The following is a 115343-nucleotide window of genomic DNA, read 5'->3' as shown; positions in this document are numbered from 1 at the left end:
TATCACATGCTAACATCCAAGCTTTAAATAATTAGTCGTACTCGCGTTTTATGCAATTATCGTATTTGGCCGTCGTTGATATCTTTTTTCGTTTCGCAGCCGTCGGCATGACCGCGCTGTTGGTAACGTTTTACTTATGTCGTCGTGTCAATCTTCAAACAATGCTTGGTGCGAGTTTCTCCATTAGTTTAGTGGGTTTCATTCTGTTAACGGCTCCTATCGCAAATTCTCATTATGGTGCGTTAAGAGGCTTGTTTTTAACTCTCACCGAACTTTGCCCTTATTTTCTGTGGGCTTGGTCAATGTCGTTGCTTGACGACCACTTCAAACCGCAACAGTGGCCCAAGTGGCGATTTGCCTTGATAGCCACAGTTATCTTGTGGTTTTGTTATTTTTTCGGTGTAAACGAGGGGCGAGGCGTCCTGCATGACGTCAACCACGTCATAGAAGGGTTAGTATTGCTTCATATTCTGCTGGTGACATTAAAGGGATTCAATGATGATTTGGTTGATAGTAGGCGGACGACAAGAAAAATTTTCATCATTGGGGTAAATATCTATTTAATTTTTATCATTTCACTTGAATTAATCGATGCGCCATTGCGTGATTTCCCTATTTTCAGTGTTTCCCACGCACTATTGTTTGTCCTCTCTATTTGGGGGCTAAGTGTTTATCTCTTTCGCCATGCAGCTCAGCATATTAATGAGCTGGAAGTCTTCAATAGTGATGCACCGTTTTTAGATGCGGGGAATGTGGAGCGAGATAATAACGAACGGTTATTGTTAAAATCTGACACTAATAACAAACCAAATGGTATTCCCTTGGTGTTCGCTCCTGAGTACAAGAAGTTGCTTTCATTGATGGAGTCAGGTGGCTTTCAGGCAACTGGGTTAACGATAACGTCTTTGGCTGAACAGCTTGCCTTGCCAGAGCACCAATTGCGTATGTTGATTAATCGCCATATGGGATTTAGAAACTTTTCTGAATTTCTCAACAGCTATCGTATTCCGGCAGCTTGCCAGCAACTCGCTGACACCGAACAATTACGTAAGCCAATTTTAACGATTGCACTTGAACTAGGTTATGGTTCTGTTGGTCCTTTCAATCGTGCATTTAAGCAACAAATGGGTAAAACGCCGAAAGAATTTCGCCAACAATTTCAAAATTAGCGATGTTTTTTCAAAATCAACGAGAGATAACTTGGTGAATTAACTAATGTTTCATGCAAATTATTTGTAAAGGAATCATTAGATGTTTAAATATATCGCCTGTCTTGTCGTGCTACTAGTCACTTGGTTTTTGTGGCCAGTTTATGAGTTTTATGCCTATCGAGGAAAAGCAGAATTCTTACCTTTTTATCAATTTATCGATATTCCAACCGAAGGGCCAAAGTCACAATTCATTGGCGATGTATACTATCAAACTACTGGGGAAACCGTGCTTGAACTTGCATCAGCACATCAGCAAAAAATCAATGCGCCTGCGATATCAATCGCTGTTACTATGCATGGGGAGATAGTGTGGGCTGGCGCTTCAGGTTGGGCAGATATTGAAGCACAAATTCCCGTAACCCCAGATACTCAGTTTCGAATCGGTAGCACTTCAAAGGCCTTAACGAGTATCGGACTTGCGCGTATGGTTGATTTAAATCATTTCGATGTTGATGCCCCAATTAGCCGATATTTTAAAGAATTACCCAACCCTGAATGGGCGAACATGAGCGCACGTGACTTGGCATCACACACCTCAGGTTTACCTCATTACAGAGAAAATACTGATAAGCTCGGAATGTATCAAACATTGGCATTGTCGACACGATACGACAATGTAATAGATGCACTAACTGTATTTGATGACAGTGAATTATTATTCGCGCCCGGTTCGGACTACAGCTATTCCTCTTTTGGTACTGTTTTGCTCAGTGCTGTAATGCAAGAAGCGAGCAAAGTACCGTATCTAACTTGGATGAAACAGCAAGTTTTCTCACCATTGGGTATTAAAGCGACCACGGCAGAATTCGACAACACAACACCAGAATCACTTGCCACGTTTTATTGGAATGATCAGGGACGCAGTAAGCAAGTCCGACCGTGGCGTGATGTCGATTTGAGTCATCGTTTGGCTGGCGGGGGTTTTGTATCCACATCCTCTGACCTTGTTAGACTAGGCTCAGCGTTCTTAGATACTCAGTTTATTTCCACTGAGACACGAGAGTTATTTTGGCGTGCGCAAGCATTACCAAATGGGAAGATGCCGCCACACAACTATGCTGTAGGTTGGCGAACCATCTTGTTAGATCTTGGAGAAGCGATAGGTGAAGTACGTGCTGTAAACCACGGTGGTGTATCACGAGGCGCACAAAGTTGGCTAATGGTATTGCCAGAATATGACATGGCAGTTGCAGTTAATATTAATGCAAATACCGATGTTTTCGGCGATTTTTCACGTATTTCACGGGATATAGCTATGGTGTTTATACAAGCTAAACAGAGCAAAGAGCACATTGTATCAGTTCGAACGATGTTCAATGAATAACTAGCTTCACATTCATTTCACAATCTGGTCGTTAAAGTGTGTGTTATCGCTTATAAATGGAATCACGATATGCACAACTATATTGCGCTCGACAACCTTAGCCAGTCATTTGAAACGAGTGAGCAGCCTGTAACTTTGTTCAACAATATTAATTTGTCCATTAATCAGGGGCAAACGTATGCCATTACAGGACCCTCTGGTGTTGGCAAGTCCAGCTTGCTTATGTTGATGGCAGGGTTAGAGCAAGGGTCATCAGGACATGTTTGGTATGTTGAACAAGGCCGTCGACAGTCGATAGAGGCATTGAAGCCATACACAGGGTTTATTTTTCAGCAATTTCACTTATTACCTGAGCTAACGGCACTACATAATGTCGCTTTACCATTAAAGCTTAGAGGAGATAAGCAGGCGCTGGAAAAAGCAAAATTGTGGCTGGACAAAGTGCATTTATCACATAGAGCTAATCATAAACCCAGTCAACTCAGTGGTGGTGAGCAACAACGTGTCGCTATTGCGCGCGCATTAGTCTTCAGTCCTAAGTTCATTTTTGCCGATGAGCCTACGGGTAATCTCGATCAAAAAAATGCCAACGAAATTGCGGATCTGTTATTTGCTTGCTGTCAGGAAAACGATGCAGGTCTGATTATGGTAACGCACAGTGATTCGTTAGCCAGTCGTGCTGAGCATGTGTACGCGTTAAATGACCGCGAATTGATAGCCGAGCATAAGAGCGCTGGCATTACTACGGCGCGGGAGGCAATATGTTAGATGGCACGATGACGACTAAATTAGCGTTGACCTGGCAGTTTCTTAAGGAAGATTTTAATCTTCCGCATCAACGATTATTAAGGTGGACTCAAGGCGTATTATTGGTGTTTATTATGACGCTAAGCCTATCCAGTACTTCAATTCAACACTACTTGCGTGACAATCTACAAAATTTGTTGGGGGCCGATGCGGTATTAGTGACGCAACGCGCAGTTGAGCGAGCGCTAATAACTGAAATACTGCAAAGAGCAGACGATGTTGTTGTGACGCAACAATTTACGGCCACATTAACCGCCAATGATAAATGGCAATCTGCCAAACTTAAAGCGGTAGATCAAGACTATCCACTACAAGGGGAACTACTAACAGCAGAGTCTCAACACGCGGAAGGCAATGCAACTCTCGGCGGACCAAGTCAGGGGAGTATATGGCTAGATGCGCGCTTGCTCGCTAGTTTATCGTTGCAACTTGGTGACACCATCCAAGTGGCAAACCAAATGTTCACTATTTCACGCGTGTTAGTTCATGAGCCCGATCGCATAATGGAAGGGCACACTGTGGACATGCGGGGTATGCTCAATATTCGAGATATGGAACGATTGAAAATTGCGGAAGAACTAACGCAATTTCGTTATTTGATAGCGGCGTCAAACACCCAAATTTCTCAATTGATTGACTGGCAAAAGCAACAACTTCCGGCGGCGACGCTAATGCATAAGCAGGGTAATCACCCATTAGCATTATTTTGGCAACGTACAGAGAATGTGTTGGGCTTATCGTCGATAATTTTATTCTTCATGGCAGCTATTGCGATGAAGCAGTTGTCGCAAGTTCATCAAAAGAAAGATCAGTACTTCTCTGCTATTTGTATGAGCTTTGGGGCGAGTAAAAATGCCGGCATCCAGTTGTCACTCTTTAAGTGGTTAATGAACTACGTATTGCTGATACCTGTTGCTTTGGCCATTGCGCTATTTGGCCACTGGCTCATTATTCAATGGCTGGGCGAAACCTTTACTGATTTAAGCTGGCAATGGCATGGCAAAACCATAGCGACAACACTAGCGAGCATATCATTAATTTTTGTCTTATTTCATGCGCCTGTTTGGTTGAGCCTAAGACAAGTCTCTGTGGCGAAGTTGTTTGCGGGGTATTCACTGCGTGGCAAGCAAATGTTGTTTCATGTGTTTAATCTCGCGATTCTGTTTCTCGTTGCACTGCAATATACAGATAATGGCTTATTGACTTTCATGATGGTCTCGGCAATTGCGATAACCATTGGCTTTATCCTCGTATTGTGTTGGTTGTCTTTGGTGGTAGGAGAAAAACTAACGCAAGGATGGTCAGGCTTATTACCGTTTGTGCTGTTTATGATGCGCCAACGTATCGTAAGCAAAAGTACGCAAATTCTTGGTATTGGCTTGAGTACATTCCTATTGCTATTTACCTTAATGCTGATGAAAGATATCGGCGCCACCATGGAAAACTATCAACGTCAAAACGACGGAAATCTAGTCGTTTCTCAAGCAACAGCAACACAATTTGCAGCGGTTGAAGATTGGGTTACTAAGCATAATGCTTCTATACGACAGCAAAAATCTTATCTACATGCCAAGCTTGTTTCCATTAACGACGTGCCCGTGGACGAATTTGCTGAAAAACCCAGTGATAGTTTAGCAACCCTGTCAAAACAAATACGCTTACACTGGAATGACCAACTACCCGAAAACAACCGCATCGTTTCTGGTACATGGTGGCAGCCCAACGAAAGCAATTGGCAGCAAATATCTGTTGAAGATGAAGTATTGACAGATCTTGGGTTGAACTTGGGAGACACCTTAACTTTCCACATCAACAATCAACTGCATGCGTTTGAAATAACTGCGAGCCACGCATTTAAATCTGGTGGTGGTTCAATTACCTTCTGGATACAAATGCCAACAAGTGCATTGGCACAGATTGATGCGCGCCAATTTACTATGGCGACATTGGAAATAAACGAACAAGATTGGCCTGCGTTGTCTCAGCTTTGGCAACAATTTCCGACACTACGTATGATGTCTATCAAAGAAATGACCGAACGATTTGATCGTACTCTTTCTATGATTACGAGTGTCATTAGTGGTTTTTCTACCATGATCACGTTGCTTGCCATAATCGTTTTGTTGGCATCTGTGAAAGCGTTTGAACAACAAGACAATAAAAAGAACAGCGTAGTGTTAAGTTTTGGCTTATCACATAAGGTATGTTTAAAGCTCAATTTAATCGAATGGTTAACTACTGCGATTATCACTGCAGGTGGCGCAATTTTGGGTACCTATTTCGCAGGCCTACTTATTTACCAATCGCAATTTTCATTGGTATATCAACCTGACTTTATCTGGCTTATCGGTGTTTTTATGTTGGTTATTGTGTCAATCACCACATTGGGCGTTCTCGCTAGCAAGCAATCGTTAAAGTCATCGGTACGCCAGCTAATGGCAGAAACCTAAAAATGTGCGTATTGTGAACGGATTTGGGTTTTCACGTTTATTTCACAATACGCCTGTCATGCTAATACCAGTCGATTATACGGATTGGTATTAAACCATCTCAATAAGAAAGGATGTGAAAATGAACTCAATTAAACTAATGAAACAACTATCAAGTTTAGTCATCACGCTAGCACTGGTGGTGTTTACTTCAGTACACGCTGGCGCTACAGCGTTGAGCAAAAAAGTGCTCATGGTGGTGAGTAGCAATGGTGAAGCACAAGGTGAAGTGGCGCCTGGTTATGAATTTGAAGAATTTGCTAAAGCCTATTTGATATTTCAAAACAATGGCATCGCTGTGGATGTGGCTAGCCCAAAAGGCGGTAAAGTTGAGTCGGACGAATTTAACGCTGACAAACCTCACAACGCTAAGGTGCTGGCAGACAAAGCCATCATGTATAAGTTGGCTAACACGCTAAAAACAACCGATGTCGACGCCAACACATACAATGGAATTTTCATTGTGGGTGGTAAAGGGGCGATGTTTGACTTACCTAAAGACAAGGCATTGCAACAGGTGGTTGCCGATATCTATCAACAACACGGTAGTGTAGCGGCAGTGTGTCATGGCCCTGCTGCCTTAGTTGATGTAAAACTTAATGATGGTAGCTACTTAGTAGATGGCAAAGCAGTTAACAGTTTCACCAATGTAGAAGAAAAATTATTCGGTAAAAAATGGGTCAAGCATTTTGACTTCATGTTAGAAGATAAACTTATAGAACGCGGTGCAAAATTTCAGGCTAGTCCCATTATGCTTAACCACGTTGCGGTAGATGGTCGATTAATTACCGGGCAAAACCCAACGTCAACAGTAGGCGTCGCCAATGCGTTAGTCAAAAACTTGGGAATTAACCCTGTTGTGCAATCGTTGGATAGCGAAGATACTACCTTGAGTGTTGTGGCTGAGTTTCTGGCGGGTGATACAACGGCGCTGACTAAATTTTTAAACAATGCTGAGCAATATCAATTGCCATTGGCTAGCATGTATGGCTATTACTTCGTGATGGTTGCCCAAGACGATGAGCAAAAAGCACAGGCGCTATCGTTGATGAAAGTCGCGCAACAGTCGTTGAAAAATAAATCACTAGATTTGCAAATAGCAAAAACCCAGCAAAAACTTGGGCAAGTAAAAGACGCAAAACAAACGTTAAATCAAATCCTTGAACGTCATCCTGATTTCAAAGCGGCGCAAGACATGTTAAAAACACTTTAAGAAGAGTTCTTTTCAGCTTGGATACGAGAAACACACTGATGAAGCAAAGTAACAACGCGTTGCAAATATTATTGATTGAAGATCATATGAATATTGCGCAAAACATTGCAGATTACATGGAAGGTAAAGGCCATGTGCTTGACTTTGCTTCTCAAGGACAGCAGGGATTATCACTGGCATTAGATAATTACTATGATCTGCTAATTCTCGATCTCAATCTTCCGGTGATGGATGGTCTAGCGGTGTGCGAGAAATTACGTGCGCAATCCGATCGTCATATTCCTATCTTGATGCTGACAGCGCGCGATAGCATAGAAGATAAAGTGACAGGATTTACCGTTGGCGCGGATGATTATTTGACCAAGCCATTCTCATTAGAAGAATTAGAAGTACGTTGCTTAGCCTTATCGAGGCGTCATTTATTGCAAAGCACAGATGAAGTAACCATAGGTACGCTAGTGTTTGATCGTAAAAAACAGCGAGCGACCAGAGAAGGGCAAGTATTAGACTTACATGCGATGGGATATCGTATTTTGAACGTGTTAGTTGAATCTTATCCGCAAGTGGTGAGCCGCTCTCAATTGATTCAAAAGCTTTGGGGCGACAATCCTACAGAATCTGATGCGATGCGCTCACATATCTATCAACTCAGAAACGCATTGGATAAACCTTTTGGTTATCCAATGCTGCGCACTGTGCACGGTGTAGGCTTTGTCTTAGAGGTAGAAGATGACAAGTAATATCAAGTCGACCAGTGGAGCTAAATTTCATCGACTCAGTACTAGAATTGTCACGCGATTTTGTATTTTCACTATAGTGATGGCGGCGATTTACACTGGATTTAGTTTTTTACTGTTATATAACCTTGAAGATAATTTCATTAATCGCGATGTGTACAACGAAGCGCAGTATTTGCATTCCCAATATGAACTGACGGGCAAATGGCCAACATCCAGAAATCAATCAATGTCATTGTACTTTTCAGTAGATGAGTTGCCCTCAGACCTTAAAGAGCAACACATTGCAGAACCCAATCGGCCTGAGTTTTATGGTGATGATCAACGCCATTATCACTTGTATAAATTTCCTATCGAGGAATCAGTATTCTTGGTTGCTGAAGTCAGTGAAATGTTAATTGTGCGCCCGCTAAAAGGGGGCATTTTTAAGATGCTGCTGGTTTTAGGCGCTGTACTCATTGTTGTGGCATTTTTTATAGCGTGGCTTTTAGGGCGCCAAACCGCAAAGCCGTTAAAGCAATTAGCTGAACTCGTTGATGGTGCAGCACCAGAGAACATTCCTGATACTTTTGCACATCAATTTCCTCGTAATGAGATTGGTATTCTCGCTCAAACATTAGAAGATGCAATGGGGCGCATTAAGCAGGCATTGGCGCGGGAAAAATGCTTCACCCGCGATGTGAGTCATGAATTGCGTACGCCTGTTGCGATCGTTAAGAATGCCGTGGAAGTCTATCGAAGCACTCCTGCTTCTGGGCAAGAGAAAAGTGCTTATGACAGCATCTTTAATCGCATTGAACAAGCAAGCGTGCAAATGGAACAAACCGTGACGACATTGCTTGCTTTAGCACGAGAAGAACACACTAGTGCAGAAAAAATTGCCACGCCAATTATGCCGATGATCGAACAATCAATCATTGATAATAGCCGATTGTTACAAGGAAAAGACGTTGATGTTGTTGTGGAGGATAATTGTGCTGCGGTGGCAGAAGTGCAACCGGGCATGCTTAAAATTTTGCTCGATAACTTGCTCAGTAATGCCTTTCAGTACACAGAACAAGGCAAAGTAACGGCAAGCTTTCAATCAGGGCAATTAACTATTGCTGATACTGGAGACGGCATTGAGCCAGAAATTTCGTCGAAAATAACCGAACCTGCAGTGAAAGGCAGTCAAAGCACGGGATATGGTTTTGGCTTATCGATAGTAAAGCGCCTTTGTGAACACCAAGGATGGCAGTTAACTGTAAAAAGTGAACAGGGCACTGCCATATCTGTAAAATTCTAATCGATAGATAAATGTACCTACTTGGCCAGCATGATCCACTTGCCGTTGGTTAACAGGTTTAAGTCTTGTGGAGCAAGTTTAAATACTGAATTAGGTGTGCCAGCTGCTGCCCAAATGGTGTCGTGTTGCTGTAGCTCTGCATCTAATAGGGTAGTGACTTGTTCATTGTGAGCAACAGGTGGTACGCCACCAATCGCATAACCTACTTTATCGCGGACAAATGCCGCATCGGCTTTTTCTAATGTGATGCCAGTAGACGCTTTAACCTTATCCATGCACACCATATTGGTACCTGAAGCGACGATAAGTACGGCTTCCCCTGACGCTTGATTCTTAAATATTAATGACTTTGCTATTTGATCAACGGTGCAGCCAATAGCGTTGGCTGCATCTACAGCAGTGCGAGTTGAGTCTGGCATTTGCTGCACATTAAATTCCTGTCCATGTTGATTGAGAAACGCTTGGACTTTTTGTGATGAGGTTTTTAGATCATTAGACATTGTTAAGGTTCCTTCTTGTAGATTGCATTTGGCTTTAGCAAGCGCAGTAATTGAAACAGGTATTGCTAATTTTTGCTCATAGTAAATTGTAAGCAAATTTTGTTTGATGATAATAACGATGAACAGGACAATTGAAGCGTTGAGCCAATGATAATCATTGGCTCAACAATTGGGGAATATGTTTATCTAATGACGATAAACAGTGAACCGCCTCTGCGGTTAATTTGTAATAATACAGACGACTTGCTGCGAGATAGTGCCTTGTTAAATGACTCTATGTCATAAATTCGCTGTTTATTTGCACCCACAATGAGGTCACCAACGCGCAAGCCACTGTATGCGGCATTTGAGTTAGGGCGCAAACTAGTAACAGTAACTCCCTCGCCATCTGGTGCATTTTCAAAATGGGCACCATCGAGTAAATGATGGAGCTTGTCTGCACTCGCTTCAGATTCTTGTGGCTTGCCAATTTTCACGGTTAAGGTCTTATATTTGTTGTCGCGGTATAGGGTGACTTTGACCTTTTGGCCAATAGCATGTGTGCCAATAACACTGCGAAGTTGTCCGGTTGACCTTGTTGCCTGACCATTCACTTGCGTGATGATGTCGCCTGACTTAATGCCAGCTTTGTCTGCTGGTGAGTCTTCAACGACATTAGTAACTAACACGCCTACCATACCATTTTCAAGGTCGAATGCGTCTCTAAGATCAGGTGTAATATCTTGTATCCCAACACCGATTTGCCCGCGTTTTACTTCGCCGTGCGTGAGTATTTGTTCCATGCTGGATTTAGCCATATTGGAAGGTATAGCGAAACCAATACCGACGTTGCCGCCTGCGGGGGCGATTATTGCGGTGTTAATACCCACTAATTCACCAGCAAGGTTAACTAACGCACCACCTGAGTTACCCGGGTTGATAGAGGCATCTGTTTGAATAAAGTTTTCGTATCCCTCAATACCTAACCCGCTTCTGCCCAAAGCACTCACTACGCCAGTGGTAACGGTTTGTCCTAAGCCAAAAGGATTTCCTATGGCGACAACGAAATCACCTACTTCAACTTGGTTGGAATCAGACAGTTTTACTTCGGTTAATTCGTCGGCGTCAATTTCTAATATGGCGATGTCGAGATCGGGATCAGAGCCGATAATTTTTGCTTGATAGCTTCTACCGTCAACCAATGAAACGCGAATGTCATCAGCTTGCTTGATTACGTGATAATTCGTCATCACTATGCCATCTTCAGCGTCAACAATGACACCAGAACCGGCACTTTGCTGTCTGCGTTTGGGTAATGTGTCGTATTGTTTTGGTGCAGGCAAATTAAAAAATCGTCTAAAAAACGGATCATTGAGCAAAGGATTGTAGTTATTTCTTTGTTCGGAATATGTCGCAATATTAACAACTGCGGGATTTACCTGCTTGAGCATGGGCGCTAATGAAGGAAATGGTTTGCCCTGTGCATCGACTGCAGGGAGTGTAGCTTGTACTCCTTGAGAGGCACAGAGGGCCAGTAAGAGTACAGCAAAACAGTGGCGTAAAGCTTTCATAATAAACTCCCTAGGTTTAAAGATTATGCCATTGTGAATAGGTTGATTAATTAGGGCTGCGGATGTCCGCAGCCCAGTTCTTTATGCCGCTTTTTCGCGTTTGTCTGAAACGTCAGATGATGCGTCGTGTTCAAGCACATTGGAATTGTTATTGATTGCGATGGTTTTTGGTTTCATCGCTTCGGGTACTTCTTTCACAAGTCCAATAGACAACATACCATCCTTAAGTTCCGCTCCAGTTACTTCAACGTGATCAGCGAGGTTGAATTTGCGCTCAAATGCTCTGTTGGCAATGCCTTGATGAAGATACTTGCGTTTCTCTTCTTTGGCTTTTTTACCACTAACAATGAGCTGGTCTTTATCCACGGTAATATCGAGCTCTGATAGATCGAAACCAGCAACGGCTAGCGTGATGCTATAGCGGTTATCGTCTACCACCTCAATATTGTAGGGTGGATAACCTGGAGTAACAGCCTCTGGATTTAAGGCGCTATCGAGTAGCCTGCCTAATCCATCAAAGCCTATGCTGTTACGATATAGTGGGCTTAGGTCAAATGAGTTCATAATATATCCTCCATAAGAAGCAATACATAATAAAAACAATCTTCGTTTGAACGGCTCTAACACCAAGTAATTAAACTGTGGTGCTCAACGACACCGTTTCACTAATTTAATTAGGGATTAATTACTTTTTTCCAACCTCCTTTACAATAAAAATTTGTTCAAGATTGAAAACGTTTATTGTTTAAACATCACCTCCTTAATATGTTTCACCTAGAGATCTTCACGATGGCAAATATCGTATTGTAGGCATTGCCTTTACGAGAGCTGAAACTCTACGAGCTGCTGTTTTAACGTGGCAATACCGCGTTGTTCGATTTGACGTATACGCTCTTGTGACACACCATATTTTTCAGATAGTACCTTGTGTGGTGTTTTTTCGGGATTAAGCCAGCGCTGGGTCAAAATATCACGTGTACGTTCATCCATTTCGCGAATAATAGCGTGTATTCTTACCATGGCTTTCTCGGTGAAATCACTTTGCACCAACACGTCACAGTATGATTGCGATTTGTCTTCTAGCAATTTGGTTTCGTTAGGGTGACAAAATTCTTTGTCGGCGTCTTCGCACTGTGAATAGATGAAGTGATCCGCCTGATATAATTGCGATTCCATATCATCCACATCTTCAACGCTTACCGATAGCTCATCTGCAATGTGTTGTTTGTCAGATAACGACAGCCAGTCACTGTGTTTTTTCAAGCGCCTCAGGTTGAAGAATAATTTACGCTTCGCTTTTGTCGTTGTCGCTTTAACTAAGCGCCAGTTGCGAATCACGTATTCTTGTATTTCAGACTTGATGTAGTGCACAGCAAAGCTCGCTAAACGAACTCCTACGCTTAAATCGAACTTTTTCACTGACTTCATTAAGCCAATTGTCCCTTCTTGCACTAAATCTTCTATGGGTAATCCATAGCCTCTAAAGTGCCGGGCAGTATGGGCAACAAAACGCAAATGTGAAAGAATGATTTTTTGTGCTGCACTTAAGTCGTCATGCTCCTGATAACGTGAAAACAGCTCTTTTTCTTCGTTTTCGTCCAGCATAGGGATGCTATTGACGAACTGCAAATAGGCGTCAAAGCTTCCACATGCGTAGTGGCCAGGAATCAAAAGTTTAACAGTCATAACCACTCCTTAATCGTCTTTCTTTGTTGACATAGCAAGGCGTTGAATGGCTCTTTGGTCGAATGCCGGGTGTCCCGGCATAAGCGCATTAATTGAGTTTCTTAAGTCCTGTTCAAACCTTGATTTCGCTCTTGGAATGTCGGTCTTAGAAACCGCCTTGCTCTCTTGCTTAACATGATGAGGCAACGAATTAGCTTGGTTGCTGATACTCATTGCTGAGGTCATCAATGCGCAGGAAAGTATAATGAGTGTTGTTAATAAATAGCGTACAGGTTTGTGTATTGAAATCATCATATATCCTCGTTAAAGCAACATAAAACAAAATCAAAGTGTCGTGCTAATGCCACGACCACATATATAGCAATTGAAATTAATATTTGACCAATTCAGTTATTTATATAGGGATTGGAAAATAAATTCCAACCCCCATATCGACAAAAAATGGTCTATTTTTCACCTATTCTTCGCTTGTATTTGACGTATTGCTACTGTCATTAGTTCCCTCGCTTGACGACTTTTTTGACACCGTTTGTTCTGTTTTATCAGAATCAGCTGGTGCGTCTGTGTAAACTGTTTCTGGTGACAGTGACGCTAACTCTTCATATGTAGCCTTTGGCAAACTGAACCAGTAATCAATATCGCTGCGGTTTACCAGATATTGCGTTTCATGTTCGGCAAAGGCAAAAGTAAACAGTTGATCAGATCGTGTTTTTACAATGACATTTTCGACCTGCTCAGGGGTGAATTCAACACGCTTGTTCACCCTAATGTTCTCAAAACGCTTAACGAGTTGACTTATTTTGTCGCTGTTAAGCAATTTGCCTTCGGGTAGTTTGGCAGGTGTGAGCAGTTGCCATGTGTCATCTTGTTTGGTCACGCCAATATTCGCTTGGCTAATCTCTTTGATCTCGTCATTAACTGCAAGCAGTGACTTGTCAAACCAAGAATCCAAATCAGTTGCAAGCTGATAACTGCTAAACTCAATGCTAAACACGTCGTCGCTGTTAGCTTTACGCACATAAAGCTGTTTAAATCGTGGTGACGTGCCAAGATAAATAGTTTCTTGCTCGCCATTTTCTAGCTTAAAACTGACTTTCTTTTCGTAACTATCCTCTGCCACTTTGAATCGTTCGTGACTGGACGATGTTGTCGTAACAGGCCACGTTAGTTGAGCATTTGCCAAGGTAGTTGTGACTGCTGAGAGCCTGTCGCTTGCTAGCGGTAATGCAATATGGTCTTTTACGCGCCAGTCATCGTCTTTTATTAGCGTCAACGATTCGTCTGCGGTACTGATGGTAATTTCAGAAACATCAACCATATCGCTGGCAATAAGTGACTGCTCAGGGCGAGTATCACCCTGATTAACATTGGGTATGAATAACAGACCAGCAATAGTGAACTGTAAAATGAGTAAACCAGATAACCACGTCATTACTTTATTCATTTTGCTCCTCCTAATTTGCCAGCCATGTCATGAATTGACGTTGTTTTCGTTTGCGACGTTGATTCGCCCAGAAAGTAATTGCCGCTAATGTGAACAGGGCTAACACATAATTAGTGTATTCCCAGAATAGCTGGTCACTGTGTTCCATTGGCGGTAGTGTGCGGTTGAAATTACCACGAGAGCGAATACTCATTAATGCGCTGTCTTCAAGTGACCAGTCAATAGCATTCATCATTAGCTGAATCGAATTCAAATACTGATCCTGAGTTACACCGCCAGTGAGCTGTAATATCTGATCATTCAAGAAATCATTCGAGCTAAACAAGATAATACGGGCACTGTCGGTGGAGCGAGTTACCACGCTAGTAATATCGAATTCAGGTGCTTTATCGGCTTCATTCGCTTCATCTGTTGTGGATTCTGCATTTGTAGCAACGCCTGAATCGTTCGCTTTTTCAGTACCAGTGTCATCTGCAACATTTTTTTCAACACTAGCCACTAAAGATTCTGGTTTACTATTGAAATATGAAGTAAACCGACCTTGAGCGATAACACCGAGTATTTGTTCACCTGTTTCGCCCTCTGACAAGTAGCTAGTTTCACCAAGCTTATCTACTCGAGGCATGACATCAAGCGATTTAGATAACCATGCCTGATCAGAACTTTTCAAAAGCGGTGTGAATTGAATATCCTGATGTCTATCACTAACAGAGATAGGTGATGCCCAGTTCATGGTAAGCTGTGGTAACTCGGCAGTTACAAGATGCTCTTTATTTAAGCCAGTTCTTACGTCAATAAAATAAGGGTAATTTAACATGCGCATTTCGCGGATCTGGAAGCCGCCCACATTTCGAGTTACTGGAATTGGAAATGCAGAATTGTTTGGATCCATGACCAATGCATCTTCAACGGTTAAACCGTGATGCGTGAGCCAATCTTGCAAGCCACTATCAACTGGAGACATTGATAGACTTTGGTTCGACAAGTTTACGCTGTAAGGTGATGTAGCAGCGATAACCGTGCCGCCTTTCATCAGAAATTGGTCAACAGCAAACAGCTCTGCCTCAGTAAGCGATTTGGGTGATACAAGCATCAAAATATCTGTTTCACCGGAAACCAAGCCATCAGTTAAATCTTCACGTTTAACGTTGAGTTCCGCGCCTAACATTCGTTCTAACTGTGTAAACTGCGCACTTGGCATGCCATAGCCATATGGGGTGCTGGCTGGCATCACTAATGCGAGATTTTTTGTGAATCCAGTTGCAAAGCGTTTTATCGCTGCGTCTAGGTTGCGTTCAAATGTGCCTTTGGTCATATCATCAAGCGGAATTTGAACGATTTGCTCGCTACTTGCCAACGTAAGGTAGAAGTAAAACCTTTGATCAGAAAATAAATTGGCAGACATTGGCTGGAAGCCGTAATCTTCTGCAATTTTCTTAGCCACTTGGCCATCGTTGTCATCAGGATCAATGATTTCAACAGTTAATTTACCATTGGCTTTGCCTTGCACTTTTTTAAGTGCTTCAGTAACCACTTTCTTGAACGCTGAAAGCTGTTCCGGAAGTTTCTCGTCCTGAGATAAATAGCCTTTGAAAGTGAGTGGCTGTTTGACAGTATCAAACAAATTACCCGCGGTTTGGTAGTGTTGTAACACGGTTTTAATGGCACGCGTTATGTCGTGCTCCGGATTGCGCAACATGACATCTACGTCAGACTCAGCACGTGCTGATACTTCAATTAAGTCACGGAAGCCAAGTATCTGGTGTTCATCACCGTATTGAACTAACACATTAAAGTACGAGCTGACAATGGAGGACTGATAACGGTCAGCGACCTGAAATGGTAATGGTTTGATACCAAATTGATTATTGGCTTCTTTTTCCAACTCAGGTGATTGTTGTGGATCGATAAACTCGACGCGTACCTTACCGTTACCCGCAATGGCGTACTCTTCTAGTAAGTCTTTTACCTGAGGTACCAGAGGTGCCAGCAGAGGGTGGGTTTTCTGACTAAAGTAGCCTCTGATCAACATAGGTTCTTGCAATTGATTCAAGTAATTTTTCGTTGCGTCTGAAATTGAATATTGTTGGCCTTCAGTGGTATCCCAACGCAACTGCGGAAGTTGACCTAGCCATAAATTTGCCACGAGGGCGTTAGCCGCGAATAAGCCAACCAACATGCGCCAGTGCTTGTGATGGTTGTTGCCACGATTGGTTACCCAGCGTTCTTGCTCTAGGAAAAAGGTGTTAAGTGCCAGAAATACTAAGACGAGCGACAAGTAGTAGTATAAATCTCTAACATCGATTACTCCACGGGTGATATCTTCAAATCGTGCGCCTGTACCAAGTTGTCGAAGGAATTCTGCAGTTTGGTGACCAAAAAAATCGGTAATGGCTGGCGCGCCGATAAAATAAAACAACCCGCAAATCGCACAGGCGGTAATGAGGCTGACGATTTGATTATCACTCTTAGCTGATACCGCTAAGCCAATACTCAAATAGGCCGCTCCGAGTAGTAGTACGGCCAGATAGCCTGAAATTACGGGTCCCCAGTCTAAATCGCCCAAGATACTTACCGTAATTGGCAGCGGTAAAGTAACCGCCAACGCAATACAAAGTAAAGCAAGGCAGCCGACAAATTTTCCGAGTACAAAGTGCCATAGCGGTACAGAAAGTGTGTGAACAAATTCTATCGTGCCACTACGTCGTTCCTCACTCCATAATCGCATAGTGAGTGTAGAGCACAGAAATACAAGTAATATTGGCATCCATTCGAACATTGGGCGAACATCTGCAATATTTCGTGAGAAGAAAGCTTCACCCCAAAAGAAGATGAACAAAGTCACCGCAACGAACGCCCCTAAAAATAGATAGGCAACAGGTGATGAAAAGAACAGCGCGATTTCTTTTTGCGCAATTCTAAAGGTGTTGACGCTGGCTGATTGATTAAGCTGCATTTTCCACCTCCTTTTCTGTATCTAGTTGACTATTTAACTGGTTGAATAAGGTTTCCAAATCACGCTTTTCGGGATAAATACCAAATACATTGGCATTGTTACTAACCAGTATTTTAGTAATATCAGCGCTAATAGACTGACGAAACGCTTGCTTAGAAATGGTAACCAGCCAAAGATTGTTATTTTCGGCTATAACCTCTGTAACGCCTGATATTTTTTCTATGAGTGAAGCGTCTTGGCAGTCGGTTTCTACTACGATACGAGTACTGTTTTTCAAGGTTTCGAGTTTTTCATCAATGACCAGCTTACCTGCTTTTAGCATCAGCACACGGTCACAAATCGCATTCACTTCTTGCATAATATGTGTTGATAGAATGACGGTAGCGTCTTGAGCGATTTCCTTTATAAGCAGACGCATTTGTAGGGTTTGCTCTGGGTCTAAACCATTGGTTGGCTCGTCTAAAATTAATAGTTTAGGCTTGCCTAAAATAGCCTGTGCAACACCAACACGCTGCTTGTAGCCGCGAGACAACGTATGAATAGGTGCGAGCACTTTTGCACTAATATCCGTTGCCTTGATTGCGCGTTTTATTTCATTTTCTTTTTTCTTACCTGTTAATCCTTTTAAATCGGCTGAAAAGTCTAAATATTCAGCCACTGTCATTTCAGGATAAACGGGCAGGTTCTCAGGTAAATAACCTAAATGTTGTTGAAGTGCTTTAGGATCGTCGTTTAAGGAAATACCATCGAGCGACACAGTGCCGCTGTCAGCTTCAAGGTATCCTGTGATCATTTTCATTATTGTGGTTTTACCTGCGCCGTTATGGCCAAGTAAACCAATAATTTCGCCTTTTTTTATTGTAAAACTCGCGTTATCTACAGCGACAAAAGAGCCATAGCGGCGAGTTAAACCATTAACTGCAAGCATGGTAGCCCCCGCGATTTATTGAGTTTTTGTTGTAATTTTGTTGTTTTGCTTATTTAACGGCATTCGAGTGGCAGCCGGGTGAGTAATGCTATTCAAATAATACATTGCTAAATATCTCCATGGTTGCAGGGAACATCCCCAAACAAAGTATCTATACGAATCATTTTTTTGATGGGGATTAATTGAACGAGTTCAAGTGGGGTTTATGAAAAATTTTGGCAGAGGAGAATTCATGCATTAACTCTAATGTTTTTATTAGAGCAATAGTGGTTATCTAAAGTTGCGCTACTATTAAATTATGTATAACTCCATTTTTAGCAAAATGAAATTTCTAATATTGGCGCTAATGTTGTGTATTTTCACCGCTCATAGTGAGGAAGTGAATACTTACAAGGTGATTTTGTATCACAAAGCTAATCCGCCCTATAGCTTTTTTGACAATGACGCTAGGGCTGGCATTTTTTACGATATTTTTGCCGAAATTGGTGCGCTCACTGGCTTAAAATTCGAGTTTGTCACTTTATCAGTGGCACGCGGGAGAATTCAGTTTAATCAGGGGAAAGTGGATATTGAACCGGGTATTAACCCGATTTGGCGACGAGACGAACTGGTTCAAGGGCTATACAGCATTAGTTATGCGTACTCGAACGAAGTAATACTGGCAAAAAACGAGACATATACGACAGATGTCACTAAATTTTATGGTGAAGTCATTGGTAAAGTGCGTGGTTATGGCTACGGAGATTTTGAGCAACACTTTGGTGAAGGGAAGATTCTCATTTCTGACAATGTGTCAGAAAGTATGCTAATAGAACAACTGTATAATGACAGGTTCAAATACATCATGATTGGTGAAGTAACCGCTGCCTATTACGCTTATATCAATGATAAATATTCTGACTTTACGGTGGCTTATGAAGTTCAAAGGTTGCCGGTATCAATGCGCATACACCCAAAACACCCCAAGTTACTCGAACAAATAAATGACGCAATTAGAATCATGTTGGAGGAGGGTACAATAGAAGCAATTTACGGCAAATATGGTTTCAAAATTAGAGAGTCAGCACCAAGCCCGTCAATCAATGAATAACAAGGTCACCATTAGCCTTCGCCGCTTACATGGGTATTGGGTTTATACAGTTGGCAAAGCATGATCACCAATACCGCACAAAACATTAATGCTGAAAAAGGTACGGGTGTACCGGTAAAGGTAATCGCCAATACGGGCCCTGACAACGATCCAATGCCAAATCGTAACGTACCAATTGCAGCACTCGCTGTTCCACTATGCTCAGGGAATTTCATTAGGATCAGAGCATCTGAATTTACGCTGATGATAATGAGTGACGCCATTAGTACAACCGTCGTCACAACGGTGTAATAGATGCCAAAGTCAAATAAGTTAAACAAGAGCAGGCCAAACCCAGACAACATAGCAGTAATGGTGGCATAGGCGAGCATTTGTTTAGAGCCAAGTTTAACGACAAACCGTGTGTTAATGAAATTTGCGAAAAACAAACCAATCACATTGATTCCAAACAAAATACCAAAGAATTGTGCAGAAACACCAAAAACGTCCATGTACACGAATGGTATGGCGGTTAAGTAACTAAAAAAAGCAAATGAAGCACAAATACCTGCAATTAGATAAGGGCGAATGCCTGATGTTGAAAAGACGGTTTTGTAACTTGCGAAAAACAATACAGGCCATGAGGCGTCTTTTTCTCGTTTAGGAATTTCGGGTAAGCAAAAGACGGCTGCAGCAAGAATGATGGTGCCATATGCTGCCTGAAAACTAAAAATTGCCCGCCAGTCACTTAATTCGAGCAAAATTGAACCTAAGCTAGGTGCCACCATCGGCGCAACCATCATTATCATAGAAACATACGATAACCCTTTGGCCGCATGTTCCCCATAGATGTGTCTAATAATACCGGGGGCTACAATTGCCGCGGCGCCACCGGCAATGGCCTGGCATGTTCTCACAAACAAGAACCCTTCAATGGTGGTGACTTTCGACAACGCAAAACTGGCGAGTGAAAACCCAAGTAAACCAAATATCGCCATAGGCCGTCTACCGAGCACATCTGCGATAGGTCCGCAAAATAACATCGCAATAGCAAAACCAAGCAAGTAACTGCTGAGAGAGTTTTGCACGATAGCAATGTTGCTGTTTAAATCTGTTGCGATCGCCTGCATAGCCGGTAAATACATATCAATGGCCAGTGGCGTGATTGCGGAAATTGAGGCGAGTAATACTAATACGCATTTAGAGATAGTGAGTGTGCTCCGTGAAGATACATGTGTTGGCGCTTGGGGATTTGACATAGCTACTCGCTCAAGTGAAAAACGTGACAACTGATGTACATTTTAAGGAAGACAGTGTTATTAATAAAATGCATAATGCTGATAACTGGTATGCAAAAAGCGAATGGTTATGGGCCAACTGTCTGATCTAAATTTATTGCCTGCGTTACATATCTTGTTGCAGGAAAGGCACATTAGCCGCGCCGCACAACGAGCGGGACTAAGTCAACCTGCGATGAGCCGAGTATTAGGGAAATTGCGACAACAATTTCACGATGATTTGTTGGTGAGAACAGGTACCGAGTATCAGTTGACGCCAAAAGCAAGTCACCTTAAGCAACAATTAAACAGCTTAATCCCTGAACTGGAACAATTGCATCAATCGGAAGCTTTTTCGCCATGTAGTTCTGACAAAATGGTACGCATTGCCGGAACAGACATGGACGTACTAATGCTGACTGACAATATTCATCGTATTCAAACGCAAGCCCCTAAACTATCGCTGTCATTCAAGCAAACGAATATGCAGATTACCGATCAAGTGCTCAATGGTGATTTAGACTTTGCTATTACTGCGGCTAATGATGATCGCGCTGGGCTGCATCGAATTGTATTATGGCGACAGGCATATGCGGTAGTAGTTGACAAGAACAGCCCTCTTAGCGCTGACAACTTTACCTTAGACGATTACCTTGCGCATCGACATGGTGCATATAATCTGTCGGACGTACACAGGGGGCCAGTCGACTTTGCGTTGGCACAACTTAACTGCCAACGTAAAATTACGTTACGGCTACCTACCTTTATTCAAATCCCTGCGTTATTGGCAAAAAGTGACTTAATGTTTTCTGTACCTGATAAGTTTGCCGAATATTTAGCTAAACATCATTCGGTAAAAATATTACCGCTGCCCTTTGACGTACAGCCATTTAATATTTATCTGTATTGGCATCATCGATTACACAACAGCCAGTTACACAAGTGGCTGAGAGATGCACTAATACCAGATGATACGTAAGTCGTTGATTGCCAGTCAACATTATTGTTGATAAGCTCCTGACGATCCAAAACTGCTTAGTTATTTGGATTGGATATTTGCCACAGGGTAATTAACACCGAGATTGGCAATTTTTTAGGATCATTAAGTTTTAAGCGTCATGGATTAAGGAGCAGACGATGAAGAAACAAGTTAAACGATTATCACCACATCAAAATGGTAAAGTTTTTGGGGTATTAATGGCCGTGGCAACTTTGCCAATGTTCATTCCCATGATGCTAATGATGTCATTCGCTACGCCTAACGTAGGTGCGAGTGGCAACTCAACCGATTTGCCTGTGTTCATGTTTGTCGTATTCCCGTTTTTGTACCTGATCTTTGGCTACATCTCCACCGCAATCATTTGTTTTTTCTATAACGTCTTGCAGAAGTACATTGGTGGTTTTGAGTATGAAACCTGTGAATCAAGCTCAGAAAATTCTTAGCAATTTGGTGTTATAAATCCAAAGCAAGTGTTGGCCACACTATTAAGCTTGAGTTTGATAAGGCTTTAATACCAATCCGCATAATTTCTCGCTAAGAGAGCAATTTCTTATACGGATTGGTATAAATATTAATTTAAGAACATACAAAGGATGTAGTCGTACGACTAGTCTACGCTCATCAGGTTGATTTAGGATTAGGGGTATACGATGGAATCTATGGAAATGACGGCTAAAAAGGAGCCTTTAAGCATTGGAGGATGGTTAATCCTTGTTGCGATTGGAATTGTAATATCTCCAATAAGGCTAATTTACCACCTAGGGACCACATATCCTTCAATATTTGTTGACGGTACTTGGGAAGCGTTAACCACTAAAGGGAGTGAGTTCTACTCGCCAATTTGGGGGCCATTTCTAGTTGGGGAGATTGCAGTCAATATTATTTTGGTGTTGCTGGGAGCATATCTAATTTTTTTACTCTTCGCTAAGAGAGCTTCACTACCCAAGTGGTATTTGGGCTTAGCATTATTTTCTACTGTCTTTATCTTAATTGATGCATATATGGTTACGCTCGTTGTCCCTGACATGGAAGTTTTTGATGCAGAAACAATGAAAGAATTTGGCCGTAGCCTTTTTAGCTTGTTGATATGGTCGCCGTATTTATTCTATTCGCAAAGAGCAAAAGATACGTTTATTAATCTACGTACAAGCTAGGCTATTGGCTAGTATGTGAGTTTTATGTTTGTGTACAACAATCGTTAGGTGGAGCAGTGCTATGAAATTGATGGTTAAATATTTATTGTTACCTTTGTCTGTATTTGTAACAGTTTTAATCGTGTACATTTTATCTTCTTTACTGTTTTTCTCGGAAGTAGAGGTTGATAAGTACGGAATTTATAGTCAATGGAATATTCCCGTAACGTCGAGTTTTGTTATTAAGACACGCTTAGAGAAAGGACGATTTCAAGCGGACGGTAACAATGAAAATCTAAACTTTTTTGATGGACCTATTGTAACAAGTACGCAAAATGAGCAGTTATTAGTACAGTATTATTGTCATGGTCAAGTGCAAAGCACGCTGGTTGATGATTCGGCAAGTGTTGAATGTCAGGGGCAGAATTACGTATTTGATTTTAACGCTCCACAGCCACAAGATACATTCAGTTTCGACATGCCTAATGAACTTGTCGTCGTTGGAGATATTCATGGACGACTTGAAACTTTCCAATCGCTGCTGACACATAGCAAAGTAATTGATGAGCAAGGACAATGGCAGTTTGGTGAAGGGCATTTGTTACTCACGGGTGACGCCATTGATAGAGGGCGAGACAGTTTTCAAGTACTTTGGTTTATTTATCGTTTACAGCAACAAGCCAGCGCCGAGGGGGGAAAAGTACATTTTATTTTAGGTAATCATGAGCACATGGTTATGGCAAATGACTTGCGTTATGTTGAATCAGGTCATCGGTATGCGATTGAGCAAATGCTCCCATATGCTAAATCCTTGACGTCGGAAACCTTGCTTGGCAGATGGTTAAAAGAACAACCTCACGCAATTAAGCTGGGTGACATGTTGTTTACTCACGGTGGTATTAGTCCTAACGTGAGTGATCGATTTGCTGACCTAAACGAATTAAATCGTCAGTTTATTAAATGGACTGAAAATGGCGTTGACGATGTGAATTATCAGCAAGTAGCAAAAGACCCTTTAAGTCTAAGTTGGTATCGTGGATATTTTTCAGAGGCAAAAGTCTATCCGAAAATAACGGAAGAAGAATTGGATCAAGTACTTGCTCATTTCAACGTAAAAACATTAGTTGTTGGGCATACGCGTCAACAGCAAATAAGTGATTATTTCAATGGCAAAGTCATTGCGATTGATACCATGGATGTTAATCCACAATACTTGCGCGTGATCAATGGACAAGTAGACAAAGTGTCAATTAATAAGCCTGTTCAAGTACCTGAACAGGCGCGCACAGTAAGAGATTTTAGCTTATTCAATGCGACCGATCGTGCATTTTTAGCCAATATGTTTTTTGGTTAAGGTGTATGTGGAGTTGGATAATTTCTCAAGACTTCTATAATTGATTATGTGGCTTTTGAGCAAGTGATACTTGGATGATTCCTTTGGTGAACTTATGTGTTATAAGGTGAAATAGATCTATGAACATCGCTCACCAGTGGTTTGGTGTCTTGATAATCGTATTGATAATGCTGATACCGAAGAGCAGCATTGCTGCTGAGCCACTAACAGAAAAGAGAATCGAAGCGTTCGGTAAGCACCTTTGGCAACTGACTAAAGAATCACCTAGGCGTATTTATCCATATCTAGCTGACGACTTAGCAGTAGAATTGAATGTTGGCTCGAGTGCTCAAGGTCTAACCCTACATTACAATAAAGCCGACTATATTAGAGTGGTCGAAAAGTCATTGTTTGAATCAAGAATAAAATGGGAAGATTTCCAAGTGGATATGTTCGATTTTATTGTTCATTCACCTACCAGAGGACAATATACGGCCAGATCTTATTTTGAAGGAATTAACACGTTAGTGTGGGGTACTTATTACGTGGAAGTGCGAGAAAACAAAATGTACATCACTAAGATTGTTGAATCGTTGTAGTTGGCGGTTGGAACACGTGTATGTGGAGTTGATATAGCATAGTTAACTGTATGCCTTATCAACTCATTTATATTGATCGTTTTAGTCACTACTGGAACTTAATCACAATCCAACTCGAATTCTTCCTCTTCTACGGCAGTGTGTACACTAATGAGTACTGAGCCACCATTCCTAATAACCGTATACGTATAATTTGCTTTTATTCTAGAACCCGAAAAACAACCGATTGCACTCAAATATTCTTCAACATCATATCCTGATGCATCTTTAATCTTATCCCTACTCAAATGATAGTCGAGAGATTTTCCTGATGAAAATACGCTGTTGGATGTGTCCATTTTCTGTACGCCTGTGCTAGTACTATTTAGCTTAAACGCTATTTTCGCCCCATTTGGCAAATTGAAAATGACCGTATTGTGTTTTTGCGTATATTTAAGCCCAGCTTCAATGTTTTTTGCTGATGATTTAACTGAAATTTCTAAGTTTTGCGTCAGATCTTCCCAAAGCCCATATTGCTCGTTCAATACATCGACTCTAATTTTTTCAATATAGATATTTTGACATATTTCACTATTGTATACGTCGCCAGGATTACCACAATCCCTGTCATCTTGGCTACTATAGCCTGCACTAAACCCTGAAATACGTAGTTGGCTATATTTGTTATGGATTGCTCGATAATATGTCAGCGCATTTGTAATCTTTTGCTTCGTAGAGTTAGAAGGTGTTATTAATTCAGCATCAATATTTTGTTCTTCGACTTCGACAAGATAAAAGTAGGATTTATTTTTTATGGGATCTATTACTAGCACAAAATACTCAAACACTTCGCTGTCGTGTTCATTCTCAGTCTCAGTCTCTGAGTCATATATATCGGGATATTTGGGAACAATTGATTTCGCTTTTTGTATAGGTGTGCCGCAATTGTCGCATATACGAATATAGTCTAATCTATCAGTGGCGTTTGAGTTGAAAGGGGCCGTACATGCAGATAAAGCAAATGCACATAATGTGATAAATTTATATAGCATCTAAATAATTCCTTTTGTTAGCTTTTGGTTGATTAACAGCAGTTTCTCGCTGCGCACAAAATACTCTACGTAAAAAACAACTACACTCAATGCTTTATCATAAGAATAGAGAAAGAATAGATTTCAAGATAGGAAATAGATGTTCAAAATGCTGCGTCAAGTAACAGGTTAACTACCAAGTATTAATTTGTTTTACTGGTGAGAGTCTAATACGGAATTTTGTTGGAAAGTCTGTTTGAAAGGCAGGTTTATTGGTTTTTACTTTTACATCGTTATGCAGTTGACGATGTTCACATCTACTTCCACTAGAAAGCTTACGCTATTCGCATCGCTAGCTTGGGAATACCGTGAGATGGAACCCACCTTTTAAATTCAACAAACCCATGTTTTTCATATAATTTTATCGCAGGTGTGTTCGCAACGGCGGTTTCTACGACTGCATCCAGTGATTCATGCTTTTTCAGAATGTCAGTTAATAGCTTGTTGGCAATGCCTTTTCTAAAATGACTTGGTGAAACAGTAAAACTGTCAATTTCAACGCATTGATCACTTAGTGTTATTTCCGCTACGGCTGCAAGTTCTCCATGTTCGAAATAACCATAAAATTGTGATGTGGCGCATTGGATATCAGCCGCACTTCTTGCTAACGGCGGAAAATTTTCCACGCCAAGCAATACAGCTTCAACGCGATATGAACCTTGAAAAACGTCAAATATTTGCTGGGCTGTTTTCGCCTCTGAGTTATCTAATTGGTTGATCATATTTACTATTCCAAGCTATTAATTTTTGTTAATTAGCTGGGAAACTTTTTCCTTATACACGCGGCCTACTGGGATCACAATATCATGAATATGTAATTCATTTGCCTTAATTAACGTTAGCGCTTGGTGTGCAACAATGTAAGAGCGGTGTACCCTCGAAAACTGCGCAACGGGTAGAAGTTTTTCAAAGTCAGAAATCTTCATTTGGCTCAACAATTGTGACTCTTTGAGGTATACAGAAGTGTAGTTTCCGTTGGCCTTGATATATGAAATATCGTGCAAAGCCACTTGATGATGTTTTTTATCATCTTTAATGAATATATGCGCCTGACTAGCTGTGTTAGTCGAGTGTTGAATGTTACTGTTACTAGCCTGTAAAGCGAATTTGTCTATGGCTTTGTTTATTGCTTTATTGAAACGCTGGGCATTGAATGGCTTTAGTAAGTAGTCGGTGATCTCATATTCGTAACTCTCCAGTGCATATTCTTGATGTGCAGAAACCACTATTATTTGGGGAGGATTTTGCAACCCTTGCAGAAATTCAAAGCCAGTGATTTGCGGCATGTTGATATCGAGAAAAATTAGCGCGACAGAATTTTCAGCCAGCAGTGATTTTGCCTCAATTGCATTGTAACACTGACCGACTAGGTTAAGCGTTGAGTGGGCTTTGGCAAATCGTTCAATGAGCTTGTGTGCTACGGGTTCATCATCAATGATTAGGTAATTAATGGTTGTCATCACTATTTACTTTTAGGTTAAATCGATTGTTACCTTGGCAGTGTATAGGCCGTCGGTCACAGAACTACTATACTGATGCTTATCGGGAAACAATAGTGTTAATCGCCGCTGTAAATTCTCTACACCTAACCCACCCGAACCACGCTTGCGTTTGTTTTTTTCTAATATGTCTTTATCAAAATTATTGGTAATGCTAAACAACAGACACTTACTATTAATGGCAAGTTTGAAGTGAATGAACTGGCTTTGTGTGAGCGTATCAACGCCATGTTTAAACGCATTTTCAAGTAAATTGATAAACAACAAAGGTGGAATGCGTTGGTCTGAACTTTCAATTTCTTTGGCAAATTGTATGTCGAGTCGTTTGGAATGTCGCAATTGATTTAACTCGATAAAGTTCTCTAAATAATCGATTTCATCTTTCACAGATACCGTATGCTTACGTCCTTCGTAAATGGTAAAGCGCATCATTTGCGATAACCGGTAAATGATTTCTTCCGTTAAATCTGATTTCTCAACGGCAAGTCCATATAAATTATTTAAGGTATTAAAGAAGAAATGTGGATTAATTTGGCTCTTGAGTAAATTCAGCTCTGCTTTCAGTGTTTCTTGGTGCAGGTGATCAATATACTGCTTTTGCTTTGCACGATCGTTGATTAGATAGACTAACGGCAACATCATGCTGATCGTTAAAAATACGATCAAGACTTCTGGATTAGTGGTTTTATACACGGTATACAAAGCTGCACCGTAGCCAACACATAACGCAATTGTTTTTAACCAGACTTTCAAAATTCCCTGCTTTCTATTTACATCAGTTTGTACAAAGATGTCGTTCGACATGGTTTAGTTGTCGTTCGTCATTTGATTGTTTATTTAGATGTGAGTGATTGTACTATACGCATAAATTAAAACCACTGGGAAGTATGCATGTTAACTATACGAAACTTATCAAAAACTTACGATAACGGTGTACAAGCACTGAAATCGGTATCACTTGATATCTCGCCGGGGCTTTTCGGCTTACTTGGGCCAAATGGTGCGGGGAAATCGTCACTGATGCGTACTATTGCTACATTGCAACAACCCTCGCATGGACAAATTAGTTTTGATAACAAAGATATTATCAAGAATCCAAATATCTTGCGTGAATGTTTAGGTTACTTGCCGCAAGAGTTTGGAGTGTATCCTAAAGCAAGCTGTTATGAGCTTCTTGATCACTTGGCCTTGCTCAAGGGAATTACTGATAAAAAACAACGTAAAGCTCAAATTGACAGTTTGCTACACCTCACCAATCTATACGACAAGCGTCATAACGATGTGGCTACTTATTCAGGAGGAATGCGCCAGCGCTTTGGCATCGCACAGGCATTGCTTGGTGATCCTCGATTGATTATTGTCGATGAACCAACTGCAGGATTAGATCCTCAAGAACGAAACCGATTTCATAACTTGCTATGCGAGATCGGTGAGAATATCGTCGTTATTCTTTCTACCCATATCGTTGAAGACGTTAGTCAACTATGTCCTAACATGGCGATTTTAGTGGATGGCCAAATACAGCTGCAAGGAAAGCCCGCAGAGCTCATCAATCAATTGGACGGTCAGATATGGTCAAAGATGGTGAGCAAACAAGAAGCCAAAAAATGTCGTACCAAATTGAATGTGCTGTCAGAGCGCTTAATAACGGGTAACACTCAGCTCATTGTTCAAAGCGAATTTCAACCTGAATTGGGTTTTGAGCCAGTTAAGCCTAACTTGGAAGATGTCTATTTTGCGACGCTACATCAAGCAAGAGGGGAAGACTTAGTGCCTAAAGGAGATCAAGATGTTGCTTAAGTTACTACCGTTTGAGTTGAAACAGCAAATAAAACAAGGTGGTTTTTGGGCGGCCGCTGTTGCAATGGTTTGGATGGCGATATTAATCACGACACAACGAGGATCTGCGTTACTGTACGCCAACTCTGCGCACGCAATTACGCAAACGCTATTGTTTATTGCGCCCAACATCATTTTTGTCATTTGTGTGTTGGCATCTGCAACCGTCTTGCGCGACAACCAATATAAAATGGAACCCCTAATTTTTTCTACACCGATTGATAAGTTCAAGTACTTAGGTAGCCGCTACCTAAGTATTGCATTAGCGGGTGGGTTAGTCTTATTGCTCGCGCTTATTGCGATGATGATAACGCCGTTTTTCTTAGCGCCAGAATTAGTAGGGCCTTTTCATTTAAGTTTTTATCTGGCTAACTTCTTGATATTCATTGTGCCTAGTATTTTACTTTGTACTTCACTGGTATTTGCAGCTGCGATGCTAAGTAAAAGTATGATTACGGTTTTCGTTTCTGGCATCGTTTTATACGTGGTGTATATCATTGGTTCGATAATGGGGAACTCGCCATTGATGGCTGGCTCATCCGTGCTAACCGAAGGTTATGGTTTTGCTTCCTTGTTGGAACCGTATGGCTTAATCGCGTTTATGGAACAGTCAGCATATTGGAGTGTTGAACAGCGTAATACCTTTCTGCCTGCACTGTCAGGAGATCTGCTATTCAATCGTATTTTATGGTTAGCGATAAGCTTTAGTTTATTTGTCTTTACCTATAAAACGTTCACATTTAGAGCCGTAAATGACGGCAAAAAGGCTCCAGAAAAAGCAAGCTCATCTGCAAGCGAAAAGCAGAGACAAGAAGAAATTTCATTGTATCAAAGCATAAAACCTGCAGTGAATTTTGACAAACTGAACCTGTCCGTCGCGTGGTCTAAATTTAAAATCGAATACTTCACGGCAACTAAGGGCAAGGTATTCATTGTACTGATGATCACTACCATAGCTTTTACCTTAGGTAATCTAATGAGCAGCATTCTTGAAGGACCAATTGCTAATGGACAGGCTTACTTACCGCAAACAGCGTTAGTTCTCGAATTTTTACAAGAACCGCTCGCTAAAATTGGCATGTTGGTCGTTATTTTCTTTACGGTCGAGCTATTTTGGAATGAGCGTATGGTAAAAATTGCGCCGCTGATCGATTGCACGCCAACACAAAACTCAACCTTTTATTTAACAAAGTTAGCAACCGCATTGGCGATAGGATTCACGCTGATTTTGGTCAGCATTGTTACCGCTGTATTGTTTCAATTTTCACAAGGCGAATTTAACGTTCAACCACAGTTGTACTTGCTATTGTTTTATTACAGTGGTGTTCCAATGTTACTGGTTGCGCTATTAACATTATTCTTGCAGCGATTTGCCAAAGCTAAGGCGATTGGATTATTACTTGGGTTAAGTGTGTTTGTGCTAAACGGCCTTGCCAAACATTTACTGATTGACCATCCGCTGACAGTATTTGCTTATCAGCCATACTTCATTTTCTCTGAAATGGCAGACACTATTTACCATGCCGAAGCTGTGCATTGGTATAACCTTTATTGGTTGTCTATTGCTGGCGTGCTGGGAGTGTTAACGGTGAAATACTGGCAGCGCGGTGCTTCTAATGTCGCTCAGCATCTCACAACTATAGGTAAATTGGCGTTGGCGAGCTTTTTGGTACTAGGTGTTGGTAGTGGGAGTTATATTTTTTACCAAACCAATGTATTCAATCAATTTTATACTGAAAAGCAACAAGTTGCGCTTATGGCTGACTATGAAAAAAATTATCGTCAGTTTGAAAACCAGCCCATGCCGACGATAATCGACGTGAATGTAGAGATGGATATTTTTCCCGAGCAGCGAAAGTACCAAGTAACGGGTCGTTATGTGATAGAAAATCAAACATCGGCACCTATCTCACAAGTGTTAGTCTCTGTGCTACGTCAAAGCCATGTGGAGTATCAGGTTAACTTACAAGGTGCTGATTTAACTCAGCATGATAAAACCCACCAAACGATGCTGTTTAGCCTAAAAGAGCCACTAATCCCTCATGCGACAACGACAGTAGATTTCACTATTGCGGCAACTCATAACGCTTTTGGCGAGCTTGACGGTGAACATTACGTGACGGCAGGCGGTAGTTACATTGAACTAGAAGATGTTATCCCACAATTTGGCTTTATGGATTACTACGTACTAATTGATGCAGATGCACGTAAAGAACATCAACTACCTGAATTAGCGCGCACGATGCCAAGTCATGAGATGCAGGTACAAATGCAAGACAGGTTAAATTTTAGTGCGGTGATTTCAACGTCAAGTGAACAAACGGCTGTTACTGTAGGGAAGTTGAACAAGCAATGGTCTGAAAAGGGACGTAATTACTTCCATTACCAAAGTGGTGAGCGTATCAAAGCGCAATTGGCGGTTGTGTCTGCAAACTTCGATGTGACCACAAAAAACCATAATGGCGTTGAACTGATGGTCTTTCATCACCCCGAGCATAGTAACGATAACGACATGATACTAACGGCGTTAACGCAATCTATGGATTACTTTGCAACACATTATCAGCCGTATCATGCAGCGCAATACTCAGTGGTTGAAATCCCATATTTCTCAAGCCTACAGTCTTTTGGTAGTGCTCAACCTGGCATGTACGTGGGCGTAGAAAACCGTATGTTTAATTTGGATAGTCGACACGTTAATCTGGAAGAAGCCAATCCACAGCTACGTGGCATTGCTCATGAGTTTGCGCATCAGTATTGGGGAGATTACATCGAACCACATTACATCGCAGGTGCACCATTATTAACTGAGACACTAGCCAAATATACTGAATTGGTAGTTACACGAGCGGTATATGGTGAAACAAGTGCCTTTGAACTGGTGAATAACTCGCTAGACATGTATTTAAAAATGCGCTCGTACATGACGGAGTATGAACAACCATTATTTACCATGGGACACGAACCGCACCTATTTTACGGTAAGGGTCAACACAGCATGTATGCGCTTTTGGATGTTTTAGGTGAAGAAAAAATTAATCGCGCATTACAGCAATTACTGGTAACGAAAGGTTATCCGTATAAACCAACATCATTAGACTTACTTAGCGTATTTTATCGGCAAGCAAGCAAGGAGCAGGTACAGCGTATTGATGACTTATTTAAGCATGTAGTGTTTCACGAATTTGAACTTCATAGTGCCGACACCACACAAATGAATGAAAGTAAGTATATGACAACGATTGATGTCAGCACGCTAAAATATTCAGTGGATTTGAACGCTAGTAGTGAACGCCAAGTGCCGATGCAAGAAGAAGTACAGGTGGCACTTTATGACGGCTATCCTGCCTATGATGACAGTAATGCGTTAGTGATTGAGAAAGTTGCTTTCAACAACGATCGTAGCAAGATAACGCTATATAGCGACACTAAGCCTAGTCATGTGCAAATAGACCCTAAGTTGTTTCAAATCGACCGTAACCTAGCCAATAATATTATCACCGTAAACTAAGTGTTTCCCCAAATGGCAGCGCAGCCATTTGGGGGCCTTAGCCTCTATTGGTATTAAATCTATTGTGATTTTCCCAATCATTAATAAATAAGGAGAATGTAATGAATACATTGCCACTCTTGGCGGCCTTTTGCTTGTCTGTTGCTTTTGCTCTGACAGGTAATAGAGCCGAAGCACAAGAGGTAACGGTCAGTCAATTAGAAGCAAATTATTATGCTCGTGATTATCAACGAATTGATGAGATATTAAGCCAACGTAAAAGACCGTTGACCATTGATGAGCAGCTGTTGAAGTTAGCGGTAGCGGTGCAGCGTGATAAAGACGATGTTGAAGCCGCGCTAACATCATTTGTTCAACAACATGGCGCGAATGCCAAGGTGCAATATTGGGCTGGGCAATTATGGCTAACGATTGCGAGACGCTCGTCTATATTTGGCAAAATGTCGAAATTCAGTCGATACGTTAACGCTATGACTACTGCCGCTAACCTAGCACCAGATAATGCACGTTACCAAATGGAAGCAGCAAAAGCTTATGGCCAACCTTCCATGATGGGCGGTGATCCTGATCAACAACAACCTATCGTCGAAAAATTACAACCAACACAATCACCATTCGCTCGTATCGCCTATATGGATTATTTGCAAAATACACAAAATAAATCACAAGGCATCGAATACGCGATAGAGATGACGAAAGCATACGCCACCAACGTTGAAGTTGTTGAACGCGCCGGGCAACTTATGTGGACATTTGAAAACAAATCGATGGCAGGGCAAGCGTTTTGGCAGGCGTGCCAACTGCCAGTAGGGGAGAGAGAAGCGCTTATCAAATGGGAAACTGCCTGCTGGTTAGTTGCGACCTTTAGTTTGTCTGGCAATATGTCATTGGACGATGGAATTCAAGCGGCTGAAAGACTGTTGGTGCATAGCAGGGTATATGACACAGAATATCAAGATAACTTATTTTTATTGGCCCAATTATTGGAAAAAAATGCTGAAAAAGCCAAGGCGATAGCAACGTATAATGAATTGCTTAAACTATCATCCGACCGAGTATTGAAAAACAAGGTCAAAAAAGAAATACGAAAGCTGACTAAGCACTAAATATTGTTTTGGTTAGCTACAACGCCTTGCTTGTCTGCCCAATTCATCGCCTAATACATCTCAAGGCTGAATATCTTGTCATAAATATTTAATATAGTGGGAGTTTGGCTGTGTTACTTGTTTGAAATGAACTTCACACTATATGCAGTTATAGATAACGCTTAGTTCTATCTACGAATAGCTCCTCTGAAAGTAAAGATAAACGAGCAAGTTTCGGGCGAAAAACTTTCGCCTAGTCAAATATCTTGTCATAAAAATTAAACAAATCATTCTTATAACATGGCGTGATTGTACAATATCTTTTTGGCGCGATTGTTAAAATACCCCCACTTAATTAACACCGGACTGTAAAAATGAATAGAAAAGTATTAGTAACAGGTGGTACTAGAGGGATTGGTGCTGCAGTCATAGAAGAATATTCGCGACTGGGCTATGAAATTTATTCGACAGGTTCGCAACAAAAAACAATCGATGAAGCGAAAAATAAAGACGTCGTTACAAAATGGTATGTATGTGATTTTGCTAATCTTGAACAGGTTGACAGATTAGGGCAGGAATTGGCAAAAGAAAGTTTTGATATTGTCGTGCACAATGTCGGGATTCAACAACCGAGAGATCTTTTTAAACAAGACAGTGAACCATACTCATTTGATCAAGAAATAGCCATAAACCTTACTGCACCTACTTTGCTCTGTCGCTATCTCTTGCCTAGTGTCGAAAAGCAACAAGGTACTATGGCATTCATAACGTCAGGACTAGCAGTATTTCCAAAGCAATCTTCAGCTATCTATTGTAGTGCTAAATCCGGGTTAAGAACCTTTGTCAGATGTTTACGAGCGCAGGCGAAACAACAAATGAAGCAAGTGCATATATGTGAAGTCATCATGGCACTGGTTGATACGGCAATGACGGAAGGCCGGGGAAAGAATAAAATTACGCCACAACAAGCTGCACAAGAGTTAGTAAAAGGCATTAACCAACGTAAAGACGAGATTCACGTAGACAAAGTGAAAGTGTTAATGTTTGTGCGTCGCCTTTTTCCTAACTTTACAGAAAGTTTGCTACTCAAACTCTAGCTAAAGGTTAGTGTATGTTTTGTTTTATTTTTGTTAAATTTCGTTGGTGGTGTTAAACAAAGTTATTCGTTATATAGAGATATAAGTTGAAGATATTGTTTAATTAACTTAACTGTTTTTTTACAAGAAAAGGTGACAAAGGATGTTAAATTTTGCGAGTCGTGCGATGGCGCAAATACTGTGGGCGAGTTATCAGAAACTTAAAGGAGAAAGTGATTTCCTAAAGGCAAATGATATTCCTTTAAAAAAAGCCTATATTCCAATTAATCAAAAGCAAGAGCTCTTGGGGCGAATTGTTCGAGAGCTAGGCAATTCCAGTTTACTTAAACAAGGGGCAGGTATTCGTAAATTATCTGAAGATCCTTGTATTCAAGCACTTACATATCAAGCAACGCCACAAAAGCTCATGATGAGATGGCAGCGCTTAGAGCGATATATTCACTCAGTGCACCATGTTGATGCGCAATTTCTAAGTGACAATAGTGTACAACTGACTCATATGAGCAAGGATGTAAATTCCCCCCCCTCATTGCATGAGAGTTTGGCAGTAATCGGTGTTATTGCCAATTTACTTCGATTCATTGGCGCGAGTGATTTGACGATATCTGTTGAAAAAACAGGGATGCCAGTGACCGATGATTACATTGATAATCTGACAATAAGTCCGACGAGTTGGTACATCAACTGGGGGGTATTTGAAACACACGAAATTCCAGCGCCGATGTGTACAACCGTTGACGATACCCAGGAATTTAATTTTATACCACCTGACTATTGGACCGATAAAGTTAAAGATACTGCTAATGCGATTATCAAAGAAGATCTGTTCACACCACGGATCACTCGGGTCGTTGGCTTATTGAATACATCCGAGAGAAGTTTGCAACGCAAGTTGAAAGAATGCGGGGTTACCTTCTCGTATTTAGTCCAACAAGTACGTGTGCAAATGGCGGTTTATTATCTTATTAACAAGAAAATGCCTTTGTCTGAAGCTGGATTTTTATGTGGCTTTACCGATCAGGCGCACTTTTGTAAGCAGTTTAAAGCGATTGTTGGTGTGTCGCCTTTGGCATATCAAAAATTGGTCAATTAATGAATAACGAACGTAATCAACAAATTTGGAAGTAGTGTGTACGCTGAACACAGGAGAATGGACAGCATGATGGATTTGGCAAGTAAAAGTTTGGGATCCCTTTGTGACGTTGACGAGACGGCTTGGCGAGTTTCAGGTAATAGTTCAGGTTTAAGAAAGGACTTTCTTTCCATCGTTGAAGAATCAAAAATCAATGATCTAACTTACGACTATTTATTGGTCGAAGATAACGGCAAGTACGTTGGTAAGGCAAATCTATATCTAGTGGATTTTGATTTTTCAACAACCGATCAATCGTTAGGCAATGCCAGAGGGCCAATTAAATATTGGTATCCAGAGATGTTGAACTTCAAGGTCTTTGAAATGGGCCTGTTTACTATGATCGGTGATGGTTATGAGGCGTGTTCACCTGATTACCAGATACCAGTGCTTGACCATGTAACAGATCATATGATTGAACGCATGGCAGAAATGGACAGTGATTACTTGCTCATTCGCGATATTCCTCTAAACCAATATGAAGAGGTGGCTAAGGTCCTGCAGCCTAAAGGCTTTCTACCATGTTCAGGGTTCACCAATGCCGTGCTCTATAATCATTGGCAAAGCTTTGAAGAATACGTATTGTCTCATCCGAGCAAAGGCCGAGGCAAAATTCGATCAGCGCTAAAATACGAAGAAAAATTCGGATTGATCGTTAATATTACGAATCACTATGCACATTTGGCGGGTGATATGCAGCGCTTGTGGCAAAATGTAAATCAAAACTCCAAGGACTACAGTCGAGAGCAGCTCACAGAGAGTTTTTTTGCCGCGACACAAAAGCACCTGCCCGAAAATAGCGAAGTTATTACCATTGAAGATAATGGCAAGCTAATCGCTTTTATGTATAACCTGATTGGTGATGACGATTACATCATGCTCGATTGGGGAGTTGATTATAGTTATGAGCACTATAAACAAGCCAACTTGTATCGTATTGCTTCATTAATTTCTGTACGTCGAATGATTGAGTTAGGTAAAGGGCGACTCGAACTAGGTATTACTAACTATGTGCCAAAAACTTTCTTAGGTGCGACGCTTGAACCGCTGCTGTTCTTTGTTCGTCACAGGCATGATCATGAAATGACAGAAGCGTTGGCACGTTGTTTAACCGACAACATTAGCCATGCCGACGGACTGACGGTCCCTGCGCCATATCAGACAGAAGATAAACCCACATGGGATGAAGCCGATTGGCGAGAGTTTGTTCATCAAAAAATTGATGGTACTAGCCAAACCGACATTTTTGCTCCTGCGATTAGAGAATATCAACACTTGATGCTTAAAATGGCCGGTTTGTACGGATTTTATCCCGAGTTTCGCAGTGGGCAATATTCGTCAATTAACTATGAAAATGATCAAGAAGTTGTGTTGCTTGGTACCAATTCCTATTTAGGATTAAATACCTCACCGGCGCTGATTCAGCAGGCTATTGCAGCTACTGATAAATATGGCACGGGATGCTCGGGCTCCCCATTACTTAATGGCACGTTAGATATACATAACCAATTATCTGCTGAGCTTGCTCTATTCACAGGTAAAGAGGCTGCGGTGCTATGCAGCACAGGTTATCAAACCAACCTCGCGGCAATTTCAGCCTTAGCATCAGAAGATTGTTTACTATTAATGGATGAGCGAAACCATCGCAGTTTATTTGATGCCGCAACATTATCGAAGGCAAAAGTTCGTGTATTTGCACATCGCAACATGGAACAACTTGAACGCCTATTGCAACGAAGCCAAGGACGAAAGACTCTGATAGTGAGTGACTCAGTATTCAGCATGGAAGGTACCATTGCCGACATTCGTTCTTTGGTTGCGCTTAAGAAACAATACAACGCACGCTTATTCATTGATGAATCTCATGGTCTGGGTGTGTTGGGACGCACAGGAGCTGGTGCGTGTGAACAGTTTGGTGTGATGCAAGATGTTGATGTTATTATGGGAACATTCTCCAAATCGCTTGCCGCAATTGGGGGCTTTGTTTCCGGAGATAAAAAAATCATCGACTACATTAAGCACCATGGTGCTGGTCATATTTTCTCCGCTAGTCTTCCTGCCAGTGTCACGGCCAGCGTTTTACAAGCCTTACAAATCATTCGAACTCAACCCGCACTTCGACAACAGCTAAGTGATAACACCGATTATTTAGTCTCAGAACTAAATAATATTGGTTTTGCTGTGAAGAAGCCGGTTGTACCTATTGTTCACCTTATATTGGGGCATTCTACACTAGCATTTGCCGCATATAAGCGCATGCTTGAACTTGGTGTTTATGTGAATCCTGTATTACCGCCTGCGGTTCCAGAGGAAGAATCTGGATTCAGGATCAGCCTAATGGCCAACCACCGAAAAGCCGATTTAGAAAAGGCGCTGTTTGCCTTTAACCAGTTATATGTAGATCTACATGAGCATGGGTATGCGCTAAAAAATATCGAGTAAACAAACGTCACAAATCCGGGGCTAATTAGCCATCCAACGAGTTTTATAACTCGGGTGGCTAGGATTTGTTCGCTTAAATAAAAATCAAAATTACTAAAAATTACGTACAGGGATTTAAAGATATGATTCATTTTGAAGCACTCAAGTCAGTTATTTTACGGGTTTTACCAAAACATTCTCAGCCGGTAATCACCTACGATAGTCGATTGGTAGAAGACTTAGGATTTGATTCGTTAAAGCTGATGCAATTACTCACAGAAATAGAAGATGAGTTTGATATCTTCTTTGACGATTCGACATACAGTCGAATGAGAACGGTTAGACAACTCGACGAGATCGTGAAGAAGGAATCATTGGCATGCGCTTAAATTACAAGGAAGTGCTAGAGCTTTCGCCTGTACAAACGTTTGAAAGGGCGCTCAATAACAAAGATAAAGGTATTGTCTTCTATCAAAGCAACTTAAAAGACAATCAATACTTTAGCTTTTACACATTAGCATCTATGGCACGTGAACATGCTAAAACGCTGGCAGAAATGGGCATAAAGCGTGGTGATAAAGTTTTGCTCAGCGCTGAAAATTCCAGTCGATTTGTCTTGTCTTGGTTTGCCCTGCTCTTAGTCGGTGCAACCCCTGTGCCTACACCACCATCAGCGACGTTAGCGGGTGATAATGCCTACCTTAACCGCATGTTGCCGCTGTTAAGCTATCACAGGTGGTTTATTGGCGGCGAAAGTGATTGGCAACAGTGGCGTTCGCACGCTGAAGGCGAATATGTTCAGTTCATCAGTTTGAATGAGTTTGTCGAGTTGCCGGAAAGCTTGCGTGATTGTGAAACACCTGTTCGTTTCCCTCATGTTGAATTTGATGACACAGCCTTTATTCAGTACACATCGGGCAGCACCAATACGCCAAAAGGTTTGGTCATCAGCTATCAAAATATCATAGCCAATACTACGGCTATCGCCGATGGTATTTCGCTATCTGGTGATGATCTGTGTTTAAGCTGGTTGCCGGTTTATCATGATTACGGTCTGATTTGTAATTTTATGCTTTCGCTGTTGCAAGGTTGCCATTATGTGATGTGCGTACCTTTATCATTTGTCAAAAGACCTTTGAGGTTTTTACAGTTGGTTAAGAAACATCGCGCTACCTTCATCTGTATGCCAAATTTCGCAGTGGAATTGATCAACAAGGCACTTGCCGAAAAGCCTATTTTAGATGGTTCTATCGACTTAACTAGCTTGAAATGGTTGTCAATTGGTGCCGAACCCATTTCGATTGATAGTTTAAACCGTGCCTACACTAATTTAGCACCATTTGGTTTGGCCGAAGGAGTGATCGCTCCGTCTTATGGACTCGCTGAAGCTACCGTCGGTGTTGCCATTGTTCGTCCTGGGCAGGTATTTGCAACACATAAGTTAGAGCATCAGCAGTTTGTTTTGAATGGACATCTGGTGAGTGGGTTTTCAATCGATATTCGTAACCCAGACAATCTGGGGTATGGTGATATTTATTTAAGGGGCGACAGTGTCGCGAAATTTGCTTATGTAAATGGGACATTGCAGCCAATTACTGACGACAAAGGGTATGTACATACCAAGGATGTAGGCAAATTAGTTAATGATCAGCTGGTTATAGCTGGGCGTGCAGATGAAATGGTATGTGTGAGAGGAGAAAACCTCTTTCCATACGACTTGGAAGCCGCTGTCAGGTTAATGCCTATGGTAGGAGCGAGACGCGTCGCCGCATTTTTTGTCAATCAAAGCGCTCCGCAAGCGGTGATTGTATTTGAAACGCGCGAGCAAAACCCGCGAGTGCTGGCCGAATGGCGAGATAGCATAAGAGAAAAGATCGCATCAAATTTTGCTTTGCCTGTCCTCGACATATTGGCAGTGCCAACAAAATCCATTCCAGTAACAACTTCAGGAAAGATTCAACGCACCAAAGCACGTCGAATGTACGAACAAGGCTTGTTCTCGATTATTAATCAATCTAAAGATGAGATATTGTTATGAGCCTTAATCAACAGCAGTATTCAACATTAAAAGCGTTGCTAGTGGGGATTTTGCCTACGACAGAAACTCCGTCGGCGGTCGAAGTGGGTGTTGATAGCATAATGGCCTATATTTTTTCATCTTGGCCGACTTTCAGACAAGCTTCCTTTGCTAATTCTTTGGACGTGGTAAACAACTATTGCTTAGCGCTATTTGATGTTGGCTGTGATCAAATAAATCAAGAAAGCAGTTTGCTATTGGTGCAACACATTGCACAAGAAGAGGCTTTATCGCCATTTTGGGTGCCATTTCGTACGCTAGCCGTGCTGATTTATTATGGTGACCACAATATAGCGCACAGCATTGGTATGCCAGGACCTTCAATAGACCAAGGTGGCTTTACGGCCGATGGCGAGCGAGTGGGGGCATAGCACATGGCTGCAACAAATAACTACGACGTAATCGTTGTCGGCGCTGGCGCAGCGGGCGCAGTCTTTATCAATCGATTTGCCAAAGCTGGACTAAAAGTACTGGCATTAGAGAAAGGGCCACACTATCGCGATCATAAGCAGGATTTTTATGAAAGTGAACTGGCTATTAGTAAGCTGCTGTGGGACAACAATGCATATCAAGTGAGTGGAAAAGCATTTAGAGGTACACCTAATTTAGGTAAAGCTGTCGGAGGCGGAACCTTAGCGTGGACAGCCGTTGCTTTACGTTTTTTCGAACGTGATTTTGAATTTGTCAAAAATTGGGGGGATTTGCCGGGTACGTCGGTGGCCAATTGGCCGATTAAATACCGGCATCTACATAAGTATTACAATCAAGCTGAATTAGACATGGGGGTTTCGGGGGAGGCGACTGTTTGGGATCATCCAGAAGCGCCACTACCGCCAAATCCACCACTGGATTTTTATCGTACGTCATATAAATATCAACAAGGCTTTGAGCAACTGGGTTTGAATTGGTCAGCCGGCAGACTCGCGACTAATTCCGTTGTTTATGATGAAAGACCAGCTTGTCTTCATTGCGGCTTTTGTCGCGCGGGTTGTCGTGTCGATGCCAAATATCAAGCTGATACAGTGCTTATTGAACCAGCTCTGTTAACGGGAAATGTCACTCTACTCACCGAAAAAACGGTCACTCGCCTCATTACTAAAAGCAGAGGCAAAAGCATCACTTCAGTCGAGTTCGCAGATAATAAAACATTGGAAAAATCCACTTGTACTGCCACAGTGGTTGTTGTTTGTAATAACCCTATTGAAACACCGAGGCTGTTATTGGCGTCAACTAGTGACGCACATCCAAACGGCATCGGAAACAAATATGATCAGGTTGGTCGCCACTTTTTCTGTCACTTGGGTACGATAGGGTTAGGCTTCACCAATGAAGACTTGCGCATGGGAGTTGGTCACAACATGAGTAACGTCATGTCGTTAGATACTTGCAAGAATGAAAACGGTGATTACGCGGGCGGTTATACCTTGATTTCACTGAATGGTGCTGGCGCTGGTGTCGCAGCGCTCGACCCCTTGGTTGCTGTCAATGGCATTGAACTCAAAGAGCTGATGAAACGCTACAATGAATCGCTAATGTTTATGTCATTCGTCGAGGGGCTGCCAGTGGCCGACAATCGTATTACGCTAGTGCCAGATCAGCTAGACAGTTTTGGTGTACCGCAGGCGCATGTACATTATGAATATCATCCTAACGACAAAAAAGCGCTGACCGCAGCACAAGAAAAGATTTCTGAATTGTTGACTGCCTGTGGCGCAGATCCGGTTTTCGTGTCACCTGAATTTGAAGCACATCCCATGGGGACGATGCGCATGGGACACAATCCACGAGAGTCTGTGACTGACGCTAGAGCGAAAGTGCATGGGGTGAGAAACCTCTATATTGGAGGTGCGTCGTTATTTGTCACTGGTAGTTCAGTCAATCCTACATTAACTTTGCACGCTTTGGCACTGCGTACAAGCCAACATATTTTACGAAAACATTTTGGAGTCATCAGTCATGACAACTAAACATTATGATGTGGCGGTGATTGGTGGTGGTTTAGCAGGCCTTACGGCGGCCGTGAAACTCGCAGCTAGCGGACAAAGTGTTATCTTGCTGGAGAAGCAGCAGCGCTTAGGTGGCTTGTGTGGTACCGATGAGTGTGATGGTTATCAATATACTATCGCATGCAACGACTTTGGTCGTGGCATGATTGATGAACTTGCCGCTCTAGGGGTTAAGACACGCTTTGTTAGCAAGAAGAGTATCGTTTATTACCAAGATGAGCGATTGACCGCCCCAATAGGCATTAAGTTTGTTGCGCAGTTATTGAAGTCGCCATGGCAATTGTTACGAATGATACATGGCATTGTTCGCATGAAAACGGGGCGAACGGAAATCAAGACGATTGGCCAATTTTGTCGACGTTTTATGAAACCTGGACGCCTAAAGGATATAGCAGAAATTCCCGCTTACTTGATGGGCGTGTGTCCCGAAGATTTCAATTTGGCGTATCTAAATTACGAAAAACAATTCGGCTATAACTACAATCACCCGGGAGTACCTGTAGGCGGGCCAAATCAATTAGTCAATGATCTGGTAGAGCGTTGTGAAGAGCTGGGGGTAACAATATACACTGGACAAGCGGTCGCGCAGCACCTTCATTATACAAATGGCTATCAAATCAATTGTGCTAACTCACTGCATATAGCAGCTCAAGTTATTGATACACGTGAGCGTCGGGGGGCTTACCCCTTATCGATAAAACGAGGTTTACCGTTAACACAACTTCGTGTCGTGCTAAAAGATAGCCAGATGTTGAGCGACGACGTGCATACTCACTTGTACTACCCGCAATCTGCCGGAGAGGCAATGTCGAGAATCGACAACGGAGAATGGGTCGACGACTTTCCTTTTCACTTGTTTCATAACGATTTTGCGCAAGCAATATCGGGTGCAACGGTTAACCTTTACTTTTATCTGCCTCGTGATGTGGAATTATTGCCCGATGATCACGCTGAGCAGTTGGCACATAAATTACTTCAAAGGGCAGATTCAATTATTCCGGGCTTCTTAGAAGCAACAGTCTCCTGGTCATTCTTATTTCCTCGTCAGTTTCAAGAACGTTTTGGTAGCAGCCCCAGAGTTATGCCATTCGTGTGGATGGGTAAAAAACCGGAACAACAAGGTGATGAAAAGCATTATTTCTTTGCAGGTCATACTGTATATCCACCGGGTGATCATGCCGGTGCAGCAGTACTTTCTGCGTTAACGGTGTCAAACAAAATATTGGAGAAATGTTAGGTGAACAATAGCAGAAGATATTTTTTAAAGGTGATAGCACTGTCTGCGGTCGTTGTACCGACAATAGGAAGTACTTCGTTAATAGGATTAAGTAAATCCACTAAACGTGTAGTGTTAAGCAAAGCACCCCAAGCGAATGTTGGCGGTGGTTTAAGTGGTGTTGATTTGAGTCAGTTTTATCGTAATCCAGCAAAGGATTGAGCATGCGCGACGCTTATAACAACAAGGAATGACAGAGTTAGAAAAGGAGGGAGCACAATCACAACAACAAAACGTAATCTGCTTATTAATGATTGAATAATATAGCTAACGACGGAGCCGAATGTGAGTTTAATAGAGTTTTAACGTGGTAGCAGCGTTATCCTCTCATATTAAATGATCTAATTCCACTGCATCAGTCAAAAAGTTTATCAGCAAATGCTGAGGCTAAGTTACGCGTATATTTCACTGACGAATAAGCAAAAAGTAAGAAAACAAAGCTGTAAAACAGGTTGTTTATTTAGAGCAACATTAGGGCAAACACATAGACTTACAGGTAGTTTTTACTATGAATATTCGCATTATTACTCGCGACTCCGAATTATGGGAGCAGTCCAAGGAGTTAGTTAAGAGTGCTTACATGAAGCGGTTCGAAGCTTCTATTGAAGTGCATTATCAGCAGTTTTTTACATGCTCTCGACTATTGCCATCTGGTGAGGACAACGTCATTCAAGCATGTGCAGGCTTGAAGCTAGCCAGTGAAGGCATGTTATTTTCCGAACAGTATCTGACTAAACGCGTCGAACAGTTAGTGAGTGAATCGGAAAAAGCGCCAGTAGACAGAGATCAAATCGTTGAAGTTGGAAACTTAGGCTCTAGAAGTGCCGGTGTGGGATACGAACTCGTGAGAGCAATTCCTTTTGCTGCATGGTGTTTGGGTCAACGATATGTATTGCTAACGGCAACTGATAAGTTGCGAGCAATGATTTCCAAGCTGGGAATTAATTATCGTTCTTTAGGTGCTGCATCAATCGAGAATATACCGCATGAAGAGCGTGAATTGTGGGGAAGTTACTATGCATCTAACCCAGAGGTGTTATATGTACCACTAAGGGACAACGTGCATATGTTTGGTAACAACCAGCATTTCTATTCGTTAGCGCTCAATCATCTCAGTATGAATGTCAGAAAGGGGTGCGCATAAATGCAAATTCTAAATGATATTCAAAAATTCGCTATGCATTCGCCCGAGACAATTGCGCTTCGTCAGTGGGCTGCTACGGGTGATAACACCGAATACTCCTATCAACAACTTGCCTGTTTGATTGAGCAGTTAGCCATTCGATTTAATCAACAAGGTTGGCAACAAGTGGGGGTAGTCATGAATAACAATCCCCTGTGGGTAGTCGTCGATCTAGCGCTGATGTCAGCGGGCATTACTGCCGTGCCAATACCATTGAGTTTTACGGCGCAGCAGAGCCGTTCATTGATTCACAACTGTGACATATTGCTGTGTGACGATCTGGGTTTTGAACTTGTCGCGAATTGGGAGAACTGTCCTGTCAAATTTCAAAAACTTGAACTCGACTTATCTGCGGTCGTGCCCGTCGAGACCATTGACTTTAACGCGTCTAATAATGACTGGATTTGCAAAATCATTCATACCTCAGGTACCACAGATGCGCCTAAGGGGGTGAAGATCAGAGCACATGGATTGGATGCGCTATTGTCTGAATTGCAGCGACACGTCTCCGGCACACCTTGGGATCATTACCTTTCATTAGTGCCGCTTTCGTTGCTGATTGAGCAAGTGACGGCCGTGTATATGACGTTGTCAAAGGGGGGCACGTTAAGCTTCTTGCCTGAGGACGAAGCGTTGTTGGGGATATCCCCACAGCCCGCTATTCATTTTTGGAATTGGTGTCGTCGAGTCAAACCGAGCGTCCTGACTCTACCACCGGGCATGGTGGAGTCGTTGGCCAAGCAATGTTCTGCCTGTGAGAATTTGGCCGCTAACGAAAAGTTCAAAGTACTGTTTCACTCATCAACTGTGCCGTTTATCGCTTGTGGCGGTGGTGCGGTGTCGATCGATACCTTAGCCTATTTGCGTGAGCAAGGGATCAACGTATATGAAGGATATGGTTTGAGTGAGAACAGTTCAGTTGTCTCGTGGAACAGTCCGAAAGCCTTTAAAGCAGGCACTGTCGGGAAACCGCTCGCGCATGTCGATGTCAAGTTAAGTGAAAACAACGAACTGTTAATCAAAAGCGCAAGCTTGTGCGCAGGCTATACACAAGCTGACCCAACGGCATGCGCCATCAGTGATGATGGTTGGTTGAGCACAGGGGATTTAGCCAGAATTGATGATGAGGGCTTTCTGACCATCTTAGGTCGAAAAAAACACGTCATTATCACCGCGAACGGGCGAAATATCTCACCTGAATGGGTAGAGCGTTGCTATCGAGAAATCCCACTTATTGAAAATGTCGTCATATTTGGTGAAGGGCTAGATAAGTTATTTGGTGTGTTTTTTGTGCCAGCCGATGCCAGCTGTTGCCAAAAAGCGCTAGAACAAACGATTCACGATTTCGGTATTCACCGGCTTTCGACGTTGGATCGGGTCGATCATATTCTCGTCTGCCAACTCTGCGATTATGTTCAACAGTCATATTTCACCGTGACAGGACGCCCAAAAAGAAACGAAATTTTTCAAGATATTGTAAAACCCATTGTCGTCGATGTATTGGCCAGTGCGTGATACTAAGGATAAAGTGAAAATGGAAAACAAAATTACACTGATTAAATACGCACCGAGCTTAGCTATTGTCGTCCCTAAAAATCCGACGGTTAAGCTGGCGCATATTAATAAGAGTTATTTACAAACCTTGCTGTCTGAATACGGCAGTATTTTATTGAGAGACTTTAACAGTGATATTGAGAGCTTTTCTGCATTAATTGAACAGGTTAGCTCAAAAGTTACACTAGATCCCGCGCGAACTTTTTTTAGCAAGGTAGCACAGAAAGTGGATGCTGGTGTTGATGCAGTTGGCTTACATCTTGAAAATGGTAATTCCCCGTTTAGAGCACAACTCGCTTGGTTTTATTGTCAGGAGGCACCAACGGTTGGATCACGCACAACGATTTGCGACGGTGTAAAAGTATGGAATGCATTACCTGAAACACTACAAAAACGCTTCGAATCGACGCCAATAATCTATTCAAGGCGTGTCGATTCCACTCGTTGGAAAACCATGGCGTTGCACCTACATCCGCAACTTTCTGATATGGAACAAGTGACTTTTGAACATTTATCCTCGCTTTGTAATCCAAAAGACACCCGCATTAGCCACCATAAGGACGATTCAATAACCTACGAGTATGAAACCTATGCCGCCTATGCACTAAACGACGGAAAAATGGCTGTTGCTAACAGTATCTTAGGACCTTCATACAATTATGAGAAGCCAGTCATTAAGTTTAAAGACGGTGAGCTGATTGAATCTCGCTGGGCTACGCTGCTGAACGATGTTACTGAGCGCATCACCATCGACGTACCATGGCAGGATGGTGATATCGCACTCATTGATAACAATCGAACCATGCATGGTCGCCGCAAAATTGTCGATGACCGTCGAGTCATTTTTAATGCATTGAGCGACTTTTAACGGAGGCGTTATGAAATACACAATTGTCGTTAAATATAACTTTAATACGACTTGGCTAAAGTTATCACGCCAAGCGCGCAAAGGATTTGAAGAACAACATACGCAACCAATATTCGCGAAATATGCAGGAAAATTGGCAATATCGTTTCACGATGCGGAGGCATTCAGTGCCGATTTTTCTGACTTCTTTATTGTGAGTACCACAGATTTACAGGCTTATTACTTTTTAATGGAAGAGCTACGAGATTCGGCGTTGATAGCTGATGAACATGTTGAAATAAAAGAAATTTTCATAGGTGTCGAAGATGGATACAAAGACTTCGAACAGGCCAATCAATAGGGATTAGATCATGTTACAGAAATTAGAACAAATTAATAGTAATGCACATCAACAAACTTTTCATCCAAATGCTTTAAATTGGCAAAAGGCAACGGGAGAAAAAGAGCTAGAGTTCATGTCAGAGTATGTTTTTGAGCGCCCTGATAGAGTGAGAGAGTCTGTGGCGTATATCGCCAAAGAGTTAGCGCAGTTGGCTGAAATTGAAAAGCATGTTACTGCCGTTGTCACTTTAGTGTTAAGCGAATTGCAGGCGTTTAAACATCCATTAAATTCAGGACCTGCACTACACCATGCCTTATCGTGTTTTGGCGCTGAAGAGCTTAATCATGCCAATACTTTTTTTCGCTATGTTAATGAAATAACCGCAATTGATTTTAGGCTGGCAGAGAACTTTTTCGAGGAGCGCGTTGGCCTATATCAAGGAGAAGACAATCCATTTGTCAAATTGGTGGGCTTACATGCTTCTGCCTATGTCGGTGAGTCGGTCATTACCGCATTTGAATCGCGAGCAATTGCAAAAGATCCCCAATCGCAGCAATTTATCACTGAACTACTGGTAGCTCACGGTTTAGACGAGCACCGCCATATTGAATTTGACCATTTCGTCTTTGATGAAATTATGCCGTGCTTGACTGACGAAGAACTTGCGAGAGCTAAGCAAATAGCAATAGAAACAGAAGAGTTGAACTTCAAACTTGCGGCAAGCTTCGAGCAACATGCGATTGAAACGTTAGGCGTCGATTACAAATCGGGCAATGTATGTCACGAGTTTCAAATGGCGCTCACGAAACGATTCATGGAAATTGTCTTTTCTGGTAATGGCATCAGTAAGGTAGATCACTACTTGACGCCTGATGATCGTGCACTACTCGAAAAGTTCAGCGGTCGCAGTGAAGTGCACGCGCATTACATTGCGCCAGCTCTTGCATAAGGAAGTGATTATGTCGGTTACGATCGAACAGGTTGAACACCCGTCAGAGAAAACTCAGCGTGGCTGGGTAGTCGCACTTGTGCTGAGTGCGTTATTTCTATCTGCTATGGACACTACCATCATGGGGACATTGTTACCCATTATTCGGGAAACCTTTGACGCGCCACAGCTGTATCCATGGTTGATTTCTGGTTTCCTATTGGCGTTGATCATAGCAATGCCATTGATGGGAGTCTTATCAGATAAATTTGGCGAACAAGTGGCGATGCAATTGTCATTGGCGCTTTTTCTAGCGGGGTCTTTACTGGTTGGGCTGAGTGACAATATGCAGCATCTCATCATTGCACGTGTTATTCAGGGCATGGGCAGTGGTGGTATAGTCGTACTTGCCTACACCATAATCGGCAAAGTGTTTACTGCTGAAAAACGGGCTAAGATGCAAGGGTTGCTTAGTGCCGTGTGGGGCTTAGCAGCGATTGCGGGTCCGATGATTGGTGCAGGTTTGCATGAGTTAGTTGATTGGCGTTGGGCATTTTATCTTAATCTGCCGATAGGGCTTGCGGTTGTTTTGGGCTTTTTAGTGTTTTATCGTTCATCGAGCACCAAAAATAGTCAAAGTTTTGATGTTTTTGGCTTTGTTGTCTTTGCTTTACTTGCCACCAGCGCATTACTTTGGCTGCAGAGTAGCACTCTTATGCTGCCTTCCCAACTGTTGACAGTCTTGCCATTTGTTGTCTGTCTGTCACTTGCGGTTATGTTGTTCACCGTAAATAGCAAAAAAGGTCAGGCTTTTCTGGCTTACGAGTTTTTTCAATTTCCATTGGGTTTAAACACTTGTTACATATTGCTGTCGAGCATCGTGATGTATGCCAGTGTCACCTTGTTACCCATTTTAACGATTGAAACGTTGGGGCGTAGCTTAATGTCAGCTGGTTATCTGGTTCTAGCCGCGTCGCTCGGTTGGGTAATTGCTGCAACGTTATGCGGAAAGTGGATAGGAAAGTTGAAAGCGAAACTTTGCGTATTAGTTGGCTTTATCGCTCAAACGCTTGGTTGTGCGGCATTATTGTTGGTCAATGATTTTACGCCGACGTGGTGGTTGCTACTCAGCCAATTATTAGTCGGCTTAGGCATTGGCTTTGTGGCAACGGCAACCTTGTTATATGCGCAAAGTCACACCGACAGTCAACGACTCGGTAAAATTACGGCATCCGTTCAGTTATATCGCAATTTTGGCGCCGCGCTAGGTGTTAATGGTCTTGCTGCAATGCTACTCAGTTCTATGGCGGCGTCACCTAGCATCGAATCCTTTCAACAGCCTTTTCAGGTGCTCATCATTTGCGCCTTAGTGGGGGCATTGTTGAGTCTTTTTTTACCCAATCATAGAGGGATCTAAATGAGCAAGAATGTATTAATACTCAATGGGAATCCAAAATCGCAGAGCTTTTGTAGTGAGTTGGCCAGACGTTATGCTGATGGTTGCAAAGTTGCTGGGCATAGAGTTCAAATACTTGATATTCAATCACTTAACTATAACCCTTCATTGGTGGAGGGATATAGTCATGATCAGCCACTCGAAGAAGACTTGTTAAGGTTTCAACGAAAAATCGAATGGGCAAATCATATTGTCATTGTGCACCCTGTATGGTGGGGCATGATGCCATCCGTATTAAAAGGCTTACTCGATCGGGTTTTTCTTCCTGGCTTTGCGTTTCGTTTTGTTAAGGGAAGTAGACGTTGGGAGAAGCTATTAAAAAACAAGACCGCTCATGTCATTAGCACACTAGATACGCCAGCTTGGTATTACCACTTGGTATATCGGGCACCTGCGTTAAGGGCCTTAAAAAATATGACGCTTGAGTTTTGTGGTATTAGCCCCGTTAAATCTACGACGATCGGTTCATTAAAACACCTGAAACCTGAGCAGAAAACTCAGTGGTTGGAACGTGTTTATAACTACGGACAAAAATTCTCGTAGCGTAAAACATAAAAGGGAGCAGAAAATGAATTCTTTACATATGTCGTTTATTTCAGCTGAACAAGGCTCACTCATTGCCAGTAATGGACAAAGTTTTACGGATGTGAGTCGATTTCAATTCGGCTATCAGGAGCCTTCTGTTGTTCAGGCAGTTGCGGAGCAACTGCGAATTGGTGGCTTGTCGAGTCGCTCGTTAATGTCAAGGTCGCAGCTGGATTTAACGGAATATCTAGCGCACATAACTCCGCCACAGTTAACAATGTCTTATCTGTGCAATTCACCCGATGAAGCATTTGAGGGGGCAATCAAATTGCTGAGAGGTTATCACAAATCTCGTCGGGAGCTAGTGGTAATTACGGGAGGGCGGTTTGGTCATATGACTTATGGTCGTGGCTTAAGTGCACCTGCCAAAGAGGTCGAAGCTGTGATGCACTATAAAGTACGTTGGGTGGATAGAGCACAATTGTCTTCATTGTCTTCATTGTCAGAAGTGGTGACGAAGCAAACGGCGGCGATAATAGTCAATCCATTAGCGCATGAATATGGATTGTCCTTGTTAACGATCGCACAAGCCAATCATATCAATCAGGCGCGAGCTACATCTGGAGCGCTGACGATTGTGTGTGAAAACGAAACTTTTGGTCGAGGGGAAAGCTGGTTCGCTAGCGAGAAAATTGGACTTGAAGCGGACGTCGTTACTTATGGCAATGTGCTTGGCGGCGGTGTGCTTCCTATAGGTGCTTATACGACTCGACGTGATATTAACGAAGCTGTTTACGGTAAAAAGAATCCGTCACTTCACGGGAGTACAACCGGCGGAAATCCCGCTTCAGTTGCTGCAGCAGCAGAAGCGATTCGCCTATTAAGCGCCATAAGACTCAAGCAAAAGACGCGTGAGTTTGAACAAATAAATACCATGCTCGAGCCTGAATTAACACGTGTCGCTAGTCGTTATCGCGCTCATTATGGCTCCGTACTCGGTGCAATATTCATGACTGGCCTCACGCCTGATGAAGCACATACACTGAAACTGACCTGTGAGCAGCATGGACTCATTATTAGGCAAGAAAAAACAGTGATTTGTTTGATCCCGCCCATCACTATGAGCTCGAAAGGGTGGAAGCACGCCTTGCAATTGTTTAGTGATGTGGCCACACAATCACCACAATTAGTTATTAATCCACCAAGGAAGGTACAGAATGAACAACTATGCGCCGCTGTATGACAAATGCTTTGAATACTGGAGTTCAAGTGCTGCTAATATCTACCGTTTGTCAGGAAAAACCGCTGAATCTTACGCCAAAGGCAATATTGTTGTGGACGAAGACGGTAAGGAATTTTTAGATTTTGCCTGTAGTTATGGCATATTTTTGTTGGGGCATGCCAACGATTATGTGGTTGAAGCAGCAACTGGACAATTAACCCGTTTGGCCAGCTTACCCGAAAATGTTCGTAATCCGTTACATGCTAAGCTGTTAGCAGCATTACGGCCATACTTAACGGAAGGCTTGAGTGATATTCATTTTGCTCATTCAGGCGGAGAAACTTGTGAAATGGCGCTGCGTTTAGTGAAGGCGCATCATCCCAATCGTAAGAAAATAATCGTCGCGCAAAACTCTTATCACGGTAAAACAACCACAGCATTAGATCTTCTTGGACAAGACTTTCATCGAACACCGTTTGGTGATAACGCCATTAATGTTGTGCGGGTGCCTTACAATGAACTCGCCTCTATAAGGACTGAGCTAGATAGTGAAGTTGCTGCCGTATTTTTGGAGCCAGTTCTTGGCGGCCCATTTATAACTGTCCCCGATGATGGCTATTTACAACAGGTCGATAAACTTTGTAAAGCGATGGGCACACTACTTATTATCGACGAAATTCAGACGGCATTTGGTCGCTCTGGCCAGATGATTGAATGTCAGCAAAGCCAAATACAGCCTGATATGTTAATGATATCGAAAGGATTAACTGGTGGTTGTACCGCGATGGCTTGTTTGCTGACTCATCATTCGCTCGCTCCGGCGATTGCTCAGCTTGATTCCCAACTCAGTAATCCCTCTGCAGGTCAGCCACTGGCATGTGCGACAGCTATCGCGGCAATAGAGTACATCGAACAGCACAATCTGATTGCCAAAGCACAACAAATGGGTGCGTACCTAAAAGAGAAGCTTACGGTAGTAAGTAAAGATTATCCCAACTGGGTGTTAGCAGTACCCGGGAAAGCGCTCATGACAGGGCTAAAATGTCGTAGCCCTGGGGCTGAACTTCTGATCATGATGGGCATGGAGAAAAGGGGGATTCATTTGGGGTACTCGTTAAACGAAAGCGCTCCACATCCAGTGTTGAGATTCTACCCGTCATTGTTGGTAACACAGCGAGAAATTGATCGCGTTGCAGATGCGTTAGCAGACGTGTTGGCAACGCTTCAGCGTAAACCCTTTGTAACTCGATATGTGGCAAATTTACTCGTGAAGAACAAGTACCGACTTCCGCAGTTTTTTTACCATAAGGCCGGAAAGTGAACCGTGCTATCGCGGTAACCTGCCTCGTTGGGTTACCTATTTTGTTTTTTTTGATTTTATGGACTAACAGTCATACAGATATGTTTAATTTTGGTCACAAATTTACCAATCGCTACGGCGTGCCGAGTGTACACAAAGGGCAATGGGCATATATTAAAATGCGCCTATTTGAATCACGCTTTCCTGATTTTCCAGATGATGGATTAACAGCAAAAGTCGTGAAACCGGATCTTCTACCGCCAGACGGAGGCTTAAAGGCAACCTGGATTGGCCACTCGAGTGTTTTGTTACAGAGCAAAGACGTCAATATCATTACAGATCCGGTATTCTCAACTCGGGCGTCGTTTGTCTCTTGGTTAGGTCCTAAACGCTATTCGCCACCTGCTGTGGCGCTTGAAGACCTGCCTGCAATCGATATCGCTGTGATCTCTCATAATCACTATGACCACTTGGATAGTCGCGTGGTCGAAGCCTGGGGCAATCAAACCCATTGGGTTGTACCTCTAGGGCTAAAACGCTGGTTCGAGGCACAGGGGGTTACCAACGTAACGGAACTCGACTGGTTTCACGGTGCCAAGGTAAAAGGGGTATATATCCAAGCGCTCCCTGCGCAACATTGGTCTGGTAGACACTTGTTCGATACTAATCGTACGCTGTGGGCGTCATATCAAATAAAATTCAAGCAACACAACGTGTGGTTTGGTGGGGATACGGGGTACAACGAATCCTTATTTAAGGAAATTGCTAAGGAAATAGGTGAGGTTGACCTTGCACTAATTCCGATTGGCGGTTATGGCCCTGAATCTTTTATGCGCAGTAAACATTGCTCGCCAGAAGAAGCCGTCAAAATCCATCAGCATATTCAGGCACGTCGTAGCATAGCGATTCATTGGGGAACGTTTATTTTAACATCAGAACCCGTCAACGAGCCGCCACAAAGACTATTTCAAGCAGTAAAGGAAGCTGGTTTGCCGGAAAATGCTTTTCGCGCATTTCATATAGGCGGGCAAGTGCAAGTTAACCATAAACCTCGTACTGAGTCAGTTATTCGTAAAGCGACTCACGGTGAAAATTAAGGACAATCTTATGTCACATTATGTAAAAAGGCTTAGCGCGTTAGTATTCATTTTAATGCCCTTGACGGTATCAAGTGTGAAGTACGGACATGCAAACGAAGTTGTGGAAATATTGCCGTCTCATAGTCAAGTTGAGTTTCGTGGCAAAGTTGAAGGCATGCGCTCTATTGTTACTACCTCACTGCAGTCAGGGCGGTTGGTGCAGATGCCGATTAAAAAAGGCAGTCGCGTGAAAGCAGGCGAGTTAATCGCACAGGTGTATTCACCTGCATTACAGGCCAACCTAGAACAGGCCAAGGCTATCTTGGCGCAACGCGAGGCACAGTTGACCGCAAGCGAATTACAGTGGCAACGTAGTCAACGACTGGTGAAAACAGGGGGGATGTCAAAATCACGAGCTGAAGATATCCATAGTCAGTGGTCTGTTGCTAAAGCTAATGTAAAAGCGGCGCGTGCGAGCATAAAAGCGGCTCAGGACGCATATAATGAACTCAAGATTACCGCGCCGTTCAGTGGTCTGGTGTCGGATATTTTGGTGCGCGAAGGAGAATACATTGCACCGGGTCAAACCCTGATTCAACTTGACGAAGATCGACACCAGAAGGCACGTTTTCTAGTGCCCGAAAAATACTTTCTACAAATGTCCGAACAACAAACGTATACACTAAAAATTCCCGGCCTGGATACTACACAGCCGGTGACAATGATTGAATTTGCTGCGCCAGCGTCCATAGCCTCTGGTTTGTTTGAGGTCACCGTAGAATTGTCAGAAACGAATCCACGTTTTATTGGCATGATAGCGGAGTTAATGTTGACCCTTCCTAATACTCGTCACCAGGTACAACAAAGTGCGTTGCGCTACGATGAACTTGGACAGTCTTATATTATGATGGCAAATGATTCGACCAATAAGTTGTACGTTAAAGTGACGGCATTAAAAGGGGACTATGCAGAAATAGAAGGTCCATTGACGCAAGGGGAATTAGCGATTCTGCCCAATCGATTTGAATTAAAAACAAATCAATCTCCATCATTTTCAGGTGAATAGGAAACTATTATGCTACGTTGGTTTTTTAACGACAGATTCATACTAGTAATTAGCACATTGCTCGTATTCTTGGCAATGGTCACTTGGTTCAACATATACAACCAAGAAGATCCTTCCTTACCTTATCGCAACGGTCAAATTGAATTTTCGTATCCTGGTGCTTCTGCCAATGAAGTGGAACGTTCAGCCACAAGAATTATTGAACGGGGGTTGAGCAGTAATGAAGAGATTATGGAAATTGACAGCACGAGCATGTCCGGTGGCGGGACGATTGAATTGGAGTTATCGCCTGACATCTATGATACCGACAGAGCATGGCAACGTATACGCAATGACCTGTCAGGCATCGCAGAACAATTGCCGAGTGGTCTCAGAAATATGCAAGTATTTGATAAAATTTCTGATACTCAGGGAATCGTGATAGCACTGACGGGTAACTACTCCTTGCTAGAGTTACGCATGAAAGCGTTAGAGATCAAAGAAGCGTTATTGAGTCGGTTAAAGGTGCGCGATATTCGCCTTGTCGGAGATCCTGGTATGCGACTTGATGTCATATTTCCAGAACATCAACAACGTAGTTTAGGTGTTTCGCCATTGACGTTAAGCGAATTGATCAAATCCAATGGTAATTATCAGCCATTAAATAAACTACGCGGTGCTTCACAGAATAATACAATCGAAGCGCCTGGCATTTACCTTAACACTGAAGACGTTGCGTCGTTAGCTTTGATTGAGGGAAAAAATAGCGGTTTAACACTTGGGCAAATCGCTTCACTGAAGATGACTGCAGATCCATTTGCCGAACGAAGCTTTTGGCACGATGGGCAGCGGAGCATAGGTCTAGCAATAACGTTACCTCCAAACAAAATGCGCGTTACCGACGTCAGAGAAAAATTCGAACGTGTGCTCAATGAGATTAGGTTGACGCACCCTGACACAACGATTGATCTAGTTTTCTTCCAGCCTGAATGGACAAAACGTCGAATTGACGGGCTAATGACATCCTTAGTGGTTAGCTTTTTGGCCGTGGCAATTGTTCTATTTTTGTCGATGAATTGGCGACTAGCGCTGATTGTTTCGCTATCTATTCCCGTAACTGCTGCAACTACAATGATTTTATATGGTGGCATGTTTAGCGGCGTGTTGGAGCAAATGTCAGTCGCGGGCATGGTGCTGAGTTTAGGGTTGGTAGTTGACAATAGCATTGTTAGTGCCGAATTAATTCAAACATATCGCCAGCAAGGGATGAAAGTGTTTGATGCATCTAAAAAGGCCTTCTTGGAATTATGGCGACCTTTGCTTTGTTCCTCTTTGACCACCATCGCGGCATTCTTGCCTATGCTCTTGGCAGAGGGGGATGTTGCCGACTTCATTCGCACAATTCCAGTAATTGTAATCACTGCCATTGCTAGTAGTTTGGTGGTTGCACTGACGTTTGTACCTGCATTTAGCAGACTGGTCTTGAGTCGAAGTTTGTCCACATATACTAAATCGTGGACGTTTAAGCCACTTTCGCGCGTACTTAATTGGCCAAAAATGGCTCTGGCGGGGTGTTTATTGGTGTTAGCGATACTGGCCTCGTTTCAAACTTTGGTGGGGGGAGAGTTTTTTCCAAAAACATCGAGAAATACAGCCATTATCGACATTGAACTCGACTATGGTAAGAGTCACGACGCAACGCTAAACACTGCGCAACAGTTGACGGCATTATTAAAAGAACAACCCGAGGTAACGTATGTTGCTAGCTTTGTTGGTGGCTCCGGTCCTCGCTTTTATTACAATTTATCACCTGAACCTGAGCAAAGCCATATTGCTCGACTCGTGTTTCATACTCAAGAAGCAAAGCAAGTGCCGCCATTAGTTGAGCGACTTAATGCAATTTTTCGAACTAAATATTCAAACATTTACATTAAAGCCAAAGAGTTGGGGCAAGGTCCACCTGTAGCGAGCCCTATCGAGGTATTCTTATTAGGCGACGATCGCACTGCGTTAGTGGCGGCAAGTAAAAAGGTAAAAGCCGTGCTCAATGCTCACAAAGATACTGATGCAGTTCGTTTAGGGGCAAGTACAAACGCAACGTCGATGAAGCTCAAACTTAAGCATAAAGAACTGGCCATTGCTGGTGTTTCGCAGCAAGAGATTTCTGCGCACTTACAATGGATGAGTATAGGCGTGCCGGCCGGAGAACTTAGCTACAATGGGTATCCAACACCTATATATGTTCGTTACGGAGAAGGAACTGAGATTGATAGTGAGTCACTCAATAGTGTTTCCGTGATTAATGACGCGCAGCCTTGGCCGATGAGTTTATTTGTTGAACAAAATTTTGTCTCGGAACCGCCAAGTTTGATCCGGCGAGAAATGCAAGCAGCAATTGTAGTACGTGCCGATTTAATGCCCAATGGCGAGGATGAACAGGTTTTGACGGAACTAGAGCCAGCACTATTAGCGATTGCACAGGAGCACGGTGTTGACATTTCATTGGGTGGAGAAGCAGAGCAAAGTACTAATGCGAATGCCGCGTTAACCAAAGCTCTGCCTGCTGGCTTGCTATTGTTGGTAGGTTGTTTGCTGTCCCAATTTTCCTCTTTGCGCCTTACAGGGTTGATTCTGCTGATTATACCCTTGGCAGTGTTTGGTGTTTATCCAGGCCTGGCATTATCAGGACAATCGTTTGGATTTATGGCGATGTTGGGCATGTTAGGCTTAATAGGGGTCGTAGTTAACAATGGCATCGTCCTTGTTGATCGCGTGGTGTTGAATTGGCGAAGCGGTCTTAGCAAGGAAAATGCAATACAAGATGCGGTATCTCAACGTCTTCGTCCTATTTTACTGACCACATTAACGACTATTATAGGGTTGATGCCGCTTGCCTTTTCGTCGAGTCCCTTATGGCCGCCATTGGCGTGGACGATGATTAGCGGCATGTTGTTTTCGACATTGCTAACTTTGATTTTCATACCTTGTGGTATCCAATTGACCTGTGGTGAGCGCTTTATTGCACGCTATCAGGAAAACTCGTCACACGATTCCGGTGCTTTAGTCGATAAGCCAGCATAATTGTTGATTCGTAAATAAAACCGGTGACCCGTTGTGTGGCCATTTCATTTGACAGTCACCGGTGCAAGTGCATGATGCTTGTCACTAATATATTGCCAGAGCGAACCAAACTTTGGTTGTCATTGTGGAGATGACTAAGTTCAGTTAAATGCACAGCAAATAGTACACAAACTAGCAAAGCAATTAATGGCGCTTCTCAAGCGCCAGATTATAGTAGTTCCAGCGCATGCGGAAGGGTCATTGTATATATACCGACAGGGCGGGAGCCGGTTGGAATTAACGTTAGCGCTCGTGCACATTTAATTGATCGTATTGATGGAAATGCGGTAGCTACAGGCAAGTCCAGACATAAACTAACGCCAGGAAAACATGTGCTTGAGTTGGTATCGATTGAGTTTAACGATGAACTCAAGCACAAAAAATTTACGATTAATGTTGCAGCGAATATGACCTATGAAATTGGTGTCATTCGCGGTGCACAGTGGCAAAATAAGGATGGTAGCATCATCGTTGATGAAAGTTATAGCGGCCCAGCAGTAATAAAACAGCGTGAACAGGTATGTACGCTATAGTTATTGAAGGACTTGAAGTATCTTGTAGTAATTTTAAGCAATTGAAAAGCACTCCAAATATTCTGGTGTAGGACAAATTTAGCAGTGAACGTAGACATAGAAAAACTTAACGCATTAGACACGGCATTATCAAATGCGGTGCAAGGCATTGATATTTTATCGGCCGTTTCACCACTCAATTTGAAAGAACAAAAAGCGTTGTTTTTTACTTCACAATTCTCAGCTAGCCCCAGCTTTGTTTATACGACACATGACATTGACACTTTTAAGAAAAAGCGTGAGTTATTCAATTTGCCAGTTGATGAACTAGGCGATGAAGACTTGATGGTACTGTATAGTGGTATTATTGAATCATACGTAGACAAAGTGGATCAGTTTAAGTCGATTGGTTCGCCAGAGTTCTTGTACGATTCAATGCGTTACTTTGGTGAACCTAGTGAAAAAGATCTGCGAAATGCGAGTTTCATTCTGCATTTACCCGATGATTTTGACAAAAAAGAAAGTGATTCGTTAATTTTATCAGCGCCTGAAATTGTCTCAAAACTGGAAGCATTCGCCCAACAAGAAGGCTATGAATACAAAATCAAACTTAATGACAGTATGATTGCCAATGCGCTAGTTTCGGGCTTAACCGTTAAAGTTAATAGTGCCGCGACTATTCCTGAAACAGAAGTGAATGCTCTTGCACACCACGAGTTAGGCGTGCATTTATTAACAACGTTAAATGCCCGTAATCAACCATTGAAAGTACTTTCGGTAGGGTGTCCGGTGAATACTGAAACCCAAGAAGGTATTGCGATCTTAAGTGAGTATCTCGCGGGTTTTCTTACGGTACCACGACTCAAAGTCCTCGCGCTCAGAGTACTGGCGGTTGATTCAATGATTAAAGAAAAGGATTTTAAAAAGACATTTCTATTCTTGAAGGAACAACATAACGTTGCTGATGATCAAGCGTTCACCATTACTACGCGTGTATATCGTGGAGGCGGTTTTACCAAAGATTACTTATATTTAAAAGGCTTACACCACATACTTAATGCCTATGAAACTAATCCAGATTTCATCAACTTATTATGTGGTAAAGTGTCATTAGACTACCTACCTATCATTTCAAGACTCATTGAGAAAAATTACCTTAATAAACCAAAATTAATCACTCCTTCGATTGCCGCACCGTCAGAGAATGATGCTATCCGTCAGTTTATTGCGCATGCGATTAAGTAAAAAGCACTCAACGGATATTGGTTCGTTGAGTGGGCATATCGTTATTAGTTAATTTTAATTGTATAAATTTTCGCTGTTTTTAGCTCGTCGATTAACTTAATCGTTCAGCGCAAAGATATGAATCATCTTGCTTATTCAGTTTTGATATATATTAATTCGTTTGATAGTCCTGATGGTTTCTTGACAGTCATGTAAAAAATATTATAAAAATGTTAACAAGATTGGTGAGGGGGAGCATCATCTATTGAGTGGTTTTCTTAATTCTAACCTTACGCTTAACTAAGAAGAATATTACTTAGTTTACCTAATTAAGCACCCACAATTTTAAATTGAATAAAGTCATAACAACAACGGAAGTGAGATTATGAATTCATATAAAAAGGTAATGTCATCTGCTTTTATTCATTGCGAAGAACATGACACAATTACAAAACAACATGCAATAAAACTGAATCAGTTCATTAATTTGGTTGAGTTGAGTGAATTATCAGTGACAATGAATAATCAGTTACCGCTTTATTCCTCAATGTCGGATTACGATATTTTCTGTGTTGATTGTTACAACCTTGATAGTGAAGACGCGTTGCCTGATGAAGTAATGCAATTAGCACTAAATGCCAACATTATACTATTCAATTGCACCCATAATGCTTTCTGTGAAAAATTAGCCTTATTAGCAGGTATTCAGGGAATATTTTACAAAGAAGACAAGGCCGATATTGTTATTAAGGGTTTAGAAAATATCAAGAAATATGAACGTTGGTTTAAACGTGCGGTCATGAATCAGGCATTGTCTGACTTACTGAAAAATCAACCTGATAATCCTCAATCGAAATCAATGTCAAATCAGCATGAACAGGTAGAAAACAATTTGACAAGAAGAGAGCAAACAATCGCTAGTATGATCTCTAGTGGTGCTCAAAATAAAGAAATTGCAGAGCAATTGCATATCAGCCCGAATACAGTAAAAACCCACCTATACAGTATTTTTAGAAAAACAAGATCGCGTAATCGGATTGAACTACTTGCGTGGTCACAGCAATATTTTGCTAGTTGATTGGGATTAAAGCAGAATATATGTAGTTGTCACGCATAGTGTGAATGCTTCACTTCAGGCGATTTTTCAGGGCCCTAGGTATGGCCCCGAAACGTTTGAATTTGAGGCTATTTTAAACTTCCTGAGCCTTCCACACCTTCTTGTCGATGCCTTTGAGAACTAGTTCTGTAATAGCTTTTTCTATGGTTTGTCTGACACAGATATGCATTGGTTCATTTGTAGTGTAGCCACCTTCAGCTTCAGCTAACCGCTTAAAACTGACATACCGAAAAAAGCCTGCTCTGACTTCTTTGCTAAGCACCTTTTTAGACGTTGAAACAGACACTAATACTTGGCCAGTGCGTACGTCAATTGCTCGCATATATACTGATATCAAATCTTCTCGGTATAGCTCTGAGGCACCAATACCAAAATATTCTGCACCAAAACCACCTGTTTTAACATTTGAATCGTAGCTGATGATACCACCTTCGATGAGTATTTTTGACGTTGTTAGTGGCGGTAGTTCGTTTGCCTCTAGTGATTTGTCGTCTTTACCTTGTAATGCGGCACGAATAATTTTTCGCTCTGTTAATATATTTTGTAAACCTTCACGCTCAACAGGTAAAAACCATTCTGAGTCGCTAAGCGCTTGCATTAAAATTGAAGTAGAGCCTTGGGTTACCGCCGTTGAAAAGGAACTAACATTGGCTTGTGGTTTATATTGGCCTGTTTGATCGCGGAACGCGTATACCGATACAGGAATCATTCCTTTAGGTTTGGGTAGTGCTTTTAATTCAGCAAAGCTTTCTGTCTGTGTAATTTTTACTGCGGCTGTTTGTTCTGGTGGAAACATGCTCCCAATTGTACTACACCCCGATAATAAAGCTGCTAGGGTGAATGCTAGTGTTCTAATCATACTCGTTTCCAAATTTTGGTACTTCAATAATGGTAATTTCACCTGTGATCGAGTGTGTAATTTGTACGGTGATACTATCGGAACTGCTAGTGATTATCTCAATTCGATAGTCCCCACTCACGAAGGTAGCGTCCTCACCAAATATGCTTTGTTCACACTCCGGCGTTCCAACATCACATGTCTCACCAAATGCTAAGTCAGTGATTTCACGTACCATTTTATTAATGTAAGCTCGTTCTAAAGAATCTTGAAATTTCTCCGCGTACGTCTTTTCGGAGATTTTCGCTTTATGTTTATTCTGAGCCTGCGCTTTACTTAGCAAAAAGCTTCCATTCAAAGGGCTACCACCAAAACTTGGATTGATAGGAGTGTAAACAAGTTCTGATGCAGACAGGGCGCTTGCAAACACCATCGTGCTCAGGAATATCGATATTTTATTTTTCATGATTACCATCCGTTATTGGCAATATCTGGATTGTTAGGTTCAAACTTACTTTGTGCCATCGCTTCGATCAAAATAAATACAGCAGCTTCAACACGGTCCTTAATTGGTTGTTGTCTACGCCCCATGTACGTGACATAGATCGTTTTGTTATTCATGTTAACTGTTAATTTTGTGCCAGAACGGGGAATAACTTGTTCTTTAATTTGAACATTAATTCCTTCAGAGTTGGGTAAGTCCTGCCATAATTGACTAAATTGGTGGTAGAACTCTTTTCCTTGGCGACTCAATGTGTTGTCGAGTAACAAGCCACCAATCTCTACTTCTTCAGCGTAACTACAAACTGTAGTAAGTATAAGTGCGACTAAAAATATTGACGTCTTGCGCATATTAAAGAAAAGGGTGTTGCCACCCTTTTGCTACTTTATTTTAACAGTAATGTGCTATTGTTGCACAATTGTTGCACTGTTCCAATCACCAACTTGTGTAATAGAAATACTACCCATGTCGCTGATAATTGATCCTTCAACAATGTTACCATCACCCATTTGGCTAATGCTTAACTCAACGCCAGCACCTCCGATTAACATAGCGTCGCCATTGGCCCCAGTAATCATGTTTTCATTACCGACTTGTGCGATATCGATAATATGGTTGCTACCTTCGATTAAAATATCTAGCGAGTTCAAATCACCATCTTGCAAGATATCAACTGCGTTTTGATTACTATCAAGGATAGAGCTAATGTTAACAATAGCGTCGTTTTGGTTGCCTGTTTGAGTTAACGCGATATCGTTGTCGCTTGTTTCCAACGTATTGTCAATTTCAGATGCTTGAACTACTGCAACGTTTTCGTCACCTGTTTGTGTCACATTGATGTCATTTTCATGTCCATTGAAGTTAACAATGTGCGATTCGTTCATATCACCAGTCTGTAATACGGTAAACTCATTATCCATACCGATTGCACCAACATATGAAGAGTTGGCGCTGCCGTTTTGGATAACATTGAAGTCATTCGCATCACCGATAACGTCAAAAGTAGACGTATTATCATCGCCTAACTGCATGATTGTAACTTCGTTGTCTGCCCCTGTGAAAATATTAGACACTACGGAGTTGTAATCACCTTCCTGATCAATTTCAATGGCATTTTCATCACCGATGATTTCAGCTACTTCAATTTTGTTACGCGAACCATCTTGCTCAAATGATAATTCGTTATCATGTCCTTGAATTAGTGCTACGTTAGTTTCAGACCAATAGCCATTTTGTTCAATTTCAATTTCGTTATTGTCGCCTTCGACATTATCTAAGTGAATTTCACCCCAAACACCAGATTGCATAGTTGTAACCGTGTTACCGGAGCCTGCCATGTTTTTATTGAATGACCAGTGTCCACCATCGCCTTGTTCCATAGTGATGCTATTGTCATCACCTTGAATTTCGTTGGTTGCAGCGTTGCCAATGCCAAAATAGCCAGCGCCTTCTTGCATAATTTCTATATTGTTACCGTTACCGTTGATGGTATTTTGCGTTTCGTTTCCTTCACCATCTTGCATTACTGAAACAGTATTTAAGTCACCAGTACTTGTAGAAATAGCAATATTTTCACTACCGATTTGTGTGACTTCAGTTGAATTGCCGTCGCCTTCAACAGAGGCATTAATACCATTAGCATCACCTTCTTGTGCAAGGCTGACGTCGTTCCCTAAGATCGCTCCTGTTTGTGAGGTTTGCGATAGGATAATAACGTTACCGACGGCATCAACCATCATGTCTTTATTAATTTCAATGGCTGGTGCGCTCTTGACGTCATCTTCAGCGTAAGCGGATTGCTGTGCGCTCAATGCAACTACTACAGCACACGCAATGATTGATTTATTAATTTTCACTTTTCTCTCCCAATGTACGATTAATATTGCGTAATATTAACGACCATGTCATTTCCGATTTGATGAACAATAAAGGTCTGTTCACCTTGTTGATTTATATTGACAACATTGGCATCACCATCCTGGGTTACCTCAGCAAGATTATCATTACCGGTTTGTTGTAAATTGATTGTATTACCGAAACCGATTTGCGTGAGATTTGCGACATTGTTGATACCGTGTTGGTGAATAGAAATACTATTACCAGCATTTGCTGCCTGACTTACTGTTGCTTTGTTCAAAATTCCATATTGACTAATAACCAGTTGTTGCGAATGGTCGCCAACTGACATTGGTACAGTAGTAGATAGACTTAAAGATAACGGAGAGTCTTTAAGTTCAGTGCCTGATGCCAAATCTTGCGAGCTGGCGATAGGGGAAAGCATCGAAGCAATAAACAATAACCCGCACGAAAAATGGCTATTTGAAGCTATTTTACGATTGTTATTATTATTATTTATCATCGACATCTAACCTGACTACCTTCAAACACATGGTTGCCCTTTCACGATATGTTTTTCAATTTGTTTTGCCCATCACCCAAAACCATTAAAATAAAATAATTGTTAATTAACAATTGTTTATGCGTGAATAACTGAGTTTCTAATGTCTTGTTTACAAAATGTAATACAAAAGTATTAGTGGTCAACCAGGTGGGGTGGCGCTATGCGCTAATGCAAAAGTATTAGTTCAAGTGACCAAAAGACATGAAAATCATCCTAAATGCGTATTTTGGGTTTTTCAGTAGTTTTTAGAATAATTTTGTGGTTAAAGTATAGCCGTTGCCAAATTCCATCGAAGTAGAAAATAGACCCAAAGTGGAGAATCTAAACCGACATCCTAATGAGTGTGCTCTGGGATAAAATAATAACGGAAATGGATTCAAAACATGAAATCTAAATTATCTGCATTAACACTTGCTATGTTGCCAGCGATGGCCATGGCATCTATTGAAACTAAGGTTGTAGATCAACCGACGTTTAGAGATGATTCAATCATCGTTGTCTATAAAGAAGATGCTTCAGCTTTAGAGCGTCGTTCTGCTCGTTCGCTCGTACTTGCCAAAATCTCTGATTTAAATGGTGACGAGGTTGATGATAAATACAACCAACTAATGCAAGGTAGAATGGCAAACTTTAAGCTAGACAAAGTTGGTACCAAAGAAGCATTAGAAAGACTTCGTAATCACCCCGCAGTTTTATACGCAGAACCTGACTACATGGTTCAAGCTCAAGTGATCCCAGACGATAGCCGCATGGATGAATTATGGGGATTACATAACACTGGCCAAACAGGTGGTTCTGACGATGCTGATATTGACGCGCCAGAAGCCTGGGATATTTCTGTTGGTGACAGAGACGTAGTGGTAGGGGTTATTGACACGGGTGTAGATCATTCACATTCAGACCTAACCGCCAATATGTGGTCTAACGCTGCTGAAATTCCAGGCGACGGCGTCGACAACGACGGCAATGGTTACATTGATGATGTGCATGGTATTAACGCTATCACAGATAGTGGTGACCCAATGGATGATAACGGCCATGGTACGCACGTTGCTGGTACAATTGGTGCAACGGGCAACAACGGCGAAGGTGTTGTTGGGGTTAACCATGAAGTGTCAATTATTGGTTGTAAGTTCCTAGATGCTTCCGGTAGTGGCTCAACTTCCGATGCACTAAAATGTTTAGACTACATGGTTGCATTAAAGAATAGCGGTGTAAACGTTCGAGTATTGAACAACAGCTGGGGTGGCGGTGGATTTAGTCAGGCAATGTCTGACGCTATCGATGCCTCTGAACAAGCCGATATCTTATTTGTAGCAGCTGCTGGTAACAGCGCAGTAGACAACGATGTAAACCCACATTATCCATCTAGTTATGAACATGCTAGTGTTTTGTCAATTGCAAGTACAACACACACTGATGCTATGTCTGGCTTCTCTCAATGGGGCTTAACAAGTGTTGACTTAGGTGCGCCTGGTTCATCAATTTTATCGACTATTCCTGGTGGCGGGTACGATAGCTTCTCAGGTACTTCCATGGCCACGCCACACGTTGCTGGTGTAGCGGCACTTGTTCTTTCGGTAAACCCTGACTTAACAACTGTTGAGCTTAAAGAATTACTAATGAATAGCGGCGATGATAATGCCGACTTAGATGGCAAGACCGTTTCTGGTAAGCGTCTAAATGCGCATACTGCATTGATTGATGCCGATCCTACACCTGGCTTCAAGATGTCAGTGACGCCGGGCGCACAAACGATTACTGCTGGTGCAACGGCCACTTATACATTTAGTATGTCATCTATCGCAGACTGGAGTGGAGATATTGCCCTAACGTTAGAAGATTCACTTGGCAGTGCGACTTTATCTGCAAGCACAGTTACACCGGGTGAAGACTTTACATTGAACGTACCTACAACCGGTGATACTTCATGGGGAAGCTATAACTTTACAGTGACTGCAACGAGTGGTGAACTGGTTAAAGCAAAAACGGTATCTTTATTTGTTAATCCTCAAGGGTTAAACGATTTTACGTATGAGAATACGACACCAGTTGCTATTCCTGATAACGATTCGAATGGTGTGAACTCAGTTATTACCATTAACGATGATATTACAATATTCGACACAAGCACTTTCCTAAATATTACACATACTTGGATTGGTGACTTAGTTGTTACGTTGACATCGCCATCGGGCACAACTGCGACATTGGTTAACCGCTCAGGCGGTAGTGCTGATGATATCGTTGACAGCTTTGCATCTGCAGCGTTTAACGGCGAATCAGCGCTAGGCGATTGGACGTTAAATGTGTCAGATAACGTTGGTGCTGATACTGGTACATTGAACAACTGGTCAATGACAATTACCGGTTTAGGCGATGTTTCTCCAGCAGCTCCTGTAGCGTCTTTCAGCTACGAGGTAGATTTACTATCTGTAAGCTTTACAGATAGCAGTACAGACGTTAATGGCGATTTAGCTACTTGGAGCTGGGACTTTGGTGACGGTAATACGTCGACTGAGCAAAACCCAACGCATAGCTATTCTGAAGCAGGTACTTACGCTGTAACATTAACGGTAACTGACAGTGAAGGTAACAATGATACTAAATCTGTTAACGTAAATGTTGCAGAAACAGCATTGGAGCTAACGTTAAAACGTGCATACAAGTCTCGATTAGGAAACTTACGTGTAGACATCACTTGGGAAGGTACAGGTGCTGAAATGGTAGATATCTATCGCAATGGCGAGAAAATCGATACGGTTGAAAACAACGGTATTTATCGTGATAGAGAGCGCCGAGTGACAGGCAACTCATTCACTTACAAAGTATGTGATAGCAGTGGTTGTTCAAATGAAGTGACAGCTTCATTCTAAATCATTCATTTCTATCCTAGTAAAACCAGCAAGTGAAAACTTGCTGGTTTTTTTACGTTAAGGCTTGTCGATGTTCAGCATCAGAAATAATAATTCATCCATCGTTATAGCTATTGCACAGGACTTAACACCTAATATTCACGTATTAATTTACGTTCAAAAGTGCAAATACTTCTCTAAACTCATCAATTGACTCTGATGACACTTCTTTAACTAGGGTATTCGGGCTAGAAAAAAATGCGGAGGCTTCCTGATGGCTAGCCGCAACAATAGTTCTGGTCTTGGCATCAACTAACTTTGCGTAAATTTCCACTGCGTTTGATACCAAATCGGCACTGTTGCGCCTTGAGGGTATTGTTGATTTAACTTCGGCGAAGATAATGCCATTGGCTGATATTTTATCCGCAAGTAAGAACAGGGCTTTTTCAGGTTCTTGGGCGTAAGTATCAATAAGGTCTTTTTCTTTTAAGAGGATTTTCACCATGCTAGCAGGAATCACATTGATACTGGAAGTAACTGCTAACTCATGTTCAAAGGTTAGCTCTGCAGATTCAGCTAAACTACCGCCAATGGGCGCAATAATAATCTTATCCCACCCTGCATTGGCATATTTTGCATTGAAAGGCGTGTTGCTGCAGCTAGCGATTAGAATACACAGTGCTAATAAGCATAGTTTGTTAATCATAGAAAATTTCCTTTGTTCGTACGCACATCATTGATAACTCTTTGATGTATTTTGTAATTACTAGAATGAACGTAAGCTGAACGATTGGATAACTACTGTAAAGGTCTCATTATGTGAAATGAGCTGAATTTAAAGAAAGAATCGAGTGACATATAAAATTTAGATCCACGCTAAAATGGTATTGCGGAATCACTTGTGATTTCGTTTTCGTGTAGTTCAAATGAATAACGGAAATTAGTTAAGAATTTTGATGCATAGGAAAAAGTGGGGTGGCATACGGGACTTGAACCCACGCCAAAATGGTACTGCGGAATCACCAGTGATTTCGTTTCGTGAAATTCTAATGAAATGGTTAAGTGAATAAAAAATTGTGAATCTTGGGAAGAGTGGGGTGGCATACGGGACTTGAACCCACGCCAAAATGGTACTGCGGAATCACCAGTGATTTCGTTTCGTGAAATTCTAATGAAATGGTTAAGTAAATAAAAAATTGTGAATCTTGGGAAGAGTGGGGTGGCATATGGGACTTGAACCCACGACAACTGGAATCACAATCCAGGGCTCTACCAACTGAGCTAATGCCACCACAGAAACATTAAACAAGAGCGTTTAATGAAGTGCGCGAATTCTATAGTAATCAACCGCTATTTGACAAGGATAATTTTGACTTTTTTCGATATCAGGTAAAATTAGTATAATACAGTGCCAATATGGATGCGCAATGACCTTAGAAAAACTGACTAAACAACTGAATGATTTTGCCGATATTCAACAGCAGGCAATGCCACCTGTAGAAAAATGGAATCCACCTTTTTGTGGTGATATGGACTTAACTATTAAAGCGGATGGTCAATGGTACTACATGGGCACACCGTTTAAGCGCCATCGATTAGTCAAGTTATTAGCATCGGTATTAAAGAAAGAAGACGACAATTACTATCTTGTTACGCCTGTGGAAAAAATTGGTATAACGGTTGAAGACGCGCCGCTTATCCTTACTGAATGGCAATGGCTTGATGACAAGTGTTCAACGATGCAGGTAAAAACTAACCTTGACGACATATTCGCGCTGGACGCAGCACATCCATTAACTATTTCAGCTGATGGCAGTTTATATGTCATTGTGCGTAGAAACATCACGGCTAAAGTGCACCGCAATGTGTACTATCAATGGGTGGAGCTGGCGGAAGAGAGGGCGACTGAGCAGGGTAATATTCTGGCCTTTGAAAGTGCTGGGCAGATGTTTAACTTAGGGGCTTTGGAGTAGTCTTTATAGCTAAGTTCTGCGTGGGCAAAAAATACAGCAAGTGGCACAACTACGCGTGTGACTCAAACACTCATAATTATGCTAACTTGCTGCGGGCTAGGAAATGGCTAAATTACACGTGAAAAACGTTGTTGGTTGATATGTTGTTTCATGTAAATGTCAAAGCTCATACAGATATTGCGTATAAGTAATCGAGCTTTGGGCGACACATAAATATCATCTTCATCACTTTCAACTAAGCCGTCAGCAATAAAGGTGTCGAGCATTGGCAAATCGTCAACAAAATAGCGGTCAAAATCGATGTTGAATTGGTTATTGATTTGATGCTTGCTGATATAGTAGTTGCACATCAACGAACGAATAACTGCACCACGAATCACATCATCTTGTGAGAGCGTTAACCCTTTGTCTATCGCATGTGTATCGGAGTCGATAGCCTGATAATACGCTTTTAAGTCTTTCTGGTTTTGGCTGTAACTGTTACCAATGGCACTGATAGAAGAAACGCCCAAACCGAGTAAGTCGGCATTACCTTGAGTGGTGTAGCCCTGAAAGTTACGATGTAATGTGCCATCGGCTTGCGCTTTGGCTAACTCATCACTCGGCTTGGCAAAATGATCCATCCCAATGAGTTCGTAACCATATTCACACATCTTTTCAATGGCTTGCTTCATTAATGCAAATTTTTCAGGGGCGCTCGGCAGCCATTCATCTCTAAGTTTACGTTGGGCGGCAAAGCGATTGGGCAAATGGGCATAACTGAACAACGATATTCTATCGACATCCATTTCTTTGGCTTTAGCAAGCGTGCGGGCAAAGGTGTCAGTAGTTTGATGTGGCAAACCGTAGATTAAATCTATGTTGACTGAGCGAAAGCCAACTTGCTTAGCGTGCGCAATAAAGTCAGCAATAAATTCTGTTGATTGCACACGATTAATGGCTTGCTGTACTTTTTCATCAATATCTTGCACGCCAATACTTAGTCGATTAAACCCAAGTGACCATAGATGATCCGCTAGCGATAACTCAATTTCTCTTGGATCAATTTCAATGCTTTGCTCTAATTCAGGTGCAAGGTTAAATGACTCAGTAATGCTGTTAATTAGTCTCGTAAGTTGTTCATTGGTTAAAAAGCTTGGCGTGCCACCGCCCAAATGAATCTGAGTTACCTGATGGTCACTAAACAATGGTGCGCGGGCAGTGATTTCTTTGATTAAATAATCCAGATAAATATCGGTTTTGTCGCGATGACGCGTAACGACTTTATTGCAACCACAGTAATAGCAAAGGCTGTGACAAAATGGAATGTGAATATATAGCGATAATGCTTTATTGTTTGATTGTTTGACGGCACGAACGAACTCGTCCTGAGTAAAGGCGCTATTAAACTCCAGCGCGGTTGGATAAGACGTATATCGTGGTCCGCTGGTATTATATTTGCTCAGTAATGTAGGATCGAAAAAGGGCGTTGTTGCCATGTGCTGCCTCGCTAACTATTTGCGCGTTAGCGTAACGGAATTGCAGTTTGGCTTTATTGATCGAGCGCAATAAATGGTGAATTTTTTAGCGCTCACACTTCGACTGCTTCGCGCTCAGCATGAACGTGTAGCTTTGTCCGAATGTCCTGAGCCTGACGAAGGGGCTGAGTGTGAGGCACGAACAAATCGAATGGCTTTAAGACATGACAAACGTACTAGGTAAATTACACAAAAAAGGTAGCTCAAAATTGGCTACCTTTTAATTTCGCCACGCATCATTAATCACGGGCGAATTATAAGTTCACGAATGAACTAGTCTTGTTCGTGTAACCAAGCCGCATGCTTAGGCGCGCGTTTAGTTACCGCCCATTCATTGATCATGTCGTGAGCCACTTCATTCAATTGCTTGTATTGCTCAGGCGTACCAGTGTTGGCAGCAAGTTCTAAGCGGTGACCATTTGGATCGAAGAAATAGATAGACTTAAATACACCGTGATTCACAGGGCCAAGTACGTCAACACCTTTACTCACTAAAGATTCTTTCGCTTCAATAAGTGCGTCTAAATCTTTCACCTGTAGTGCCATGTGTTGTACCCACGCTGGCGTGTTTTCGTCACGGCCCATAGTTGGTGAGTTAGGCAACTCAAAGAACGCAAGCACATTACCCATGCCAGCGTCTAAAAAGATATGCATGTAAGGGTCTGGTGCTTTCGTTGAAGGCACTTCGTTTTCAGCGATTGCCAAAACAAGATCCATATTTAACTTGTCTTTATACCATTCAACCGTTTCTTTTGCGTCAAGACAACGGTAGGCAACGTGATGTATTTTTTCAATATTGATCATAATAATGTGCTTCTCAAAAATAATTAGCTCAAATTCTTACATAAAGTAAGTCATCGCTCTAATTTTCATTATAAAAAGGTTCTGACAAAAGCGTCAGCAAATCACTACGCTTTTGCTTTACAGTGCAAATTGAAACCAGTACAAGAGAGCATATTGATAACGAATTCACTGCAATGCCGTTATTTTTCTAGCCTATAATCTGCTGCCAATTCTCAGCTAATGCAATATCTTTACACACCAGAGCGACACCTGCTGTAGGTGAATCTGTAAAGTAAACTTCACTCTGAATAAGTTGATCGTCTCTAAAGAAGTGGCACGAAACCTTTTTGTTGGCAGGCAAGTGCTCAGCCAGAGATTGAATCGACTTCTCGGTGATCTTGAGATTGTCTATAGCGACCAGTATGTCATTCACAGCGATGCCAGCCTGAGCCGCAGGTGAATCCTCAAAGACTTGCGTTATTTTCAAACCGTTAGGTTGGTCTTTAAACTGCAATCCCAAGTAAGGTCGGTATTCGCTAACGTCATTTGTTTCTGGCGCGTTGAGTAATTTGAATTTTTGTTGTTTGAATTCAATACCAAAGTCTTCTAGCAAAGACGCTAAATCAACACGTTCAGGAAGCGTAAGCAGCGATGTAATTTCTTTTGTTAAGTCAGCATTACACAGAACATTCGTGATATTGATAAAATCTTCTGTGCTTGTACCTATGTTAGGGCGACCAAAATGGATCCACAATTCACGCATTAGCGTGTCTAAGCTGTATTGCTGATTAGAGCGCTGACGAATAGTTAAATCGAGCCACAACGCAATTAGTGAGCCTTTGGTGTAGTAGCTCACAATATTATTCGCTGCATCAGGCCCTTGTTGATAAAACTTAGTCCAAGCATAAAAGCTTGATTCAGTAACGCTTTGTTTGAGCTCGCCTTTGCCTCGGTAAACACGAGTAGCTGTTTTTGACAGTATTTTTAAATAGTCGTCGAACGAAATGATACCTGCGCGGTATAAAGAAAAATCGTCGTAGTACGAGGTTATGCCTTCATATGCCCATAGTTGCTCGGTGTAGCTTTCTTTTTGTAAGTCGTATGGCACGAATTCTTTTGGCTTGATACGGCACACGTTCCACGCGTGAAAATACTCATGAGAACAAAGCGATAAGAATGTTCTGTAGTCTTCGGTGAGTTCTTCTGGTTTATTTGGATTGGGCAAATCAAAGCGGCTCGCTTGTAAAATGGTGGAATTTTTATGTTCTAAACCACCAAAACCATTGGCGAGCAAATGGGTGATAAACCAGTATTCTTTAAAAGGGGCTTCCCCAAACAAATTGATGTGATGTTGGCAAAGTTTGCTAACATCACGTGCCATTCGTTCACGATCTCCGTAATGTTCACTGGTAAATACCATGTGATGCATCACACCTTCTACTTCAAATTCAAACGCGTCAAAATCACCAATAGCGACTGGGCCGTCAATGAGTTCTGCGTAGTTTTCCGCTAAATATTCTCCAAAGGCATACTTGTCGGTGCCTTGTGCGCGAGTAAGGCCAGTTGCTACACGCCACTGCTTTGCGTTCGCAATTGTCGAAATAGCTTGTGGGGCGTGAATGGTTACCGTACAAGGATGGTCTTTGAATTCTTCAACACATAAAAACGTAGAGCTGCCGTTAAAAAATCCGCGTTGATTATCTAAGTAGGCTGTTCTAACAGATAGGTCAAAGGCAAATACTTGATAACTAATGCTAACTGAATCACCAGATGCAGTGAGCTGCCAGGTTTGTTTGTCGAGCCGCGTGAGTTCAAGTGTATTATCGTGGTTATCTTTGCCGGCTATTTGATGAATATGCTTGGCAAAGTCTCGTATCATATAGCTGCCCGGCAACCACGCAGGTAGCGAAAGGGTATAACTTTGTCCTGCGGTAGTCGGAAAATCGAGAGCGACCGAAAATAGATGACTTGCTGGGTTACTTGGAGAAATTTGATAAGAAAGCGTCATAAACTCTGCTACATTGCGTTAACTGATTAACTAAGCAATGTAGCAGAAAATTGGCTAAACGAGTATGACTGTTTTGTCGCCATTAAGGCATATACGTTGTTCTGCATGCATTTTCACCGCATGACAAAGCGCCGTAGCTTCAAGGTCATGCCCCATATGCACCATTTGTTCTATAGTGAACGTGTGATTAATCGGTTTCACTTCTTGAGCAATAATCGGTCCTTCGTCTAAGTCTGCGGTTACGTAATGGGCAGTCGCGCCTATAACTTTAACTCCACGCGCGTGTGCTTGATGATACGGACGCGCACCTTTAAAGCTCGGTAAAAATGAATGGTGAATGTTAATAGCATGACCACGTAGTTGCTGACACATGTCGTCTGACAGTATTTGCATGTAGCGTGCTAACACCAATAAATCAGCGTTGGTTTGGGTAAATACTTCCAGCATTTGTGTTTCTTGCTTAGCTTTGGTTTCTTTGCTGATAGGCAAGTAGTGGAAAGGGATATTGTGCCATTCGGCCAGTGGTCGACAATCTTCATGGTTACCAACAACCGCAACGATATTCACAGGGAGCACTCCGGCTTTCCATTTGGTAAGCAAAGAGACTAAGCAGTGATCATCTTTTGAAACGGCAATCACAATATTAGGCACGTCTTCTCGCACGCGCAAACGGTAGTCCATGTTGAGTGGTTTGGCGAGCGTGTCGAGTGCGTCCTGAAATTCAGCAAATGGCACGGTTAAGCTGCGATCATCAAAAGCAATACGCGAGAAAAACGTTTCGGTATAAGGATCACTATATTGGCAAGTTTCGGTAATAAATGCGCCATGTTCATATAAACTTTGCGATACTTTTGCCAGAACCCCAGATTTATCAGGGCATTGCCAGGTTAAAATATAGTGATTACTGTCTTTCATAGCGAGTCGTTGGCTCCAATTATTTGGCTAATAACATAGTTGCGGCTAGTTAGGTTGTTTTCGTGGCCCAAAAGGCTTTAAGTACTGAAAATATCAAATGCTCATACTCTTGGCGTGCGTATGGGAAATTATAAGTTCGCACGATTTTTACACCAAAAGCAACTTGACTAGTGTGCCAATATTTTTAATCAAAAAGCCAGTAAAAAATGCGCTTTGGTTATAGATTTGTGTTATGGATACGTATGCATTAGGCATAAGCCAAAAATAGAAAAGCGCAGTGCCAATTATCTGCTCGTTTTACTTATGCACTAAATGTTTATTTTTAATGTAAAAAGCTTCTACTTTTTCACGTGCCCATGGGGTTTTTCGTAGAAAAGTGAGTGCCGATTTAATACTAGGGCTTTGCTGAAAACACTTCATCTTGAATTCATTGCCTAAGCGCTCAAAACCAAAATGATCAACAAGTTCGGTAACGATGGTTTTTAAAGTGATGCCATGTAAAGGATTAAAAGGTTGGTTGTCCACGTGAACGCCTATCTCGCTGTTTTATATTTTAAAGTGGTTAACTGTAAATGCTAGTTTACCATCTTTGTGATTTTACCGGAGGATGTTTATGCAGTTATTTAAGGGGGAGGGAATTGGCTTATCTTTGGCACGATGATATGGTTAGGGAAAAGTAGTAGTCATAATAAGAAGTGAGTGAGTTGTGAAGCAGCTTAAATTTGCCCATAAAATCATGCTAGTAACGGCCACCTTGGTTGTTTTGGCACTAACCGTATCTACCTCGGTCAATTATTTTTCATTAAGAACGGATACGCAAAATAACCTGAATCGAGCTATTGACGAAATTGGTCATTCAGTGTCGAGTAACATTGCTAACTGGCTTAACGCTCGCTTGCAAATTATTCAAGCAATAGCGGCAAATACTAAGGCCGATGATGATCGCGAGATCATGCTAAACGCTGTTAAGCAAGCCGTAGAAGCGGGTAAGTTAAAAAATACTTACATTGGCGTAGAAAGCACGGGTGAATTCATTCTTAACGACGAAAACTTAGTGCTACCGCCTGATTTCGACGCGCGTCAACGTCCTTGGTACATTCAGGCCAAAGCCGATCGTCGGTCATCATTCACAGAGCCATATTTAGATGCCACGATTAATCAGCAGGTATTATCGGCAGTAGCACCTGTGATTCACAATGGGCAATTTATTGGTGTTGCTGGCGGCGATATCTACTTGGATGAAATTGCGTCTATCTTAAATGCTATTGATTTCCTTGATTTAGGCTATGCCTATCTGGTGACAGGTGAAGGAAAAATTCTAAGCCACCCAGACAGCAATATGGTGAATAAGCAAATTGAAGATGTGCTGGGTTCGAAACCTAACTTCAGTTCGCAACTTAATGAAATTAATGGGAAAAGTATCGTTTCTTTTGTGCCAATTGATGGTATTGAGTCGGTTGATTGGTACGTTGGAGTAATGCTTGATCAGAAAAAAGCCTACCAACCTATGGTTGATGCACGTAACAGTGCAATTATTGTTGGCATTCTGAGCTTATTGGTTACCGTTGTTCTATTGCATTTCCTATTCGCTAAACTCATGGAGCCTATTCATACGCTTAACCGCGCTATTCGTGATATCTCGGAAGGCGATGGCGATTTAACAAAGCGGTTAACCGTAAGTACCAATGACGAGATAGGCCAGCTATCGCAAAATTTTAATGGTTTTATTGATACCGTACACAAATCGATGAAGCAGGTGCAAGATGCTGCCTCACAACTTGACTTACACATTGACCAAGTAAGACAAAGTGCCCATTTCGGTATTGAAGTGGCAGAGCAGCAAATGAGCCGAGGTACGAACGTTTCAAGTGCAATCACTGAGCTGAGTAATTCCTCTCAAGAGATTAGCAGTAATGCGGTCAATGCTTCAGAGCTTACTTCATCAATGCAAAACCAATCACAGGAAGGAATGAGCGCCCTCAATGCAAATATTTCGTCTATTAGGCAGTTGTCTGAAACCATGGGGCATTCGAGTGACGAAATTCAAAAGCTTAGCGCTGAAACGCAGAACATCGTGAGTATTCTAGATGTGATTATGGGCGTAAGTTCGCAAACCAACTTACTGGCGTTAAACGCCGCGATTGAAGCGGCACGTGCTGGCGAAGCGGGTAGAGGCTTTGCGGTGGTAGCTGATGAAGTGCGACAGTTAGCACAACGCACACAAGAAGCGGCTACTGAAATTGAAAGTATGATTGAAAACCTACAACAGGGCACTGTGTCGGTGGTCAATTCAATGGCAGAGAGCCAACGTAATAGTGAAACCAGTGTTGAAAAAGCGGCAATGGCTGATGAAAAAATGCAACTGATCATTTCATCGTTGGGTGAAGTTGATAACGAAAACCACGCCGTTGCCGACGCTACTCAACAACAAACCTGTGTTATCAAGTCAATCGATGAAGATATCATGCAGTTTATGGAGCTGAATAAACAGAGCGTAGACAATCTGCAGCAAACTCACGAAGCGTGTGATAGCTTACAAGAAGAATTTGCAGCATTGAATCAGCTGGTTGGGCGTTTCAAAGTGTAATTGTTGGTGATTTGAAACCAGTTAAAACGCCAAACATGAACTTCTCATTGTTTGGCGTTTTTGTATCTCTTAACTTTGGAATCTATCGCGTTAAATAGGCTTCCAAAGCTTCACTGCCACCAATTAATTCACCATCAACGAAAACTTGCGGGACAGTGTCGGCATTGGTAATGGCCTTAAACATCGTCAGAGTAACGTCTGCGCCAACGGTTAAATCTTCGTAGGCTAAACCTCTTTGTTCCAACATAGCTTTTGCTTTTTTGCAGTAAGGGCAGGTTGGCTTACTAAAGATTGTTATCGCCGACGTTTGGCACTCAGGGTTTAAGTAGCGCAGCATGGTGTCAGCATCAGACACTTCAAATGGGTCGCCCGGTAAATCAGGTTCGATGAACATTTTTTCAATCACGCCATTTTTCACTAGCATTGAATAGCGCCAGCTGCGTTTGCCAAAGCCAATAGCTGTTTTATCTACTAACATGCCCATTGCCGCTGAAAAGTCACCGTTGCCATCAGGTAAGAAGCGAATGTTTTTAGTACCTTGATCTTCCGCCCATGCGTTCATTACAAACGTATCGTTTACTGACACACATATAATTTCATCAACCCCTTGTGCCTGAAGTGCAGGCGCTAATTCATCGTAACGCGGTAGGTGAGAAGACGAGCATGTTGGCGTAAATGCACCAGGTAAAGCAAACACCACGACCGTTTTATTGGCAAAGATGTCATCTGTTGTTACAGTCACCCAATCGTCGTTGTTACGTGTTTGAAATTGGATTGACGGAATCGTTTGACCTTCAATGTTCTTAAGCATGTTAATGTCTCGTTTGTTGAATATGTGATTAGTATGCGGGTAGTCTATTGATTGGTAAAACGGGTTGTTTAGATTGTATTAATCGCTTTTTTAGATTGAATGGTGGGTGTTGGGGCAAGTAAAGTGTATCTGACCCTGTTTGAATGCAACCATACGTACAGTGGACGCAAAAATTCGCTACTGACTTTAGGTTGTTCTTCATGATTGATACGCAAAATGGCTTACGTTCACTGGAATATACCAATTCAGATAATGATAAAGGTAATTACAATAATATCTACATACACAATGGGTTGGGTAAAACGTCGGCAGATGGTCAGTGGCAAACGTTTGCGAGAAACTTAGCCGCTGATTTGAAGGAAATTGAGCCGTCAAATCAATTTATCGATGTTAAATATATGGTGGTACGCGGTAGCGGCAGAATTTCAGAGGTTAAATTATTATCTGCAATGCCGTCAAACGTAAATTAAAGGGGTCGGTGACACATGCGTCTCATTCCCATCTAAAAATCTTATGAAAGCAATGTTCCTCTCACAAGGTCTATCCATGCACTTCCAAAATAACGAGGACTATGTGTGATTCGACTCTTAAGTTTAGTCAGCTTATTGCTGATGGTTTCAATGTCAATTAAGGCGCAACCAATATTCAACCCTGAAGTGGGAGATAACGCAGGGCAATCCAAATCTACGTACAATATTGCCGAAACGGTTGACGATATAAAGCCGCTATTAAATGGGCAGTTTGTACCTGATGTACAGGTCAAAACCAGCGAAGGTAAACTTCTGCCGCTTCGTCAGTTAGTTGCGAAGCAGAAAACAATATTGTTCTTTTATCGTGGTGGGTGGTGTCCGTTTTGCAATACGCAAATGGGACAACTAAAAGCTATTGAAAAGCAGTTAGCCAATTTAGGTTATCAACTTATAGGCGTGTCTACTGATTCAACTGACATGCTACAAAAAAGCATTAAAGACAAAGCGTTGGGATACCAATTGCTATCAGACTTTGAGTCTGAGCTTAGTCAAGCATTTGGTCTCGCGTACTTTGCAACGGCCAAAACAACTAAGCGTTACCTCAATGCAATGGATTTGAAAAACCCTTTACAGAAGAACGCTACAGGAGAGTCACGATTAGTGTTGCCAGCGCCCGCTGTTTACGTGATTAATACTGATGGCTTAGTTACATTTAGCTACGTGAACACAAACTACAAAGTGAGATTAGACGAACAAGTGCTATTGTCAGTTGCAAAGCACATGTAAAAATTAATAGGTCAGGTACAAATAAAGAGCTTTTATATACCAAGAGCTCAAACATAAAGTGTATCTGACTCTATTTAAATATTATTGATAGTTGTCTTGAGGGATACCGTATTTATCGGCTATTTTAGCTATCGCTTTTGACTGTTTAAGTGAAATTACTCCCTTATCTAGGGCCAACACCAGGGACTCGCTCATGGGGTGAACGGGAGAAAAGGCGATGTAACAAGGCTCAAGAGGGCTAACGGAACCAACATATTTCACTTTGTCGGCAATATTCATCTTTTTCGCTTGATACCAAAAGACGGGATCTGCATCTACAAAAACATCGATTCTATTTCGCATCAAAAACTCAATATTTCTTGCAACCGCGTCATTTCCCGACAGCTGAACTAATGATTGAGACTCATCTTCATTGATCGACCTAATATACGTGTTTAGTAAATGGCCGTAATCGTATCCTTTTACTACGCCCAAACGTACTTCATTAAATGAACGCAAGTTTGCATACTGCCAACTTGATTCCTTTTTAGTAAATAAACTGCTTGGGCTCATTTTTAAAAAAGAAATATTTGGATAATGAAAGTCAGGGGCGTCGTCTTGAAAGGCTCCTACTATAGCGTGAATCTTGCCTTCGCGCGCTAATTGAATGGCTCGGAGCCAAGGCATTTCAACGTATTTTACTTTATAGCCAGATTGTTGTAGTGCAGCAATGGCCACATCAATCATAAAACCCTGTTCGTTGGAGTCTTGCTGGCAATTTATGGGGCACCAATTGTCTCCTGCAATGATTATATCTGTTGAATTGGCGTTCGCGTTTACCAAGACAAGAATCAATATCAATGTGAAAAGTCGCGGCATAGGCAGAATATATGTAACTACTAAATGCCTTAAGTATAGCGGTTTATTTGAAATATTTTAGAGTATGGCTCAGGCTCTATTTACAACACACGATAAAGCATTTGCCTGTTTACCAGTAGGCATGATAAATTAGCTATCAAGTTGTATATACAATTAAGCGGATTGATTTTAAGGGGTCACATGTCTGATACATTTACGTTTGTCAAAGGTCGCCTTCCTGTGCTCATTAGCATGCCACATAACGGTGAGGCTATACCGTCTGCAATAGCAGCTAATATGACCGAAAAAGCGCTACAAGTACCCGACACCGATTGGTACAAAGACAAGCTTTATGACTTTGCTGAGTCGTTAGGCGTATCAGTATTGAAACCACATAATAATCGTTACGTGATTGATTTGAATCGTGATCCTAATGGTGTAGACCTATATCCCGGTGCAAATTCAACTGAGTTGTGCCCAACTACAGCATTTGACTCGTCGCCACTATATTTGGAAGGCAAGCAGCCAACAGACGAAGAAATTCAAGAACGCATTGCAAGTTATTGGCAACCATATCATCAACAAATTGCGCGAACATTAGCCGAAATGAAAGCTGAGTTCGGTTGTGCCGTTTTATTGGAGGCGCATTCAATCTTATCGCATGTGCCCCGCTTCTTCGAAGGGCAACTGCCAGATTTTAATTTTGGAACTGCCAATGGCGAAAGCTGCGCACCGGAGTTAATGGCGTTAATTGAATCGCTCGATTTCGCTCCTTACAGCAAAGTGGCAAATGGCCGGTTTAAAGGTGGGTTTATCACCCGTCATTATGGTAATCCAACAGAAAATATTCATGCGGTGCAATTAGAGTTGTCGCAAGCAACCTACATGAACGAACCTCACAATGAATACAATCAAGCGAAAGCAGCACAAGTAAAACCGAAGCTGAAAAATTTGGTAGAAGCTTTAATCAAATTTGGTCAGCAAGTGGAGACAAAATAGTGAAATTACATGCAAAGCGAATTTTACTCGCCGACGGCTGGCAGACAGATAAAACGTTAACGATAGAAAATGGTGTGATAACCGCCATTGAAGACGGTCAACTTGAACAATCACAACAAGTTGGTACTGTTATTCCGGGTATGGTGAACTGTCACTCTCACGCTTTTCAGCGCGCGTTTGCGGGTTTTAGTGAACAAGGAAGCGAAGGTAAAGATAGCTTTTGGACATGGCGTCAAATCATGTACAAGTTATTGGGGCAATTAACTGCTAAAGATGCAGAGGTTATTGCAACCCAACTGTACATTGAAATGCTTAAATCTGGATACACGCGCGTCGCGGAATTTCACTATCTACATCATGACCAAAACGGTCAACATTATTCAGAGCTAGCACAAATGGCACGTGCAATTTTCAATGCTTCTTCTACTTCAGGCATCGGTTTGACCATGTTACCTGTGCTTTATCGTTTTAGTGGATTTGGTGAACTTGCTCCAAATGAAGGCCAAAAACGATTTATTAACGATGTTGAGAGCTTCAATCAACTCGTGAGTGACTGTTTTGCACTAAGCGAAAGCACCGCTAATACCAACGTTGGTATTGCTCCCCACTCATTGCGAGCGGTAGATAAAGTATCTTTAGAAGCTGCTGTAAACCATGTAAGAACGCTTGATAGCAAAGCGCCAATTCATATTCATATTGCGGAGCAACAGCAGGAAGTTAATGACTGTTTGGCACACTACGGCAAACGTCCAGTGCAATGGTTATTAGACAACATCGCGTTAGACGAACAATGGTGTTTGATCCACGCGACCCACATTGATGAACAAGAACGTAAAGGCATGATCGCGGCAAAAGCAATCGCTGGTATTTGCCCAACCACAGAAGCAAACTTAGGAGATGGTATATTCCCTACGACCGAGTTTTTGGCAGAAGGTGGTACGTTTGCTATTGGTTCCGACAGCCATATTTCCGTTTCACCTATCGAAGAATTACGTTGGTTAGAATATGCGCAGCGCTTAATTCGACAACAGCGTGCGGTATTGGCGAATGAACAGGAATATTCAGTTGGTAAAAACTTATGGCAGCGAGCAGCGCTGGGTGGTGCACAAAGTACTAACAGTAATACTGGAGAGTTGGCGGTAGGGAAGCAAGCCGATTTACTTGTCTTAAACCATCAGCAAGAGCAGTTATTTGCGCATGCCGATAAGCATGTGCTTGACAGCGTTGTGTTTGCCAGCCAAGGCAACACTATTAGTGATGTCATGGTAAATGGACGTTGGGTAGTTACCAATGGCAAGCATGAAATGGAACAAACCTACCAAGGGCAGTTTGCCGAGTTATTGGCGCGACTTTCTTAATTTTAAAGCAAGTCGCACAATATTTACACCGTTTAAAATAGCGAGCTATAGCTCGCTATTGTTCTACACACTAATTCTTGATTTTTTGCGTGGAAGCTAGCACTTCGTTGTTTTGCTTCGCAAAAATCGTTGTGAAATTGGATGACGCTTTTCCGGCTATCGGTTATTTCCTTTAATGCGTTGATCTCTGTCTCGTTAAACTGCTTCAGGTGCGGTTCTAAATCTGTGTAAATCTTTTGTGGACGTAAGCGAACGCGTGTGTCTGTCGCATCGGAAAATGCTTCTAAAACCTTGGCTTTGTACGTTTGATACATTTCCTCAAGTTCAGGTTGAGGATAAAAATGTAAAAAAACGGCCACAGCGACGATTAAGATCAATAAATTCTTCATATCATGTCGTATAATGTGGTTGTTTTTATAGAATAATCAATTTGATCCAATTAATAAAATAAGAAATCAAAAATCTTGGATTAAATAAATAATCGTTGTCGTGCAGTTGATTATAAATAAAGTTCGTGTCGCCCAAGGATTCATAGTGAAAAGTCAAGAAAAACAAGTCGTTAATGGTCTTGAAATCCCGGTAAAGAATATAAAAATTCATAAACCTAAGGATGTTGAGCATTATAAGCCTCGCGATCAAATTTACGTCCGTAAAGTGAAAGGCGTGTTTCAACAACTCAGACGTAAAATGAATTTTTTCTTTTTGGCGCTGTTTGCGGTTTTACCATGGCTGCAATATGAAGGTCATCAGGCAATTTTACTCGATATTTCAGAGCAGCGATTTACCTTGTGGAGCCTAACGTTGTGGCCACAAGATTTAACATTGCTAGCATGGTTGTTCATATTAAGTGCGTTTTTACTATTTTTTGTCACCACATTTCTCGGTCGAGTATGGTGTGGTTATTTGTGTCCACAAACTGTGTGGACCTTTATTTTCATATGGTTTGAAGAAAAAATTGAAGGTACTGCGAATCAAAGGAAAAAGCTTGATAGCCAAAAGATGGATGCCAACAAGTTCTGGCGTAAATCGCTTAAACACGGTTGTTGGTTATTCTTTTCTGTTTTAACGTCGTTAACCTTTGTCGGTTATTTTGCGCCTATCGACGAAGTATTCGTTGATTTTTTTACCTTTAATGCTTCTTTTACTTTAGCAGCCGTCGTGTGGTTTTTTGCATTATGTACATACGGAAATGCTGGTTGGATGCGTGAAATAATGTGTTTGCATATGTGTCCATATGCGCGTTTTCAATCAGCGATGTTTGACAAAGACACGTTAACGGTAACGTATGATTACCATCGCGGAGAAAATCGTGGTCCGCGCGCTCGTAAGCAAGACCCAAAAACCCTAGGCTTGGGTGATTGCATTGATTGTAGTTTGTGTGTGCAAGTATGTCCGACAGGTATCGATATCCGAAATGGTTTACAGTATGAATGCATAAACTGTGGCGCCTGTGTTGACGCATGTGATGGCGTAATGGAGCGAATGAAGTATCCTAAAGGCCTAATTCGTTACACCACAGAGCATGAACTTGAAGGGAAAAAAATCAAATTAATACGCTCCAAGTTAGTCGGGTATGCAACGGTATTAATCGTTATGTCGAGCTTGTTGCTATATGAGATTGCCGCACGTACACCTGTGTCTCTCGATATCATTCGTGACCGAACTGAGTTAGCAAAAGAGAATTTTAACGGTGAAATTGAAAATGTCTATACGCTGAAAATACTTAATAAATCGCAGAAAGATAACCGTTATCGATTATCGGTTAAAGGCATCGATAAGGCGATTTGGCATGGTGAACAAGAAGTATTGGTTAGAGCCGCAAGTGTTTATACGCTGCCGATGAGCATTTCAGTAGACCCCTATGAGTTGAATGGTTATATGAACGACATTACCTTTGTTGTGGAATTAATTTCTGAGGAAGAAGCAGTGCGCATTGAGCAAGAATCGCGCTTCTTTAATAAACGCTAATGGCAGTATTTGATTTTACGTCGTTATCACCCGATCTTATTTTAGATGGAATTGAAAGTACCGGCATATTTGTTGACAGCGGTCTGTTGGCGCTAAACAGTTACGAAAATCGTGTGTATCAGTTTCATGATGAAGACCGAGTTAAATATGTGACTAAGTTCTATCGCCCACAGCGATGGAGCAAAGCGCAAATAAAAGAAGAACATGAGTTTTCATTGGAGTTACAAGCGCAGGAATTGCCAATAGTGGCACCTCTTGTGCGAGACGGTGAATCGTTATTTGAACATCAAGGCTACTATTTTGCCCTTTATCCCTGCCGTGGTGGTCGCATATTTGAAGTGGACAACCTCGATCAACTCGAATGGATGGGACGCTTTATAGGTCGTATTCACGCAGTTGCATCTAAACAAGTTTTTACCAGTCGTCCCTCAATTACCTCGCAAGAGATGTTAATTGACGCTAGGAATGTCATTAAAGAAAGTGGTTTTGTTTCTACGGCAATTGCAACTGCATTCTTCACGATACTCGATCAGGTCATTGTTGAAGCGGAAAAGCAATATCAACCAACCAATCTAATCCGTCTACATGGTGATTGTCATGCAGGGAATATTCTGTGGACAGACGATGGTCCGCATTTTGTTGACCTTGATGATTGCCGTATGGGGCCCGCAATTCAAGATTTGTGGATGATGTTGTCTGGTGACCGTCAGCAAAGAATTCTTCAGCTAGATACGCTTTTGTCAGGTTATGAGGAATTTCACGACTTTGACAGCAAAGAACTTGCGTTAATTGAATCTTTGCGTACCATGCGGGTAGTAAATTATATGGCATGGCTCTGCAAGCGTTGGCAGGATCCTGCTTTTCCTCATAGTTTTCCTTGGTTTAATACTGAGCGTTACTGGGAGGAACAAGTACTTTCTTTGAAAGAGCTGCTCGCAAGTATGCAAGAACCAGTATTGTCATTACTGCCTTAATAATAAAAATTGGGAATATTTATATGCGTCGATTAATTATGGCTGCAACATTATTGTTGTCGGCACTTAGTGTTCAAGCAAATCAGTTTGAAGAAGGTGTTCACTACGAGAAAGTTAACGGTTTAACTGCATCTGATGCAGAAGTTCGTGAGTATTTTTCATTTTACTGTCCACACTGTTTTGAATTTGAATCGCACCTGAAAGTGCTTAAAGCACAATTGCCGGAAGGTGCAGAATTTGTAAGAAGCCATGTAGATTTCATGAGAATGGCGTCGCCTAAAATGCAGAAAATGCTTACCAAGGCGTTAATCGTTGCTAAAAAGCTGGATCAAGAAGAGCTACTAGTTACTCAGATCTTTAACTATATCCACAAATATCGTGCGGTTTTCACTTCGGAGCGTGATGTTCGCAATGTGTTCGTTAATGCTGGCGTAGAAAGTGAGACATTTGAGAAACTGATTAATAGTGAAGATGTGATCAAAGAAATGGAGCAAATGCAGCACTTTCAAAATACATTGGCAAAAAATGGCGGGTTAAGCAGAGTACCAACTATTATTGTAAATGGTAAATATCTAGTGAATGCACACAAGCTCGAGCATAGCTCAATTAACGAAAAATTATCTGAGCTAGTGAATTTTCTACTTACGTTAGAAAAGTAACACTTATCCTATCAGCAAGTACGCTTATTGAAATGTCGGCAGTTTTTTTCGAGACTGCCGATATAATCTAAAACTCAATACAGCGGCCACCAACATCAAACATAACGCTACAACAACTTGATCGGTCTTGCCGACGCTTATCCCTGCGCCCAACATCGCAAACAATGTCATTTGGGGAACAAAGCCAACACCAGTACCTAGTAGATAAGGCCATGCTGGCGCTTTTACTGAGCCCGCAATAACATTAGTCAGGAAGTTAGAGCCAACAGGAAGTAATCGAATAATCAGTGCTTTCTGAAAGGTGTCAGTCGAGAAAAATTCGGCGAGTGATTGTTGTTGCACCGGAAAGCGTCTGCTAATTCGTTGGCTGAACATGGTTCTGGCACCCATGTATGTTAGTACGCAACCACCACACGCGACGAGTGTGGCTAATAGCGTGGCGCTCGTACTGCCAACTAAATAACCTAAACTGAATGCGACAACTTGCCTAGGCAAACCAATTGCCATTAACAGCATAAGCAGCAGACAGAGTGCCATAAGATGCATGCTATTGTGAATATCAAAAAGTGCTAGCCACTGGTTGAGCGTTGCTTGGTCAACCCACAATGTGAGCAACCACGTGATAGCCAACAGGCCTAAGCCGATGACTGTTAATGCTACTAGTTGCTTTACCTGATTTGAACCTTGCATGTAACCGTCGAAATTACATGCCAGTTAAATCACGTAGTAATTTTGCTTTGGCCTGATTAAATTCTTCTTCTGTTAAATGACCTTGCTGTTTGAGCTTTGACAGTTTGTCCAGTGATTCAATGATTTGACTGTCGAGCATTGGGTCTGTGCGCCTATCATTCGACTGAACAGGTGAAGTTTCATGCGCTAGAGTGGTTTCAACATGAGGCGAAGAAGAAGCAACTTTCGTTATTTTTTCGCCCCTCATGGCTTCAATACCAACAGGTTTTGGCTGTTGTAAGCTAGTTGGCTGTGCTTGTGTTGTGGAGCTGGGGTTGCTATTAGCATTAGCCTGCGCTGGCGGAGTCGTAGTTTTGACTAACTTAGTTTTAGCTTCTGGCTTTGATTTAACAATGCGCTTGCCTGTTGCAGTTGGATTAATCTGTTCAGAATAAAACCAGCACCAATCGATCAAGTACCCGCATACTTCAGCAAACTTAGCCTTAGTGTAACGCTGGTTACCTTCTCTTAAATATATGCAACATTCGTATCTTGTGTCATTGTCGATGAAGATTACTTCAACCTTGCGCACTTCATCGCCTACCATTTTTCGGCGTTTTTCCTCGATAAACAACTTATCTAAATTTGTTTCTTTTTTGGCATCAAATCCGCAATCATCCTTTGATGAAATGGTCAGAATTTCTTTATCGTTTAGAATAACTAAACATTCTGCGATGGCGTTTATAGCAATAGTGGTATCTATATCCACCGCGTGACGTTTATATAAGTGGACAAACTTGTCTTGCTCGCTAAAGGTAAACCGTGCGTATTTACGTCTTAGTAATTTCCGAGCTTCCATTTTGTTTTTGTGCTGCCAATATAGCAAGATGCTGATTAGCACAGGAACGAGCAATACTAGCCAAATCAATCCGTTTGATTCTTCTTCACTGGATTTTTCCGCTGCGGTCTGAGCTACTTGCGGATTGCCATTATTCGTTGAGGAAATGCCAAATAAGTACAGTGTTTCATGATCAAGCAACATAAGTTGACCATCTACACTCGACAATAATGAATATTTACCATTGGGAGAAAGGATATCTAATGGCAACTGCCACAAAAAAACGGAGCCAGTTTGTTGGCCGGCATTTAAGGCCGTTAGCTCCCATGCTCCACTTCGTTTTACCAAATACAGTAAATGATGTCTAAGTTGGCTAATCGCTTTTTCGTGGTAAGTGTAAAAGGCTTGTGCAACATCTGTTGATTTGAGTTGAAATAGCGGGCGTACTTGCGTTAAATCTGGCGCTAACTGACCGTAAGGCACTTCAACAAGTACGATGGTTGGCGGTGTGTCAATCGCTATTTGAAGATGTTCTTCGTTTTGTTTATTCCATGAGAAATAACTAATACGGCCAAGATTTCCGATAAGAATAGCTGCATGTGTTTCGTCGTTGAGTGCAATGCCATTATTGACTAACGAGTAGTTTTTCAGGCCAAATTTTTCAGGACGAAATCTAAGGATTGCATTACTTGTTGTCTCATCATCGGTACTTAAATAAGCTCGGTTAACAGAGACATACATTAAGCCATATGTGTCTTGCCAAGGTTTTACATACGGATTAAAGCGAATATTGGTTATGCCATTACTCGAGTCATCAATGCCAACGCGAAACACTTCTCTTTTTCTTGCCGACATTGGCGTTAAATTGGTACTGACGCTAAATTGCCATTCGTAGATTACAGCATCTAATTCCGTTGCATCCTCATCAGTGTTTTCTGCGTCGGTTGCTTGGATAAACGTTCTGCCTCTGCGCTTTTTTGGCTCAATATGGCTGCTGTATAGTATGGCGTAGCCAAATTCATTTTTTTGCGTGAAATTGGGATGTATTGCGAGAGAAACCAGTGAAGATTCGTCACTTTCTTGTGCAATTAACGTTTTAGAATGCTTGTTATCTATGTCAAAAAGTGCGATTTCACCGTTTTGATACGCGGTAATTAACTGGTTGCTATTGAACGGATTGTTTATTACGGATTGTAAAGGACTAGCGTTAACGGCTCTTTCTATCGTTGCCAGCTGGTTTATGCGGTAATCGTCTGCTACTGCCGGGCTAATTGCGCCTACACACGCCGAAATGACAAGCAGTACAATAACAAGATTTAAGATACTAATTCGAGTATTAGACTTAGCCTCGAATAAGTAATTCAAAGGGCTATAGCAAAGATTTTTAAACATAATCCTAATTTTTATCCCATTGCCTGCGCAATCGATATCATTTCCAATAATAAGGGAATTAAGCCCGTAAAAGCACCACGTGGTGTGCGTCTATCATTTGTTGTTGCTTATCGTTTTTCATGTAATTGAGCTTGCCATCAACAATCAGTTGATCGCCGAGTTGTGCATTTTCGCTTAAATAAATGGCCTGTGCTTCCCAAACATGCACTAAGCGCGTAAGTGTAACATTTCTCATCTCTCCAGTGATAGGAGAATGGACAAAGAAGTTCATTTCTAACGTAATTTCAGCAAATGTTCGATTGTTTTCAGTTGTGCGTAACTGAATGTCACTGGACAGACGCCCACTTGCATATATTTGGTTAATCGACTTAGCATAACCCTTAGGGTATGGGTGCGCATAAGTTGCATGAATGATTTGACGATTATTCTTCTTACTATCGACTAAATGCCCTTGTATCAACACAATATCGCCTTTATTCGCGTGTAATAGCGAACGTTCTACAACATCACCAACCATTTTAACGGTATGGTAATTGGTCCATTCACGGTATTGTTGGTTAGCTTTGTCGTACCATTTGGTGTGGGTTGCGATGATCATCTCAGCAATTGCCACAACGGGGTTTGCCTGATAGCGGATATCTGGTTTTGCAACCAAATTACCTAAAAGTGTTAGGTTACATAAATGGTTTTGTGTGGAAAGCGTCATAAATAAAACAAATTGCGATATATCCAAGTAATTTACGAGAATATCGTGAAAGCCGCAAGCAAGTATTGAATTATCGAGAGTTAGCCTTTTTGTCGTTGAGGTTTTTGTTTTTAGCTATTGCTGCCTGTACGTTATCTAATATCTGAACGACTACATGCTGCTTGCGTGACTTCACAGATTCGCTACACATTCCACACACCACCACAATTTCACAACCCAATGTTTTCACAATATCTCACAACAAAAATCAAGCAGCGTGTTGATGTCTATTAACGCTTTGAAATTAATGATGTTTTCGTGCTGCGTTGGATTGTTGTTTATTCCCAATGTTTTCTTTGTTGACCTGAGTTAATTCGCTAACTAGATTCCAATGCATATTTTGATTCAATGGATGAATGCAATGTTGGCAATTTGGATATGCGCTTTTGTGCTAATCGCTACAATTAACGGTTACTCAGTAAAAATACCGATGACAAATGTTGCTAAAAACTGCTTAGCACCATTGTGATCAAAAAATAGATTTTCTGATTAGCAGCGTAATTTCAGTGGTCGTTTGATTAGAAAAGGGATGTTGGCCTTATCCAGATATAGGGAGAACTTGTAAGGCCAACTTATTTAAATACTTGCTCAATGAAGAGCAAGCACAATTAACTCGGTAAACGTACCGAATACAAGGAGCATAATACATGCGTGAATTAAGTATCAATGAAGTACAGGAAGTGAATGGTGGGGTCGTGTTTTTGATTCCTCCTGCAGTTACATTTGCGGTGAAAGTGACAGGAGTCTCCGTAGGCGTAATAGGTTCAAGTGTTTCAATTATGGCAGCATACAAATCATTGATGGGGCGATAAAAGTGAGAGAATTAAATACACATGAAATCTGTTTAGTCGATGGTGGAGTATCTAGAGACACTGTAAAAGCGGGGGCAAGATTATTAGGGAAAGCATTCCTCACAGGAATAAGGTTAGGCACGCCTGCAGGAATCGCGATCAGTGTAATTCTGATTGGGTATGATTTATTTTCTAATTGACAAAACTAAAAGAATTAGAGCTACAGTTGTAGCTCTAATTTAGGTGATAAATATTATGGACTCTATTTTAACAAAACCGTTTGCGTTTAGTATTGCTGTTATAACTTTGGGGTGCGCAGTTGCTATTTTTATGTATGCAGAAGAAATGTATGTGAGTGGAGTATTACTTTCATTTGCATCGTTTTTTATTTTTTATTCATTTCATGAATCAAGCGTTCAAATGTTTAAATTAGGACGGTTGATGATATACATTAGCGCGGGCGTATTGCTAGTTACCGTTTTAGTTAAAGTTCCTTTGATTCTGAGCGTAATATTTATAACGGCTATGCTTATGTTTCATTTGAATATGAATCAAATAATAAACGAGGAATACCTCAACATTGAGCAAGAAGATTGAAGTATTGATGCTATATTATGGTTTTAAATTGAAGCATGCGCTCATATAGGGGGACGTGAATGCGAAAATCAAACAAACCTCACCTAAATTGGAAGAAAAATAGTAATACAGAGTGGAACAGGAGCAACGGAAACTTACGGTTCTTATATGTAAGCATATCAATCTCGGTTGCGATATCACTGTTTTTGATAATGTGACCCTAAGTACACTTTTAATTCAAGTTGCAGCATATGATTTAATCTATTTCATTACTTAAACTTTTGTTTGACGTTATTCGAAGGAAATTCAAATAACTCGCAATATGCGTACTCAAACCATTGTTCTGCAAACTAACGTAAACATGAGTAAGCCCAAGAAACTGGTGATTGAGTGTAATGGAATCAGAATGGCGCACCCAGCAGGAGTCGAACCTGCGGCCTCTGCCTCCGGAGGGCAGCGCTCTATCCAGCTGAGCTATGGGTGCACGCAACTAATTAATATAGCAATTAATAGCTTTAATACTAAGTGCTTAGTTGCGGGCGCCATACTATAGATTTGGGAGGATTTTGTCTAGCGTTGGGCTTTGAATTTTCGAGAATGCTTGACAAAGATCTACCACTTAATTTGGCCGTTTTGCGCTAATGCCGCTAAAAGCGCGGACAAATAGTGAAAAAGGTGTACATTTTATCCTAAGCAACCTAAAGTAACGCCTATAATAAATATTAAATTAATCACCAACATAGAAGCGTAATCTTTCGTTATGCCATCGTTATCATTTATTGTTAAAGCCTTCATACTCTGCGTAATCAGCACATTTAGCTGCGCACAAAGCCTATCTGTTATCAATGTTCCCGCTAGTGAATATCAATACTCGCTTAATCGTATTGGTAAACTAGATCACAAGCGAACGACGAATTTATCTTTTAAAACGGCTGGCTATTTAAAGGTACTCAATGTTGATGAAGGGGAGTTTTTTCGTCAGGGGGACGTACTTGCCACCTTAGATACATTAGAACTCAAGGCCGAGAAAAACGCACGATATGCTGAGCTACTCAATGCTAAGCGTGATGTTAGTCGAATTCGTAAATTAATCGAACAACAATTAAGTTCTGAGCAGGCGCTCGACAACGCCATGACCCAAGTTGAGCTAACCCGAGCGGCTTATCGAGTGGCTTATTACAATCTTGAAAAGGCTCAGATAATTGCACCATTCGATGGCGTGGTAGTCGTACGAAACAGTGAATTGAATGAGTTGCTTTCTCCTGAGCTAGTTGCATTCAATGTCGCTGCTACTAACAATAACTGGATTGTTCGTGTGGCGTTAACCGGTGCTGAGGTCGCTCAATTAGATGAAAATCATGCTGTTGAGATTATCGTTGAAGGTATGGGCGTCTCTAGCGGCCGCATTAGTAAAATCCCAGCAAAGTCAAAAAATAATGGATTATTTGAAGTCGAAGTATTACTCACCAATATTCCACCAGATTTTCGATTGATAGCTGGGCAAGTTTCAACTGTCGCAATGAATTTTCATCAACCACAGCTTGTTTATAAGGTGCCAATTGACGCTTTGGTTGCTATGACTTCGTCGGGCGAAGCAACCATTTATACGCAAGATGAGACAACTGAACAAACGCAACTTATTAGTTTGCCTGTGTTCAAGTTGGATAATCAGTTTCTCTATTTAAGCGCGAGTGAGTCAGAGCCACTAAATGTTGTGGTAAAAGGCTGGCAACTCATTAATCTTCAAAACTAACATTATGAACTTGCCTAAGCTCGCTATCGCGAATAAACAATTCACGCTCATTATTGTTATGTTACTTACATTAGTGGGTGTGGTTTCTTATTTATTAATGCCTCGCTCGGAAGATCCACAATTTGAAATTCCGATCACACTAATTGAAGTCATTTATCCAGGGGCGTCGCCTTTGGATATGGAATCACTTGTCATAAATCCGTTAGAGAAAGAATTGGCGGATATAGAAAACATTAAGAAAATTGAATCTCAAATTAAAAATGGTGGTGCTCGCATCACCGTTGAATTTTTGTATGGCGTAGATGCGGAAGCGTCGTATAACAAGATAAAGCAGGCAATTTCATCTGTTCGTGAACGTTTACCAGCAGGTATCCAAGAACTACTGGTATTAAAGGCTACGCCAACACGTGTGGCGATTGTGCAGTTTGCGTTGTCGAGTGAACCGCATGACTACAAGTTAATTGAATTTCATGCGAAACAATTAGAAAAGCGGCTCGAAGCACTCAATGGCGTTAAGCAAGCTGATATTTGGGGGTATCCTCAACAAATTGTTTCAGTCAACGTAAACCTGACCGCACTTCAGCATTACAACCTCTCGCTTGCGCAAATTGGGCAAGCTTTAAAAGGCCGCCTAGAAAACATTACGCCTGGTTTTGTCGATGCATCAACACGTCGATTTAATTTAAGAGCTAGTGGTGCCGTAGAAGAGCTAAGCCAAATAGAGAATACGATAATACGTTCAGATGGATTATCAGTGTTATTAGTGAAAGATGTTGCCACTGTCCAATTTGACAGCAGACAACCGACTTATTTGGCTTACTACCAAAACAAACCTGTTATCTATGTAACGGCACAGCAGCGAGAAAAAACTAATATTTTCAATGTGACTAATGCTATTGAAGGTGAAATCGCTGCCTTTAAACAGTCGCTGCCAGCTAATGTAAAATTGGAAACGCTATTTTTACAGTCTGAGAGTGTAGAAAAAAGAGTCGATGGCTTTTTTGCTAATTTATGGCAGGGCTTGGTGGTTGTTGGCGTGATGTCGTTGCTCTTTTTAGGTCTAAGAGAAGCGTTTGTTGTTATTGCAGCAATTCCTATGTCGTTCCTTATCGCAATAGGTTGGCTGGATTTTTCAGGATTTGGCTTACAACAAATGTCGATAGTAGGCTTGATCATCGCGCTAGGGCTTTTAGTTGATAATGCTATCGTAGTTACTGAGAGTATTCATCGAGAGAAAAAAAGCGTTCGTGATATTCAACAAGCTGCCGCCCAAGGGGCAAGCAAGGTTGGCTGGGCCATCTCTAGCGGTACAGCGACCACAATGTTAGCATTTTTGCCAATGTTGTTAATTGCCAGTACCACCGGAGACTTTGTGCGCTCTATGCCTGTCACCGTGGTCTTAGTATTGCTCGCCTCCTTGCTTATCGCATTAACATTGACCCCTTTATTGGCGAGTCTATTGTTATCGAATAAGCCGGCTAAAGTACGGGCATTGCAGCATTATGTGAATCTGTTTGCTGAAAAGCTGTATGCGCCTACGTTAATGAAGTTATTGCAATGGAAATGGTTGGTTATTGCCATTTGTGTTGCTGCCCTTATCGGTGCGTTTTCTTTATTTGGTCAAGTTGGTGTAAGTCTTTTCCCGAAAGCGGAAAAGCCTATGCTTTTGGTAGATGTTGAAACGCCTGCCAATTCATCGCTCGAACACACCGAAAACGTGATGTTATCAGTTGCTAAGCAAGCAGAGAAATATTCGCTGATTGACAATGTTGCGATTAATGTCGGTAATTCTAATCCGCGTATTTACTACAACGAAATCCCTCGCCGCGGCGTAGCACACTTTGGCCAAATGTTATTGATACTGGATTCTTATGACGAGCAAGAAGTGTCGAAACTCGTCGAGCAACTGCGCACAGAGCTTTCATTGCGACAAGATGCAAAAGTGTCAGTTAAAGAATTTAGGCAAGGACCCGTAACCGACCAGCCAATAACTTTTCGGTTGATGAGTGAGTCGCTGTCTGATCTTGAGAAAGTGGCCAAAGATCTTGCACAAAAAATGGCGTCATTGTCTGGGGTTATCAATATTCGTAATCCAATTGGCGAACCGAACACCGAACTCAAGCTGGTCATAGATTATCAGCAGGCAGGCTTGTTCAAAATAGATATCGCTCAACTTGATTTAACTTTACAAACAATGCTTTCTGGAGCACCAGTTGGTCAGTTGATTGAAGCAAATGGTGAAGCATATACCGTATTGGTTAAGCAGCACCGCTTAGACGTAGAACGATTAAATACAGTACAGATTCAAAACACTGAGGGCGAGTATATCCCGTTAAGTCAGTTTGCCCATTATGAGCTGGTTAAAGGGCATAGTGACTTTGCCCATTTTCAAAAGTTGAGGATGGCAAAGGTATCTGCTGATGTTGCAAATGGCTACTCGATAAATGAACTCACGACGAACTTAGTCCAATATTTGGATCAGTATGACCTACCTAAAGGCATGTACTACGTGCTAGGGGGCGAGGAAGAAAACCGACAACAATCGTTTGCGGGCTTGTCGCAGATTATGATGATTACTGCTGTTGGCATATTTGCTACCTTAGTTTTGCAGTTTAAATCGTTGCTTCAACCGCTGATTATCTTTACGTCGATTCCTTTTGCAATTGCCGGGGCAATTGTTGGTTTGTATCTGAGCGGCTTGTCGTTTTCTATGATGGCATTTATCGGGCTAATCAGTTTATTTGGCATTGTGGTAAATAATGCGATCATTCTAATTGATACGGTCAATCGGCTAATCGCTGATGGCTTGAGCAAGCGCGATGCTATTTTTAGTGCCAGCGCAGTAAGGTTCACCCCCATTTTGCTGACCACACTAACCACTATTGGTGGTTTATTACCTTTAACACTTCTTGGTGGAAACCTATGGCAGCCTTTAGGTGTGGTGATTATTGCAGGCCTGTGTGTTTCTGCGGTAATGAGCTTTATTCTTGTACCCATGTTGATTGAGATTTTTACTAGAAGAACTGCTACATCTCGGAGTTAGTTGCTGTTATGGATACCATTGGCTTTTTTGGCTACGTTTTTGCCGCATTGGCATATGCGGTGTTTTGTTTCTTATTATTTGCTGCGCGCAATAATACGGTTTTTGCTAAGTGGTTATTGCTTTCATCTTTTGTTTCCTTAGTAACTAATTTAATCGCAGCTGCGCAAATCAAATTAGGGTTTGGCTTGCAGATAGCGATGGCAATGGACTGCATCAAAATTGCGATGTGGTCTGTGCTTATATTGCTGTGCAATACTGAACTTAGCTCGTTAAAAAAGCTGTTAAGCAATCAGTATATCCGCAAGTATCTGAGCGTATGGTTGATGCTACTAACAACCTGTTGGGGTACAACATACCTGCTTGAGTATTCCTATCAGTATTTGTTCTTGTTGTTTATTGTTCTGAACTTGTGGAGTTTGGTGCTATTGGAGCAATTATTTCGAAGTGCGAATGACAAAATACGTTGGGCGATATGGCCTTTGGTAATAGCTATTGCGTCTATTTCACTCTTTGATTTTGTTATCTATGCGCAAGCAACCATGATTGGCGAAATAGATTTCGATTTTTGGTATAGCCGTGGCTATATTGCGGCTATTGTTGTGCCTTTCTTATTAGTGAGTACACGCCGAATACGTGATGGCGCTGTGCGGATCTTTGTATCTCGAAGTGTTGTTTTTTATAGCTCAATGTTAATGATCGCTGGTATTTATTTACTCGTGATGGCATTTGCGGGCTACATTATCAATTATTTTGGTGGTGAATGGGGCAGCATATTTAGCATCGGTTTTCTGGTGCTTGGTGGCATCGTTTTAGTTGTGTTATTGATTACTGAATCTTTACGTAGACGTGTAAAAGTATTCATAGCCAAGAATTTTTTCGCTAATAAATACGAGTATCGAGACGAATGGCTTAACTTAATTGAAAAAATTGAAACGACCAGTGCACAATCACCTTATCAGTTAGCGACAAATATTATGATGTCTAAATTGAATGCGCTTGGCGGAGCGGTGATAAAAAAAATCACTAATTCCCAGTATAAAGTGCATTATGAAGAAGGGATTGTTATAGATAAATCGTTCAGCGAGCAAATTCTAAGAATCAATAGCTTTTGCCAAGACAAAGGGTGGATAATTGATATAGCAGAATATGAAGCTGCACCTAGTGTCTACGGTGACTTATCTTTAGATCTAGCATTATGTAAAGCGAAAAATATTCGCATAATCGTGCCAATTCATATTGGTAAAGCGTATTACGGCTGTTTTATCTTTACTGATACCAATGAGCTAAAGCAGTTAAACTGGGAAGACAGAGATTTACTATTTGCGGTAGCCAAACAACTAGGTAACTTTGTTTCATTGCATGAAGCCAATGACAAACTTGCCGAGTCTAAACAATTCGACGCGTTTAACCGCATGTCTGCGTTTTTAGTGCATGATTTGAAAAATGTACAAGCGCAACTCGCGCTAATCACAACTAATGCTGAAAAACACCGAAACAATCCCGCATTTATAGATGACGTATTTGAAACGGTAGAGTCGGCGACAGAGCGCTTAGCAAAAGTGTTGTCACAACTAAGAAAAAAACAAGCGGCCCAATCTAAATCACGTATGACAGAACTTGATGTTGTTGTTCAAAAGGTGGTTGAACAACGGAACGTGATTAAACCTAAAGTCGATATTGTGGCGTTGGAAAGCTGCCAAATGTCTATCGATGATGACACTTTCCACTCTGTATTAAATCACCTTATTCAAAACGCACAAGAGGCGACATCTGGTGATGGATGGGTTAAAGTAGGGCTGGCGGCCAATGAACATCATGCCACAATCACTATTGAAGATAATGGCAGTGGAATGTCTCCCGAATTTATTGAAAAAAGGCTATTTAAACCTTTTGATACTACTAAAGGTAATGCGGGGATGGGCATTGGTGTTTATGAAGCCAAACAGTTTATAGAGAGTATCGCTGGCGTTATAAGTGTAACGAGTGAGGAAGGTAGCGGTACCAAGTTTACAGTCGAGTTACCACTTAATCCTGTATTCCAATAATTCTATAAGGATTGATTGCAATGGAAAAATTATTAATTGTCGATGATGACAAAGGTATTCAAAAGCAACTTAAATGGAGTTTGTCTGATTACGAAGCAATCTTAGCGGATGACCGTGAGAGTGCAATTGCGGCTATTCGTCGTTATGAGCCAAAAGTTGTGACATTAGATTTAGGTTTGCCACCTGATGAAACTAATGCGAGTGAAGGCTTAGCTGCGCTTGAAGAGATTCTTGCTATTGCACCCTATACCAAAGTAATTGTAATTACGGGTAATGATGATCGCACCAATGCATTAAAAGCGATTAATGCTGGCGCTTACGATTTTTACCAAAAACCCATCGAACCGGAAGTGATTAATGTCATTGTGTCTCGTGCATTTTCAGTCGCGGCCATCGAAGAAGAAAACCGCAAAATGCGTGAAGTGGGTGGAAGTGACATCGGTATCATTGGTAACAGTGAGTCGATCGAGCGATTACGTACCATGGTTAAGCGAATTGCACCAACACAAATTACAGCGCTTTTACTAGGTGAAAGTGGTACGGGTAAAGAAGTAACCGCTAATGCGGTACATCTCGCCAGTGATCGTAAGAAAAAGCCTTTTGTTGCCATTAACTGTGCCTCTATTCCAGAAACGTTATTGGAAAGTGAGTTATTTGGTTTTGAAAAAGGGGCGTTTACCGGCGCTCACCGAACAACAAAAGGCAAAATTGAGTGTGCAGAGGGTGGAACCTTATTTCTAGATGAAATTGGTGATATGCCTTTTAATTTGCAAGCTAAGCTATTGCGATTTTTACAGGAAAAGCGCATTGAGCGCCTAGGTGGCCGCCAAGAAATATCCGTTGATGTTCGAGTGGTGTGTGCGACAAATCAAAACTTAGAAGAAATGGTGGCGGCTAAAACGTTCCGCGAAGATTTATTTTATCGTGTCAGTGAAATTACGCTAAATATCCCACCATTAAGAGATCGTGATGAAGACGTCTTAATCCTCGCTCAGTACTTTTTACAGCGTTATGCGACTGAATATAAACGTAATATCAAAGGCTTCTCTGACGACGGTTTAAGCGCTATAAAGGCGCATCGTTGGCCAGGTAATATTCGTGAACTACAAAATAAGGTAAAAAGTGCCGCAATAATGGCGACAGGCACCTTAGTTACGGCAATGGATTTAGGCTTCTTTGACCACACAGATACTAATGTCGAACTAAATCTGAATCTACGTCAAGTGAGAGAGCAAGCAGAATCACTGGCGATTCAAAAGGCTTATGCGCTTGCGGAAGGCAATATGTCGAAAACTGCTGAGCTATTGGGCGTAACAAGGCCAACGCTTTATTCTTTAATAGAGAAATATGAGCTGACGATTAACGCAGAGTAAATAGCTGTATGTCTTAGATATAAAAAAATCCCGCTAATTTTAGCGGGATTTTTGTTTAATCTAATACGATGATTATGACTCTGCATCTTCAATGTTACTTTCGGCATAAAGGCGACTTTTCTGCTTGAGTAACTTGTCGACGTATCTCGCCATTTTCACTTTTTGTTTGATGTTTGAGTCCAATATATCTTCAACTTCACGAAGCACTTCTCTGATATTCTCAACGTTCTCAGAAGAGTTAACAACGACTTGTTTGGGTTCGTTGGTGGTTAATTGCTCAGTGCCTAGCGAACCTGTTAGCTCTACTTCCATTTCTTCAGCAACACTGTTTATTGCGTTGATATCGATATGGTCAAGCTCTTCTAAGAAGCCAAACAATAATAGGCGGTCAACGAATATGTTAATTTTTCTTGGAACACCTAATGTTTTTTCGTGGATGAGTTCGATCGCTTCTTCTGAGAATAAGTCTTCTTTGTTACAACCTGCTTGGTGTAATCGATGATTGATATATTCAGCAACTTCTTCACAAGTTAATGGTTTCAAGTGCGCCGAAGCGATAATGCGTTGCCTGAATTGCTCCATATTTGGCGCTTGAATAATTGGTTTTAACTCTTCCTGACCTAGTAAAAAGCTCTGAATCAGCGGCTTATTATTTAATTGAAAATTAGACAACATGCGCAGCTCTTCAACTGTTTCACTCGGCAGGTTTTGTGCTTCATCTACAATTAACAATGCGCGTTTACCTTGCTCATGAAGGTTGATCAGGAACTTTTCAATCGCTTGAAGTAGCTCAGCTTTACTGTCACCTTTGGCTTGAATATTAAATTCAGAAACAACAAGTGCCAGTAACTCGTGAGGAGATAGTTTAGTTGTCACAAGTTGAGCCGCGACAATGCTATTATCACCTAAATTATTCAGCAGATTACGTGCAATAGTTGTTTTACCTGTCCCTATTGGCCCTGTAATAACAATAAAACCTTCGCCTTGGTCTAAACCGTACTGCAAGTATGAAAGTGCACGCTGATGATGACTAGACGCAAAGAAAAACCTCGGGTCTGGGCTTAATTGAAATGGCTTTTCTTTAAAGCCATAATAATTTTCATACATTCAGTTAAAATTCCTTAGTAACTACAAAGCCTACGCGGCCTTCTTTGTAATTTAACGTGAAGTTGTCTGAGCTACGATTAATGTAACTAAGCGAAAAATCAGCGCTTAGCCTACTATTCATGTCTTTTTCGTAAGCGATAAGGTAATTACGGTAACGGTCTTTTCGTTCACCTTCTTGGCCGATCTGATAGTGGTTTTCTGAAAATGACATGTTGAAATTTACTGAAGATCGACCACTTAACTTACGTTTAGCCGTAATTTTAGCTGTTTGAATTTCATCTTTAACGCGTGTATCTAAATTTTCTCGTTCACTGGCCTGTAATTCAAACGTGAATGTTGTACGAGGCAACGCGAGTTCACTGACCCATTGCAAATTCTTATTGAGTGAAAATACATCATCTTCACTTACTTCCACATCGCTAACGGTTATGAGTTGATGCGTGTTAACATCGATATCTTGACCATCAGCTACAAAACATTGATTAAGGTCGGTGCCAAAGTCGTCTGGACACCAAAAGCTACCCACAGAGAATTGAGTGAAGTTATTACGCGTAAACGTTTGCACTTCTTCAACGTAGGATATTGAATTGGTCAAGCGTTTATTTCTATGGCTAAATTCGGCATGGTAACTGTCACCGTAAAAGCGCTCTGATGTACCAAGAGTAAGCTGGGTTCTTGAGCTTGGTTGCCACTCAAGTTGTGCATCCCAATAGTTATCTAATGCGTTGCCGTCAATGTCGGTTCCGTCATCTACAGGCTTGTTATAAGACAAATCGAAGCGCAAACGCGGTGTTATCAACCAACGTAAACCAGCACCGTAACTGTTAGACTCCGCAAGTCGTCCGCCTCCGATCGTGCCTTCAGTCTCTTCATCGTAGTAACGAAGAAAAGGGTTGATCTTATAGGGTGTAAGAAGCCCTAGTTTTACTTCTCCTTGATAAAACTTTCCTTCGCGCTGATTATTTTTTGTGTCTTGGATATTTGCATTCAAATCCCAAAATACAATTCGAGCACTGACGCCATTCTTACTGTTGATTGCTGCTTGCCAGCCTTCTTGTTCGCCTAAACCATCTTCAGCTTCAGTCACTAAGTAGTTTGCACTACTATTAATAATAAAGTCGCTATTGTTAGCGTTATACTGAATGCCTGATGTGTAACGTTCAACTTGTACAGTATCGCCAGATACAATATCCGCAAATGCGTTTCTTGTTGTATCGCGCGATTGGTTTGAAATATCAGCACTTGCAATTAGCGTGATGCCATTTGGCCATAGGGTGTAAGCGATACTACTTTCAAGGTCGTGATAGTCGCCATCTTGATCGTGATCATGTGAGAAAAAGGCGTACTTACTACTCGATCGCCAATTCCATTGTAAGTTCTTTGATTGGTAATCTAAATCAAGCAATACTCCAGCTTGGCTAACCAAGCTGGAAATTTCATTATGACGTGTCAACTCTACGTTGTCTGAGTATGTTTCTTCCAAAGTAAACTTTGGAGTGAACTCAAATTCTCCCGCATTCGTTGCAGAAGTTACCGCCAGTGCGATGGTTGATAAGGCAAATACGTTACTTCGTACCGTAGCCATAGCCGTAGTAGCCATACATATCCTTATGAGATCTGATTGCTTTATTTAATACGATGCCGACAGCCAAATCTTCGCTAAGAGGTTCAGTCGCTTGTTTTACATCGGCTACCAATGTTTTTGATTCTTCTGCTACGATGACTGCTTGTCCCATCAAGTTCGCTAGTACAGGGGTTTCAGTGACCCCGATAAGCGGCGGACAGTCAAAAATAACGACACGGTCGGGGTATCGATCTGCTAATTCTTGCGCCAATGCTGCCATTCGGTCACTTGCCAGTAGCTCATTCGACAAATGATGTGGTTCTCCAGCAGGAATCAATTTCAATTTATCGACATTCGTGCTGTAGAGCATTTCACCAATACTATCGTGTTGGCCAAGTAAGTATTCAATCAAGCCTGGTGTTTGTTCCAGACCTAATTCACGATTAACACTTGGGCGTAATACATCGGCATCAACGAGCAAGACCGTTTTATCTTGCTCTAGTGCGATGCTTAATGCGAGATTGATGGAAATAAATGTCTTCCCTTCGTTTGGCTTAGAACTACTCACCATGATGAGATTACTGTTCTTCAATGTACGTGCGCCGCTACCAAAAGCATTATTTAACAGTTTACGTTTGATGGTACGAAATTCGTCTTTAATGCTCTTTCGGGTACCTGTGTCAATTAAGAAACCACGACTATTAAGTGATTCTTTATCAAGATTTAAGCAACGGTCATCAGCCATTACAACTTCTTTTCCTGCAACTTGTTCTGGCGCTTGTTCAGGTGCATTCACGCTGCTTGTTTCTGCAGCGTCTTGGTGAACCTTTTGGTCCTCAGCCTTTTCTGCATTTTTGGACTTTTGCTTTGCCAGTGCTTTTTCTATGGTACTCATCTTAAAAAATCCTGTTGATTGGGCCCTGGACTAAATTTGGAAAGGCAAAATATGCGATAAAGATACTCAATAGCCCCAAAAGCATTAGGTTTGAGGTAACGAATATAATTGTTTTCTTACGATGCCACTTCTTTAACCCTAAGTTTTCAGTCGCAGACACTACGCCAAGGATTGGTAATCCGGTTGCGCGGCTTAACTGATTACTTGACGTAACAACTGGGTTCAATTGGCTAAATAGCAATGATAAACCTAGCCCTGCGCCAATGCCGACAATTGTTACACCTATCAATAGAAGAATTCGAGGCGGTCCACTTGCTTTACTCGCTGCTCGAGGTGGATCAATCACATTGAATTGGATTTTGTCTGTAGTTTCGTCTGCCTGTTGAGCTAATTGTGCAGTTTCTCTACGCGTTAGTAGTTCTTCGTAGGTTTGTTTTGTTGTATCGTAACCGCGATTCAAGTTAACTAATTCAGCTTCAATCTCTGGAAGTGTATGAATTTTACTTTCAAGATCTTGCACTCGGCTACGGTAGCTGTTTGCTCTTACGTTCAAAGAGGCAATCAAGTTTTCCAATTGGTTCACTTGAATCTGAACTTCTTGGAATACAGGGTTTTGCGTCATTTGAGCAGTAGCCGTAGTCTCCGAATCATTATTGGCGACGAACGACTGTATTTCCTGAGCACGTCGTTTTTTAAGGTCTTCTAAGCGTCGTAATGCTTCTTTTACATCTGGATGCTTATCAGTATATCTTAGCTGTAATGAATCAAGACGACCTTCCATTTCTGCGATACGATCATCATAAGCTGTTTTTATTGATGTGTCCGTCTGGATCTTATTGTCCGGATCAATAATCATTTGCTTATCCAGCGTTAGCTGCTTTTTCGCAGACGCTAATTTGGTCTGATTTTCCAACAATTCTAATTCAATTGCTTTTAGCTGCTCTTTTGCTCTATTTAATTGAACATAATAGCCACCAGATTGAGACGGTAATACATCGCTGTATTTTTGCTTGAAGTCAGTCAAACGTGCTTCAGCCGCAATCAGTCTATTCTCATAATCTTTAATTTGATCAGTTAAGAATTTCTGTGCGCTATCGGAGTCGCTACGAGATTCGCCTAGCGTATTCTCAATAAAGACATGTAACGTCGATTGAACAATATCACGCGCCATTACGGGGTCTTTATTTTCGATTGAAATGGTGTAGATATTTTGGCGACCCGAACGAGAAATTTTGATGTCATTCTTCAATGATTGAATGATTTGTTCATATTCTTCGTTGTTGTTTGCCTGAACGTCCAAATCTGTCATCCGCGTAATGCGCTCAAGGTTTGGACGGCTCAATAGTGTTTGCACCATTAATGCGACTTGGTAGTCGGGGTTATTTTCAACGGTGATACCTTTCAATAACGGACGCAGTAATGATTGAGTGTCAACATATACTCTGGCTTCCGATTCATACACATCGGGCATTTGAGAAACGTAATACCAACCAAGTGGACAAATAATCCACGTAGCGAGCATTAAATAACGTCTCTTTATCCAAATCCCTTTTAGGTAATCTAAAATTTGTTCAATAATTTCTTGCATTCCTGACCTCAAAAACAGGTGATAGTGAGCTTATTGGTTAGAACCAAGTCTCAGGTATAACAATGATATCACCCGGTAATACATCTACGTTGGCAGAAATTTCACCATTTTTGATTAAATCAGTAATGTGAATTTCGTATTCTTTTTGAACGCCATTTTCGATACGCACTAATACGGCATCATTGCCATCAGCAAATTCAGTTAATCCGCCTACCTGAATCATTACGTCAAGCAGTGTCATATTTTGCTTGTAGTTGATCGCTTGCGGTTGGGCAGCTTCGCCAATAACTCTGATTTGCTCACTGTATGGACCCACGAAATTGTTAACAGTCACTGTCACAACTGGATCTCTTAAATAAGTTGATAAAATCTGCTCAATTTGACGAGCCAATTCGGTTGGTGTTTTTCCTGATACTGGAATGTCTTCAACTAGTGAAGTAGTGATCATACCGTCAGGGCGAACAACGAACGTGCCCGAAACTTCTGGATCACGCCAAACAAAGATGTTTAATACATCACCTGCACCAATTAGATATTTATATGAGGTAACATCTGTCGTCGTCGATTGGTGTATAGTGGCAGGCGGCAATGTCTGTGAACTACAGCCTGATAATACATAGCCAGCAGCGAGAAAAATTAACGCTTTAATACTCTTGGTCATACGGTGTTCCATGGTCTCAACCTTCTATTAACATCGGTTTTTTTATATAAACTACCAGATTGTATTTGATTTTTACAACTGATGCACATTATTTAACAACTGTAAAATAATAAGGATGTTTGGTACGATTGCATCTCTTATCTTTACAATTGTGCACTTATCAATTCTAATATCGCTCGCAGCTACATTAATTGATACGTAAAATAATAGGGAATTATCGTTTATATATGTCTAGCCCAAAGTTTCGAGATCTATCTTCTGGTAGCAAGTCTCTAGTTTTAATTGAATTTTTGTGCTTTGTCAGTGCGTTTTTAGCAGCGATATATAGCAACAGCATATTGCTGTATGTTCAGCATGTTAATTTACCTATTAATTTCTTATTTATTTATGCTGTAGTTTATGCGCTGATCGTTCAATTGTCCTCATTAGCGCTTGGATTATACAACTCTAAATTGCGTGAAAGTCTTAGAGGGATAGTTAGACGACAACTTGTATCAGTTGCAATCGGCTTTTTTATTATCACGCTTCTTAACCCATTTTTCGCTAACCTCTCTATTGCAACAGAGCTACTTGCTATTGCCTCTGTATTGAGCTTAGTTTTTGCGGCCAGTTTTCGCTATATAACACTTAAAATAGACTTCTTTGGATTAAATAAACGGAATGTGCTGGTACTAGGTGCTGGTGAAAGGGCGTCTATTATAGAAAAACGTATGCGCCGTGATGTTGATCGCCAAGGGTTTAACATGCATGGCTTTATCGTGATGGATGGTGATTCAGACAATGGTATTGTGAACGAAAACAAAATCACGCTTGATAGCTCTATTGTTAACTACGCATTAGAACACGATATTGATGAAATTGTAGTGGCGAGTGATGAGCGTAGAAACAATCTACCCGTTGATGAACTGTTCGCATGTAAAATTCGTGGTGTTGAAGTTACTGAAATTTTAGACTTCATTGAGCGTGAAACGGGGCAAATCGCAGTTAATCTTATTTATCCAAGCTGGGTTATCTATTCAAACGGCTTTGCATCAGCCAACCATTTGAGAAACACACTAGACTGGATATTTAATGCCAGTATCGCTTTCGTACTGTTTTTGTTTACTTGGCCGATAATGCTAATTACGGCAATTTTAATTAAACTCGACGAAGGGTGGAAGGCACCAGTGTTCTATTTACAAGAGCGCGTTGGCTTAGATGGTCAAGCCTTTCATATTATAAAATTCCGTAGCATGCGTATTGATGCCGAAAAAAATGGTGCGCAGATGGCAAAAGAGAATGACGACCGTACCACAACAATTGGTAAGTTCATTCGTAAGTATCGTGTTGATGAATTGCCACAAATATATAATGTCATGCGTGGCGATATGGGGTTTGTTGGCCCTAGACCTGAGCGCCCTGAATTTGTTCAGCAACTAATCAAGAATATTCCTTATTACAACGAGCGTCATAACGTTAAGCCTGGCTTAACAGGGTGGGCTCAACTTAAGTACCCTTATGGCGCTACGCAAGAAGATTCGTTGGAAAAGCTTAAATTTGATTTGTACTACATTAAGCACAGAAGTTTTCTGCTAGACCTGTTGATCCTTATCCGAACTGTAGAGATTGTTTTATTCGGCAAGGGGCGTTAAGGAATGACCAAGCACAACATCGTAAATGCGATGACGGTCGATGTGGAAGACTATTTTCATGTATCGGCATTTGAATCTGTTATCAATAAAAATAACTGGGAGTCAATGGAGTTAAGGGTAGAGCGCAATACCTACCGTTTACTTGAGTTATTTGAACAACACAATGCTAAAAGCACTTTTTTCACTTTAGGTTGGGTGGCTGAACGCTGCCCGCAACTCATTCGCGCTATAGTGGAACAAGGTCATGAACTTGCTAGCCATGGTTATGCACACAAGCGTGCATTAGAAATGACTAAGTCAGAGTTTTTCGAAGACGTTAGCAAAAGCAAAGATATCTTAGAGCAAATTTCTGGTACGCAGGTTTACGGTTATCGAGCACCTAGTTTTTCAGTGAAAGACTCGAATACTTGGATTTACGACGTACTCGTAGAGCTGGGTTTTGAATATAGCTCTAGTACATACCCAATTGCTCATGACCTGTATGGTGTGCCGGATTGGCCAAGGTTTAAATATTTGCGAGAAGAGGGCATTACCGAAATCCCTATCCCTACTGTGCGCAAAGATGATGTAAACACAGGCATTGGGGGCGGTGGCTACTTTCGTTTATATCCTTATTGGATGTCACAAAAACGCATCGAGCGATACTTAAGCGAAGAAAAACAACCATACAGTTTTTATTTTCACCCGTGGGAAATAGATGCCGCACAGCCTAAAGTAGCTGGAGCCTCGATAAAATCTAAAATTAGACACTATATAAATCTTTCTCGAATGGAAGGTAAAATCGTCAGACTACTAGAAGATTATCAATGGGATACCATGCGTAATGTGTATCTAAATCAAGGAAGTAAATAGAGAGTTTAGTCTTGAGTTACCAAATCAAATCACTTACAACACCTGTGTTTGAGGCATGGGACGAGTACGTTAAGGCGCATCAAGAAGGCACTTTTTTTCATTTAAGTGGCTGGCAAACGGTTATTCAAGATAGTTTTGGTCATGCCTGCTACTTTTTATACGCAGAATCAGAACAGGGAATCAGCGGTGTGCTGCCATTGGTAGAGGTGAAGAGTGCCTTGTTTGGACACGCTTTGGTTTCTACACCATTCTGTGTATATGGCGGTGCCATTGCCGACACAGAGGAAGTAAAACGTTTACTTGAACGCGAAGCTATTGCTTTAAGTGAAAAACTTAATGTCGACTACCTTGAACTGCGCTACCTTGATGAACAAGATAACGGTATGTTACTTAAGCAAGCGCACACGACCTTTAGCTGCGAGCTAGCTGATGATGATGAACAAATTCTGGCACAAGTGAAGAAAAAACAACGTGCAGTCATTCGTCATTCTATTAAAAATGAATTAACAGTGAATTACCGCGATGGCTTTGATGACTTCTATCAGTTACTGTCTGAAAGCTATCGGAATCTTGGAACGCCGATTTTTAGCAAGCGTTACTTTAGTAACTTAGTTATGGTGTTTGATAAAGATCTTGATATTGCCGTTATCAAAGACAAAGACGGCAATTCGTCTACTGCTGTTATGAATTTTTACTTCAATGATACGGTTTTGCCTTATTACGGTGGCGGTAATAGTGATTCACGATTCATTAAGAGTGCCGACTTCATGTACTATCAAGTAATGTGTTGGGCACGTAATAAGGGCTATTCACGGTTCGACTTTGGCCGTAGCAAGAATGATAGCGGTCCATACAAGTACAAGAAAAATTGGGGCATGGAACCACGCCCTTTACATTATTACTATCATCTGGTTAAGGCCGATGATTTACCGAATCTAAGCCCTAACAATCCCAAATATCGTATGTTCATTAGCATGTGGCAAAAACTTCCTTTGAAAGTTAGTCAGTTTGTTGGGCCTTTCTTATCAAAATACTTAGGATAATCAAATGAACAAGGAGCCGTTACTATTTCTTTGTCATCGTATTCCATTTCCTCCTAATAAGGGCGATAAGATTCGCTCTTTTAACATCCTGAAAAAACTAAGTGAGTCTTACGAGATTCATTTAGGTTGTTTCATTGATGATCCTTTTGATGAGCAGTATAAAGACGCACTGACGCCTTATTGCAAATCAGTACATACACTGACGCAGAATAAGACCATCGCCAAAATAAAAGGATTAACAGGCTTTTTAACAGGTAAGCCGATTACTTTGCCGTATTACGCTGACAGTAACATGTTCAAATGGACACGAAGAATTGTGGCACAACACGCGATAAAGAATGTGTTTGTCTATTCGTCGTCAATGGCGCAATATTGTGAGGGCGACCAATTTAAAGAGTTAATCAGAGTTATTGACTTTGTTGATGTAGATTCTGATAAATGGCGACAATATGCAGAAAAGAAAACGGGTATAGCTAAATGGTTTTTTAATCGTGAATATCGCTTACTCGCCGATTATGAAGACCATATTTGCCACCATTTTGACCATAGTTTATTCGTTTCTCCTGATGAAGCTGCCTTATTTCGTCAACGGCAACAATCTAATGATCAAGCTAAAGTTCATGGCATGTTGAATGGTGTAGATATCGACTTTTTTGATCCAGACGCTGAGTTTGATGCAGAAAACACGCCTGAAGCGCCTTTTATCTCATTTACTGGTGCGATGGATTACTGGGCTAATGTAGAGTCGGTTGTATGGTATGTAAAACATGTGTGGCCTCTCGTGAAAAAAGCACAGCCGCAAGCGTTATTTTATATTGTCGGTGGCAACCCAACTGCTGAAGTGACAGAATTGGCCAAAGTTGATGGTGTCGTTGTTACTGGACGTGTACATGATATTCGTCCGTATATTGCTGAGGCTGCCTGTGTGGTTGCACCGCTGCGCATTGCTCGTGGTATTCAAAACAAAGTGCTTGAAGCGATGGCATTAAACAAAGCGGTAGTTTGCACCACCATGGCAATGGAAGGAATAAATGCAAAAAATTCCAGTGGCGTTGTAGTTACTGATGACGAACAGCAATTTGCTGATGCATGCTGTGACTATCTTACTAATCAAAACAAAGAGATTGGTAATCGCCAGTGGATTATGGCTAATTTCACGTGGCAAAGCACATTGGCTACCTTGTCGAAATACTTCAAGTAGCCCATAAATTTGAACTAATGTTACCAACAATTAAAATATGAAAACTACAAATACAACATTTATTTTAATCGGTACCGTATTCTTGGCGGCATGGGCTATTTTATTCTATGACGCATTAATGAGCATGGAAGCGATTTGGCGACGGTCTGATACCTTTGCTCATGGCTACTTCATTCTTCCTATAAGTTTGTGGCTGATATGGCGTGATAGACTCCCTTTGCTCAATAGCGAAGTAACCTTTAGCTGGTGGGCGATTCCCTTTGTCGTTGGTGGCGTGATGCTCAATGTGGTGGCTTTCACCGCTGACATTGCAGTGCTTGAACAATTGTCTGCCGTTATTGTGCTAATTAGCTTGCTGTGGGCGTTATTTGGAAACAAGCTTACTTGGTATTATCGCTTTCCTATCGCTTTCCTAATATTTGCTGTACCTTTGGGCGAAAATCTAATTCCGTGGCTGCAAGATGTAACGGCGTGGATTACTGTTTTTCTACTTAAAATTCATGGTATCCCCGTATTTAGAGATGGCTTATATATCCAAGTCCCTTCGGGTATGTTTGAAGTCGCCGTTGCCTGTTCTGGTATTCGTTATCTTATCGCCTCAGTTGCGGTAGGCACGCTATACGCCTATTTGACTTATGATAAAACAAAGAAACAGGTTATTTTTATCCTTTTTGCAATTGTGCTACCTATTGTTGCCAATGGCATTCGCGCTTACTTAATCGTTATTATTGCCCATTACTCTGATATGAAATATGCCACAGGCGCAGACCATTTAGTATATGGCTGGTTATTCTTTGGTTTTGTTATCATGCTCATGTTTTGGCTGGGTGGAAAGTTTGCTGACGATATTCCTGCGTTAGAAAGCAACGATACAAAATTTGGTGCGAATGGTGCTAAACCAGTATGGATTTATATCGTGCCGCTGGCTCTAATCGTTTTTGCTTATTCGCTTAAAGCAAGCGTTTCTGTTGTAGCAGTACCTGAACAAGCAGCAAAAATCCTTGATTCAGAACCAGTTGAGCGTTCGAGCTGGGGCATTTCATTTCAACAGACTGTAGCTCAGTCTCACGTACAGGTTGCTAATGATACTGAGTATTTCGTAGCGAAGTACGGCAACAAGCAATCTTCGGGTGAGCTTATCAATTTTGCCAACGTTTTACACAACCCAGAACGCTGGACAGTCACTGATCAAGAGGTATTTAACCATAATGGTGAAACACTAGGCTTAGTACGTTTACGTAATACTAGCGGCAAAGCACTTACGTATTTGTATCAATATCAGATTGGTGAGTTTAGCAGTGTTTCAGCTATTGAAACTAAAGTATTGCAAATATGGGAAACGTTAACCCGAGGCTCTGATTATAGCTATGTTCGCGCAACGGCCATTATTGGCGGTTCGTCACTAGAAACTGATAAAGCGCAGCTAATAGCAATAATGTCAAGAATGAAGCAGCGGGAGAAATAACAAGTTGAATAAGCGTCCTGTCATTGTGCACCTTATCTATCAATTGGATATTGGTGGGTTAGAGCGCGTGATGTTAAATTGCATCTCAAATATGCAAGCAGAAAAAAATTATCAGCATGTCATTATTTCTTTAACAGACGCCAATCAATTTTCGCAAGACGCCTTACATGAGCCCGTCGACGTATATTGTTTGAATAAGCGTCCAGGTAGTGATCTTTCTGTTCATGGTAAGTTGTTTAAGCTACTTAGAAAGATTAAGCCGAACATTTTGCATACCTATAACTTGGCGACGATTGAGTATCATCCGATTGCCCGTCTGGCAGGTGTGAAAGGGCATATTCATGCTGAACATGGACGTGACATTAACGATCCTGAAGGTAAAAACAAAAAACACAACTTGCTTCGCAGGCTCATGTCGCCGTTTTTACATTACTATATTGCCGTGAGTGAGAACTTGTTTCACTGGCTAAAAGATGAAGTGAATATTCCTGGCAGCAAAGTTAAGCTAATACATAACGGCATCAATACTAATAAATTTAATCTGCCCAAGGTTCCGGCAACACAGTTACGATTGTCAATTATTGCGAGGTTGTCTCCTATTAAAGATCATGCCAATTTAATTGACGGATTTAACGTGTTAAAGCAGGACTTAGGTATTGATGCATTACCACAATTAAATATTATTGGTGATGGCCCGCTGAAAACTGAGCTAGAAGCAAAAGTAAGTAAATATCAACTGGCCAATAACATTAAGTTTTTAGGTGCAAGAGACGATATTGCACAGTTGCTTTCGCAAACAGATGTTTTCGTTTTATCGTCTATCGCTGAAGGCATTCCGATGACAATATTAGAAGCAATGTCGTCATCGACACCGATTATTGCTACAGCTGTAGGCGGTATACCTGAAGTGGTTACGGACGGTGTTGAAGGTCAGCTCGTTGAAAAACAAAATTCTACGGCGTTAGCTGAAGCAATAAAGTTATATATCGCGCAGCCAGAGCGCATTCAATCACAGGGCGTTGCAGCAAGACAACGAGTGGTTGAAGAGTTTAGTGAAGAATCTATGGTTGAGCAGTACAGTAAGTGCTACGACCTTATATCTAGGTAAGGAAAGATAAATGTGTGGAATCACAGGCTTTTTTAGACTTTCTTCAGAAGCAACTGTTGAAAACAGCCTCCTAACAGCGATGAACCAAGCACAGTTTCACCGTGGGCCTGATGAAGGCGGTGAATATGTTGATGAGTATGTAGCATTAGGTCACCGCCGTCTCTCGATTATTGATTTGTCTTCGGGACAACAGCCGATGATCAGTGATTGTGACAACTATATTTTGGTTTTTAACGGTGAAATATATAACTTTCCTGAGGTAAGAGAGGAATTGATAGCCAAAGGTCATCAGTTCAAAACGCATTCCGATACAGAGGTCATCCTAAGAGCGCATATCGAATGGGGTGAAGAGAGCATTCACCGTCTGCGTGGCATGTTTGCCTATGTTATTTGGGACAAAAAACAAAAATCATTATATGTAACCCGTGATCGTCTCGGAATTAAGCCACTTTTTTGGGCGATAATTGATAACGTCTTTTATTTTGCTTCTGAACTTAAGAGCTTAAAATTACTCCCTAATTTAGATAAAACGGTTGAGCCAAAAGCACTAGAGCAATATTTTGCCTTTGGTTACGTTGCCGAGCCTTATACTATTTATAAGCAGGTAGCCAAGTTATCGCCGGGTCATACATTGTCGATAAGTGTTGATTCTCCAAAGCCAAAGATCAGTAAGTATTGGGATGTTAGCTACGCCAATCAGACCGATTATGATGAACAGGCTTATCAGGAAGCACTCATCACGGAATTTAAGAAATCTATCGATAGCCACATGATGGCAGAAGTGCCGTTAGGTTCCTTCCTTTCAGGGGGCGTTGATTCAAGTGCCGTAGTCGCAATGATGTCGCAGGAAAGTAAGCAGCCAGTGAAAACCTGCTCAATCGGGTTTGACGTCGCTGATTACAACGAAACTGATTTTGCGCGCATGGTGGCACAAAAGTATCAAACGGATCATCAAGAAAAAATAGTTAAGAGTGACGATTTTGATTTGCTTGATGAGTTAGCGGGTTTATATGATGAACCATACGCTGACAGTTCGGCAATGCCTACGTACCGGGTGTGTCAGCTGGCACGAGAAAAGGTGACCGTGTGCATGTCTGGCGATGGCGCTGATGAGTTGCTGGCGGGTTATCGCCGATACAACTTAATGATGAACGAAGAAAAAGTGCGTTCAAAAATTCCTGCGAGCATCCGCAAGGCGATATTCAAACCTCTAGGCAAGTTATATCCCAAATTAGACTGGGCGCCGCAATTTCTTCGTGCTAAAACAACATTTCAATCGTTAGCAATGGATACTGCTGAAGGTTATTTTCATGGCGTTTCGATATTAAACGACGAGCAGCGAAAAGCTTTGTTCTCGCCGTCTGTGCTCTCATCTTTAGGGGATTATAGTGCAATCGAAGTATTCAGAGAGCATGAAGAAAATTTCGACGGTAATGACCCGTTGTCATTGATTCAATACCTAGATATAAAAACATACTTAGTGGGCGATATTTTAACAAAAGTTGATCGCGCCAGTATGGCACATAGCTTAGAAGTGCGTGTACCGTTCTTAGATCATGAATTTGTAGAGTGGAGTGCGACCGTTCCATATAAAGCGAAGCTTAAACACGGCGAAGGCAAGTATGTGCTGAAAAAAGCGATGGAAGATTATTTGCCACACGATGTGTTATACCGCAATAAAATGGGCTTTAGGGTGCCATTAGCGGATTGGTTCCGCGGCCCATTGAAAGAAAAACTACGTTCTGCATTGCTGAGTGAAGAGATGAAAGCATGTGGGCTATTTAACATGAACACCATTGAACAATGGGTGAACGCCCATCAATCTGGACGACGTGAATATAGTGCACCGCTTTGGACGTTACTCATGTTCGCTTCATTTATTCGACAACAGTGACGACAAATTATGACTAATACTATTAGTATCTCAATTTTCGCCTATCGTGAAGGCTTACAAGTGTTGAGTAAATCAATAGCCTCTTGTATTACTGCCGCCCAGAATTATTCGGGTAAGGTAATTATTAATGTCCTTGTTAACGGCAATGAACTTTTATTTAATGAGTTAGTAGAGTTTTATCAAGAAAACTGTTTAACGAATGATCAGATAGAAGTAAACGCTTACTTTTTTTCATATGGTGATAAGGCAAATACTTGGAATCAATATTTTCACCTAATTAAAGCTGAAGCGGACTTACATGTCTTTATTGATGGTTATGTTTATGTTCAAGAAGATGCTTTCAAAAAACTAGACGTTGAATATCAGTCATCCCCTTTTATTGCCGCTTCAGGTGTACCTACTGTGGGACGCAGTGCTAAGGCATTGAGAGAGGCCATGATTTCGCATGGTGGTATACATGGTAACTTTTGCATATTAAGTGATACAGCGGTAGAGCAAATTAGACAAAGAAGCTTTCGAATCCCCTTGCGTTTATATAGGGTGGATGGGCTTGTAGGGGCTATTATTAATTTCAATTTTTCGCCTAAAGACCAAAAGTGGGATAGCACGTTGATTCGCGTGATTCCAGATATTAGTTGGGGCTTGGAAGAGAAAAGCATGCTTAATCTGGAAAGCGTACTTTCCCAGCTTAAAAGGTGGAAACGTCAATATCAAGGTGACTTTGAAAACAAAGCTCTTCGAGAGTTACTAGCAGTGAAGCGCATAGCCATTGGTGAACTCCCGAAGTCAGCCTTTGATTTACTAAAAGGCTACTTGCTAGCTAACCCCTTGACTAAAATGCAGCGATTAATGTCGCCAA

99 protein-coding genes and 2 tRNA genes (1 of these 101 only partly in view) are annotated in these 115343 nt (G+C 41.6%); 64 read left to right on the top strand and 37 right to left on the bottom strand.

The annotated features are described in order from the left end of the window. Positions 1-50: 50 nt before the first annotated feature. From ACSLUK_RS05380 to ACSLUK_RS05350, 7 genes are all read left to right on the top strand, one after another. Positions 51-1169: a helix-turn-helix domain-containing protein gene (locus tag ACSLUK_RS05380; protein WP_448547502.1), complete on the top strand. Its 1119-nt coding sequence runs from the start codon at positions 51-53 to the stop codon at positions 1167-1169. Positions 1170-1251: 82 nt separating this feature from the next. After that, positions 1252-2535 carry a serine hydrolase domain-containing protein gene (locus ACSLUK_RS05375; protein WP_448547501.1) on the top strand — a complete coding sequence of 428 codons (1284 nt, stop codon included), beginning with the start codon at positions 1252-1254 and terminating at the stop codon, positions 2533-2535. Positions 2536-2604: 69 nt separating this feature from the next. After that, complete coding sequence (locus ACSLUK_RS05370) at positions 2605-3303, top strand: ABC transporter ATP-binding protein (protein WP_448547500.1); 699 nt, start codon at positions 2605-2607, stop codon at positions 3301-3303. Beyond that, positions 3297-5792 (top strand): ABC transporter permease, encoded by a 2496-nt coding sequence (locus tag ACSLUK_RS05365; protein ID WP_448547499.1) that lies wholly within the window; start codon positions 3297-3299, stop codon positions 5790-5792. The genes ACSLUK_RS05370 and ACSLUK_RS05365 overlap by 7 nt, the downstream gene beginning before the upstream one ends. A gap of 121 nt (positions 5793-5913) precedes the next feature. After that, positions 5914-7044 (top strand): DJ-1/PfpI family protein, encoded by a 1131-nt coding sequence (locus ACSLUK_RS05360; RefSeq protein ID WP_448547498.1) that lies wholly within the window; start codon positions 5914-5916, stop codon positions 7042-7044. 38 nt (positions 7045-7082) lie between these two features. Then, positions 7083-7784, top strand: coding sequence for a response regulator transcription factor (locus ACSLUK_RS05355; protein ID WP_448547497.1), 702 nt, complete (start codon positions 7083-7085; stop codon positions 7782-7784). Further along, on the top strand, positions 7774-9066 hold the full coding sequence (locus tag ACSLUK_RS05350; protein WP_448547496.1) for an ATP-binding protein: 1293 nt from the start codon (positions 7774-7776) through the stop codon (positions 9064-9066). The genes ACSLUK_RS05355 and ACSLUK_RS05350 overlap by 11 nt, the downstream gene beginning before the upstream one ends. Positions 9067-9083: 17 nt before the next feature. Here ACSLUK_RS05350 and ACSLUK_RS05345 read toward each other — a convergent pair whose 3' ends face one another. The 8 genes from ACSLUK_RS05345 to ACSLUK_RS05310 all read right to left on the bottom strand — a co-directional run bounded on the left by ACSLUK_RS05345 (position 9084) and on the right by ACSLUK_RS05310 (position 18130). After that, a complete protein-coding gene (locus ACSLUK_RS05345) occupies positions 9084-9566 on the bottom strand; it encodes a YbaK/EbsC family protein (protein WP_448547495.1) in 483 nt (160 codons plus the stop codon). 182 nt (positions 9567-9748) lie between these two features. Continuing rightward, on the bottom strand, positions 9749-11116 hold the full coding sequence (locus ACSLUK_RS05340) for a DegQ family serine endoprotease (RefSeq protein ID WP_448547494.1): 1368 nt from the start codon (positions 11114-11116) through the stop codon (positions 9749-9751). An 81-nt stretch (positions 11117-11197) separates the two neighbouring features. Then, a complete protein-coding gene (locus ACSLUK_RS05335; RefSeq protein WP_448547493.1) occupies positions 11198-11680 on the bottom strand; it encodes an Hsp20 family protein in 483 nt (160 codons plus the stop codon). Between the two features lie 255 nt (positions 11681-11935). Further along, positions 11936-12802 carry an RNA polymerase factor sigma-32 gene (locus ACSLUK_RS05330; RefSeq protein ID WP_448547492.1) on the bottom strand — a complete coding sequence of 289 codons (867 nt, stop codon included), beginning with the start codon at positions 12800-12802 and terminating at the stop codon, positions 11936-11938. Between the two features lie 9 nt (positions 12803-12811). Then, the gene (locus ACSLUK_RS05325) at positions 12812-13096 is read right to left on the bottom strand and encodes a hypothetical protein (protein ID WP_448547491.1); all 285 of its coding nucleotides are present in this window, start codon (positions 13094-13096) and stop codon (positions 12812-12814) included. 163 nt (positions 13097-13259) lie between these two features. Next, entirely contained in the window at positions 13260-14246 is a 987-nt protein-coding gene (locus ACSLUK_RS05320) for a DUF4340 domain-containing protein (protein WP_448547490.1), read from the bottom strand. 10 nt (positions 14247-14256) lie between these two features. Further along, positions 14257-17202: a Gldg family protein gene (locus ACSLUK_RS05315; protein WP_448547489.1), complete on the bottom strand. Its 2946-nt coding sequence runs from the start codon at positions 17200-17202 to the stop codon at positions 14257-14259. Beyond that, complete coding sequence (locus tag ACSLUK_RS05310) at positions 17192-18130, bottom strand: ABC transporter ATP-binding protein (RefSeq protein WP_448547488.1); 939 nt, start codon at positions 18128-18130, stop codon at positions 17192-17194. The genes ACSLUK_RS05315 and ACSLUK_RS05310 overlap by 11 nt, the downstream gene beginning before the upstream one ends. 379 nt (positions 18131-18509) lie before the next feature. On the opposite strand from ACSLUK_RS05310, the gene ACSLUK_RS05305 reads away from it, so the two are divergent. Next, positions 18510-19220, top strand: a complete 711-nt coding sequence (locus ACSLUK_RS05305) for a substrate-binding periplasmic protein (protein ID WP_448547487.1) — start codon at positions 18510-18512, stop codon at positions 19218-19220. Between the two features lie 11 nt (positions 19221-19231). On the opposite strand, the gene ACSLUK_RS05300 is transcribed toward ACSLUK_RS05305, so the two are convergent. Then, positions 19232-20458, bottom strand: coding sequence for a multidrug effflux MFS transporter (locus ACSLUK_RS05300; RefSeq protein ID WP_448547486.1), 1227 nt, complete (start codon positions 20456-20458; stop codon positions 19232-19234). A 109-nt stretch (positions 20459-20567) separates the two neighbouring features. On the opposite strand from ACSLUK_RS05300, the gene ACSLUK_RS05295 reads away from it, so the two are divergent. From ACSLUK_RS05295 to ACSLUK_RS05275, 5 genes are all read left to right on the top strand, one after another. After that, the gene (locus ACSLUK_RS05295; protein ID WP_448547485.1) at positions 20568-21455 is read left to right on the top strand and encodes a LysR family transcriptional regulator; all 888 of its coding nucleotides are present in this window, start codon (positions 20568-20570) and stop codon (positions 21453-21455) included. Positions 21456-21613: 158 nt separating this feature from the next. Then, a complete protein-coding gene (locus tag ACSLUK_RS05290; RefSeq protein ID WP_448547484.1) occupies positions 21614-21919 on the top strand; it encodes a hypothetical protein in 306 nt (101 codons plus the stop codon). Between the two features lie 207 nt (positions 21920-22126). Beyond that, complete coding sequence (locus ACSLUK_RS05285; RefSeq protein WP_448547483.1) at positions 22127-22630, top strand: DUF2569 domain-containing protein; 504 nt, start codon at positions 22127-22129, stop codon at positions 22628-22630. Between the two features lie 61 nt (positions 22631-22691). Further along, a complete protein-coding gene (locus ACSLUK_RS05280) occupies positions 22692-23963 on the top strand; it encodes a metallophosphoesterase (protein ID WP_448547482.1) in 1272 nt (423 codons plus the stop codon). Positions 23964-24082: 119 nt separating this feature from the next. Continuing rightward, the gene (locus tag ACSLUK_RS05275) at positions 24083-24541 is read left to right on the top strand and encodes a hypothetical protein (protein WP_448547481.1); all 459 of its coding nucleotides are present in this window, start codon (positions 24083-24085) and stop codon (positions 24539-24541) included. A gap of 98 nt (positions 24542-24639) precedes the next feature. Here ACSLUK_RS05275 and ACSLUK_RS05270 read toward each other — a convergent pair whose 3' ends face one another. The 4 genes from ACSLUK_RS05270 to ACSLUK_RS05255 form a co-directional block, all read right to left on the bottom strand. Continuing rightward, complete coding sequence (locus ACSLUK_RS05270; protein ID WP_448547480.1) at positions 24640-25572, bottom strand: hypothetical protein; 933 nt, start codon at positions 25570-25572, stop codon at positions 24640-24642. A 314-nt stretch (positions 25573-25886) separates the two neighbouring features. After that, positions 25887-26333 (bottom strand): GNAT family N-acetyltransferase, encoded by a 447-nt coding sequence (locus ACSLUK_RS05265; RefSeq protein WP_448547479.1) that lies wholly within the window; start codon positions 26331-26333, stop codon positions 25887-25889. Positions 26334-26351: 18 nt separating this feature from the next. Next, entirely contained in the window at positions 26352-27071 is a 720-nt protein-coding gene (locus ACSLUK_RS05260) for a LytR/AlgR family response regulator transcription factor (protein WP_448547477.1), read from the bottom strand. A 12-nt stretch (positions 27072-27083) separates the two neighbouring features. Continuing rightward, positions 27084-27914 carry a sensor histidine kinase gene (locus tag ACSLUK_RS05255; RefSeq protein ID WP_448547476.1) on the bottom strand — a complete coding sequence of 277 codons (831 nt, stop codon included), beginning with the start codon at positions 27912-27914 and terminating at the stop codon, positions 27084-27086. Positions 27915-28001: 87 nt separating this feature from the next. Between ACSLUK_RS05255 and ACSLUK_RS05250 the strand changes: the two genes are divergently transcribed. The 27 genes from ACSLUK_RS05250 to ACSLUK_RS05120 all read left to right on the top strand — a co-directional run bounded on the left by ACSLUK_RS05250 (position 28002) and on the right by ACSLUK_RS05120 (position 60970). Continuing rightward, positions 28002-28910 (top strand): ABC transporter ATP-binding protein, encoded by a 909-nt coding sequence (locus tag ACSLUK_RS05250; protein ID WP_448547475.1) that lies wholly within the window; start codon positions 28002-28004, stop codon positions 28908-28910. Further along, complete coding sequence (locus tag ACSLUK_RS05245; protein WP_448547474.1) at positions 28900-32460, top strand: M1 family aminopeptidase; 3561 nt, start codon at positions 28900-28902, stop codon at positions 32458-32460. Before ACSLUK_RS05250 ends, ACSLUK_RS05245 begins: the two co-directional genes overlap by 11 nt. 101 nt (positions 32461-32561) lie before the next feature. Continuing rightward, positions 32562-33566, top strand: coding sequence for a hypothetical protein (locus ACSLUK_RS05240; protein WP_448547472.1), 1005 nt, complete (start codon positions 32562-32564; stop codon positions 33564-33566). A 353-nt stretch (positions 33567-33919) separates the two neighbouring features. After that, positions 33920-34642, top strand: coding sequence for an SDR family NAD(P)-dependent oxidoreductase (locus tag ACSLUK_RS05235; RefSeq protein ID WP_448547471.1), 723 nt, complete (start codon positions 33920-33922; stop codon positions 34640-34642). 142 nt (positions 34643-34784) lie between these two features. After that, entirely contained in the window at positions 34785-35735 is a 951-nt protein-coding gene (locus tag ACSLUK_RS05230; RefSeq protein ID WP_448547470.1) for a helix-turn-helix domain-containing protein, read from the top strand. A gap of 66 nt (positions 35736-35801) precedes the next feature. Further along, entirely contained in the window at positions 35802-38216 is a 2415-nt protein-coding gene (locus ACSLUK_RS05225; RefSeq protein WP_448547469.1) for an aminotransferase class I/II-fold pyridoxal phosphate-dependent enzyme, read from the top strand. 122 nt (positions 38217-38338) lie between these two features. Next, positions 38339-38584: an acyl carrier protein gene (locus ACSLUK_RS05220; protein WP_448547468.1), complete on the top strand. Its 246-nt coding sequence runs from the start codon at positions 38339-38341 to the stop codon at positions 38582-38584. Continuing rightward, positions 38575-40233: an AMP-binding protein gene (locus ACSLUK_RS05215; RefSeq protein ID WP_448547467.1), complete on the top strand. Its 1659-nt coding sequence runs from the start codon at positions 38575-38577 to the stop codon at positions 40231-40233. Before ACSLUK_RS05220 ends, ACSLUK_RS05215 begins: the two co-directional genes overlap by 10 nt. Further along, positions 40230-40643, top strand: coding sequence for a gluconate 2-dehydrogenase subunit 3 family protein (locus tag ACSLUK_RS05210; RefSeq protein ID WP_448547466.1), 414 nt, complete (start codon positions 40230-40232; stop codon positions 40641-40643). The genes ACSLUK_RS05215 and ACSLUK_RS05210 overlap by 4 nt, the downstream gene beginning before the upstream one ends. A gap of 3 nt (positions 40644-40646) precedes the next feature. Continuing rightward, positions 40647-42239, top strand: coding sequence for a GMC oxidoreductase (locus ACSLUK_RS05205; RefSeq protein ID WP_448547465.1), 1593 nt, complete (start codon positions 40647-40649; stop codon positions 42237-42239). Next, on the top strand, positions 42229-43515 hold the full coding sequence (locus ACSLUK_RS05200) for a phytoene desaturase family protein (RefSeq protein ID WP_448547464.1): 1287 nt from the start codon (positions 42229-42231) through the stop codon (positions 43513-43515). The genes ACSLUK_RS05205 and ACSLUK_RS05200 overlap by 11 nt, the downstream gene beginning before the upstream one ends. After that, positions 43516-43716 (top strand): hypothetical protein, encoded by a 201-nt coding sequence (locus ACSLUK_RS05195; RefSeq protein ID WP_448547463.1) that lies wholly within the window; start codon positions 43516-43518, stop codon positions 43714-43716. 346 nt (positions 43717-44062) lie between these two features. Next, entirely contained in the window at positions 44063-44698 is a 636-nt protein-coding gene (locus ACSLUK_RS05190) for a thermostable hemolysin (protein ID WP_448547462.1), read from the top strand. Then, positions 44699-46252: an AMP-binding protein gene (locus ACSLUK_RS05185; RefSeq protein ID WP_448547461.1), complete on the top strand. Its 1554-nt coding sequence runs from the start codon at positions 44699-44701 to the stop codon at positions 46250-46252. 19 nt (positions 46253-46271) lie between these two features. Next, on the top strand, positions 46272-47159 hold the full coding sequence (locus tag ACSLUK_RS05180; protein WP_448547460.1) for a TauD/TfdA family dioxygenase: 888 nt from the start codon (positions 46272-46274) through the stop codon (positions 47157-47159). A 10-nt stretch (positions 47160-47169) separates the two neighbouring features. Beyond that, a complete protein-coding gene (locus ACSLUK_RS05175; RefSeq protein WP_448547459.1) occupies positions 47170-47499 on the top strand; it encodes a darcynin family protein in 330 nt (109 codons plus the stop codon). Between the two features lie 10 nt (positions 47500-47509). After that, entirely contained in the window at positions 47510-48430 is a 921-nt protein-coding gene (locus tag ACSLUK_RS05170) for a hypothetical protein (RefSeq protein WP_448547458.1), read from the top strand. A 10-nt stretch (positions 48431-48440) separates the two neighbouring features. Continuing rightward, positions 48441-49826: an MFS transporter gene (locus ACSLUK_RS05165; RefSeq protein ID WP_448547457.1), complete on the top strand. Its 1386-nt coding sequence runs from the start codon at positions 48441-48443 to the stop codon at positions 49824-49826. Further along, a complete protein-coding gene (locus ACSLUK_RS05160) occupies positions 49827-50408 on the top strand; it encodes an NAD(P)H-dependent oxidoreductase (protein ID WP_448547456.1) in 582 nt (193 codons plus the stop codon). Between the two features lie 25 nt (positions 50409-50433). Next, complete coding sequence (locus tag ACSLUK_RS05155; protein WP_448547454.1) at positions 50434-51633, top strand: aminotransferase class III-fold pyridoxal phosphate-dependent enzyme; 1200 nt, start codon at positions 50434-50436, stop codon at positions 51631-51633. Beyond that, positions 51608-52933, top strand: a complete 1326-nt coding sequence (locus ACSLUK_RS05150; protein ID WP_448547453.1) for an aspartate aminotransferase family protein — start codon at positions 51608-51610, stop codon at positions 52931-52933. The genes ACSLUK_RS05155 and ACSLUK_RS05150 overlap by 26 nt, the downstream gene beginning before the upstream one ends. Beyond that, positions 52930-54009, top strand: a complete 1080-nt coding sequence (locus ACSLUK_RS05145) for an MBL fold metallo-hydrolase (protein WP_448547452.1) — start codon at positions 52930-52932, stop codon at positions 54007-54009. The genes ACSLUK_RS05150 and ACSLUK_RS05145 overlap by 4 nt, the downstream gene beginning before the upstream one ends. A 10-nt stretch (positions 54010-54019) precedes the next feature. After that, positions 54020-55057 (top strand): efflux RND transporter periplasmic adaptor subunit, encoded by a 1038-nt coding sequence (locus tag ACSLUK_RS05140; RefSeq protein ID WP_448547451.1) that lies wholly within the window; start codon positions 54020-54022, stop codon positions 55055-55057. Between the two features lie 9 nt (positions 55058-55066). Further along, positions 55067-58117, top strand: a complete 3051-nt coding sequence (locus tag ACSLUK_RS05135; RefSeq protein WP_448547450.1) for an efflux RND transporter permease subunit — start codon at positions 55067-55069, stop codon at positions 58115-58117. Positions 58118-58488: 371 nt separating this feature from the next. Further along, complete coding sequence (locus tag ACSLUK_RS05130) at positions 58489-58689, top strand: hypothetical protein (protein ID WP_448547449.1); 201 nt, start codon at positions 58489-58491, stop codon at positions 58687-58689. 84 nt (positions 58690-58773) lie between these two features. Beyond that, complete coding sequence (locus ACSLUK_RS05125; protein ID WP_448547448.1) at positions 58774-59913, top strand: flavohemoglobin expression-modulating QEGLA motif protein; 1140 nt, start codon at positions 58774-58776, stop codon at positions 59911-59913. Between the two features lie 364 nt (positions 59914-60277). Beyond that, complete coding sequence (locus ACSLUK_RS05120) at positions 60278-60970, top strand: helix-turn-helix transcriptional regulator (RefSeq protein WP_448547447.1); 693 nt, start codon at positions 60278-60280, stop codon at positions 60968-60970. Between the two features lie 112 nt (positions 60971-61082). On the opposite strand, the gene ACSLUK_RS05115 is transcribed toward ACSLUK_RS05120, so the two are convergent. From ACSLUK_RS05115 to ACSLUK_RS05095, 5 genes are read right to left on the bottom strand one after another with little or no spacing between them, the layout of a single operon-like run. Further along, positions 61083-61868 carry a CsgG/HfaB family protein gene (locus ACSLUK_RS05115; protein ID WP_448547446.1) on the bottom strand — a complete coding sequence of 262 codons (786 nt, stop codon included), beginning with the start codon at positions 61866-61868 and terminating at the stop codon, positions 61083-61085. Further along, positions 61861-62322, bottom strand: coding sequence for a curli assembly protein CsgF (locus ACSLUK_RS05110; protein ID WP_448547445.1), 462 nt, complete (start codon positions 62320-62322; stop codon positions 61861-61863). Before ACSLUK_RS05110 ends, ACSLUK_RS05115 begins: the two co-directional genes overlap by 8 nt. Beyond that, positions 62316-62699, bottom strand: a complete 384-nt coding sequence (locus tag ACSLUK_RS05105; RefSeq protein ID WP_448547444.1) for a CsgE family curli-type amyloid fiber assembly protein — start codon at positions 62697-62699, stop codon at positions 62316-62318. The genes ACSLUK_RS05110 and ACSLUK_RS05105 overlap by 7 nt, the downstream gene beginning before the upstream one ends. A 54-nt stretch (positions 62700-62753) precedes the next feature. Beyond that, a complete protein-coding gene (locus ACSLUK_RS05100; protein ID WP_448547443.1) occupies positions 62754-64205 on the bottom strand; it encodes a curlin in 1452 nt (483 codons plus the stop codon). Between the two features lie 20 nt (positions 64206-64225). Next, entirely contained in the window at positions 64226-64708 is a 483-nt protein-coding gene (locus ACSLUK_RS05095) for a curlin subunit CsgB (RefSeq protein WP_448547442.1), read from the bottom strand. A gap of 425 nt (positions 64709-65133) precedes the next feature. Here ACSLUK_RS05095 and ACSLUK_RS05090 point away from each other — a divergent pair, with 425 nt between their 5' ends. After that, positions 65134-67626 carry a S8 family serine peptidase gene (locus ACSLUK_RS05090; protein ID WP_448547441.1) on the top strand — a complete coding sequence of 831 codons (2493 nt, stop codon included), beginning with the start codon at positions 65134-65136 and terminating at the stop codon, positions 67624-67626. Between the two features lie 145 nt (positions 67627-67771). Here ACSLUK_RS05090 and ACSLUK_RS05085 read toward each other — a convergent pair whose 3' ends face one another. Together ACSLUK_RS05085 and ACSLUK_RS05080 are read right to left on the bottom strand one after the other, a co-directional pair. Beyond that, positions 67772-68311 (bottom strand): hypothetical protein, encoded by a 540-nt coding sequence (locus ACSLUK_RS05085; RefSeq protein ID WP_448547440.1) that lies wholly within the window; start codon positions 68309-68311, stop codon positions 67772-67774. A gap of 509 nt (positions 68312-68820) precedes the next feature. Further along, positions 68821-68896: transfer RNA gene (locus tag ACSLUK_RS05080), tRNA-His, on the bottom strand. A gap of 136 nt (positions 68897-69032) precedes the next feature. On the opposite strand from ACSLUK_RS05080, the gene ACSLUK_RS05075 reads away from it, so the two are divergent. Then, positions 69033-69578 (top strand): DUF1285 domain-containing protein, encoded by a 546-nt coding sequence (locus ACSLUK_RS05075; RefSeq protein WP_448547439.1) that lies wholly within the window; start codon positions 69033-69035, stop codon positions 69576-69578. 107 nt (positions 69579-69685) lie between these two features. On the opposite strand, the gene hemN is transcribed toward ACSLUK_RS05075, so the two are convergent. The 5 genes from hemN to ACSLUK_RS05050 form a co-directional block, all read right to left on the bottom strand. Beyond that, the gene (gene hemN / locus ACSLUK_RS05070) at positions 69686-71056 is read right to left on the bottom strand and encodes an oxygen-independent coproporphyrinogen III oxidase (protein ID WP_448547438.1); all 1371 of its coding nucleotides are present in this window, start codon (positions 71054-71056) and stop codon (positions 69686-69688) included. A 312-nt stretch (positions 71057-71368) separates the two neighbouring features. Next, complete coding sequence (locus ACSLUK_RS05065; RefSeq protein ID WP_448547437.1) at positions 71369-71899, bottom strand: VOC family protein; 531 nt, start codon at positions 71897-71899, stop codon at positions 71369-71371. Positions 71900-72086: 187 nt separating this feature from the next. Further along, positions 72087-73886 (bottom strand): M61 family metallopeptidase, encoded by a 1800-nt coding sequence (locus ACSLUK_RS05060; RefSeq protein ID WP_448547436.1) that lies wholly within the window; start codon positions 73884-73886, stop codon positions 72087-72089. A gap of 54 nt (positions 73887-73940) precedes the next feature. Then, positions 73941-74801 carry a formyltetrahydrofolate deformylase gene (gene purU / locus ACSLUK_RS05055; protein ID WP_448547435.1) on the bottom strand — a complete coding sequence of 287 codons (861 nt, stop codon included), beginning with the start codon at positions 74799-74801 and terminating at the stop codon, positions 73941-73943. Positions 74802-75098: 297 nt separating this feature from the next. Next, positions 75099-75326: a VF530 family protein gene (locus tag ACSLUK_RS05050; RefSeq protein WP_448547434.1), complete on the bottom strand. Its 228-nt coding sequence runs from the start codon at positions 75324-75326 to the stop codon at positions 75099-75101. Positions 75327-75507: 181 nt separating this feature from the next. Between ACSLUK_RS05050 and ACSLUK_RS05045 the strand changes: the two genes are divergently transcribed. Then, positions 75508-77388 carry a methyl-accepting chemotaxis protein gene (locus ACSLUK_RS05045; RefSeq protein ID WP_448547433.1) on the top strand — a complete coding sequence of 627 codons (1881 nt, stop codon included), beginning with the start codon at positions 75508-75510 and terminating at the stop codon, positions 77386-77388. Positions 77389-77470: 82 nt separating this feature from the next. Here ACSLUK_RS05045 and ACSLUK_RS05040 read toward each other — a convergent pair whose 3' ends face one another. Next, on the bottom strand, positions 77471-78199 hold the full coding sequence (locus tag ACSLUK_RS05040; RefSeq protein WP_448547432.1) for a glutathione peroxidase: 729 nt from the start codon (positions 78197-78199) through the stop codon (positions 77471-77473). A 200-nt stretch (positions 78200-78399) separates the two neighbouring features. Here ACSLUK_RS05040 and ACSLUK_RS05035 point away from each other — a divergent pair, with 200 nt between their 5' ends. Together ACSLUK_RS05035 and ACSLUK_RS05030 are read left to right on the top strand one after the other, a co-directional pair. Then, the gene (locus ACSLUK_RS05035; RefSeq protein WP_448547431.1) at positions 78400-78669 is read left to right on the top strand and encodes a hypothetical protein; all 270 of its coding nucleotides are present in this window, start codon (positions 78400-78402) and stop codon (positions 78667-78669) included. A 105-nt stretch (positions 78670-78774) separates the two neighbouring features. Next, positions 78775-79455: a peroxiredoxin-like family protein gene (locus tag ACSLUK_RS05030; RefSeq protein WP_448547430.1), complete on the top strand. Its 681-nt coding sequence runs from the start codon at positions 78775-78777 to the stop codon at positions 79453-79455. 81 nt (positions 79456-79536) lie between these two features. Here ACSLUK_RS05030 and ACSLUK_RS05025 read toward each other — a convergent pair whose 3' ends face one another. Continuing rightward, entirely contained in the window at positions 79537-80313 is a 777-nt protein-coding gene (locus ACSLUK_RS05025; RefSeq protein WP_448547429.1) for a substrate-binding periplasmic protein, read from the bottom strand. Positions 80314-80493: 180 nt separating this feature from the next. Here ACSLUK_RS05025 and hutG point away from each other — a divergent pair, with 180 nt between their 5' ends. Further along, positions 80494-81291 carry an N-formylglutamate deformylase gene (gene hutG / locus ACSLUK_RS05020; RefSeq protein WP_448547428.1) on the top strand — a complete coding sequence of 266 codons (798 nt, stop codon included), beginning with the start codon at positions 80494-80496 and terminating at the stop codon, positions 81289-81291. Continuing rightward, positions 81291-82649 carry a formimidoylglutamate deiminase gene (locus ACSLUK_RS05015; protein WP_448547427.1) on the top strand — a complete coding sequence of 453 codons (1359 nt, stop codon included), beginning with the start codon at positions 81291-81293 and terminating at the stop codon, positions 82647-82649. The genes hutG and ACSLUK_RS05015 overlap by 1 nt, the downstream gene beginning before the upstream one ends. Positions 82650-82681: 32 nt before the next feature. On the opposite strand, the gene ACSLUK_RS05010 is transcribed toward ACSLUK_RS05015, so the two are convergent. Continuing rightward, entirely contained in the window at positions 82682-83038 is a 357-nt protein-coding gene (locus ACSLUK_RS05010) for a hypothetical protein (RefSeq protein ID WP_448547426.1), read from the bottom strand. Between the two features lie 145 nt (positions 83039-83183). Between ACSLUK_RS05010 and ccoG the strand changes: the two genes are divergently transcribed. The 3 genes from ccoG to ACSLUK_RS04995 are packed head-to-tail and all read left to right on the top strand — an operon-like array spanning position 83184 to position 86250. After that, positions 83184-84617, top strand: a complete 1434-nt coding sequence (gene ccoG / locus ACSLUK_RS05005; RefSeq protein ID WP_448547425.1) for a cytochrome c oxidase accessory protein CcoG — start codon at positions 83184-83186, stop codon at positions 84615-84617. Then, positions 84617-85591 carry a serine/threonine protein kinase gene (locus tag ACSLUK_RS05000; protein WP_448547424.1) on the top strand — a complete coding sequence of 325 codons (975 nt, stop codon included), beginning with the start codon at positions 84617-84619 and terminating at the stop codon, positions 85589-85591. The genes ccoG and ACSLUK_RS05000 overlap by 1 nt, the downstream gene beginning before the upstream one ends. Before the next feature lie 23 nt (positions 85592-85614). Then, positions 85615-86250 (top strand): thiol:disulfide interchange protein DsbA/DsbL, encoded by a 636-nt coding sequence (locus ACSLUK_RS04995; protein WP_448547423.1) that lies wholly within the window; start codon positions 85615-85617, stop codon positions 86248-86250. Positions 86251-86274: 24 nt separating this feature from the next. Here the strand turns inward: ACSLUK_RS04995 and ACSLUK_RS04990 are convergent, their stop codons facing one another. From ACSLUK_RS04990 to ACSLUK_RS04980, 3 genes are read right to left on the bottom strand one after another with little or no spacing between them, the layout of a single operon-like run. After that, positions 86275-86940, bottom strand: coding sequence for a TVP38/TMEM64 family protein (locus ACSLUK_RS04990; RefSeq protein WP_448547422.1), 666 nt, complete (start codon positions 86938-86940; stop codon positions 86275-86277). Positions 86941-86953: 13 nt separating this feature from the next. After that, a complete protein-coding gene (locus ACSLUK_RS04985; protein WP_448547421.1) occupies positions 86954-89149 on the bottom strand; it encodes an SHOCT domain-containing protein in 2196 nt (731 codons plus the stop codon). Positions 89150-89207: 58 nt separating this feature from the next. Beyond that, complete coding sequence (locus ACSLUK_RS04980; protein ID WP_448547420.1) at positions 89208-89855, bottom strand: single-stranded DNA-binding protein; 648 nt, start codon at positions 89853-89855, stop codon at positions 89208-89210. Positions 89856-90541: 686 nt separating this feature from the next. On the opposite strand from ACSLUK_RS04980, the gene ACSLUK_RS04975 reads away from it, so the two are divergent. Together ACSLUK_RS04975 and ACSLUK_RS04970 are read left to right on the top strand one after the other, a co-directional pair. Next, positions 90542-90706, top strand: a complete 165-nt coding sequence (locus ACSLUK_RS04975) for a hypothetical protein (protein ID WP_448547419.1) — start codon at positions 90542-90544, stop codon at positions 90704-90706. A 234-nt stretch (positions 90707-90940) separates the two neighbouring features. Then, positions 90941-91282, top strand: a complete 342-nt coding sequence (locus ACSLUK_RS04970) for a hypothetical protein (RefSeq protein ID WP_448547418.1) — start codon at positions 90941-90943, stop codon at positions 91280-91282. A 386-nt stretch (positions 91283-91668) separates the two neighbouring features. Here the strand turns inward: ACSLUK_RS04970 and ACSLUK_RS04965 are convergent. Continuing rightward, positions 91669-91745: transfer RNA gene (locus tag ACSLUK_RS04965), tRNA-Arg, on the bottom strand. Between the two features lie 276 nt (positions 91746-92021). On the opposite strand from ACSLUK_RS04965, the gene ACSLUK_RS04960 reads away from it, so the two are divergent. The 4 genes from ACSLUK_RS04960 to prsR are packed head-to-tail and all read left to right on the top strand — an operon-like array spanning position 92022 to position 99475. Then, positions 92022-93014 (top strand): efflux RND transporter periplasmic adaptor subunit, encoded by a 993-nt coding sequence (locus tag ACSLUK_RS04960; RefSeq protein ID WP_448547417.1) that lies wholly within the window; start codon positions 92022-92024, stop codon positions 93012-93014. 4 nt (positions 93015-93018) lie between these two features. Then, the gene (locus ACSLUK_RS04955; RefSeq protein WP_448547416.1) at positions 93019-96057 is read left to right on the top strand and encodes an efflux RND transporter permease subunit; all 3039 of its coding nucleotides are present in this window, start codon (positions 93019-93021) and stop codon (positions 96055-96057) included. An 8-nt stretch (positions 96058-96065) separates the two neighbouring features. Further along, complete coding sequence (gene prsK, locus ACSLUK_RS04950; protein WP_448547415.1) at positions 96066-98102, top strand: XrtA/PEP-CTERM system histidine kinase PrsK; 2037 nt, start codon at positions 96066-96068, stop codon at positions 98100-98102. Between the two features lie 20 nt (positions 98103-98122). Then, positions 98123-99475 (top strand): PEP-CTERM-box response regulator transcription factor, encoded by a 1353-nt coding sequence (gene prsR / locus ACSLUK_RS04945; RefSeq protein ID WP_448547414.1) that lies wholly within the window; start codon positions 98123-98125, stop codon positions 99473-99475. Between the two features lie 72 nt (positions 99476-99547). Here the strand turns inward: prsR and ACSLUK_RS04940 are convergent, their stop codons facing one another. The 5 genes from ACSLUK_RS04940 to ACSLUK_RS04920 are packed head-to-tail and all read right to left on the bottom strand — an operon-like array spanning position 99548 to position 105290. Continuing rightward, complete coding sequence (locus ACSLUK_RS04940; protein WP_448547413.1) at positions 99548-100582, bottom strand: XrtA/PEP-CTERM system-associated ATPase; 1035 nt, start codon at positions 100580-100582, stop codon at positions 99548-99550. 4 nt (positions 100583-100586) lie between these two features. Then, complete coding sequence (locus ACSLUK_RS04935; RefSeq protein WP_448547412.1) at positions 100587-102182, bottom strand: TIGR03016 family PEP-CTERM system-associated outer membrane protein; 1596 nt, start codon at positions 102180-102182, stop codon at positions 100587-100589. Beyond that, positions 102148-103041, bottom strand: coding sequence for an XrtA-associated tyrosine autokinase (locus ACSLUK_RS04930; protein WP_448547411.1), 894 nt, complete (start codon positions 103039-103041; stop codon positions 102148-102150). The genes ACSLUK_RS04935 and ACSLUK_RS04930 overlap by 35 nt, the downstream gene beginning before the upstream one ends. Before the next feature lies 1 nt (position 103042). Continuing rightward, a complete protein-coding gene (locus ACSLUK_RS04925) occupies positions 103043-104629 on the bottom strand; it encodes an XrtA system polysaccharide chain length determinant (RefSeq protein ID WP_448547410.1) in 1587 nt (528 codons plus the stop codon). A gap of 37 nt (positions 104630-104666) precedes the next feature. Further along, positions 104667-105290, bottom strand: a complete 624-nt coding sequence (locus ACSLUK_RS04920; protein ID WP_448547409.1) for an XrtA/PEP-CTERM system exopolysaccharide export protein — start codon at positions 105288-105290, stop codon at positions 104667-104669. A gap of 227 nt (positions 105291-105517) precedes the next feature. Between ACSLUK_RS04920 and ACSLUK_RS04915 the strand changes: the two genes are divergently transcribed. The 8 genes in view from ACSLUK_RS04915 to ACSLUK_RS04880 are tightly spaced (at most 37 nt apart) and all read left to right on the top strand, a layout consistent with a single transcriptional unit that may run on beyond the window. After that, positions 105518-106921: a TIGR03013 family XrtA/PEP-CTERM system glycosyltransferase gene (locus ACSLUK_RS04915; protein WP_448547408.1), complete on the top strand. Its 1404-nt coding sequence runs from the start codon at positions 105518-105520 to the stop codon at positions 106919-106921. 3 nt (positions 106922-106924) lie between these two features. Beyond that, a complete protein-coding gene (locus tag ACSLUK_RS04910) occupies positions 106925-107773 on the top strand; it encodes an XrtA system polysaccharide deacetylase (RefSeq protein ID WP_448547407.1) in 849 nt (282 codons plus the stop codon). A gap of 11 nt (positions 107774-107784) precedes the next feature. After that, positions 107785-108816 (top strand): FemAB family XrtA/PEP-CTERM system-associated protein, encoded by a 1032-nt coding sequence (locus tag ACSLUK_RS04905; RefSeq protein ID WP_448547406.1) that lies wholly within the window; start codon positions 107785-107787, stop codon positions 108814-108816. Between the two features lie 4 nt (positions 108817-108820). Beyond that, the gene (locus tag ACSLUK_RS04900) at positions 108821-110017 is read left to right on the top strand and encodes a TIGR03087 family PEP-CTERM/XrtA system glycosyltransferase (protein ID WP_448547405.1); all 1197 of its coding nucleotides are present in this window, start codon (positions 108821-108823) and stop codon (positions 110015-110017) included. A gap of 37 nt (positions 110018-110054) precedes the next feature. After that, positions 110055-111482, top strand: a complete 1428-nt coding sequence (xrtA, locus tag ACSLUK_RS04895) for an exosortase A (RefSeq protein WP_448547404.1) — start codon at positions 110055-110057, stop codon at positions 111480-111482. 4 nt (positions 111483-111486) lie between these two features. Further along, a complete protein-coding gene (locus ACSLUK_RS04890) occupies positions 111487-112590 on the top strand; it encodes a TIGR03088 family PEP-CTERM/XrtA system glycosyltransferase (protein WP_448547403.1) in 1104 nt (367 codons plus the stop codon). 10 nt (positions 112591-112600) lie between these two features. Then, a complete protein-coding gene (locus ACSLUK_RS04885) occupies positions 112601-114484 on the top strand; it encodes an XrtA/PEP-CTERM system amidotransferase (protein ID WP_448547402.1) in 1884 nt (627 codons plus the stop codon). Between the two features lie 9 nt (positions 114485-114493). Further along, a protein-coding gene (locus ACSLUK_RS04880) for a hypothetical protein (RefSeq protein ID WP_448547401.1) crosses the window boundary here: on the top strand, positions 114494-115343 show its 5' portion. Its footprint extends 98 nt past the window's final position; the window shows 850 of its 948 coding nt (coding positions 1-850); it begins with the start codon at positions 114494-114496; its stop codon lies beyond the right edge, outside the window.

This window comes from Thalassotalea fusca, assembly GCF_053485835.1.
This window is presented reverse-complemented; position numbering and strand designations above follow the sequence as displayed.

Excerpts from the sequence above, each read along its gene's own strand:
- ACSLUK_RS05380 (WP_448547502.1), top strand. The coding sequence starts at position 51 with ATGCAATTATCGTATTTGGCCGTCGTTGATATCTTTTTTCGTTTCGCA.
- ACSLUK_RS05375 (WP_448547501.1), top strand. The coding sequence starts at position 1,252 with ATGTTTAAATATATCGCCTGTCTTGTCGTGCTACTAGTCACTTGGTTT.
- ACSLUK_RS05370 (WP_448547500.1), top strand. The coding sequence starts at position 2,605 with ATGCACAACTATATTGCGCTCGACAACCTTAGCCAGTCATTTGAAACG.
- ACSLUK_RS05365 (WP_448547499.1), top strand. The coding sequence starts at position 3,297 with ATGTTAGATGGCACGATGACGACTAAATTAGCGTTGACCTGGCAGTTT.
- ACSLUK_RS05360 (WP_448547498.1), top strand. The coding sequence starts at position 5,914 with ATGAACTCAATTAAACTAATGAAACAACTATCAAGTTTAGTCATCACG.
- ACSLUK_RS05355 (WP_448547497.1), top strand. The coding sequence starts at position 7,083 with ATGAAGCAAAGTAACAACGCGTTGCAAATATTATTGATTGAAGATCAT.
- ACSLUK_RS05350 (WP_448547496.1), top strand. The coding sequence starts at position 7,774 with ATGACAAGTAATATCAAGTCGACCAGTGGAGCTAAATTTCATCGACTC.
- ACSLUK_RS05345 (WP_448547495.1), bottom strand. The coding sequence starts at position 9,566 with ATGTCTAATGATCTAAAAACCTCATCACAAAAAGTCCAAGCGTTTCTC.
- ACSLUK_RS05340 (WP_448547494.1), bottom strand. The coding sequence starts at position 11,116 with ATGAAAGCTTTACGCCACTGTTTTGCTGTACTCTTACTGGCCCTCTGT.
- ACSLUK_RS05335 (WP_448547493.1), bottom strand. The coding sequence starts at position 11,680 with ATGAACTCATTTGACCTAAGCCCACTATATCGTAACAGCATAGGCTTT.
- ACSLUK_RS05330 (WP_448547492.1), bottom strand. The coding sequence starts at position 12,802 with ATGACTGTTAAACTTTTGATTCCTGGCCACTACGCATGTGGAAGCTTT.
- ACSLUK_RS05325 (WP_448547491.1), bottom strand. The coding sequence starts at position 13,096 with ATGATGATTTCAATACACAAACCTGTACGCTATTTATTAACAACACTC.
- ACSLUK_RS05320 (WP_448547490.1), bottom strand. The coding sequence starts at position 14,246 with ATGAATAAAGTAATGACGTGGTTATCTGGTTTACTCATTTTACAGTTC.
- ACSLUK_RS05315 (WP_448547489.1), bottom strand. The coding sequence starts at position 17,202 with ATGCAGCTTAATCAATCAGCCAGCGTCAACACCTTTAGAATTGCGCAA.
- ACSLUK_RS05310 (WP_448547488.1), bottom strand. The coding sequence starts at position 18,130 with ATGCTTGCAGTTAATGGTTTAACTCGCCGCTATGGCTCTTTTGTCGCT.
- ACSLUK_RS05300 (WP_448547486.1), bottom strand. The coding sequence starts at position 20,458 with ATGTCAAATCCCCAAGCGCCAACACATGTATCTTCACGGAGCACACTC.
- ACSLUK_RS05295 (WP_448547485.1), top strand. The coding sequence starts at position 20,568 with ATGGGCCAACTGTCTGATCTAAATTTATTGCCTGCGTTACATATCTTG.
- ACSLUK_RS05290 (WP_448547484.1), top strand. The coding sequence starts at position 21,614 with ATGAAGAAACAAGTTAAACGATTATCACCACATCAAAATGGTAAAGTT.
- ACSLUK_RS05285 (WP_448547483.1), top strand. The coding sequence starts at position 22,127 with ATGGAATCTATGGAAATGACGGCTAAAAAGGAGCCTTTAAGCATTGGA.
- ACSLUK_RS05280 (WP_448547482.1), top strand. The coding sequence starts at position 22,692 with ATGAAATTGATGGTTAAATATTTATTGTTACCTTTGTCTGTATTTGTA.
- ACSLUK_RS05275 (WP_448547481.1), top strand. The coding sequence starts at position 24,083 with ATGAACATCGCTCACCAGTGGTTTGGTGTCTTGATAATCGTATTGATA.
- ACSLUK_RS05270 (WP_448547480.1), bottom strand. The coding sequence starts at position 25,572 with ATGCTATATAAATTTATCACATTATGTGCATTTGCTTTATCTGCATGT.
- ACSLUK_RS05265 (WP_448547479.1), bottom strand. The coding sequence starts at position 26,333 with ATGATCAACCAATTAGATAACTCAGAGGCGAAAACAGCCCAGCAAATA.
- ACSLUK_RS05260 (WP_448547477.1), bottom strand. The coding sequence starts at position 27,071 with ATGACAACCATTAATTACCTAATCATTGATGATGAACCCGTAGCACAC.
- ACSLUK_RS05255 (WP_448547476.1), bottom strand. The coding sequence starts at position 27,914 with ATGTCGAACGACATCTTTGTACAAACTGATGTAAATAGAAAGCAGGGA.
- ACSLUK_RS05250 (WP_448547475.1), top strand. The coding sequence starts at position 28,002 with ATGTTAACTATACGAAACTTATCAAAAACTTACGATAACGGTGTACAA.
- ACSLUK_RS05245 (WP_448547474.1), top strand. The coding sequence starts at position 28,900 with ATGTTGCTTAAGTTACTACCGTTTGAGTTGAAACAGCAAATAAAACAA.
- ACSLUK_RS05240 (WP_448547472.1), top strand. The coding sequence starts at position 32,562 with ATGAATACATTGCCACTCTTGGCGGCCTTTTGCTTGTCTGTTGCTTTT.
- ACSLUK_RS05235 (WP_448547471.1), top strand. The coding sequence starts at position 33,920 with ATGAATAGAAAAGTATTAGTAACAGGTGGTACTAGAGGGATTGGTGCT.
- ACSLUK_RS05230 (WP_448547470.1), top strand. The coding sequence starts at position 34,785 with ATGTTAAATTTTGCGAGTCGTGCGATGGCGCAAATACTGTGGGCGAGT.
- ACSLUK_RS05225 (WP_448547469.1), top strand. The coding sequence starts at position 35,802 with ATGATGGATTTGGCAAGTAAAAGTTTGGGATCCCTTTGTGACGTTGAC.
- ACSLUK_RS05220 (WP_448547468.1), top strand. The coding sequence starts at position 38,339 with ATGATTCATTTTGAAGCACTCAAGTCAGTTATTTTACGGGTTTTACCA.
- ACSLUK_RS05215 (WP_448547467.1), top strand. The coding sequence starts at position 38,575 with ATGCGCTTAAATTACAAGGAAGTGCTAGAGCTTTCGCCTGTACAAACG.
- ACSLUK_RS05210 (WP_448547466.1), top strand. The coding sequence starts at position 40,230 with ATGAGCCTTAATCAACAGCAGTATTCAACATTAAAAGCGTTGCTAGTG.
- ACSLUK_RS05205 (WP_448547465.1), top strand. The coding sequence starts at position 40,647 with ATGGCTGCAACAAATAACTACGACGTAATCGTTGTCGGCGCTGGCGCA.
- ACSLUK_RS05200 (WP_448547464.1), top strand. The coding sequence starts at position 42,229 with ATGACAACTAAACATTATGATGTGGCGGTGATTGGTGGTGGTTTAGCA.
- ACSLUK_RS05190 (WP_448547462.1), top strand. The coding sequence starts at position 44,063 with ATGAATATTCGCATTATTACTCGCGACTCCGAATTATGGGAGCAGTCC.
- ACSLUK_RS05185 (WP_448547461.1), top strand. The coding sequence starts at position 44,699 with ATGCAAATTCTAAATGATATTCAAAAATTCGCTATGCATTCGCCCGAG.
- ACSLUK_RS05180 (WP_448547460.1), top strand. The coding sequence starts at position 46,272 with ATGGAAAACAAAATTACACTGATTAAATACGCACCGAGCTTAGCTATT.
- ACSLUK_RS05175 (WP_448547459.1), top strand. The coding sequence starts at position 47,170 with ATGAAATACACAATTGTCGTTAAATATAACTTTAATACGACTTGGCTA.
- ACSLUK_RS05170 (WP_448547458.1), top strand. The coding sequence starts at position 47,510 with ATGTTACAGAAATTAGAACAAATTAATAGTAATGCACATCAACAAACT.
- ACSLUK_RS05165 (WP_448547457.1), top strand. The coding sequence starts at position 48,441 with ATGTCGGTTACGATCGAACAGGTTGAACACCCGTCAGAGAAAACTCAG.
- ACSLUK_RS05160 (WP_448547456.1), top strand. The coding sequence starts at position 49,827 with ATGAGCAAGAATGTATTAATACTCAATGGGAATCCAAAATCGCAGAGC.
- ACSLUK_RS05155 (WP_448547454.1), top strand. The coding sequence starts at position 50,434 with ATGAATTCTTTACATATGTCGTTTATTTCAGCTGAACAAGGCTCACTC.
- ACSLUK_RS05150 (WP_448547453.1), top strand. The coding sequence starts at position 51,608 with ATGAACAACTATGCGCCGCTGTATGACAAATGCTTTGAATACTGGAGT.
- ACSLUK_RS05140 (WP_448547451.1), top strand. The coding sequence starts at position 54,020 with ATGTCACATTATGTAAAAAGGCTTAGCGCGTTAGTATTCATTTTAATG.
- ACSLUK_RS05135 (WP_448547450.1), top strand. The coding sequence starts at position 55,067 with ATGCTACGTTGGTTTTTTAACGACAGATTCATACTAGTAATTAGCACA.
- ACSLUK_RS05120 (WP_448547447.1), top strand. The coding sequence starts at position 60,278 with ATGAATTCATATAAAAAGGTAATGTCATCTGCTTTTATTCATTGCGAA.
- ACSLUK_RS05115 (WP_448547446.1), bottom strand. The coding sequence starts at position 61,868 with ATGATTAGAACACTAGCATTCACCCTAGCAGCTTTATTATCGGGGTGT.
- ACSLUK_RS05110 (WP_448547445.1), bottom strand. The coding sequence starts at position 62,322 with ATGGTAATCATGAAAAATAAAATATCGATATTCCTGAGCACGATGGTG.
- ACSLUK_RS05105 (WP_448547444.1), bottom strand. The coding sequence starts at position 62,699 with ATGCGCAAGACGTCAATATTTTTAGTCGCACTTATACTTACTACAGTT.
- ACSLUK_RS05095 (WP_448547442.1), bottom strand. The coding sequence starts at position 64,708 with ATGATAAATAATAATAATAACAATCGTAAAATAGCTTCAAATAGCCAT.
- ACSLUK_RS05090 (WP_448547441.1), top strand. The coding sequence starts at position 65,134 with ATGAAATCTAAATTATCTGCATTAACACTTGCTATGTTGCCAGCGATG.
- ACSLUK_RS05085 (WP_448547440.1), bottom strand. The coding sequence starts at position 68,311 with ATGATTAACAAACTATGCTTATTAGCACTGTGTATTCTAATCGCTAGC.
- ACSLUK_RS05075 (WP_448547439.1), top strand. The coding sequence starts at position 69,033 with ATGACCTTAGAAAAACTGACTAAACAACTGAATGATTTTGCCGATATT.
- hemN (WP_448547438.1), bottom strand. The coding sequence starts at position 71,056 with ATGGCAACAACGCCCTTTTTCGATCCTACATTACTGAGCAAATATAAT.
- ACSLUK_RS05065 (WP_448547437.1), bottom strand. The coding sequence starts at position 71,899 with ATGATCAATATTGAAAAAATACATCACGTTGCCTACCGTTGTCTTGAC.
- ACSLUK_RS05060 (WP_448547436.1), bottom strand. The coding sequence starts at position 73,886 with ATGACGCTTTCTTATCAAATTTCTCCAAGTAACCCAGCAAGTCATCTA.
- purU (WP_448547435.1), bottom strand. The coding sequence starts at position 74,801 with ATGAAAGACAGTAATCACTATATTTTAACCTGGCAATGCCCTGATAAA.
- ACSLUK_RS05040 (WP_448547432.1), bottom strand. The coding sequence starts at position 78,199 with ATGCTTAAGAACATTGAAGGTCAAACGATTCCGTCAATCCAATTTCAA.
- ACSLUK_RS05035 (WP_448547431.1), top strand. The coding sequence starts at position 78,400 with ATGATTGATACGCAAAATGGCTTACGTTCACTGGAATATACCAATTCA.
- ACSLUK_RS05025 (WP_448547429.1), bottom strand. The coding sequence starts at position 80,313 with ATGCCGCGACTTTTCACATTGATATTGATTCTTGTCTTGGTAAACGCG.
- hutG (WP_448547428.1), top strand. The coding sequence starts at position 80,494 with ATGTCTGATACATTTACGTTTGTCAAAGGTCGCCTTCCTGTGCTCATT.
- ACSLUK_RS05010 (WP_448547426.1), bottom strand. The coding sequence starts at position 83,038 with ATGAAGAATTTATTGATCTTAATCGTCGCTGTGGCCGTTTTTTTACAT.
- ACSLUK_RS05000 (WP_448547424.1), top strand. The coding sequence starts at position 84,617 with ATGGCAGTATTTGATTTTACGTCGTTATCACCCGATCTTATTTTAGAT.
- ACSLUK_RS04995 (WP_448547423.1), top strand. The coding sequence starts at position 85,615 with ATGCGTCGATTAATTATGGCTGCAACATTATTGTTGTCGGCACTTAGT.
- ACSLUK_RS04990 (WP_448547422.1), bottom strand. The coding sequence starts at position 86,940 with ATGCAAGGTTCAAATCAGGTAAAGCAACTAGTAGCATTAACAGTCATC.
- ACSLUK_RS04985 (WP_448547421.1), bottom strand. The coding sequence starts at position 89,149 with ATGTTTAAAAATCTTTGCTATAGCCCTTTGAATTACTTATTCGAGGCT.
- ACSLUK_RS04980 (WP_448547420.1), bottom strand. The coding sequence starts at position 89,855 with ATGACGCTTTCCACACAAAACCATTTATGTAACCTAACACTTTTAGGT.
- ACSLUK_RS04975 (WP_448547419.1), top strand. The coding sequence starts at position 90,542 with ATGCGTGAATTAAGTATCAATGAAGTACAGGAAGTGAATGGTGGGGTC.
- ACSLUK_RS04970 (WP_448547418.1), top strand. The coding sequence starts at position 90,941 with ATGGACTCTATTTTAACAAAACCGTTTGCGTTTAGTATTGCTGTTATA.
- ACSLUK_RS04960 (WP_448547417.1), top strand. The coding sequence starts at position 92,022 with ATGCCATCGTTATCATTTATTGTTAAAGCCTTCATACTCTGCGTAATC.
- ACSLUK_RS04955 (WP_448547416.1), top strand. The coding sequence starts at position 93,019 with ATGAACTTGCCTAAGCTCGCTATCGCGAATAAACAATTCACGCTCATT.
- prsK (WP_448547415.1), top strand. The coding sequence starts at position 96,066 with ATGGATACCATTGGCTTTTTTGGCTACGTTTTTGCCGCATTGGCATAT.
- prsR (WP_448547414.1), top strand. The coding sequence starts at position 98,123 with ATGGAAAAATTATTAATTGTCGATGATGACAAAGGTATTCAAAAGCAA.
- ACSLUK_RS04940 (WP_448547413.1), bottom strand. The coding sequence starts at position 100,582 with ATGTATGAAAATTATTATGGCTTTAAAGAAAAGCCATTTCAATTAAGC.
- ACSLUK_RS04935 (WP_448547412.1), bottom strand. The coding sequence starts at position 102,182 with ATGGCTACTACGGCTATGGCTACGGTACGAAGTAACGTATTTGCCTTA.
- ACSLUK_RS04930 (WP_448547411.1), bottom strand. The coding sequence starts at position 103,041 with ATGAGTACCATAGAAAAAGCACTGGCAAAGCAAAAGTCCAAAAATGCA.
- ACSLUK_RS04925 (WP_448547410.1), bottom strand. The coding sequence starts at position 104,629 with ATGCAAGAAATTATTGAACAAATTTTAGATTACCTAAAAGGGATTTGG.
- ACSLUK_RS04920 (WP_448547409.1), bottom strand. The coding sequence starts at position 105,290 with ATGACCAAGAGTATTAAAGCGTTAATTTTTCTCGCTGCTGGCTATGTA.
- ACSLUK_RS04915 (WP_448547408.1), top strand. The coding sequence starts at position 105,518 with ATGTCTAGCCCAAAGTTTCGAGATCTATCTTCTGGTAGCAAGTCTCTA.
- ACSLUK_RS04910 (WP_448547407.1), top strand. The coding sequence starts at position 106,925 with ATGACCAAGCACAACATCGTAAATGCGATGACGGTCGATGTGGAAGAC.
- ACSLUK_RS04900 (WP_448547405.1), top strand. The coding sequence starts at position 108,821 with ATGAACAAGGAGCCGTTACTATTTCTTTGTCATCGTATTCCATTTCCT.
- xrtA (WP_448547404.1), top strand. The coding sequence starts at position 110,055 with ATGAAAACTACAAATACAACATTTATTTTAATCGGTACCGTATTCTTG.
- ACSLUK_RS04885 (WP_448547402.1), top strand. The coding sequence starts at position 112,601 with ATGTGTGGAATCACAGGCTTTTTTAGACTTTCTTCAGAAGCAACTGTT.